At 59.5% G+C, this 114,150-nt stretch carries 112 protein-coding genes and 2 pseudogenes (1 of these 114 only partly in view); 28 read left to right on the forward strand and 86 right to left on the reverse strand.

Annotated features, from left to right (window positions below):
- The 4 genes from J7399_RS15380 to rpsL all read right to left on the reverse strand — a co-directional run.
- Positions 1-127: GTP-binding protein (locus tag J7399_RS15380; protein WP_229802302.1), on the reverse strand; the 127-nt coding region annotated here is incomplete at its 3' end.
- A 54-nt stretch (positions 128-181) separates the two neighbouring features.
- Positions 182-2,299 carry an elongation factor G gene (fusA, locus tag J7399_RS15385; RefSeq protein WP_209087347.1) on the reverse strand — a complete coding sequence of 706 codons (2,118 nt, stop codon included), beginning with the start codon at positions 2,297-2,299 and terminating at the stop codon, positions 182-184.
- A gap of 21 nt (positions 2,300-2,320) precedes the next feature.
- On the reverse strand, positions 2,321-2,791 hold the full coding sequence (rpsG, locus tag J7399_RS15390) for a 30S ribosomal protein S7 (protein WP_132861092.1): 471 nt from the start codon (positions 2,789-2,791) through the stop codon (positions 2,321-2,323).
- Positions 2,792-2,806: 15 nt separating this feature from the next.
- On the reverse strand, positions 2,807-3,178 hold the full coding sequence (rpsL, locus tag J7399_RS15395; RefSeq protein ID WP_054000841.1) for a 30S ribosomal protein S12: 372 nt from the start codon (positions 3,176-3,178) through the stop codon (positions 2,807-2,809).
- Between the two features lie 341 nt (positions 3,179-3,519).
- Here rpsL and J7399_RS15400 point away from each other — a divergent pair, with 341 nt between their 5' ends.
- Positions 3,520-4,320 (forward strand): putative rhamnosyl transferase, encoded by an 801-nt coding sequence (locus J7399_RS15400; RefSeq protein ID WP_209087980.1) that lies wholly within the window; start codon positions 3,520-3,522, stop codon positions 4,318-4,320.
- Here the strand turns inward: J7399_RS15400 and J7399_RS15405 are convergent.
- The 8 genes from J7399_RS15405 to J7399_RS15440 all read right to left on the reverse strand — a co-directional run bounded on the left by J7399_RS15405 (position 4,296) and on the right by J7399_RS15440 (position 19,063).
- The gene (locus tag J7399_RS15405; RefSeq protein WP_209087982.1) at positions 4,296-5,177 is read right to left on the reverse strand and encodes a DMT family transporter; all 882 of its coding nucleotides are present in this window, start codon (positions 5,175-5,177) and stop codon (positions 4,296-4,298) included. The genes J7399_RS15400 and J7399_RS15405 overlap by 25 nt on opposite strands.
- Before the next feature lie 165 nt (positions 5,178-5,342).
- Positions 5,343-9,590: a DNA-directed RNA polymerase subunit beta' gene (gene rpoC, locus J7399_RS15410; protein WP_209087349.1), complete on the reverse strand. Its 4,248-nt coding sequence runs from the start codon at positions 9,588-9,590 to the stop codon at positions 5,343-5,345.
- Between the two features lie 87 nt (positions 9,591-9,677).
- Positions 9,678-13,814 carry a DNA-directed RNA polymerase subunit beta gene (rpoB, locus tag J7399_RS15415; RefSeq protein ID WP_209087351.1) on the reverse strand — a complete coding sequence of 1,379 codons (4,137 nt, stop codon included), beginning with the start codon at positions 13,812-13,814 and terminating at the stop codon, positions 9,678-9,680.
- Positions 13,815-14,328: 514 nt separating this feature from the next.
- Positions 14,329-15,144, reverse strand: a complete 816-nt coding sequence (locus tag J7399_RS15420; RefSeq protein WP_209087353.1) for a cyclase family protein — start codon at positions 15,142-15,144, stop codon at positions 14,329-14,331.
- Positions 15,145-15,334: 190 nt separating this feature from the next.
- A complete protein-coding gene (locus tag J7399_RS15425) occupies positions 15,335-16,651 on the reverse strand; it encodes a hypothetical protein (protein ID WP_209087355.1) in 1,317 nt (438 codons plus the stop codon).
- A 234-nt stretch (positions 16,652-16,885) separates the two neighbouring features.
- Positions 16,886-17,266 (reverse strand): 50S ribosomal protein L7/L12, encoded by a 381-nt coding sequence (gene rplL / locus J7399_RS15430; protein WP_209065891.1) that lies wholly within the window; start codon positions 17,264-17,266, stop codon positions 16,886-16,888.
- A 71-nt stretch (positions 17,267-17,337) separates the two neighbouring features.
- Positions 17,338-17,856 (reverse strand): 50S ribosomal protein L10, encoded by a 519-nt coding sequence (rplJ, locus tag J7399_RS15435; RefSeq protein WP_058239829.1) that lies wholly within the window; start codon positions 17,854-17,856, stop codon positions 17,338-17,340.
- 304 nt (positions 17,857-18,160) lie between these two features.
- Positions 18,161-19,063 carry a LysR family transcriptional regulator gene (locus tag J7399_RS15440; protein ID WP_209087357.1) on the reverse strand — a complete coding sequence of 301 codons (903 nt, stop codon included), beginning with the start codon at positions 19,061-19,063 and terminating at the stop codon, positions 18,161-18,163.
- 152 nt (positions 19,064-19,215) lie between these two features.
- On the opposite strand from J7399_RS15440, the gene J7399_RS15445 reads away from it, so the two are divergent.
- Positions 19,216-20,790, forward strand: a complete 1,575-nt coding sequence (locus J7399_RS15445) for an arylsulfatase (protein WP_209087359.1) — start codon at positions 19,216-19,218, stop codon at positions 20,788-20,790.
- An 81-nt stretch (positions 20,791-20,871) separates the two neighbouring features.
- On the opposite strand, the gene J7399_RS15450 is transcribed toward J7399_RS15445, so the two are convergent.
- Positions 20,872-21,105 carry a hypothetical protein gene (locus J7399_RS15450; RefSeq protein WP_209087361.1) on the reverse strand — a complete coding sequence of 78 codons (234 nt, stop codon included), beginning with the start codon at positions 21,103-21,105 and terminating at the stop codon, positions 20,872-20,874.
- Between the two features lie 162 nt (positions 21,106-21,267).
- Between J7399_RS15450 and J7399_RS15455 the strand changes: the two genes are divergently transcribed.
- Positions 21,268-21,918 carry a hypothetical protein gene (locus tag J7399_RS15455; RefSeq protein ID WP_209087363.1) on the forward strand — a complete coding sequence of 217 codons (651 nt, stop codon included), beginning with the start codon at positions 21,268-21,270 and terminating at the stop codon, positions 21,916-21,918.
- Between the two features lie 4 nt (positions 21,919-21,922).
- Here J7399_RS15455 and J7399_RS15460 read toward each other — a convergent pair whose 3' ends face one another.
- The 5 genes from J7399_RS15460 to J7399_RS15480 form a co-directional block, all read right to left on the reverse strand.
- The gene (locus J7399_RS15460; protein WP_209087365.1) at positions 21,923-23,134 is read right to left on the reverse strand and encodes a tetratricopeptide repeat protein; all 1,212 of its coding nucleotides are present in this window, start codon (positions 23,132-23,134) and stop codon (positions 21,923-21,925) included.
- A 113-nt stretch (positions 23,135-23,247) separates the two neighbouring features.
- Complete coding sequence (locus tag J7399_RS15465) at positions 23,248-24,513, reverse strand: glycosyltransferase (protein WP_209087367.1); 1,266 nt, start codon at positions 24,511-24,513, stop codon at positions 23,248-23,250.
- A gap of 132 nt (positions 24,514-24,645) precedes the next feature.
- On the reverse strand, positions 24,646-25,344 hold the full coding sequence (rplA, locus tag J7399_RS15470; RefSeq protein WP_209065883.1) for a 50S ribosomal protein L1: 699 nt from the start codon (positions 25,342-25,344) through the stop codon (positions 24,646-24,648).
- Entirely contained in the window at positions 25,344-25,769 is a 426-nt protein-coding gene (rplK, locus tag J7399_RS15475) for a 50S ribosomal protein L11 (RefSeq protein WP_058239823.1), read from the reverse strand. Before rplK ends, rplA begins: the two co-directional genes overlap by 1 nt.
- A 250-nt stretch (positions 25,770-26,019) precedes the next feature.
- Entirely contained in the window at positions 26,020-26,502 is a 483-nt protein-coding gene (locus J7399_RS15480) for a hypothetical protein (protein ID WP_209087369.1), read from the reverse strand.
- A 314-nt stretch (positions 26,503-26,816) separates the two neighbouring features.
- On the opposite strand from J7399_RS15480, the gene rpiB reads away from it, so the two are divergent.
- Positions 26,817-27,257, forward strand: a complete 441-nt coding sequence (rpiB, locus tag J7399_RS15485; protein WP_209080740.1) for a ribose 5-phosphate isomerase B — start codon at positions 26,817-26,819, stop codon at positions 27,255-27,257.
- A 255-nt stretch (positions 27,258-27,512) separates the two neighbouring features.
- On the opposite strand, the gene nusG is transcribed toward rpiB, so the two are convergent.
- The 4 genes from nusG to J7399_RS15505 form a co-directional block, all read right to left on the reverse strand.
- Entirely contained in the window at positions 27,513-28,046 is a 534-nt protein-coding gene (gene nusG, locus J7399_RS15490) for a transcription termination/antitermination protein NusG (protein WP_209065880.1), read from the reverse strand.
- A gap of 193 nt (positions 28,047-28,239) precedes the next feature.
- Positions 28,240-28,437, reverse strand: coding sequence for a preprotein translocase subunit SecE (gene secE, locus J7399_RS15495; protein ID WP_209065879.1), 198 nt, complete (start codon positions 28,435-28,437; stop codon positions 28,240-28,242).
- Between the two features lie 98 nt (positions 28,438-28,535).
- Complete coding sequence (locus tag J7399_RS15500) at positions 28,536-29,261, reverse strand: hypothetical protein (RefSeq protein ID WP_209087370.1); 726 nt, start codon at positions 29,259-29,261, stop codon at positions 28,536-28,538.
- Between the two features lie 177 nt (positions 29,262-29,438).
- Positions 29,439-29,942 carry a hypothetical protein gene (locus J7399_RS15505; RefSeq protein ID WP_209087372.1) on the reverse strand — a complete coding sequence of 168 codons (504 nt, stop codon included), beginning with the start codon at positions 29,940-29,942 and terminating at the stop codon, positions 29,439-29,441.
- Between the two features lie 283 nt (positions 29,943-30,225).
- On the opposite strand from J7399_RS15505, the gene J7399_RS15510 reads away from it, so the two are divergent.
- Positions 30,226-32,409 carry a thiamine pyrophosphate-dependent enzyme gene (locus J7399_RS15510; protein ID WP_209087374.1) on the forward strand — a complete coding sequence of 728 codons (2,184 nt, stop codon included), beginning with the start codon at positions 30,226-30,228 and terminating at the stop codon, positions 32,407-32,409.
- Between the two features lie 77 nt (positions 32,410-32,486).
- On the opposite strand, the gene J7399_RS15515 is transcribed toward J7399_RS15510, so the two are convergent.
- Complete coding sequence (locus J7399_RS15515; protein ID WP_209080726.1) at positions 32,487-34,067, reverse strand: ABC transporter substrate-binding protein; 1,581 nt, start codon at positions 34,065-34,067, stop codon at positions 32,487-32,489.
- Positions 34,068-34,261: 194 nt separating this feature from the next.
- Positions 34,262-34,372 (reverse strand): annotated as a pseudogene (locus tag J7399_RS20995) (sulfopyruvate decarboxylase subunit beta); the annotation flags it as partial.
- A 138-nt stretch (positions 34,373-34,510) separates the two neighbouring features.
- Here J7399_RS20995 and J7399_RS15520 point away from each other — a divergent pair.
- Complete coding sequence (locus J7399_RS15520) at positions 34,511-35,092, forward strand: hypothetical protein (RefSeq protein ID WP_209087376.1); 582 nt, start codon at positions 34,511-34,513, stop codon at positions 35,090-35,092.
- 64 nt (positions 35,093-35,156) lie between these two features.
- On the opposite strand, the gene comE is transcribed toward J7399_RS15520, so the two are convergent.
- Genes comE through J7399_RS15570 form a run of 10 tightly spaced genes read right to left on the reverse strand, consistent with a single transcriptional unit; the run spans position 35,157 to position 45,257 of the window.
- Positions 35,157-35,711, reverse strand: coding sequence for a sulfopyruvate decarboxylase subunit beta (gene comE, locus J7399_RS15525; protein WP_209087378.1), 555 nt, complete (start codon positions 35,709-35,711; stop codon positions 35,157-35,159).
- Positions 35,708-36,214, reverse strand: coding sequence for a sulfopyruvate decarboxylase subunit alpha (gene comD / locus J7399_RS15530; RefSeq protein WP_247738941.1), 507 nt, complete (start codon positions 36,212-36,214; stop codon positions 35,708-35,710). The genes comE and comD overlap by 4 nt, the downstream gene beginning before the upstream one ends.
- 22 nt (positions 36,215-36,236) lie before the next feature.
- Positions 36,237-37,154: a hydroxyacid dehydrogenase gene (locus J7399_RS15535; protein ID WP_209087380.1), complete on the reverse strand. Its 918-nt coding sequence runs from the start codon at positions 37,152-37,154 to the stop codon at positions 36,237-36,239.
- 24 nt (positions 37,155-37,178) lie between these two features.
- The gene (locus J7399_RS15540; protein ID WP_209087382.1) at positions 37,179-38,627 is read right to left on the reverse strand and encodes an NAD-dependent succinate-semialdehyde dehydrogenase; all 1,449 of its coding nucleotides are present in this window, start codon (positions 38,625-38,627) and stop codon (positions 37,179-37,181) included.
- Positions 38,624-39,622 (reverse strand): aldose epimerase family protein, encoded by a 999-nt coding sequence (locus tag J7399_RS15545; protein WP_348539474.1) that lies wholly within the window; start codon positions 39,620-39,622, stop codon positions 38,624-38,626. Before J7399_RS15545 ends, J7399_RS15540 begins: the two co-directional genes overlap by 4 nt.
- Positions 39,619-40,704: a Gfo/Idh/MocA family oxidoreductase gene (locus J7399_RS15550; protein WP_209087384.1), complete on the reverse strand. Its 1,086-nt coding sequence runs from the start codon at positions 40,702-40,704 to the stop codon at positions 39,619-39,621. The genes J7399_RS15545 and J7399_RS15550 overlap by 4 nt, the downstream gene beginning before the upstream one ends.
- Before the next feature lies 1 nt (position 40,705).
- Entirely contained in the window at positions 40,706-42,088 is a 1,383-nt protein-coding gene (locus J7399_RS15555; protein ID WP_209087386.1) for a hypothetical protein, read from the reverse strand.
- 12 nt (positions 42,089-42,100) lie between these two features.
- On the reverse strand, positions 42,101-43,129 hold the full coding sequence (locus J7399_RS15560; protein WP_209087389.1) for a tagatose 1,6-diphosphate aldolase: 1,029 nt from the start codon (positions 43,127-43,129) through the stop codon (positions 42,101-42,103).
- Complete coding sequence (locus tag J7399_RS15565; protein ID WP_209087391.1) at positions 43,126-44,013, reverse strand: PfkB family carbohydrate kinase; 888 nt, start codon at positions 44,011-44,013, stop codon at positions 43,126-43,128. The genes J7399_RS15560 and J7399_RS15565 overlap by 4 nt, the downstream gene beginning before the upstream one ends.
- Complete coding sequence (locus J7399_RS15570) at positions 44,010-45,257, reverse strand: cytochrome c peroxidase (protein ID WP_247742927.1); 1,248 nt, start codon at positions 45,255-45,257, stop codon at positions 44,010-44,012. The genes J7399_RS15565 and J7399_RS15570 overlap by 4 nt, the downstream gene beginning before the upstream one ends.
- A 72-nt stretch (positions 45,258-45,329) precedes the next feature.
- On the opposite strand from J7399_RS15570, the gene J7399_RS15575 reads away from it, so the two are divergent.
- Positions 45,330-45,815 carry a tetratricopeptide repeat protein gene (locus J7399_RS15575; protein ID WP_209087393.1) on the forward strand — a complete coding sequence of 162 codons (486 nt, stop codon included), beginning with the start codon at positions 45,330-45,332 and terminating at the stop codon, positions 45,813-45,815.
- Positions 45,816-45,883: 68 nt separating this feature from the next.
- Here the strand turns inward: J7399_RS15575 and dctP are convergent, their stop codons facing one another.
- The 12 genes from dctP to uxaC all read right to left on the reverse strand — a co-directional run bounded on the left by dctP (position 45,884) and on the right by uxaC (position 57,818).
- Positions 45,884-46,942 carry a TRAP transporter substrate-binding protein DctP gene (gene dctP, locus J7399_RS15580; RefSeq protein WP_209080685.1) on the reverse strand — a complete coding sequence of 353 codons (1,059 nt, stop codon included), beginning with the start codon at positions 46,940-46,942 and terminating at the stop codon, positions 45,884-45,886.
- A gap of 35 nt (positions 46,943-46,977) precedes the next feature.
- Positions 46,978-48,474 (reverse strand): TRAP transporter large permease, encoded by a 1,497-nt coding sequence (locus J7399_RS15585; protein ID WP_209087395.1) that lies wholly within the window; start codon positions 48,472-48,474, stop codon positions 46,978-46,980.
- Positions 48,474-49,061, reverse strand: a complete 588-nt coding sequence (locus J7399_RS15590) for a TRAP transporter small permease subunit (protein WP_209087397.1) — start codon at positions 49,059-49,061, stop codon at positions 48,474-48,476. The genes J7399_RS15585 and J7399_RS15590 overlap by 1 nt, the downstream gene beginning before the upstream one ends.
- 109 nt (positions 49,062-49,170) lie before the next feature.
- Entirely contained in the window at positions 49,171-49,947 is a 777-nt protein-coding gene (locus J7399_RS15595; RefSeq protein ID WP_209087399.1) for a DeoR/GlpR family DNA-binding transcription regulator, read from the reverse strand.
- 157 nt (positions 49,948-50,104) lie between these two features.
- Positions 50,105-50,755 carry an ABC transporter ATP-binding protein gene (locus J7399_RS15600; protein ID WP_209087401.1) on the reverse strand — a complete coding sequence of 217 codons (651 nt, stop codon included), beginning with the start codon at positions 50,753-50,755 and terminating at the stop codon, positions 50,105-50,107.
- Positions 50,756-50,758: 3 nt separating this feature from the next.
- A complete protein-coding gene (locus J7399_RS15605; RefSeq protein ID WP_209087403.1) occupies positions 50,759-51,526 on the reverse strand; it encodes an ABC transporter permease in 768 nt (255 codons plus the stop codon).
- 9 nt (positions 51,527-51,535) lie between these two features.
- A complete protein-coding gene (locus J7399_RS15610) occupies positions 51,536-52,726 on the reverse strand; it encodes a hypothetical protein (RefSeq protein ID WP_209087405.1) in 1,191 nt (396 codons plus the stop codon).
- A gap of 137 nt (positions 52,727-52,863) precedes the next feature.
- On the reverse strand, positions 52,864-54,171 hold the full coding sequence (locus tag J7399_RS15615) for a hypothetical protein (RefSeq protein ID WP_209087407.1): 1,308 nt from the start codon (positions 54,169-54,171) through the stop codon (positions 52,864-52,866).
- Positions 54,146-54,850 carry an SDR family oxidoreductase gene (locus tag J7399_RS15620; protein WP_209087409.1) on the reverse strand — a complete coding sequence of 235 codons (705 nt, stop codon included), beginning with the start codon at positions 54,848-54,850 and terminating at the stop codon, positions 54,146-54,148. The genes J7399_RS15615 and J7399_RS15620 overlap by 26 nt, the downstream gene beginning before the upstream one ends.
- Positions 54,843-55,586 (reverse strand): 2-C-methyl-D-erythritol 4-phosphate cytidylyltransferase, encoded by a 744-nt coding sequence (locus J7399_RS15625; protein ID WP_209087411.1) that lies wholly within the window; start codon positions 55,584-55,586, stop codon positions 54,843-54,845. The genes J7399_RS15620 and J7399_RS15625 overlap by 8 nt, the downstream gene beginning before the upstream one ends.
- 12 nt (positions 55,587-55,598) lie before the next feature.
- On the reverse strand, positions 55,599-55,805 hold the full coding sequence (locus tag J7399_RS15630) for a hypothetical protein (RefSeq protein WP_209065856.1): 207 nt from the start codon (positions 55,803-55,805) through the stop codon (positions 55,599-55,601).
- Between the two features lie 597 nt (positions 55,806-56,402).
- Complete coding sequence (gene uxaC, locus J7399_RS15635) at positions 56,403-57,818, reverse strand: glucuronate isomerase (protein WP_247742928.1); 1,416 nt, start codon at positions 57,816-57,818, stop codon at positions 56,403-56,405.
- 681 nt (positions 57,819-58,499) lie between these two features.
- Between uxaC and J7399_RS15640 the strand changes: the two genes are divergently transcribed.
- Positions 58,500-58,940: a hypothetical protein gene (locus J7399_RS15640; protein ID WP_209087413.1), complete on the forward strand. Its 441-nt coding sequence runs from the start codon at positions 58,500-58,502 to the stop codon at positions 58,938-58,940.
- A 59-nt stretch (positions 58,941-58,999) separates the two neighbouring features.
- Here J7399_RS15640 and J7399_RS15645 read toward each other — a convergent pair whose 3' ends face one another.
- The 4 genes from J7399_RS15645 to J7399_RS15660 all read right to left on the reverse strand — a co-directional run bounded on the left by J7399_RS15645 (position 59,000) and on the right by J7399_RS15660 (position 62,647).
- Positions 59,000-60,370, reverse strand: coding sequence for a glutamate--cysteine ligase (locus J7399_RS15645; protein ID WP_209087415.1), 1,371 nt, complete (start codon positions 60,368-60,370; stop codon positions 59,000-59,002).
- A gap of 63 nt (positions 60,371-60,433) precedes the next feature.
- Positions 60,434-60,943 carry a hypothetical protein gene (locus J7399_RS15650; protein WP_209065853.1) on the reverse strand — a complete coding sequence of 170 codons (510 nt, stop codon included), beginning with the start codon at positions 60,941-60,943 and terminating at the stop codon, positions 60,434-60,436.
- Between the two features lie 130 nt (positions 60,944-61,073).
- On the reverse strand, positions 61,074-61,925 hold the full coding sequence (locus J7399_RS15655) for a GNAT family N-acetyltransferase (RefSeq protein WP_209087417.1): 852 nt from the start codon (positions 61,923-61,925) through the stop codon (positions 61,074-61,076).
- Complete coding sequence (locus J7399_RS15660; protein WP_209087419.1) at positions 61,922-62,647, reverse strand: 16S rRNA (uracil(1498)-N(3))-methyltransferase; 726 nt, start codon at positions 62,645-62,647, stop codon at positions 61,922-61,924. Before J7399_RS15660 ends, J7399_RS15655 begins: the two co-directional genes overlap by 4 nt.
- Positions 62,648-62,659: 12 nt before the next feature.
- Between J7399_RS15660 and ubiA the strand changes: the two genes are divergently transcribed.
- The 3 genes from ubiA (at position 62,660) to J7399_RS15675 (ending at position 66,082) form a co-directional block, all read left to right on the forward strand.
- Positions 62,660-63,625 carry a 4-hydroxybenzoate octaprenyltransferase gene (ubiA, locus tag J7399_RS15665; RefSeq protein WP_247742929.1) on the forward strand — a complete coding sequence of 322 codons (966 nt, stop codon included), beginning with the start codon at positions 62,660-62,662 and terminating at the stop codon, positions 63,623-63,625.
- 61 nt (positions 63,626-63,686) lie between these two features.
- Positions 63,687-65,771, forward strand: a complete 2,085-nt coding sequence (locus J7399_RS15670; protein WP_209087423.1) for an OmpA family protein — start codon at positions 63,687-63,689, stop codon at positions 65,769-65,771.
- Entirely contained in the window at positions 65,768-66,082 is a 315-nt protein-coding gene (locus J7399_RS15675) for a hypothetical protein (protein WP_209065848.1), read from the forward strand. The genes J7399_RS15670 and J7399_RS15675 overlap by 4 nt, the downstream gene beginning before the upstream one ends.
- A gap of 66 nt (positions 66,083-66,148) precedes the next feature.
- Here J7399_RS15675 and J7399_RS15680 read toward each other — a convergent pair whose 3' ends face one another.
- The 12 genes from J7399_RS15680 to J7399_RS15730 form a co-directional block, all read right to left on the reverse strand.
- Positions 66,149-66,682 (reverse strand): AAA family ATPase, encoded by a 534-nt coding sequence (locus J7399_RS15680; protein ID WP_209087425.1) that lies wholly within the window; start codon positions 66,680-66,682, stop codon positions 66,149-66,151.
- Between the two features lie 328 nt (positions 66,683-67,010).
- Positions 67,011-67,454: a molybdenum cofactor biosynthesis protein MoaE gene (locus tag J7399_RS15685; RefSeq protein WP_209065846.1), complete on the reverse strand. Its 444-nt coding sequence runs from the start codon at positions 67,452-67,454 to the stop codon at positions 67,011-67,013.
- Between the two features lie 12 nt (positions 67,455-67,466).
- A complete protein-coding gene (gene moaD, locus J7399_RS15690; protein WP_209065845.1) occupies positions 67,467-67,712 on the reverse strand; it encodes a molybdopterin converting factor subunit 1 in 246 nt (81 codons plus the stop codon).
- 5 nt (positions 67,713-67,717) lie between these two features.
- Entirely contained in the window at positions 67,718-68,377 is a 660-nt protein-coding gene (gene pgsA, locus J7399_RS15695) for a CDP-diacylglycerol--glycerol-3-phosphate 3-phosphatidyltransferase (RefSeq protein WP_209087427.1), read from the reverse strand.
- A 101-nt stretch (positions 68,378-68,478) separates the two neighbouring features.
- The gene (gene uvrC / locus J7399_RS15700; RefSeq protein WP_209087429.1) at positions 68,479-70,353 is read right to left on the reverse strand and encodes an excinuclease ABC subunit UvrC; all 1,875 of its coding nucleotides are present in this window, start codon (positions 70,351-70,353) and stop codon (positions 68,479-68,481) included.
- Positions 70,354-70,710: 357 nt separating this feature from the next.
- Positions 70,711-71,487: an SDR family oxidoreductase gene (locus tag J7399_RS15705; RefSeq protein WP_247742930.1), complete on the reverse strand. Its 777-nt coding sequence runs from the start codon at positions 71,485-71,487 to the stop codon at positions 70,711-70,713.
- 14 nt (positions 71,488-71,501) lie between these two features.
- Positions 71,502-72,455: a calcium/sodium antiporter gene (locus tag J7399_RS15710; RefSeq protein WP_209087433.1), complete on the reverse strand. Its 954-nt coding sequence runs from the start codon at positions 72,453-72,455 to the stop codon at positions 71,502-71,504.
- A 3-nt stretch (positions 72,456-72,458) separates the two neighbouring features.
- Positions 72,459-72,641 (reverse strand): hypothetical protein, encoded by a 183-nt coding sequence (locus J7399_RS21000; RefSeq protein WP_247738937.1) that lies wholly within the window; start codon positions 72,639-72,641, stop codon positions 72,459-72,461.
- Position 72,642: 1 nt separating this feature from the next.
- Positions 72,643-73,440, reverse strand: a complete 798-nt coding sequence (locus J7399_RS15715; RefSeq protein ID WP_209065840.1) for a S49 family peptidase — start codon at positions 73,438-73,440, stop codon at positions 72,643-72,645.
- A 102-nt stretch (positions 73,441-73,542) separates the two neighbouring features.
- Positions 73,543-74,304, reverse strand: coding sequence for an ABC transporter permease (locus J7399_RS15720; RefSeq protein WP_209065839.1), 762 nt, complete (start codon positions 74,302-74,304; stop codon positions 73,543-73,545).
- Entirely contained in the window at positions 74,301-75,224 is a 924-nt protein-coding gene (locus tag J7399_RS15725; protein WP_348539475.1) for an ABC transporter ATP-binding protein, read from the reverse strand. The genes J7399_RS15720 and J7399_RS15725 overlap by 4 nt, the downstream gene beginning before the upstream one ends.
- A gap of 138 nt (positions 75,225-75,362) precedes the next feature.
- Complete coding sequence (locus tag J7399_RS15730; protein WP_209087435.1) at positions 75,363-75,887, reverse strand: carbon monoxide dehydrogenase subunit G; 525 nt, start codon at positions 75,885-75,887, stop codon at positions 75,363-75,365.
- 272 nt (positions 75,888-76,159) lie between these two features.
- Here J7399_RS15730 and J7399_RS15735 point away from each other — a divergent pair, with 272 nt between their 5' ends.
- Complete coding sequence (locus J7399_RS15735) at positions 76,160-76,642, forward strand: MaoC family dehydratase (RefSeq protein WP_209065837.1); 483 nt, start codon at positions 76,160-76,162, stop codon at positions 76,640-76,642.
- An 84-nt stretch (positions 76,643-76,726) separates the two neighbouring features.
- Complete coding sequence (locus tag J7399_RS15740) at positions 76,727-77,929, forward strand: acetyl-CoA C-acyltransferase (RefSeq protein WP_209087437.1); 1,203 nt, start codon at positions 76,727-76,729, stop codon at positions 77,927-77,929.
- Between the two features lie 69 nt (positions 77,930-77,998).
- Here the strand turns inward: J7399_RS15740 and J7399_RS15745 are convergent, their stop codons facing one another.
- Positions 77,999-78,763, reverse strand: coding sequence for a transporter substrate-binding domain-containing protein (locus J7399_RS15745; protein ID WP_209087439.1), 765 nt, complete (start codon positions 78,761-78,763; stop codon positions 77,999-78,001).
- A gap of 263 nt (positions 78,764-79,026) precedes the next feature.
- Between J7399_RS15745 and J7399_RS15750 the strand changes: the two genes are divergently transcribed.
- Positions 79,027-79,482, forward strand: a complete 456-nt coding sequence (locus tag J7399_RS15750; protein WP_209087441.1) for a YHS domain-containing (seleno)protein — start codon at positions 79,027-79,029, stop codon at positions 79,480-79,482.
- A 60-nt stretch (positions 79,483-79,542) separates the two neighbouring features.
- Here the strand turns inward: J7399_RS15750 and J7399_RS15755 are convergent, their stop codons facing one another.
- Genes J7399_RS15755 through J7399_RS15770 form a run of 4 tightly spaced genes read right to left on the reverse strand, consistent with a single transcriptional unit; the run spans position 79,543 to position 84,697 of the window.
- Positions 79,543-80,613, reverse strand: a complete 1,071-nt coding sequence (locus J7399_RS15755; RefSeq protein ID WP_209087443.1) for an acyl-CoA dehydrogenase family protein — start codon at positions 80,611-80,613, stop codon at positions 79,543-79,545.
- 3 nt (positions 80,614-80,616) lie between these two features.
- On the reverse strand, positions 80,617-81,804 hold the full coding sequence (locus tag J7399_RS15760) for an acyl-CoA dehydrogenase family protein (protein ID WP_209087445.1): 1,188 nt from the start codon (positions 81,802-81,804) through the stop codon (positions 80,617-80,619).
- 4 nt (positions 81,805-81,808) lie between these two features.
- Entirely contained in the window at positions 81,809-83,893 is a 2,085-nt protein-coding gene (locus tag J7399_RS15765; protein WP_209087447.1) for a 3-hydroxyacyl-CoA dehydrogenase NAD-binding domain-containing protein, read from the reverse strand.
- A 48-nt stretch (positions 83,894-83,941) separates the two neighbouring features.
- Positions 83,942-84,697 (reverse strand): SDR family oxidoreductase, encoded by a 756-nt coding sequence (locus J7399_RS15770; protein WP_209087449.1) that lies wholly within the window; start codon positions 84,695-84,697, stop codon positions 83,942-83,944.
- A 183-nt stretch (positions 84,698-84,880) separates the two neighbouring features.
- Here J7399_RS15770 and J7399_RS15775 point away from each other — a divergent pair, with 183 nt between their 5' ends.
- The 3 genes from J7399_RS15775 (at position 84,881) to J7399_RS15785 (ending at position 88,263) form a co-directional block, all read left to right on the forward strand.
- Positions 84,881-86,536 (forward strand): long-chain-fatty-acid--CoA ligase, encoded by a 1,656-nt coding sequence (locus J7399_RS15775; RefSeq protein WP_209087451.1) that lies wholly within the window; start codon positions 84,881-84,883, stop codon positions 86,534-86,536.
- Between the two features lie 40 nt (positions 86,537-86,576).
- On the forward strand, positions 86,577-87,404 hold the full coding sequence (locus tag J7399_RS15780; RefSeq protein WP_209065828.1) for an IclR family transcriptional regulator: 828 nt from the start codon (positions 86,577-86,579) through the stop codon (positions 87,402-87,404).
- A gap of 64 nt (positions 87,405-87,468) precedes the next feature.
- The gene (locus J7399_RS15785; protein WP_209087993.1) at positions 87,469-88,263 is read left to right on the forward strand and encodes a phytanoyl-CoA dioxygenase family protein; all 795 of its coding nucleotides are present in this window, start codon (positions 87,469-87,471) and stop codon (positions 88,261-88,263) included.
- Between the two features lie 33 nt (positions 88,264-88,296).
- Here the strand turns inward: J7399_RS15785 and J7399_RS15790 are convergent, their stop codons facing one another.
- A complete protein-coding gene (locus J7399_RS15790) occupies positions 88,297-88,764 on the reverse strand; it encodes a GatB/YqeY domain-containing protein (RefSeq protein WP_209087453.1) in 468 nt (155 codons plus the stop codon).
- A 183-nt stretch (positions 88,765-88,947) separates the two neighbouring features.
- On the opposite strand from J7399_RS15790, the gene carA reads away from it, so the two are divergent.
- Both carA and J7399_RS15800 read left to right on the forward strand, forming a co-directional pair.
- Positions 88,948-90,102: a glutamine-hydrolyzing carbamoyl-phosphate synthase small subunit gene (carA, locus tag J7399_RS15795; RefSeq protein WP_209087455.1), complete on the forward strand. Its 1,155-nt coding sequence runs from the start codon at positions 88,948-88,950 to the stop codon at positions 90,100-90,102.
- A 150-nt stretch (positions 90,103-90,252) separates the two neighbouring features.
- On the forward strand, positions 90,253-92,193 hold the full coding sequence (locus J7399_RS15800) for a glycosyltransferase family 2 protein (protein WP_209087457.1): 1,941 nt from the start codon (positions 90,253-90,255) through the stop codon (positions 92,191-92,193).
- Position 92,194: 1 nt separating this feature from the next.
- On the opposite strand, the gene J7399_RS15805 is transcribed toward J7399_RS15800, so the two are convergent.
- Entirely contained in the window at positions 92,195-92,833 is a 639-nt protein-coding gene (locus J7399_RS15805; protein ID WP_209065823.1) for a GntR family transcriptional regulator, read from the reverse strand.
- Positions 92,834-92,960: 127 nt separating this feature from the next.
- Here J7399_RS15805 and J7399_RS15810 point away from each other — a divergent pair, with 127 nt between their 5' ends.
- The 3 genes from J7399_RS15810 to J7399_RS15820 all read left to right on the forward strand — a co-directional run bounded on the left by J7399_RS15810 (position 92,961) and on the right by J7399_RS15820 (position 95,286).
- Complete coding sequence (locus J7399_RS15810) at positions 92,961-93,605, forward strand: pyrimidine 5'-nucleotidase (protein ID WP_209087459.1); 645 nt, start codon at positions 92,961-92,963, stop codon at positions 93,603-93,605.
- A 198-nt stretch (positions 93,606-93,803) separates the two neighbouring features.
- Positions 93,804-94,022 (forward strand): hypothetical protein, encoded by a 219-nt coding sequence (locus tag J7399_RS15815; RefSeq protein ID WP_209080554.1) that lies wholly within the window; start codon positions 93,804-93,806, stop codon positions 94,020-94,022.
- 61 nt (positions 94,023-94,083) lie between these two features.
- A complete protein-coding gene (locus J7399_RS15820) occupies positions 94,084-95,286 on the forward strand; it encodes a UbiH/UbiF family hydroxylase (protein WP_209087461.1) in 1,203 nt (400 codons plus the stop codon).
- A 24-nt stretch (positions 95,287-95,310) separates the two neighbouring features.
- Here J7399_RS15820 and J7399_RS15825 read toward each other — a convergent pair whose 3' ends face one another.
- Both J7399_RS15825 and J7399_RS15830 read right to left on the reverse strand, forming a co-directional pair.
- Positions 95,311-96,069 (reverse strand): VCBS repeat-containing protein, encoded by a 759-nt coding sequence (locus J7399_RS15825; protein ID WP_247742931.1) that lies wholly within the window; start codon positions 96,067-96,069, stop codon positions 95,311-95,313.
- Positions 96,069-96,392, reverse strand: a complete 324-nt coding sequence (locus J7399_RS15830; protein ID WP_209087463.1) for a 2Fe-2S iron-sulfur cluster-binding protein — start codon at positions 96,390-96,392, stop codon at positions 96,069-96,071. Before J7399_RS15830 ends, J7399_RS15825 begins: the two co-directional genes overlap by 1 nt.
- A 225-nt stretch (positions 96,393-96,617) precedes the next feature.
- Between J7399_RS15830 and J7399_RS15835 the strand changes: the two genes are divergently transcribed.
- The gene (locus J7399_RS15835; protein ID WP_247738935.1) at positions 96,618-97,190 is read left to right on the forward strand and encodes a peptidoglycan-binding domain-containing protein; all 573 of its coding nucleotides are present in this window, start codon (positions 96,618-96,620) and stop codon (positions 97,188-97,190) included.
- A gap of 51 nt (positions 97,191-97,241) precedes the next feature.
- Here the strand turns inward: J7399_RS15835 and J7399_RS15840 are convergent, their stop codons facing one another.
- From J7399_RS15840 to J7399_RS15860, 5 genes are all read right to left on the reverse strand, one after another.
- Positions 97,242-98,666, reverse strand: a complete 1,425-nt coding sequence (locus J7399_RS15840; protein ID WP_209087998.1) for a Do family serine endopeptidase — start codon at positions 98,664-98,666, stop codon at positions 97,242-97,244.
- Between the two features lie 218 nt (positions 98,667-98,884).
- A complete protein-coding gene (locus tag J7399_RS15845; RefSeq protein WP_209065818.1) occupies positions 98,885-99,385 on the reverse strand; it encodes a hypothetical protein in 501 nt (166 codons plus the stop codon).
- 8 nt (positions 99,386-99,393) lie between these two features.
- Positions 99,394-99,513 carry a hemin uptake protein HemP gene (gene hemP, locus J7399_RS15850; RefSeq protein WP_247738944.1) on the reverse strand — a complete coding sequence of 40 codons (120 nt, stop codon included), beginning with the start codon at positions 99,511-99,513 and terminating at the stop codon, positions 99,394-99,396.
- Positions 99,514-99,723: 210 nt separating this feature from the next.
- Positions 99,724-100,311, reverse strand: a complete 588-nt coding sequence (locus tag J7399_RS15855; RefSeq protein ID WP_209087465.1) for a lytic transglycosylase — start codon at positions 100,309-100,311, stop codon at positions 99,724-99,726.
- Positions 100,312-100,388: 77 nt separating this feature from the next.
- Complete coding sequence (locus tag J7399_RS15860) at positions 100,389-101,270, reverse strand: AEC family transporter (RefSeq protein ID WP_209087467.1); 882 nt, start codon at positions 101,268-101,270, stop codon at positions 100,389-100,391.
- Positions 101,271-101,353: 83 nt separating this feature from the next.
- Between J7399_RS15860 and hspQ the strand changes: the two genes are divergently transcribed.
- On the forward strand, positions 101,354-101,680 hold the full coding sequence (hspQ, locus tag J7399_RS15865; RefSeq protein WP_209065814.1) for a heat shock protein HspQ: 327 nt from the start codon (positions 101,354-101,356) through the stop codon (positions 101,678-101,680).
- Positions 101,681-101,734: 54 nt separating this feature from the next.
- Here the strand turns inward: hspQ and J7399_RS15870 are convergent.
- The 4 genes and pseudogenes from J7399_RS15870 to J7399_RS15885 form a co-directional block, all read right to left on the reverse strand.
- Positions 101,735-102,121: pseudogene (locus J7399_RS15870) on the reverse strand (rhodanese-like domain-containing protein).
- 2 nt (positions 102,122-102,123) lie between these two features.
- A complete protein-coding gene (locus J7399_RS15875; protein WP_209087470.1) occupies positions 102,124-103,701 on the reverse strand; it encodes a gamma-glutamyltransferase family protein in 1,578 nt (525 codons plus the stop codon).
- 117 nt (positions 103,702-103,818) lie between these two features.
- Positions 103,819-104,253 (reverse strand): ATP-binding protein, encoded by a 435-nt coding sequence (locus tag J7399_RS15880; RefSeq protein WP_209087472.1) that lies wholly within the window; start codon positions 104,251-104,253, stop codon positions 103,819-103,821.
- Between the two features lie 31 nt (positions 104,254-104,284).
- Positions 104,285-104,614: an STAS domain-containing protein gene (locus J7399_RS15885; RefSeq protein ID WP_209087474.1), complete on the reverse strand. Its 330-nt coding sequence runs from the start codon at positions 104,612-104,614 to the stop codon at positions 104,285-104,287.
- Positions 104,615-104,803: 189 nt separating this feature from the next.
- On the opposite strand from J7399_RS15885, the gene J7399_RS15890 reads away from it, so the two are divergent.
- The gene (locus J7399_RS15890; RefSeq protein ID WP_209087476.1) at positions 104,804-105,976 is read left to right on the forward strand and encodes an acetyl-CoA C-acyltransferase; all 1,173 of its coding nucleotides are present in this window, start codon (positions 104,804-104,806) and stop codon (positions 105,974-105,976) included.
- Between the two features lie 67 nt (positions 105,977-106,043).
- Here J7399_RS15890 and J7399_RS15895 read toward each other — a convergent pair whose 3' ends face one another.
- The 5 genes from J7399_RS15895 to rpiA all read right to left on the reverse strand — a co-directional run bounded on the left by J7399_RS15895 (position 106,044) and on the right by rpiA (position 110,491).
- Entirely contained in the window at positions 106,044-106,241 is a 198-nt protein-coding gene (locus J7399_RS15895; RefSeq protein WP_209087478.1) for a DUF2065 family protein, read from the reverse strand.
- Complete coding sequence (locus J7399_RS15900) at positions 106,241-107,110, reverse strand: protease modulator HflC (RefSeq protein WP_209087481.1); 870 nt, start codon at positions 107,108-107,110, stop codon at positions 106,241-106,243. Before J7399_RS15900 ends, J7399_RS15895 begins: the two co-directional genes overlap by 1 nt.
- A gap of 1 nt (position 107,111) precedes the next feature.
- On the reverse strand, positions 107,112-108,248 hold the full coding sequence (gene hflK / locus J7399_RS15905) for an FtsH protease activity modulator HflK (protein ID WP_209087483.1): 1,137 nt from the start codon (positions 108,246-108,248) through the stop codon (positions 107,112-107,114).
- Between the two features lie 84 nt (positions 108,249-108,332).
- Positions 108,333-109,688: a glutathione-disulfide reductase gene (gene gor / locus J7399_RS15910; protein ID WP_209087485.1), complete on the reverse strand. Its 1,356-nt coding sequence runs from the start codon at positions 109,686-109,688 to the stop codon at positions 108,333-108,335.
- 14 nt (positions 109,689-109,702) lie between these two features.
- On the reverse strand, positions 109,703-110,491 hold the full coding sequence (rpiA, locus tag J7399_RS15915) for a ribose-5-phosphate isomerase RpiA (RefSeq protein ID WP_209065804.1): 789 nt from the start codon (positions 110,489-110,491) through the stop codon (positions 109,703-109,705).
- Positions 110,492-110,717: 226 nt separating this feature from the next.
- On the opposite strand from rpiA, the gene J7399_RS15920 reads away from it, so the two are divergent.
- Complete coding sequence (locus J7399_RS15920) at positions 110,718-111,425, forward strand: glutathione S-transferase family protein (protein ID WP_209087487.1); 708 nt, start codon at positions 110,718-110,720, stop codon at positions 111,423-111,425.
- A complete protein-coding gene (locus J7399_RS15925; RefSeq protein WP_209087489.1) occupies positions 111,425-112,798 on the forward strand; it encodes an L-serine ammonia-lyase in 1,374 nt (457 codons plus the stop codon). Before J7399_RS15920 ends, J7399_RS15925 begins: the two co-directional genes overlap by 1 nt.
- A 70-nt stretch (positions 112,799-112,868) precedes the next feature.
- On the opposite strand, the gene J7399_RS15930 is transcribed toward J7399_RS15925, so the two are convergent.
- On the reverse strand, positions 112,869-113,648 hold the full coding sequence (locus J7399_RS15930) for a lytic transglycosylase domain-containing protein (RefSeq protein ID WP_209087491.1): 780 nt from the start codon (positions 113,646-113,648) through the stop codon (positions 112,869-112,871).
- Positions 113,649-114,030: 382 nt separating this feature from the next.
- Between J7399_RS15930 and J7399_RS15935 the strand changes: the two genes are divergently transcribed.
- Positions 114,031-114,150: the 5' portion of a hypothetical protein gene (locus tag J7399_RS15935; RefSeq protein WP_209079633.1), read on the forward strand. The gene runs 93 nt beyond the window's last position; 120 of the gene's 213 nt are visible here — the first part of the coding sequence; the start codon lies at positions 114,031-114,033; its stop codon lies beyond the right edge, outside the window.

The following is a 114,150-nucleotide window of genomic DNA, read 5'->3' on the forward strand; positions in this document are numbered from 1 at the left end:
CGTACGCTTTGAAGTCACCAAACTGTTTGGTGATCGCGGCGGTCAGCGTGGTTTTGCCGTGGTCAACGTGACCAATGGTGCCGATGTTGCAGTGCGGTTTACTGCGCTCAAACTTTTCCTTAGCCATGATGGCCTCCTTGATGTTGAGAAGGGAAGCGGGCAGCCCGCTTCCCAAATTTCGTTATGCGTATTTCGCTTGGATCTCGTCGGAGATGTTCTGCGGAACCGGATCGTAGTGGTCGAACTGCATGGTGAACTGGGCACGGCCGGAAGACATCGAACGCAGGTTGTTGATGTAACCGAACATGTTGGCCAGAGGCACAAATGCGTCGATCGCCACGGCGTTGCCGCGAGGCTCCTGACCGGACACCTGACCACGACGGGAGGTGAGGTCACCAATGATGCCACCGGTGTATTCTTCCGGAGTGATCACTTCCACTTTCATGATCGGCTCAAGCAGTTTCGCGCCGGCCAGTTTCATGCCTTCACGCATTGCCATACGAGCTGCGATTTCAAAGGCCAGAACGCTGGAGTCCACGTCGTGGAACTTACCGTCGATCAGAGCAACCTTGAAGTCAATCACAGGGAAGCCAGCCAGAGGACCGGAGTCCATGACGGACTGAATGCCCTTTTCAACACCCGGGATGTATTCCTTCGGAACAGCACCACCAACGATGCGGCTTTCGAAAGAGTAGCCCTCACCCGCTTCAGTCGGCATGATTTCCATTTTGACTTCAGCGTACTGACCGGAACCACCGGACTGTTTCTTGTGGGTGTAGGTGTGCTCGATCGCCTTGGAGATCGTTTCACGGTATGCCACCTGCGGCGCACCGATGTTGGCCTCAACCTTGAACTCACGCTTCAGACGATCCACGAGGATGTCCAGATGAAGTTCGCCCATGCCCTTCATGATGGTCTGACCGGACTCGATGTCGGTCTCAACACGGAAGGATGGGTCTTCGGCTGCCAGACGCTGCAGACCCTGAGACATTTTCTCTTGGTCAGCTTTGGTCTTTGGCTCAACAGCGATTTCGATCACCGGATCCGGGAAGGTCATGGTTTCCAGAACCACCGGATCGTTGGTCGCGCAGAGCGTGTCACCGGTTGTGGTGTCTTTCAGACCCGCCAGAGCGATGATGTCACCTGCGAATGCTTCGGTGATTTCTTCGCGGTTGTTGGAGTGCATCATCATCATACGACCGATGCGCTCTTTCTTACCTTTGGTGGAGTTGAGGAGCGTGTCGCCCTTGTTCAACTGACCGGAGTAGATCCGGGTAAAGGTCAGGGAGCCAACAAACGGGTCGTTCATGATTTTGAACGCCAGGCCGGAGAACGCCATGTCGTCGTCTGCACGACGCGCGATGTTACGCTCTTCGGTTTCGTCACCCGGTGCGAAGCCCATGTAATCAACAACGTCCAGTGGGGACGGCAGGTAGTCGATCACAGCGTTAAGCAGAGGCTGAACACCTTTGTTCTTGAACGCAGAACCGCCCAGAACCGGAACGAAAGACAGAGACAGAGTGCCTTTGCGCAGCAGTTTGCGCAGGGTTGGCACGTCAGGCTCTTCGCCTTCCAGATAGGCTTCCATCGCGTCGTCGTCTTGCTCGACGGCGTTCTCGATCATCTTGCCGCGCCATTCGTCGGCCAGATCTTTGAGTTCGTCGCGAATAGGTGCCTTGATCCAGGACGCGCCCAGATCTTCACCCTGCCACAGCCACTCTTCCATGGTGACCAGGTCAACCAGGCCTTCCAGCTCGGTTTCTGCACCGATTGGGAACGCGATTGGAACAGCGGTTGCACCGGTGCGGTCTTCAATCATGCTCACACAGTTGAAGAAGTCAGCGCCGATTTTGTCCATCTTGTTGACGAACACCATACGCGGAACCTTGTAGCGGTCAGCCTGACGCCACACGGTTTCGGTCTGAGGTTCAACACCAGCGTTGGCGTCCAGAACACAGACGGCACCGTCGAGAACCGCCAGAGAACGTTCAACTTCGATGGTGAAGTCAACGTGGCCTGGGGTGTCGATGATGTTCAGACGGTGCTTTGGAGTATCAGCGGATTTGCCATCTTCGGTGCGCTCCCAGAAAGTGGTCGTCGCAGCGGAGGTGATGGTGATACCACGTTCCTGCTCCTGCTCCATCCAGTCCATGGTGGCTGCACCGTCGTGCACCTCACCGATGTTGTGGGATTTGCCGGTGTAATACAGGATGCGCTCGGAACAGGTGGTTTTACCTGCGTCGATGTGCGCCATGATACCGAAGTTACGGTAATGTTCGAGCGTATATTCGCGTGCCATTGGTCTAATGTCCTCTGGGCTTTACCAACGATAATGGCTGAAGGCTTTGTTAGCTTCTGCCATCTTGTGAGTGTCTTCGCGCTTCTTAACGGCGGTACCGCGGGAGTTCACGGCATCCAGAAGTTCACCGGCCAGGCGTTCTTCCATGGTGTTTTCGTTGCGGCCACGCGCAGCACCAATCAGCCAACGGATGGCCAGGGCTTCGCGGCGCTCAGGGCGCACTTCGACCGGAACCTGATAGGTGGCACCACCCACACGGCGGGAGCGAACCTCAACCGATGGTTTGATGTTGTCGAGTGCTTCGTGGAACACTTCAACAGGGGCGCGCTTCACCTTGTTTTCAACGCGGTCCAGCGCGTTGTAAACGATCTTTTCGGCAACAGATTTCTTGCCGTCGATCATCAGGTTGTTCATGAATTTGCTCAGGACCTTGTCGCCAAATTTGGCGTCAGGCAGAATCTCGCGTTTTTCGGCGGCGTGACGACGTGACATATCAGCCTCTCCTTCTTACTTAGGACGCTTCGCGCCGTACTTCGAACGACGTTGCTTACGGTCTTTGACGCCTTGGGTATCCAGAACACCACGCAGGATGTGATAACGGACACCCGGAAGGTCTTTTACACGGCCGCCACGGATCAGAACCACGGAGTGTTCCTGAAGGTTGTGGCTTTCACCTGGGATGTAAGAGATCACTTCGTAACCGTTGGTCAGGCGCACCTTCGCAACTTTACGCATAGCGGAGTTCGGTTTCTTAGGCGTGGTGGTGTACACACGTGTACATACGCCGCGCTTCTGAGGGCACTGCTCCAGGTGCTGTGACTTGGAGCGCTTGATTTTAGGCTGACGCGGTTTGCGGATCAGCTGCTGAATCGTTGGCATAGGGTCTCTTTCCTATTGCTTCCATTATGCGCGGGGCGAGCCCCACACGGTTTTCGTTTTTTCTGCACATGATGTTGCCACATGCGCAAAAACCGCATTCGTTCCCATTCCGAGGCGAACGACGCGGTGGAGTCTCAGAGGTTGCGGCCTTCAAAGTAGACCGGAACTTGACCACTACAGGTATGAAACGGCGTTGGGCACACTGCTCCCATTGCCGGATGAGCGCGCGTATATTGGGAGTCGGAGCACTTGTCAACAGCTGCCCCCTGTTGCGCTGGCCCGCCGCTGCTGCCAAGGTGCGGCCAGCAGGAAATAAGGCGCGTAAGATGCACAGCAAAGACATGCAGGTGATTGGCCTGTGCCGGTTTTCATACCCGGCTTTGGGCGGGTTTCAAGTGGAACATGAGAGCATCGAGGACCGCATTGCCTTTCTCTATCAGAAGCACCGGCTGGAGGAGCGCTTCAAGCTGTTTGAGGCCATCGCCCTGCCCTGTCTGCGGGAACAGACTGATCAGAATTTTGAACTGATCGTGGTGATCGGTGACAGCCTGCCCAAACACCACAAAGAGCGGCTGCATGACATCACCGCCGACCTGCCGCAGGTCCGTATTGAGGCCCATCCGCCCAAGCCGCACCGCCCGCTGATGAAGGAGATCATCAACCGCGCGCGCAAGGACATGAAAGCGCCCTGCCTGCAGTTCCGCCATGACGATGATGACGCCATCTCGGTGGATTTCTTTGAACGGCTGCGCGCAGCGGTGGACGATGTGCCGGGGCTGTTGCGCGACAATGCCACCGTGGCCTTTGACTGGAACCGGGGCTACATCGCAGAGATGAGCGCGGCAGGCATTGCCGCCACCGACACGGTGCGCAACCTCTATGTGGCCGCGCTTGGCATGTATGTGCGCGGCGGTGTCTCCCACACCATCATGAACTTTCGCCACGGCATCATGAACCAGCATATGCCCGCGGTCTCTTTCACCGACGCGCCCATGTGGCTGCGCACCCACAACGGCTATAACGACAGCCGCCAGAAGAAGGTGAAACCGGTGCCGGTGGAACCGCTCTGCGCCGCGCAGGAGGAAGAATACCGGCTGCGCTTTGCGGTGGATGCGGATCAGGTGCGTGCGCTTTTTGCCTGAGCAAGGCGCCGCCCGCGGATCAAGGTGAAGACCCCGGCGGCCACCACAATCGCGGCCCCGGTCAGGGTGATCGGATCAGGCCAGTCGCCAAAGACCACATAGCCCAGCATCAGCGCCCACAGCAGGCTGCTGTAGCGGAAGGGCGCGATAAAGCTGATCTCGCCCACGCGCATCACCAGCACCGAAAACAGATAACCGCCCAGAATGAACACCGCCGCCCCGGTGAGCAGCATCCACTGGCGCAGGTCCATCGCCACCCACTCAGAGCCAAGGCTCGCCACCCCGGCAAAGAGCATCACTCCCAGCGAGGCCACAAGGGTCACGGTCAATGAGGGCACATCAGAGGACATCTTGCGTGTCGCCAGATCGCGTAGGGTGACAAACCCCACCGCCACCAGCGCATAAAGCGCGTATTGATCAAAGCCATCCGGCCCGGGGCGCACAATCAGCAGCATGCCGCAAAAGCCGGCGGCGATGGCCGAGGCCCGCCGCCACCCCACCGCTTCGCCAAAAAACAGCGCCCCGCCAAGGGTCACGGTCAATGGCAGGATCTGCAAAACCGCCGTCACATTGGCAATCGGCATGTGATAAAGCGCCGTGATAAAGAAATAGGCCGCGCCGATTTCAGAGACCGTGCGCAGCGCCACCAGCCCCCAGTCATGGCGTGACAGCTGCCAGCGCAGTTTGCCAAGGGATTTGGCCAGCAGATAAATAAGCGCACTGGCAACCACACCGCGCAGAAACAACATCTGAAACAGCGGCACATCCGGCCCCAGCGACTTCACCATGGTGTCGTTGAACGTAAAGGCCGCCATGGAGCACATCATCAGAAGCGCGCCCTTGGTGTTGTCTGACATCGCCATGGACCGCCCTCCCCGATTAGCAACCGCGCGACGTTAGGGCCGAGCGCGGGATTTGCCAACCCCGGGTTTCCTCTTGCCCCAAATATCCTCGCCGAAGGCAAAAGGGCCCCCGGCTTGATGCCGGGGGCCCTTTTTAATCATCATTCAGTCTGAGAGGTCTCAGTCGAAGTCGCGGCTTTCCGGTGTTTCCACCAGACCGCTGTCAAACACGTCCTCGGCGGTCACATCATCGGTTGGCGCGGCCAGACGTGCGGCGGCTTCTGCCTCCTCACGGCGGGCTTCGATCACCACATTGTCGCGCTCAGACGCGATGCGGCGCACCTTCTGAGTGGCCCCACCGGTACCGGCCGGGATCAGACGACCCACGATGACGTTCTCTTTCAGGCCGACCAGCTTGTCTTTCTTACCTTGGACAGAAGCCTCGGTGAGAACACGGGTGGTCTCCTGGAACGATGCCGCGGAGATGAAGGAACGGGTCTGCAGCGACGCTTTGGTGATACCCAGCAGGATCGGCTCACCCTGAGCAGGACGACGGCCTTCGGCCAGTGCCTTCTCATTGGCGGCGTCAAACTCGGCCTTCTCAACGTGCTCGCCTTTGAGCAGGGTGGTTTCACCAGAGTCCTGGATCTCCCACTTCTGCAGCATTTGGCGCACAATCACCTCGATGTGCTTGTCGTTGATCTTCACACCCTGCAGTCGATACACGTCCTGCACTTCGTCGATCATGTAGTCCGCCAGCGCTTCAACACCCATGATGGAGAGGATGTCGTGCGGTGCCGGGTTACCGTCCATGATGTAGTCACCCTTCTGCACGAAGTCGCCTTCTTGCACAGGGATGTGTTTGCCCTTGGGCACCATGTATTCCACGGTTTCCTGGCCTTCATCAGACGGCTCGATCGCGATGCGGCGCTTGTTCTTGTAGTCGCGGCCAAAGCGCACGTAACCATCGATTTCCGCGATGATTGCGTGGTCTTTCGGACGACGCGCTTCAAAGAGCTCGGCCACACGTGGCAGACCACCGGTGATGTCCTTGGTCTTGGCGCCTTCACGCGGAATACGCGCGACAACGTCACCGGCCTGAACGTCCTGGCCGTCTTCGACAGACAGGATGGCGTCCACGGACATCGGGTAGTGTACCGGGTTGCCAGCATCGTTGCGCACAGGTTCACCATCCGCGTCCACAAGGATCACTTCCGGCTTGAGCTCGTTGCCCTTCGGTGCGGCGCGCCAGTCAGACACGATCTTCTGGGTCATACCGGTTGCGTCATCGGTTTCGTCACGCACCGACAGGCCGGTGATGAGGTCAACGAACTTCGCCTTACCATCCTTCTCCGCGAGGATCGGGAGGGTGTATGGATCCCATTCAAACAGCTTCTCGCCGCGGGCGATGACCTGACCGTCCTTGACGAACAGCTTGGAGCCGTAACCCACTTTGTGGTTTGCGCGCTCGTCGCCGTCTTCGCCCTGAATGATCAGCTTCATGTTGCGGCCCATCACCAGAGCTTCGCCGTTGGCGTTCTCAAGGATGTTGGCGTTTTCAAAGACGATCGTGCCTTCTTGGCTCGCTTCGAGGAACGACTGCTGACCACCCTGCGCAACACCGCCGATGTGGAAGGTCCGCATCGTAAGCTGTGTACCAGGTTCACCAATCGACTGCGCCGCGATGATGCCAACGGCCTCACCGGTGTTGACCATGGTGCCGCGTGCGAGGTCACGGCCATAACACATGGCACAGACACCCTCTTCGGCCTCACAGGTCAGCGGGCTGCGGATGCGGGCGTTCTGAACACCTGCTTCGTCGATGGCGTCCGCCATACGTTCGTCGATCAGCTGACCATGGGCCACCAGCACTTCATCGCTGCCCGGCTTCATGATGTCCTCAGCCGCAACACGGCCCAGAACACGCTCTGCCAGCGAAGAGACAACCTCACCGTCGTTCACAGCCGCTTCGGCGTTGATCGCAGCGTCAGTGCCACAGTCGTGCATACGCACGATGCAGTCCTGCGCAACGTCCACCAGACGACGGGTCAGGTAACCCGAGTTCGCCGTCTTAAGCGCCGTATCAGACAGACCCTTACGGGCACCGTGGGTGGAGTTGAAGTACTCCAGAACGGTCAGGCCTTCTTTAAAGTTCGAGATAATCGGGGTCTCGATAATGTCGCCGTTCGGCTTCGCCATCAGGCCGCGCATCCCGCCCAGCTGCTTCATCTGCGTGACCGAGCCACGCGCACCGGAGTGCGCCATCATGTAAACGGAGTTTGGTTCCGCTTCGGCCCCGTTCTCGTCAGTCTGACCCGCCGAGATGGTGTTCATCATCGCGTCGGTGACTTTGTCGTTACACTTTGACCACGCATCGACAACTTTGTTGTACTTTTCGCCCTGAGTGATCAGGCCGTCCATGTACTGCTGTTCGAAGTCTTTCACCTGATCACGGGTGTCATCCACGATGGTCCACTTGTTGTCGGGGATCACCATGTCGTCTTTACCAAACGAGATACCCGCCTTGAACGCTTCACGGAAGCCCATGGTCATGATCTGGTCACAGAAGATGACGGACTCTTTCTGACCGCAGTAGCGATAGACGGTGTCAATCACGTTCTGCACGTCTTTCTTACGCAGAAGCTTGTTCACCAGCTCAAACGGCGCCTTGTTGTTCTGCGGCAGAAGCGCACCCAGACGCACACGGCCCGGGGTGGTTTCAAAACGCTCAACAACTTCCAGACCGTTCTCGTCAATCTGCGGGATACGGGCGTGGATCTTGGCGTGCAGGTGTACCGCACCGGAATCCAGCGCGTATTGCACTTCCTCGATGGAGGAGAAGACCATGCCTTCACCCTTCATGCCTTCACGCATGATGGTGGTGTAGTAGAGGCCCAAGATCATATCCTGAGAAGGCACGATGATCGGTGCGCCGTTGGCCGGCGACAGAACGTTGTTCGTGGACATCATCAGAACACGGGCTTCCAGCTGGGCTTCCAGCGAGAGCGGCACGTGAACAGCCATCTGGTCCCCGTCAAAGTCCGCGTTAAACGCAGAACAGACGAGCGGGTGCAGCTGGATGGCCTTACCTTCGATCAGAACCGGCTCAAACGCCTGGATGCCAAGACGGTGCAGCGTTGGCGCACGGTTCAGCATGACAGGGTGTTCGCGGATCACCTCATCCAGAATATCCCAAACTTCGGGACGCTCTTTTTCCACCAGTTTCTTGGCCTGTTTCACAGTGGAGGACAGACCTTTGGCTTCCAGACGGGAATAGATGAACGGCTTGAACAGCTCGAGCGCCATCTTCTTGGGAAGACCACATTGATGCAGCTTGAGTTCCGGACCGGTCACAATCACCGAACGGCCAGAGAAGTCGACGCGCTTACCCAAAAGGTTCTGACGGAAACGACCCTGCTTACCTTTCAGCATGTCAGAGAGCGATTTCAGCGGACGCTTGTTGGCGCCGGTGATCACGCGGCCACGGCGGCCGTTGTCAAACAGCGCATCCACGGATTCCTGCAGCATACGCTTTTCGTTACGCACGATGATGTCAGGCGCACGCAGTTCGATCAGACGCTTCAGACGGTTGTTCCGGTTGATCACACGACGATAGAGGTCGTTGAGGTCAGAGGTCGCAAAGCGGCCACCGTCCAGCGGCACCAGCGGGCGCAGCTCTGGCGGGATCACAGGGATCACGGTCAGGATCATCCACTCCGGACGGTTCCCGGACTCGATGAAGCTCTCAACCACTTTCAGACGCTTGATGATCTTCTTGGGCTTCAGCTCACCGGTGGCTTCGGCCAGATCAGCGCGCAGCTGGTCGGCTTCGGCTTCCAGATCGATCTGCGCCAGCATCTCACGGATCGCTTCAGCACCGATGTTGGCGGTGAAAGCGTCCATGCCGTATGCGTCCTGCGCATCCATGTACTCTTCTTCGGTCAGCATCTGGCCGTATTGCAGGTCGGTCAGACCCGGCTCGATGACAACGTAGTTTTCAAAGTACAGCACACGTTCCAGATCACGCAGGGTCATGTCCAGCATCAGGCCGATGCGGGATGGCAGCGATTTCAGGAACCAGATGTGTGCCACTGGCGCGGCCAGCTCGATGTGGCCCATACGCTCACGGCGCACTTTCTGAAGGGTAACTTCAACACCACATTTCTCGCAGACAACGCCGCGATACTTCATGCGCTTATATTTGCCGCAGAGACATTCGTAGTCTTTGATCGGGCCAAAGATACGCGCACAGAACAGACCGTCACGCTCTGGCTTGAACGTACGGTAGTTGATGGTTTCTGGCTTTTTGATCTCACCGTAGGACCACGACAGGATCCGCTCTGGAGACGCGAGAGACACTTTGATCTCGTCAAACGCCTTTTGCGGGGTCAGCGGGTTGAACGGATTGTTCGTCAATTCTTGGTTCATTTTGGTACCTCAAAGGTTAGAGGGTGCAGAGGGGACGGTGCGCAGAAACTGCGCACCCTACGTAGGGTGTGCCCTGAGGGCGCACCGTTACTCATCCACCTCCGTATCCAAGAGTTCCATATTCAGGCCGAGGCCACGGACTTCCTTGACCAGAACGTTAAACGATTCTGGGACGCCCGCTTCAAAGTTGTCCTCGCCCTTGACGATGCTTTCGTAGACCTTGGTCCGGCCTGCCACGTCATCCGACTTAACCGTGAGCATTTCCTGCAGGGTGTAGGCGGCGCCGTAAGCTTCCAGAGCCCAGACCTCCATCTCCCCGAAGCGCTGACCACCAAACTGTGCCTTACCACCCAGCGGCTGCTGTGTGACGAGGGAGTATGGGCCAGTGGAACGCGCGTGGATTTTGTCGTCCACCAGGTGGTGCAGTTTCAGCAGGTACTTGATACCCACGGTCACCGGACGCGCAAACTGTTCACCGGTACGACCGTCAAACAGGATGGACTGACCGCTTTCAGAGAAGCCAGCACGCACCAGAGCGTCGTTCACGTCACCTTCTTTGGCGCCGTCAAAGACCGGGGTCGCGATTGGAACACCACGGGTCACATTGCCCGCCGCTTCCAGAAGCTGACCTTCGTCCATGCCAGCGATGCCTTCTTCATAGACATCTTCGCCATAGGCCAGGCGCATCATTTCGCGAACCGGTGTCAGGTCGCCGGAGCGGCGGTATTCCTGCACCGCGTCGTCGATCTTCAGACCAAGGCCACGTGCGGCCCAACCCATGTGGGTTTCAAGGATCTGACCAACGTTCATACGCGAAGGCACACCCAGTGGGTTCAGACAGAAGTCAACCGGCGTACCATCTGCGAGGAACGGCATGTCTTCCATAGGCACAACCTTGGAAATAACACCTTTGTTCCCGTGACGACCGGCCATCTTATCGCCCGGCTGAAGCTTACGCTTCACAGCGATGAAGACTTTGACCATCTTCATCACACCCGGTGGCAGATCGTCGCCACGACGGACTTTCTCGACCTTGTCCTCAAAGCGGTGCTCAAGCGCACGCTTCTGGATCTCATACTGCTCGTTCAGAGCCTCAACGATCTGTGCGTCGGCTTCATCTTCGAGAGCCAGCTGCCACCACTGACCACGGCTCAGGCTTGCCAGCAGTTCCTCGGTGATTTCCGAGTTTGCCTTCACGCCACGTGGGCCTTTGACAGCCACTTTGCCGAGGATCATGTCTTTCAGACGGGCATAGATGTTACGATCCAGGATCGCGAGTTCGTCGTCACGGTCACGTGCCAGACGCTCGATCTCTTCACGTTCGATCTGCAGCGCACGCTCGTCTTTTTCCACACCATGGCGGTTGAAGACGCGCACTTCCACAACAGTACCGAAGTCACCCGGCTTCACGCGCAGCGAGGTGTCACGCACGTCAGAAGCTTTCTCACCGAAGATGGCACGCAGAAGCTTTTCTTCCGGGGTCATCGGGCTTTCGCCCTTCGGTGTGATCTTACCAACGAGAATGTCGCCCGGCTCAACGTCCGCACCGATGTAAACGATGCCGGCCTCATCGAGGTTGCGCAGCGCTTCTTCACCGACGTTCGGAATGTCGCGGGTGATCTCTTCTGGGCCAAGCTTGGTGTCACGTGCGGCGACTTCGAATTCTTCGATGTGAACCGAAGTAAACACGTCGTCACGCGCGATGCGCTCGGAGATCAGGATGGAGTCTTCGTAGTTGTAGCCGTTCCAAGGCATAAAGGCGACGACCACGTTTTTACCAAGCGCCAGTTCACCGATATCGGTGGACGGACCGTCAGCAATCACCTCGCCCTTCGCAACCGTATCGCCCACTTTCACCAGCGGACGCTGGTTGATGCAGGTGTTCTGGTTGGAGCGCTGGAACTTGCGCAGACGGTAGATGTCCACGCCCGCGTCGCCCAGCTCCAGATCGGAGGTGGCACGGATCACGATACGCTGTGCATCCACTTGGTCGATGATACCCGCACGCTTAGCCTGAATGGCCGCGCCGGAGTCGATCGCCACTTTTTCCTCGATACCGGTACCCACCAGCGGTGCCTCAGCACGCAGTAGCGGAACCGCCTGACGTTGCATGTTCGAGCCCATCAGAGCGCGGTTGGCGTCGTCGTTTTCAAGGAACGGAATGAGCGAGGCCGCCACAGACACCAGCTGTTTCGGGCTCACGTCGATCAGGTCGACGTTTTCCGAAGCTGCCAGCGTATATTCGCCAGCCTGACGGGTGTTGACGAATTCGTTCACGAATTTGCCGTTTTCATCCAGCGCCGCGTTTGCCTGAGCAACGGTGTGACGCTGCTCTTCGGTTGCGGACATGTAGCTCACATCGTCGGAGACCACACCGTTCTCAACCTTGCGGTAAGGCGTTTCGATGAAACCGTATTTGTTCACGCGGGCAAAGGTTGCCAGCGAGTTGATCAGACCAATGTTTGGACCTTCCGGCGTTTCAATCGGGCACATACGACCGTAGTGGGTCGCGTGCACGTCGCGCACCTCAAAGCCCGCACGTTCACGGGTCAGACCGCCTGGGCCCAACGCGGAGAGACGACGCTTGTGGGTCACCTCGGACAGCGGGTTGGTTTGGTCCATGAACTGCGACAGCTGCGAGGAGCCGAAGAATTCACGCACAGCCGCTGCGGCCGGTTTGGCGTTGATCAGGTCTTGCGGCATCACAGTGTCGATCTCAACAGAGCTCATACGCTCTTTGATCGCACGTTCCATGCGCAGCAGGCCAACGCGGTACTGGTTTTCCATCAGCTCGCCAACGGAACGCACACGACGGTTGCCGAGGTGGTCGATGTCGTCCACGTCGCCTTTGCCGTCACGCAGCTCAACCAGCGCCTTGATGCAGGAAATGATGTCTTGCTTGCGCAGGGTGCGCTGGGTGTCTTCTGCATCCAGAGCAAGGCGCATGTTCATCTTCACACGGCCAACCGCGGAGAGGTCATAACGCTCTGAATCAAAGAACAGGGTGTCAAACAGCGCGCTTGCCGCTTCAACGGTGGGTGGCTCACCCGGACGCATCACACGGTAGATGTCCATAAGCGCGGTGTCGCGGCTCATGTTCTTGTCTGCCGCCATGGTGTTGCGCATGTATGGACCGACATTGACGTTGTCGATGTCCAGCACCGGAATGTCGGTGAAGCCAGCGTCGATCAGGTCTTTCAGGGACCCGCCGATCAGATCGCCGTCTTTGTCATATTCCAGCGTCAGCTCATCGCCGGCTTCGACGTAGATTGCACCGGTTTCTTCGTTGATGATGTCTTCAGCAACGAATTTGCCCACAATGTGGTCAAACGGCACGAGCAGCTCGGTGATGGTGCCTTCGTCGATGATCTTCTTGACCGCACGCGGGGTGACTTTCTTGCCTGCTTCACAGATCACTTCGCCGGTTGCGGCGTCGATCAGATCCATCACAGGGCGGGTGCCACGCACACGCTCAGGGAAGAACTTGGTGACCCAACCTTTGTTCTTCTCCAGCTTGAAGTTCACCGTGTCATAATAGGCATCCATGATGCCTTCCTGGTCCAGACCCAGCGCATACAGCAGGGTGGTCACAGGCAGCTTACGGCGGCGGTCGATACGGGCGTAGACGATGTCTTTGGCGTCAAACTCAAAGTCCAGCCAGCTGCCGCGGTAGGGAATGATGCGGCAGGCAAACAGCAGTTTGCCGGAGGAGTGGGTTTTGCCTTTGTCGTGATCAAAGAACACACCAGGGGAGCGGTGCATCTGAGACACAATCACGCGCTCGGTGCCGTTCACCACAAAGGTGCCGTTCTGGGTCATCAGAGGCATGTCGCCCATGAAGACGTCTTGTTCTTTGATGTCTTTGACGGATTTCGCGCCGGTATCTTCGTCGATATCAAACACGATCAGACGCAGAGTGACCTTCAGCGGCGCGCTGTAGGTCATGTCACGCTGCTGACATTCCTCAACATCGTACTTCGGCTTTTCCAGCTCGTAGTTCACGAATTCCAGAATGCTGGTTTCGTTGAAATCTTTGATCGGGAATACCGACTGAAACACGCCCATGATGCCTTCGCCAGCGGTTGGCTGCGGTGCATCACCGGATTTCAGGAAAAGATCATATGAGGATTTCTGAACCTCGATCAGGTTCGGCATCTCCAGCACTTCGCGGATCTTGCCGTAATATTTGCGCAAACGTTTCTGGCCAAGAAAGCTTTGAGCCATGACTATCGTCACCTTTCATTTCTCACCGAACGCAAGTGCCGTCGGGTCCCCGGCACCACGCCCATACGAGACGGTCAAGATCTGGACAATTCCCGGCCCCCGTCCCAAAGGGAGCCTCCCGTTCCAAACCCTGCCTTGGAAAACCTCTCATGTGCGCCTAGATCGCACCCCGAGAGGCTTACCAAGCCGGGGCTATTCGTCGATTTTTAAGGTCCGTGTAGTAACTTCCGTCAGTCTGATCTGATCGCGGGGTTTGCCGCCCCTATGCCCTGCCCTAGCTGTTTATTCGCCATTCTGTCCGCGCCACTCCGGCCACAACGTGTCCGCATAGGGCAAAAGCGGCCCCGAATCGCTCGAAACCGCAAGAGACTACCGAATAGTGAATCGCCCGTGCCTTTGCAACCCCTCAGGGCTTGACATTTGGACAAAGGCCTCCGCCCGACCTGAGCGCCGCGCCCGAGACCGGGCGCGACACCCTATGGGGTCGCTGCGTAGCTTGGCTCCAAATCCCGCGTCACACCATTGCGATGATGCGGGCCGGCCCGCCGGTGCCACCGGCAAACTTCGGCGCGCCGATAAAGACGGTAGCGCCCGAGGCTGGCAGCTTGTCCAGATTGGCCATGTTCTCGATGCCAAACCGATTTGACGGCAGCCAAGCGTAATGGGTGGCAAAATCAGCTGAATTGCCCGGATCCAGCGACAGGGTGTCCACCGCCAGCGAGGCCGCGCCGGTCTCCTCCATCAGCATCTGCGCCGCCTCAACATGAAAGCCCGGATAGTGCTGGGCCTGACCGTCAAAATTGCGAAATTTCTCCGTGGTCACATGTGCGCCCCAGCCCGAATGCATCGCCACGCAGGCCCCGTCCGGAATGTCCCCATGGGCGGAGATCCAGGCCTTCAGATCATCCGGCGTCACCGTGGTGTCCGCATCCTCCGCCGCGCGCGCGGCGATATCCACCACACAGATCGGCGCGATCAGATTTTCCACGGGGATTTCGTCCACCGAATTGCCATCCGCAGAAAAATGCAGCGGTGCGTCGATATGGGTGCCGGTGTGCTCGTTGATCGTGAGGTTCAGCAGGTTGAAGCCATCTTTGGCAAACTTGAAGACCTGCTCCGCCGCAAAGCCCGGCTCCCCGCCCCAAGTGGGAAACTCCGATGACAGGCTGTAGGTCAAATCCGTGATGCCCCCGTGATTATGCGCCCGCACCGGGGTTGCGCTGGCCGCCCCGACGGCGGCAACCGCCCCTGCTGCCGCGCCCGCGCGGAAGAACTCCCGCCGCGACAGCATTTTGTCTTTGACCGCATTGATCACACATATATCGCACATTCCGCCGCTCCTTTTTGTGGCTGTGGTCTCCGTCTTTTCTTGCGTCTCTTCTGGAATTTCCCAGCAGCGTCAGCGAAGTGGCTGCAAAAAACAAGGGACTGACACAATCGTGTTTGCGAGGCGGCACCGCCCAAACGCAAAACAGGCGCCCCGAGGGACGCCTGCCAAAAGCTTGCGATAATGCGCAGGATCAGCTGTTCGCTGCGATCAGCTGCTGTGCCACCAGATCGTGGTCGAGCCACAGAACCGGACCATCGGCATTGCTGGAGGCGCCAAAGATCAAAGCGCCGGTCGCGCTCACCACATGGGCGCTCAGCACGTCACTCACCAGCTCTTTGCGGTTCTTGTGCAGCGCCACGATGTCAGCGGATGTGCCCACGGTCATTTCGACCTGCTCTGGGCTGTTCTGCATCGGCCAGGCTTCAAAGTTATAGAAGGACTGCATCACCGGGTTCTGCTGATAGGCCCCAACGGTCTCCAGAATGGCTTCCAGCGTTTCGCCGTCTTTGAGCAGCGCCTGACATTCATCCCAGACACCCTGCACCCAGGCGCCACCGCCCTCTTTGCGGTAAGCTTCCAGCAGCGGCACCAGCGACAGCTCGATCCCGGCAAACACATCCGAAGAGTTGGTGCGGATTTCAGGGCAGTTGAACACGGTTGCCTTCACGCCCTGCTCCCAAGCCTTCTGCGCAAACGCTTCCAGGTTCATCTTGGCATAGCCCTGCGTGTAGCTGGTGTAGGTCTGCCACTGATAGGTGCCATCAATCAGAACGCGGGTGCCGTGGTAGCCATATGCGGAGTAACGCACCTGCCCGCCGCCCGCTTCGATCTTGCTGCGCAGCGCGGCACTTTGCTCAAGCAGATGGCCAAAGCTGTTAGCGGTCACCTCGTCAAAGTTCTGCAGGATCAGCTTGCCCAGATCGCTGTCCATCAGCGCCTGAGACGGCATGTGACGCGCGCCACGGCCTTTGTAGATGCGGTTGGCAATCGCCAGAAACGCTTTTGCGCGTGGAATGCCGCCCGCCATGGTGTGGGCAAAGAACACGTTCTTGCCCGCCGGGATCATGCCTTCCAGCTCTGCCATCACGCGGCCAAGCGCCTCGGTGAAACGCGCGGTGCCGATCTCGCGGCAGGTGTCCACCGCCTCCCAGTCGAGTTTGTACTCCTGCCAGTTGTCCAGCGTCATGTCGCCCAGCATATCGGTGGGCGTCGCGCCCCCTTCCGGCGCATCCATGTCAAAGCCGGCCATCAGCGGAATGTTGATGATCTTGCCGCCGAGGTTTTCCTCTGCCGCTGCGTGCTCTTCATCGGTCAGTGCGCGCAGAGCCCCATCGTCTTCGCGGCGTCCCACGGTGATGCCGATCACCTCCATGCCAGCAGCCTTCGCCGCCTCGATCAGGCCTGTCGCATAGCCGCGCCCGAAGAGCTCACCAAACAGGACGAAAACATCGCCCGCGCCAAAAACTGTATTCTCAGGAAGTGCCGTCAGGGGAATGGAGTGTTTCATAGTCGACTTCTTATCTGTGGCCCCAAAAGCAAAACGGGGGCCAGGTTTGCTGCTTGGCGCTGTTTTTGACAGGCGCTCTCGGTTCTGTGATTGCCCATTGTGCGCCTGATGGCAACCGCTAGATGGCCAAAGCCAAGGGATTAACGCCTGATGAATGGCAACCGCAACAGGTTGCCCAAACGAAAACAGGCGCCCCGAATGGGACGCCTGCAGCAAATCGGTGAAAAAACCGAATTACTTAACTTCGACTTCAGCGCCAGCTGCTTCCAGCTTGCCTTTGATGTCTTCGGCTTCGTCCTTGGACACGCCTTCTTTAACTGCTTTGCCGCCAGCTTCGACCAGCTCTTTGGCTTCTTTCAGGCCCAGACCTGTGATGCCGCGAACTTCTTTGATGACGTTGATTTTCGATGCGCCTGCGGATTTCAGGATCACGTCGAATTCAGTCTTCTCTTCTTCAGCTGCGCCACCGGCGTCGCCGCCAGCTGCTGCCATTACAACCGCGCCACCGGCGGCTGGTTCGATGCCATACTCGTCTTTGAGGATGGTTTTCAGTTCTTGTGCTTCCAGCAGGGTCAGACCCACGATGCTTTCTGCGAGTGCTTTCAGATCAGCCATTTTAGACTCTTTCCGTTATCAGATATGTGTTCCAACGTTGGGCATTCACCCTACGCGGTTCAAAAAGTTGCTTACGCAGCCTCTGCCTTTTCCTCGATGGTAGACAGGATGGATGCGATGTTCGAAGCAGGTGCGCCAATTGCACCGGCGATGCTGGAAGCAGGTGCGCCGAGCATGCCAGCGATCTGAGCGATAAGCTCGTCGCGGGAAGGCATTTTCGACACGGCTTCAACACCGGCACGGTCCAGAGCGTTCTCGCCCATTGCACCGCCAAGGATTTCGAACTTCTTGTTCGTCTTGGCGAAGTCCTCGGCCACTTTGGCGGCTGCCACAGGGTCCTCGGAATAGGTCAGAACGGTCATACCCGACAGAAGGTCACCCATGCTCTCGCATGGTTTGCCTTCCAGGGCGATCTTGGCGAGCCTGTTCTTGGCGACACGTACTGCACCACCCGCGTCACGCGCACGTGCGCGCAGGTCTTGCATGTCAGCAACCGTGAGACCCGCGTAGTGGGCAACCACTACAACGCCAGAGCTTTCAAAGATCTGGCCGAGTTCCTCGACCACCTTCTCTTTTTGTGCTCTATCCACAGTTTTACTCCAAATATGGGGCTTGCACCCCGGCTCAGTTTTGCACACCGCAAAGCGGCATGCGTTTAGGTCCAAACAAAGGGTTGGGAACCAAGATCGCCGAAGCGCCCGGAAAGGGCCTTCTTAGAATTCTTGTCTCTTACCCCATCTCGGGAAGGAATTATTCAGGCGGCTGCCGGAACCCTCCGTCTTGGACAGGCCACCTCAGAAGAATCGCTGACGCGACACCCCAAGGTGGGCAAGCGGGCTTTTAGAAGGGGCGCGCGGGTTTGTCCACAGGAAAGTTAGGAGCGCGCCATTGCGCTTAGATCTTGTGTGCGGCCAAAGCCTCCCAGAAAGCCTCCAGCCCCAAGGAGGTGTTCTCCACCTTCCGTGCCGCGCAGATGTTCCACGAAATCTCCTGCGCCATCGACACAGGTTTTGCCTGACCGGTTGGCATGATCTCTGAAAAGCTCTCCGCCACCCCGCCAACAATATACTCAGGCTCACTGAGCAGCCCGGTCAGCAGATGATAGTCGTCACTTTCGATCTGCGGCAGCGCGCGCACTGTTGCCTCCGCCTGCACATCTCCGCCCAGAGCTTTTGTCAGCGTGCTGCGCCAATGCTTGTGCAAGTAAGGTGAGGCAAACGGATAAGCAAACACCTCGGCCAGTGTGCGCGGGCCACCGTCGTGAATGGCGTGATCACGGTGAGCCATAAACTGGATCGCCCGTTTCTGCATCACCATGATTTCCACATTGTCCGCTTCCGGCGTGTAGGTCAGATCCCCGAGGAAAATGTCAAACTGCCCGGCCTGCAATAAATCCAGGGGCCGGCCATAGGCGCTTACCAGAACCCTAAACCGCAAATCAGGCAGAACGGCGCGCACCGCGCGGATCGCGGGCTGTATCAAGGTTCTGGTGGTCAGCGGGCCACAGCCGATGTGCAACACCCCCGGCCCTCTGTCGCGCAGCTTGGCCACATGGGTGGCATAGCGGTTGAGATCCTGACGCAAGCCTTCTGCAATCGGCAGAAACTCCTGCCCCGCACGTGTCAGCGTGCTGCTGTTGCGACTGCGGTGAAACAGCGGTGTCCCGACGTGCTGTTCGGCCTGATTGATGTAGCGGGACAAAGAGGCGTTTGACACGCCCATCTCTCGCGCCGCGCCCTGAAAACTGCCCTTCTCAGCCAAAGCGAGAAAAGCGGTCAATGCGTTTTCGGGGATCATACGGGCGCACCTGCTTTCAGTTTTCAACCTCTAGGTTTCACAATCTGAAATCTGGGTAAAGCCCCGTTGCGGCATCAAATGCTTGATCGCTATGCAGAAACACCATCGACGATACACGCTTTACGTGATGTCTAACCAGTGTGAGGTCTAAAATGCACCAACTGAAGTCTCTCGCGGCGGCCAGCGCCGTGGCTGCGGCCACGCTCTACGCCAGCCCGATCTGGGCAGAAACGCCCCCACCCAACATTCTGGTGATCATGGCCGATGACGTGGGCTGGGCCAGCCTCGGCAGCTACCATCAGGGTGTCAAAAGCATCCAGACCCCCAATCTGGATCAGCTGGCTGCTGACGGCCTGCGCCTGACAGACTACTACGCCCAGCCCAGCTGTACTGCCGGGCGCTCAGCCTTCATTACCGGTCAGCTGCCGGTGCGCACAGGCATGCATACGGTGGGTCTGCCGGGCGATCCTGAAAAAGGCCTGAATGAAAACGACCCGACCCTGGCAAACATGCTCAAGGCGCTGGAATACACCACCGGGCAGTTTGGCAAAAACCACCTTGGCGACATGAACAAGTTCCTGCCAACGGTGAAAGGCTTTGATGAGTACTGGGGCTGGCTCTATCACCTGAACGCGATGGAATATACGTCTGACCCGGATTGGCCAAAGGATCAGACCTTTAACGACACTTTTGGTCCGCGCAATATCATCCACGCCTATGCCACCGAGACCGCGGATGACACCGTCGATCCGCGCTGGGGCCTCGTGGGCAAACAGCGCATCGTGGATGATGGCCCGGCCCCGCCCGAACGCCAGAAAACGCTTGATGACGAGGTCACCGCCCATACGCTGGATTTCATCAATCGCGCCGTGGACAGCGAAACGCCTTTCTTTGTCTGGATGGCCCCCGCACGTGCCCACGTCTGGACCCATCTCAGCCCGGAATATGAGGCCATGCTCGGCGACGGGCGCGGCCTGCAGGATGTGGTGATGAAAGAGCTCGACGACAATGTCGGCAAAGTCCTGGCGCATCTGGACACGCTCAACATTGCCGACAACACCATTGTTGTCTTCACTTCAGACAATGGCCCCGAAACCATGACCTGGCCGGATGGGGGCACAACGCCGTTTCACGGCGAGAAAGGCACCACATGGGAAGGTGGTTTCCGCGTACCTGCGATCATCCGCTGGCCCGGCAAAGTGCCCGCTGGCACGGTGAGCAACGGCATCTTTGACGGTCTTGACTGGATGCCAACCCTTGTTGCCGCAGCCGGTGGCCCAGACAACCTGCCCGCGCGTCTGCTGGAAGGTCACGAAGGCTATCAGGTGCATCTGGACGGCTACAACCAGATGCCCCTGATCACCGGACAAGGCGACAGCAACCGCGATGAGATCATCTACTATGAGGGGCCAGACCTTCAGGCGGTGCGCTACCGCGACTGGAAAGCGCATTTCACCGTCCAGACGCAAGGCTGGGCCGGCCCCAAAGAGGAGCTCAACGCCCCACTGCTCTTCAACCTGCGGCGCGATCCCTACGAGAAGGCGGCGGATGAATCCGGCATGTACACCCGCTGGATGGGCAACAAAATGTGGGCCTTCGGTCCTGCGGCAAAACTGGTCCAGAAGCACCTGACCACCTTTGAGGACTTCCCGCCACGCGGTGTCGCCGTGACCAATCAGGACCACGTCGAAGAGCAAATCGCCACCGAAGGCGGCATGTCTCAATAAATGCAAAACCGGAGGCAGGCGACTCTGCCTCCGGGATCTTTGTGGCACACCGCCACTCTGAGACTGTCAGGTCTGACCCGCTCAATGCAGGCTCAACAGCACCTCGACATCGCGCTGGCTCAGAGGTTTCAACAGAGCGTGCTCATCTGCGTTGAGCTTCGCCTCCCCCGCCACATGGCGCAGGATCAGGGCGGCGACTTCGCTGGTTGGTTGATAATAAAGATCCGGATAAAGCCCGCTCAGCTCTGAGACCAGCCGTTGCAGCAACTTCTTGAGCTTCTCCGCATCCAGATCTTTGCGCTTTTCCTGCAACATGGCTGGCCCTCCTGAGGCAATTCTCTCATCTCTTAGATGCGCATACGAAACGGCGCGATCAAGGGATGACGCAAAACCGCGCGCCCTGCCGGTAAAGTGAGCCGCCCCCTGCCCCGCGCCGTATGAGATCTGTGCTACCCTCTGAGCAGGAGAACGACACCCATGACCACGCGCAGCTTTATCAGACGGATCACCTCCGCATTGGCGTCAGCGCCCGCCGCCCGGCCCGCAAGCGGCGCGAAAGCCTCAACTGCGGCCCCAAGTCTTACTAAGCTCAAAGACAGCCTGCGTGTGCTCGATCAGGATCCCTATCTCTATGTGGTCGACTGGGATTTGCAGATCATTTCAGTGTTTGACGATCTCAGATATGACCGCGCCGACGTTGATGCCTTGGCGGGGCCCATGCGCAGCCATGTGATGCAGAAGCTGAAACCGCTGGGGTTTGAGCAGATCACCGGCCATGTCATCGCGCACACCACGGCGGATATGCAGATGGTCATGCCCAAGTTCCGCGCGCTTGGCGAATCCCCGTTCAACGCCACCCATTTCACCAAACGCAGGCCGCAGGATTTCTACATCCTGACGCCCACCCAAAGCGCCTGTGTGCTGATCGACAGCTACCCGCCGGAAGAGGCGCAGGAGCGTCTCCTGACGTTGATCAAACAGCAGCCGATAAACATCTACCGGATTCTGGATTATATGGCGCGCGATGACCGGCGCATGGCGTTCAAACCCGCGCTTGGCCATTTGAAATTTGTGCAGAGGCAGGCGGTCCGCTCAGAGCCGCTGTGCCGCAGGCGCGCTTTGCGCTGACGCCTCAGAACCAGATCGCCAGCAAGGCCTGCGCGTCCTCATCGTTCTGATCCGCCGCCTGACGCAGCCAGGTCTCCGCCTCATCAATTTCACCCCAACGGTGCAACAGACGGCCAAGCTCCCGCTGGCTCGGCGCATGGCCACCATGCGCGCCAAGGGCAAACCAGTTTCGCGCCTTTTCCTCATCCGCCTCAACGCCGCGCCCGTCCAGCATCATGCGCCCCGCGCGGTAGGTCGCCCATTCCTCGGTGACACCTTTCAGCAGCACATCAAGATACCAACTGAAGGCTTCACTTTCATTTTGCGGCTGATCTCCCTGACCTGTTTCATAGATATAGGCAATCTTGTTACCGCAGGCGTATTCCCCCAGTTCATGGGCCGAGCTGTAGGCATAGATCGCCTTCGAGCTGCTTTGAGGCACAATGTCCCCGTCCCGGTAGAGGTCGCCGATGCGCTCAAAGGCAGGCCCATAGCCCAACGCGCCTGACGCCTCGTAAGCCTCAATCGCCAGCTCAGCGTCCACAGAAACGCCTTTGCCGTCCCGATAGAGGTCCCCGACGTTTATGTGCCCGAAGGGAGAACCGTAATCTGCGGCGATGGTGTAATACAGCAGCGCGTCACCATAGTCCTGCGGCACGCCGTTTCCGTCTTCATAGAGCACGCCCAGATTGTTGGCCCCAAGCCCGCTGCCCAACATGGCTGCGGCCAGGCTCACATCCGCCGCCTCCTTATAGTCCTCAGCCTTCATCAGCGCCCGGCCATAGGCCGCCATGGCCTCGGGATCCGGATCGTCCAAATCCATCACCGGAGCGCAGGCGGCAAGCGCTTCTTCGGTGACGATGTCATCCCAGGCCCTGCCCATGTAATCCTCGACATGCAGGGGGGCGATGGCGGCACGCATACAGGCGTTTTCGATTTCAAACACCTCCCAGTCCGAGAGCTGCCCTTCGTCATTGTCGGCCACCGCGGGTTCCGGATCAGGTTCCGGTGCAGAGATTGGCGCCGATGGCGGGACGTTGCCCAAAACCGCCAGCCTTTCGCGCGCCAATCCCGAATAGATCGCGCAATCCCCAAAAACCGAGAGGTATTCCTCAAAAACCTGCGCCGAGCTGCTGTCTTTCACATCGCCCCAGATGCTGCGCGCCGCAGCACAATCTGCAGCCGCCACTTCCGCGCTGGCCAGCCACAAGGCTGCCACGGTCAAAATGCGTTTCAATATCCCGCTCCCCCAAAAGTCACTTCCACCAGCGCTGCCCGCCGGTTGTTCTAATGGTTTCAACTACATCGCGAGAAAACGCACATGTCCAGAAGAAAGCGGCAATAGCAGGTTCACGCGCCGCCCAAGGCTTGTTTCAAAATCGCGCTGCGGTGGCGGAACACGCTGTCCTGATCAAAGGCCTGCCCGTCCTGCCGGGCACTCCCCTGCAGGGACAAAAGCGCCTCGGGCTGCTGCGCCAAGGTCTTCACCGTTTCTGACAGGGCCTGCACGTCTCCGCGCGGCACAAAACGTCCGCCGCTATGGGCTGCCACCAGCTCGCGCGGATAGGCGCCGTCATAACCGACAATCGGCGTGCCCGACATCAGCGCCTCGATCAGACAGCGCGGGCTTTCCGGGGTTTTGTGGCAAAACAGGAAGATATGGGCACGCCGCAAGGCGGCCATCACCACCTCGCGGTCCTGCACAAAGCCCGGCAGGGAGACCTGCGCCTCAAGCCCCGCCTTGGCCACCGCGCGCCGCATCTCTTCCAGCATGGGGCCGTCGCCCAGCCAGCTGGCGTGAAACACCACCCCCGCGTCGCGGAGCCCCTGCAAAACGCTGAGCCACTCCAGCGGCCCCTTCATGGCATCCGCGCGCCCAGCATAGACGATCTGCAGCGGCCCCTGCTGCAGGGCGCTCTGCTTGGCCTGAAAAGACGTCGTGTCGATCTGAAAACTGCGGTCCAGCAGAATGTCATGCACCACATGGGGATTGCGATTAAAAGGTGCGTAGGTGTCAAAGGTCTCCCGCCCGTGAAACAGCCCCAGATCCGCGCGCCGGATCACCGCTTTCTCAAGCGCCCACATCGGCCCCGCCGTCAGCCGCTTGCGCAGCCGGGTCCGCAACGGGCCTTGCGTGGCGGTCAGGCGGGTCACTTCGCTTTCCACCCGATCGGTCCAGACCGCAAAGCGACGCCCGGCGCTTTTGGCTGTGAAACACGCCACCGCGCCCCAGTCCCCCAAGAGCCCGCCAATGGCAAAGGACAGGACATCCGCCTCTTTGATCAGCGACCGGATCTTGTGGCGCGTGGCGGGGTAATGCTTTGCAAAACCTGCCAGGGAATAGGCCGCAGGCAGCGGATGCAGCGCCACCCGATCAAGGTCACCAAACTGATAGGCGCTCCAGCCCACGGGTGGTGGCGCATCAATCACTGGCATCATAGCGGCCACAGTGGCAAAATTATCCGCCCAAAGCCGCAAGCCAACCCGCGCCTGATCCTCCAGAAACAACTGCCCCTCCGCCCGGTAAAGCGGCACGGGCGCATAAATCAGAAGTCTTTCGGCGTTGCTCTCTGTCACATCGACCTTCAGGCTGTCGTTCCATTGATGTGACCTCATCATGCACCGCTTGGGTTACCATTCGGTGAGGCGCCACCTTCGCTGCGCAATACATCCTGCAGGGCGCCGCCTGTCCACGAAAAAGGGCGCCCCAACCGGGACGCCCTCAAATTCTTCTGCAAAGTGTTGCGCTTACTCAGAAGCAGCGGCGTCCACGGAAATGGTCACGCCTGGGCCCATGGTGGAGGACAGAGCAACTTTCTTCACGTAGGCACCTTTCGCGCCAGCAGGCTTGGCTTTCAGAACCGCGCCCATGAAGGCTTTCACGTTCTCAACCAGCTTGCCTTCGTCAAAAGACACTTTGCCAACGCCTGCGTGTACAACACCGGCTTTTTCCACTTTGAACTGAACTTCGCCACCCTTGGCGTTTTTGACAGCGTCAGCAACGTCCATGGTCACGGTGCCAACTTTTGGGTTTGGCATCAGGTTACGTGGGCCAAGCACTTTACCCAGACGGCCAACAACAGGCATCATGTCAGGGGTCGCGATGCAGCGGTCGAAGTCGATGGTGCCGCCTTGAACGGTTTCCATCAGGTCTTCTGCGCCAACGATGTCGGCACCTGCTGCTTGTGCTTCTTCAGCTTTTGCGCCGCGTGCAAATACTGCAACACGCACGTCTTTGCCGGTGCCGTTAGGCAGACCAACAACGCCGCGGACCATCTGGTCTGCGTGACGTGGGTCAACACCCAGCTGAACAGCGATTTCTACGGTCTCGTCGAATTTTGCAGTCGCCGCACCTTTGACCAGTGCAACAGCTTCTTCGACGCTCAGGTTCTCTTTGCCTGCGAACGCTTCACGCGCGGCAGCAGTACGCTTACCAAGTTTCGCCATTACTTCACCTCGATGCCCATGGAACGCGCGGAACCAAGGATGATCTGCATTGCAGCATCGATGTCGTTTGCGTTCAGGTCTTTCATTTTCGCTTCGGCGATTTCTTTCACCTGGGCAGCGGTCACGGAACCCACGGTCTCACGACCTGGCAGGTTTGCACCGGATTTCAGCTTGGCAGCCTTCTTCAGGTAGTAAGACGCAGGTGGCGTCTTGATGTCCATGGTGAAGGACTTGTCCTGATAGTAGGTGATCACGGTTGGGCAAGGCGCACCTGGCTCCATGTCCTGTGTCTTGGCGTTGAACGCCTTACAGAATTCCATGATGTTGATGCCGCGCTGACCCAGCGCCGGACCTACGGGCGGGGACGGGTTGGCTTGACCTGCAGGAACCTGCAGCTTCATTGTACCAGCAAGCTTCTTAGCCATTTGGTTTTCCTTTCAACATAGGCAGAACGCGATCTGCCCGGTTTGTGTTGCGTGGTCCGATCTGTGCATCGCGATGCCCAAGACCTCCCACGAGAGAATCTCGCCCGAAGACGATAGAGGCGGCGTTTACGCCTGTTTTAGGGTGTTGGCAAGGGGTTCAAATAAATAGGCGAGACTGACTCTGAGTATCTGATTACCGCCTAAGACTTCTATTCCCAGAGCTTCAATGGGACATCATTTTGAAAGAGCTTTAGCGGAGGATCAACCAAACCGCGATTCCGCAAAACGATAGCCAGAGAAAAAGCGAAAACAAAGGAATCGACTCCACATTGAAAAACGTTCTCTTTGTTTCAAACCGACCGATCTGTGTAGTTTCGCTTTCGCTGCCTATTGGATAAGACTTACCTAAGTACATAATATCATGGCGCAATTGAAAAGGGCCGATGAGAATTCGGCGAGGCAACTTTAGCTCGGGCTGCAACTCTAAAATATAGCTATCCAGTTCTTTCAACGTGTCTCGATGGATCTTTCTATAGGCGGCGCTGCGCTTATAAGAGCAGTACCAAACGTATGAATAAAAGACCCCAACTGCGGACAAAATTATCGCCAGAGACAGTAAGAGTTTAGAGTTTGCTGCAAGCGGACTTGCTTCGTAGGCGACCCCCAAAAGAACACCGTAAGCTGCCACGAGAATTGTATTTGTAGTAGCAAATTGAGTAGTGCGCTGCTGCACAAAGTCATCCGAGTGCCGGAACAATTCAAGATGCTTCGCGTATATGGTTTCTACATGTAAAAGTAGCCGCTGATTGTTTTCCATTATTTAAAAATGGGCGGTCAACATGGCATTTTCAATGCGGTAGGGACCATAGTCTAACTGGATAATCAACAGCTTCAGGCCTCGCACGCCAAGAAAACCAAGATCATCGACCTCTAGGGAATTATGATCTGTGCGCCCCAGCCCAATTCAGCTCAAATTTGACAAACTCCGCCTCACCTGCTTCAAGCGCGCCGCACTCTATCTCCTCCGCAACCTTCTGAGGCTCCCTCATGACATCCAACAAACGCATCGTGCTTTCCAGCGACCACGCCGCCATTGATCTGCGCCGCGCGGTGGCCGATCACATCTCTGCCCAAGGCTATGAGGTGCTCGACATCGGCCCAACCACCACCGAAAGCACCCACTACCCCAAACACGGCCAGGCCGCCGCTGAGCGCGTTGTCGCTGGCGAGGCCGATCTCGGCATCATCCTGTGTGGCACCGGCCAGGGCATCATGATGGCCGCCAATAAGGTCAAAGGCATCCGCTGCGGTGTCTGCTCTGACACGTTCTCCGCCGCGATGATCCGCGCGCACAACAATGCCAACATGCTGTCGCTTGGCGCACGCGTGGTGGGCGAAGGCCTCGCGCTTGAAATCGTGGATGCCTTCCTCTCTACCGAGTTTGAGGGCGGCCGCCACGCCACCCGCGTGGACATGATCGAAGCCTGATCGCTCAACAGATCTGAAACGCACGGTCTCCACCGACGCGCAGGAGGCGAAGCCGACCAGCCCCCTCCATCTTTACGGGCCCTCCCCATGGGAGGGGGCTTTACCCCCACCCAGGGTCGCGGGCTGGCCTATGTGCCTCGATACAGTCGTTGCAGATTTGTCGGACGATGACCTAGGCTCAGGCAACCACCAGACAAAGAAAAAGCCCCGCATCACCGGATGCGGGGCTTTTTTGTCTCTGCAAAGTGCCGCAGCTTACATCTGCTTGGTCACCTGCGTGTATTCCAACTCAACCGGGGTCTCACGGCCGAAGATGGAGACCGTCACCTTCAGGCGCTGGTTCTCTTCGTCCACTTCCTCAACCATACCGTCGAAGTCTTCAAACGGACCGTCGTTGACCTTGACCTTCTCGCCCACTTCAAAGCTGATCATCAGCTTCGGTGCGGCTTCGCCTTCCTCAACGCGGCCCAGGATGCCCTGAACTTCCGCGTCGCGCATTGGCATTGGGCGGCCTTGTGGGCCCAAGAAGCCGGTGACGCGGTTGATGGAGTTGATCAGGTGATAACCCTGGTCGCTCATTTCCATGTGAACCAGCACGTAGCCCGGCATAAAGCGGCGCTCGGTGGTCACTTTCTTGCCGCGACGCACTTCGATCACTTCTTCGGTCGGCACCAGCACTTCGTCAATCTGGTCCTCAAGCCCCTGCTCTTCGACCGACGTGCGAATTGTTTCGGCGACCTTCTTTTCGAAGTTCGAAAGCACGCTAACCGAATACCACCGTTTCGCCATCTGTTGTTCTTCCCGTCCTTGCCGGCGTCTGGCCGGAGTGTCGTTTATGTTCGAAGTCTCAAATCAGACTATCAGGAACAAAAAATCGGCGTGCAACTCGAATCGCCACACGCCATGCATCTTGTAGAAGCAGTCCCTACCGCCCTTGCCCGCTCAATTCAAGGGACAACCGGCGAGCGAAGGCCTGTGGGGATTAGCCAAAAAGCGCCAGAATGCCTTGCAAGCCGGAGCGGATCAGAATGTCCACCAGCGAGAAGAAGGCCGCGGTCAGCGCTGCCATGATGAAGACCATCACAGTGGTCAACAGCACTTCGCGACGGGTCGGCCAGACCACTTTGGAAACTTCCGCGCGGACTTGCTGAATAAAGGTGATCGGATTGGTTTTCGCCATGACGCTTCTTCTTTGCCTTGATCAAAGGCTGACATACTTGGGGCTTGCGGCAATTTCAAGGCCCAAGCGGGGGCAATGCGCAGGCAATTGGTTGGGGCTTAGCCTCTGATCCGCGCCAGCCGCGCTTCAAAGCTCGGATCTACCAACCCGTCCCATGCATCGGCCTCGGTCACCGGGCGGTTGAGAATGCCATGCCAGCGGCGCGGCAAAATCCGTTGCAGAAAGCGCGCGCGGGACTGATCGGCCCAGACATAGCGTTTCAGCATATAGAGCACGATCCGCGCCATGCGGTCCTGACCAATCAGTGCACCAATCAGCAGCACCGCAGAGATCACACTCAGGATCAGCATCGGAATGAACCAGGGCTGCCAGATCACCACGCTGCACAGAAACATGAAGGAAATCATGCGCGGAGAGGTGACCACGCGGCGCAGGCTGCGCCCGGTGCGACCCTCCACCACCTCGATCTTGCGCCAGCTGCGTTTCACGGGCTGAAGGTTGTCGATGTAAGGGTCCGGATAGATGGACTCAGGCTCTTGCGGTGCGCTTGATTGCGGCTCTGCTGCAACCTGCGCCACACGTTCCGTGGACGGCTGCGGCGCGGCACGCACGGGCGGCTCATAGCCTGCACCGGTGTATTGTGGTCGGGCTGCAAAAGGGTTGCTTGGAGAAAGGGGTTTGGCTTCCGGCACCGGATTTGATTCCGCCAACAAGGCGCGGATAGTGTCCAAGGTCGCGTCTGTGTAGGGCTCGCCCGGCTGAATGATATCCTCGCCGAATTGATTCGGTTTCTTGGGCCGTGCAAGTGTCAGATCTTCACTCATCTCTCTACCCTGCTTTACTAGATCACCAGTGCACCAAACAGAGGGTGCGGTAGCCCTCTAAAATCAAAGGCCATCACGACATTGATGCGGTCAAATTTGGGAAAAAATGTGGCAACTCCGGTGTCGCACCACCCAGAAGATGCAAGCGCCGCGCGGCGTTCCCGCTAGGATATAAGCTCAGGAGCCGCTGCGTGCCAATAGCTTGCGCAGCACGCCGATCTCCCGCCCCCAGACATGGGCAAAGTGAATCGCCACCGCCTGCACCGCATCCCGGGCACGTTCCGGCCCCAGAAGCACTGCGGTCAGAAGCAGCATGATCACCAGCCAGATCATCAGACGCATGGCCACCGAAGGCACCACCGCCGCCAGTGTGATCACCACAATCAGCGCCAAGAGACGCGGGCGTGGCCAGCGTCTGCGCCAATCGGCCATCTCCGGCTCCGCCAAGGCACGTTTTTCTGCCGACACAAGGTCAGGGGCATTGCGCAGCATGGCACGGTCTACATTCGAGAGTTCTGGCGTTTTGCTCTTGCGCAGGGACAATCGCCCCATACGGCGCTTGGCCTCACGCATCAAACGACGGTCATCGCTTGGCGGTCCATCCAAGCTGTCCTTGCCTCCGAAAACCGCATCCTGCGGCTGCTCCGGATCAAAATCTCCCAAACGAAACCCATGTCTCATAGGTCTATTTCACCTCGTACTGCCGCCCCCAAAAAACTGCGGCGCCCCAACTTCTGCTGGGCGTCTCGTCAATCATTAATGAAATGTAAAGATGTCTCGATGAGGACGCCGATTGGGGCAAAATCGGGTTCTTTTGAGGCGAAATTCTGACCACGCTACTGCCGCTCTGAGTGCAACCCACGCGGCCAGAGCACAAAAGACTGTACGTCCTGCCCAAACAGAGGCTCTTGGCCTTTGCACAGTCCCGGTGCTACGCATTCTCCAACAACTACGGGGAGAGCAAATGGACCGTGCCGATATTGTCGATCAGGCCTTCAGAGAGCGCCTGACCAAAGGGGCCCTGCCGCAGGGGGCCGCCGCATCAGGACCGCTGGAGGACGCGCGCGCCCGCGAGATTTTTGCAGCGCAGTGCCTCAGCCGCAATCTGGACCGCCGTTCGCGCAAAATGCAGTCTGAGGGCAATGGGTATTACACCATCGGCTCCTCGGGGCATGAGGGCATGGCAGCGGTGGCTGCGGCTCTGCGCCCTGATGACATGGCGTTTCTGCACTACCGCGATGGCGCGTTTCAGGCCATGCGCTCAACACAGGTTGAAGGCGTGGATGCAGCATGGGACATGCTTCTGAGCTTCTGCACCTCGATGGAGGATCCGATCTCCGGCGGGCGTCACAAGGTGCTGGGCTCCAAGGCGCTCAACATCCCGCCGCAGACCTCCACCATTGCCTCCCACCTGCCCAAGGCCGTGGGGGCCGCCTATTCCATCGGCCTCGCCAAACGCCGCGCGCCCGAGCACAAACAACTGGCTGATGACAGCATCGTCATCTGCTCCTTTGGCGATGCCTCCGCCAACCACTCCACTGCGCAGGGTGCGATCAACACCGCCTGCTGGACGGCCTATCAATCCGCCCCCATGCCGCTGCTGTTTGTTTGCGAGGACAATGGCATCGGCATCTCGACCCGCACGCCGGGCGGCTGGATCAACGCCAATTTTGCCCAGAAACCCGGCCTGAAGTACTTCACTGCCAACGGACTCGACATCTATGACACCTTCCGCGCCGCCCAAGAGGCCGCAGACTATGTGCGCAAACACCGCAAACCGGCCTTTCTGCATCTGACGCTTGTGCGCCTTTACGGTCATGCCGGCTCTGACATGCAGCAGGCCTACCTGCCCAAAGCCACCTTTGAGGCCTGGGAAGCGGATGATCCGCTGCTGCATTCCGTGCGCCTGCTGTCTGAGGCCGGTGCGCAGACGCCTGAGGTCTCTCTTGCGGTCTATCAGGAGGCCGAGGACCGCTGCGCCGCACTGGCGGAAAAGGCCGTGAAAACCCCGCGTCTTTCAAATGCCGCCGAGGTCATGGCATCGCTGGTGCCACCGGCCCGCGAGATTGCCGCCAGCAACGGCCCCACACCGGAGGCCCGCGAAAAGGCCTTTGGCGCGGATCTCAAGCAGATGGACAAACTCCAGCCCATGTCGCGCTTGCTCAACTGGGCGCTCACCGATCTGATGCTGGAACACGGCGAAATCGTGATGATGGGCGAGGACATCGGCACCAAAGGCGGCGTCTATGGCGTCACGCAAAAGCTCAAAGACCGCTTTGGCGCGGATCGCATGATCGACACGCTGCTGGATGAGCAGAGCATCCTTGGGCTTGCCATCGGCATGGCGCACAACGGCTTTGTCCCGATCCCGGAAATCCAGTTCCTCGCCTATCTGCACAACGCCGAAGACCAGCTGCGCGGCGAAGCGGCGACGCTGCCGTTCTTTTCAAACGGTCAATTCGCCAACCCGATGGTGCTGCGCATCGCTGGGCTTGGCTATCAGAAAGGCTTTGGCGGGCACTTCCACAATGACAACTCGCTGGCCGTGCTGCGCGACATCCCCGGCATCATCATCGCCTGCCCTTCACGCGGCGATGATGCGGCCAAGATGATGCGCGAATGTGTGCGGCTGGCCCGTGCGGAAAACCGCGTCGTGGTGATGGTGGAGCCGATCGCGCTCTATCCGATGCGCGACCTGCTGGAGGACAAAGACAACGGCTGGATGGCCACCTATCCCGCCCCAGATCAATCCATCGCTCTGGGTGAAGTTGGCGTTGAGGGTGACGGCCCACTGGCCATTTTGACCTATGGCAACGGGCGTTATCTCTCCACACAGGCCGCCGCCGACCTTGCCAAAGAGGGCATCCAGACCCGTGTGATCGACATGCGCTGGCTCGCGCCGCTGCCTGCCGAGGGCATCCTTGCCGCGCTTGAGGGGGCCGAGAAAGTCTTGGTGGTGGATGAATGCCGCACCACCGGCAGCCAGTCTGAGGCGCTGATGGCGCTGCTGCAGGAGCAAACCACCCTGCCCCACGCCCGCATCGCCGCCCATGACAGCTTTATCGCCACCGGCCCGGCCTATGCCGCTACCATGCCGTCACGCGACAGCATTGCCGAGGCCGCCCGCGCGCTCTGGGCCAAGTCTTAAACGGCGATCACAGCTAAAAAAGAAAAACCCCCGCAGCGCAAACTGCGGGGGTTTCTTATTGTCCTAAACCCGCAGGCTTAGTTCATTTCAAAGTATTTGAACTTCGGAGAATCTTCCGGCTCCACGATGGTGCCAACGTTCTCTTTCATGCCCCAGTTCAGCACCTGGTGATGGATCGGGATATAAAGCTGCTGATCCTGCACAACCTGCCAGATCTCGTTGATCATGCCGTTGCGCTTCTCCAGATCGGTTTCCCCGGCCAGCGCTTCGATCTTCGCATCAAGATCCGCATCCGCAAAGCGGGTTGCGTTCCAGGAGCCATACTTTTCGCCTTTGGAGTGGGCGAGGAAGTTGAAGATATACTCGGAGTCATAGGTCGGAACACCCCAGCCCAGCATGTAGAAATCTGTTTCCAGATTGCTCAGCAGCGGGAAGTGCTGTGCCTTGGGCTTCGCGTCCAGGTTCACCTTCACGCCAATTTTTGCGAGCATGCCCACAGCCGCCTGACAGATCTTCTCGTCGTTGACATAGCGGTCATTCGGGCAGTTCAGCGTGATGCCAAAGCCATCTGCATAACCCGCTTCCGCCATCAGCGCCTTCGCGCCTTCGATGTCGGTGGTGGAGGAGCTGTCCATCGCTTCGTTCCAGCCGTTCACAAACGGCGGCGCAATCATGCCCGCAGGGGCGGACTGGCCGCGCATCACAACCTTCATGATCGCGTTGCGGTCAATCGCCATAGACATCGCCTTGCGCACGCGCACGTCAGACATCGGGTTCATGCCGTCCACATCGTCATTCACGATGTCTTCTGCCGCCTGGTTCATACCAAAGAAGATCACGCGGTTCTGTGGGGCTGTGCGCACGTCCAGACCAGCGGTGCTGTCCACGCGGCCCAGATCCTGCACAGGCACGTCCTGAATGAAGTCCACCTCACCGGACAGAAGCGCCGCCACACGGGTCGCTGCGTTCTGGATCGGGGTGTAGATGATCTCTGTCACCTGAAGCGGGAACTCATCTTTGCCCCAGTAGTTCTCGTTGATCGTCAGAACGGTTTTCACGTCAGGCTCGCGGCTGACCAGCTTGTAAGGGCCGGTGCCGTTGGCGTTCTTGGCTGCAAAGGTGTCTTCGCCGCCTTCATAGTCCTGCACCTTGGTCGCGTTGTTGGCCTCTGCCCAGTCTTTGTCCATGATGAACATGTTGGTCAGGTTGTTGGCCATGATCGGGTTGGGACCGTTGGTCTCAATCTCAATCGTATAGGCATCGGTGGCACGCACTTCTTTCACAGAGGCCAGCAGCTCTTTGTAGTCAGAGTCTTCGGTCATCGCGCGGTCAAGCGAGAATTTTACATCTTCGCTGTCAAAGGTCGCGCCGTCATGGAAAGTCACACCTTCGCGCAGCTTGAACACCCACACATTTGGATTGTCCGCGGACGGACCCCATTCGGTGGCCAGCGATGGCACCATCGCACCCGCATGGTCGCGCATAACCAGCGTTTCCATGATCTGGTGTGCCAGCGCAGAGGTTGGGCCTTCGTTCTGTGCGTGTGGGTCAAGTGTCAGCGCATCACCCGCACGCGCCCAGCGCAGGGTTTCAGCTTGTGCCAGCATTGGCATCGCCACCATCGCAGCGGTCGCCAGCATCATTGTTTTGAACTTCATCAATTTCACTCCCCTGATAAAGTTGGTGGCGCGATGATCCACGTCCACGCGGGAATTATCAAGCCACAACCGCCTCTTATTTCAGCAATTCTGGACCTAAATCGGCCCGACCCAATGAAAAAAGGCGCCAAAATCGGCGCCTCTCCGGGTTTCGGTGAATTTCTATTCAGCCAGTAAATCAGCCAACCAAGCGCTCAGCGCCGGACCTCTTCCATAAAGCGCTCGCGGATCACGATCGGATTGGTCCTGATCACCGGCACCTTCACATTGCCGCTCTCACATTTGGAGACGATGACCGTCATCCTATCCCCCCGCCTACAACCCGCTTGATCGCATTCAACCAAAGCAACCATGTCAAGATTAACAGACAACCATTGCAACCCATGCCTATATTTGCCAGCTTCGCCACAAATGCATTCAGATGCGCAAAGGGGATTGCCGATTTGAAACGTTTTCTCGCTCTCAGCCTTGCACTTGGTTTCATGTATCTGGCCGGCTGCACGGAACAGCCAACCAGCGCGCATGACAAGTATTTTGACAACAAAAACAGCAGGTACTTCTACTACCTGCAGCAAAACATGGGCACTGCTAAGAGCGCGCAAAACTACTTGTCGGGGAGCACCATTCGCACCTTCGATCCCTATCATGGCACACAGATTGAGTACCACGCTCCAGACGGACGCGCCTACCTTTGGTATCCGGGAAACAAGGCCGCCGTACGTTCTTTCTGGGAGACCCGAGACAACGTAAGCGAGGTCGAAATCTGCTATAAGTACCCTTCAAAGTCGTACAATCCTGTGACCAAAGAGCATGGTGGCGCATGGAAGTGCCGCCCGATGTATATTTTTGCAGCACAGATACGCGAACGGGTTTCAGGCGATCCGTTTGACCTTGCGCGCGGGGCACTTCCCTCGGTCACATTGAAGAAAGACGACAGATCTTTTGCTTGGATCAACACGCAACTGCGCACCCCCATTGATCTGACCTATTTGGACACGCCATGGTCAAAGGCTCCAAGCCAATAACGCGCATTTTGCGCCAAAGGCCGCCGCATTTCTCTTGCGGCGGCTTCTTGCATTCACAGGTCGCTCAGCGCCGGACCTCTTCCATAAAGCGCTCGCGGATCACGATTGGATTGGTCTTGATCACCGGCACCTTCACATTGCCGCTCTCACATTTGGAGACGATGATGGTCATCTCGTCGCTGGCAATCGCCGCCTTCATCGCTTCGGCGGTGTCCTCGGCAGAGACCGTCTGCACATTCTGCGCGCCGCAGGCACGGGCCACGGCCGCCAGATCGGTGTTCATGCCTGCATAGGTCGGCTGATCCCCGGTGGAGCCATAAGAGCCGTTGTCGATGATCAACAGCGTGAAGTTGCCCTGCGCATTGTTGCCAATGGTCGCCAGCGTGCCGAGGTTTGTGAGCACAGAGCCATCCCCGTCAATCGCGATCACCGGCTTGTCCTGCGCTGCTGCCAGCCCCAGACCAATAGACGACGCCAGCCCCATGGTGCCCAGCATGTAGAAATTGGACGGTTGATCGTCCATCGCATGCAGCTCCTGGCTCGGTGCGCCGATATTACAGACCACAAGATGCTCGCTGATGATCGGTTTCAGCGTCTGAAATACGTCATTACGGATCATGCGGAAGCCCTCCAGAAAGATGCGTCACAAAGAATGGCAACCGGTTTGGAGGACATCTGGCAATATTCCAGAATGCCCGGCAGCTCGGCGGCATCCTCAGGCTTGTGGAAGTGATAGGTCGGGATGTGCAGCTGGTTCAGGATCGCCTTGGTGTGCAGCGCCATCTCCACCTGACAAGCCACCGGCTCGCCCACTTCCCCGCGATAGGAAATCAGCATCGGCAGCGGGATCTGATAGAACTGGATGAGCGTCGCCAGCGTGTTCACCACCACGCCCAGCGCGGTATTCTGCATCACGATGCAGGGCTTCATGCCGCCCATATAGGCACCGGCGCAAAGCCCCATGCCTTCGTCTTCCTTGTTGGAGGGCATGTGCATGATCTCCGAGGTCTCATCGAGCACCTCAATCACGCCCGCCAGCTGTTTACACGGCACCGAGGTGACATAGTCGATCCCCGCCGCCTTCAGATCATTGACGATCTGCTGATCCATTTGTGTGGCCATTGTTCCTCCCTAAACTCAAGCTCTACGCCAACCGGTCAAGCACCAGATCGGCAATCATCGCACTCACGCGCACATTGCTGTCCTGCGTGACCCCCGCGATATGCGGGGTCAGGATCAGATTGCTGACCCCTTTGAAAATCTCTGCCGCATCTTGGGTCAGAGGTTCCGTCTCAAATACATCCAGCGCCGCGCCTGCGATGTGGCCAGACAGCATGGCCGCCACCAGCGCTGCCTCATCTAATACGCCGCCACGCGCCGCATTGATCACCACCGCGCCCGGTTTCATCTGCGCAAAGGCTTCGGCGTTCATCATATGGCGCGTCCGATCGGTGAGCGGCACATGCAGGCTCACCACATCCGCCTTGGTGAGCACATCGGCGATCTCGCCACGCTCCGCGTGCTGCCACGCCGGATGGTCCGTCGGCAAAAACGGATCATAGGCAATCAGCGTCATCCCCATGGCCCGCGCCAAACGGCCGGTTTCCTGCGCATTGGCGCCAAAGCCCAGCAGGCCGAGCACACGCCCGCCCGCCTCGCGGCCGGAACACTGCGCGCGCGGCCAGTCGCCTGCCAGCATCGCATGTTTGGCGTGATAGGCATCGCGCAGCAGGACCAGCGCATTGGTCACAACATATTCCGCCACTGAGAGCGTGTTGGCCCCCAGCGCGGGCATGACCTCCACGCCGCGTGCCTCACAGGCCGCCACGTCGATATTGTCGAGCCCGACACCCAGTCGGCCCACACATTTCAGATCGGGGGAGGCCTCCAAGAGCGCTGCGGTGACCTGCGTGCGGTTGCGCACGATAAGCGCCTGCACCCCGGCCATCTGCGCTGGAATATCGCCCTGCGCATCGGCCAGCTCTGGCGCATAGGTGGTGGCGTGGGCCGCTTTGAGCCGCCCCACCGCCGTGTCATCCATGAACTCCGTGATCAAAATCATCAGAGGCCTCCTTCCCAGTTTGGCTTAGAGCCCGGCCACGCAGGTGTATTTGGTGATCTGGTAGTCTTCCAAACCCTGGCTGCCGCCCTCTTTGCCCATGCCGCTTTCCTTCACGCCGCCAAAGGGCGCTTCGACGGTGGTGATGAGGCCCGAGTTGATGCCCACCATGCCGTATTCCAGCCCTTCGTTCATGCGGAAGGCACGGGCCAGATCTTTGGTGTAGGCATAGGCCGCGAGGCCGTAATCGGTGGCATTGGCCGCCGCCACAGCAGCGTCTTCGTCCTCAAACTTGTAGATCGCTGCCAGCGGGCCAAAGATCTCATCGGTGGTGAACTGCATCTCCGATGTCGCGCCGGTGATCAGGGTCGGCTCAAAGAAGGTCTGGCCCAGCGCGTGGCGTCCGCCACCCAGCACAACCTCGCCACCTTTGGCTTTGGCGTCGGCAATCATGCCTTCCACCTTTTTGACCGCGTTCTCATCAATCAACGGCCCCTGCACCACGCCATCCTCGGTGCCATCGCCAATCTTCATCGCCGCAATCGCGTCTTTCAGCTTGGCCACAAAGGCATCATGAATGCCCGCCTGCACATAGAAACGGTTGGTACAGACACAGGTCTGCCCCATGTTGCGGAACTTCGCGATCATCGCGCCTTCGACAGCGGCATCGAGATCGGCATCGTCAAACACGATGAACGGCGCGTTGCCGCCCAGCTCCATGGAGACCTTCTTCACCTGATCCGCAGACTGACGGATCAACAGCTTGCCCACATTGGTGGAGCCGGTGAAGGTCACTTTGCGCACCTCTTTGTTGCTCATGATCGCGCCGCCAATCGCGGGCGCATCGCCGGTGACGATGTTCACAACTCCATCCGGGAAGCCCACGTCTTGGCACAGCTTGCCCCAGGCCAGACCGCTGTAAGGCGTCTGCGGCGCAGGTTTGGCCACGACGGTACAGCCCGCCGCCAGCGCGGGTGCGATCTTGCGCGCCAGCATGGAGCTTGGGAAGTTCCATGGCGTGATCATGCCAACCACGCCCACCGGATGGTGGGTCACCAGCAGGCGTTTGTCGTTGCTCGGAGCCGGAATAATCTCGCCTTTGGTGCGGCGGATTTCTTCGGCAAACCAGCGCACATAGGCCGCGCCAATCGCGATCTCACCGCGCGCCTCAAACAGCGGCTTGCCCTGCTCAGCAGTCAGCAGCTGCGCAAGGTCTTCTTGGTTGTCCATCAGCGCGTCATGCAGCTTGTGCAGCAGACCCACACGCTCCGCCAGCGAGGTCTTGGACCAGCTTTTGAATGCTTGGGACGCGGCGGCGATGGCGCGCTCGGTTTCATCATGACCGGCGTTGGGCACCGTGCCCACAACAGCGCCGGTGGCGGGGTTGTTGATCTCTGTGGTGTCGCCATCATCAGCGCCCACCCACTGGCCGCCAATCAGGTTGGCTTGCTGCATCAATCCGTTGAAATTGCTCATGTCTGACCTTTCGAAAAGACGAACTGCGTATGTTGTTGATAGGTCTCGCCAGGCCGCAGCACGGCCTGTGGAAAATCGTCATGGTGATGGGCGTCGGGCCAGACCTGCGGCTCCATCGCAATCCCGGCATAGGCCCCCATCGGCCGCCCGTCCAATCCAGGCAGTGCGATGTTGATATTTTCCCCATCGTAAACCTGCAAGCCCGGCTCGGTGGTCAGACAACGCATCGTGACCCCGGATGCCGCAGATTTAAGCGTCGCCACCGGGCGCAAAGCCTCCCGCGCGACAGAGAGACAGAAATTATGGTCCACCGGATGGGCCTGCTGCACCGGCGCGCTTTGGCGGAAGTCAAAGCCGGTGCCCGCAACAGGTGCCTGCGCGCCGGTCGGGATCAACTCCGCATCCACCGGCAGATAGGTCTGCGCAGCAATCTCAAGACTGTGCTCGGAGATCGACTCCGCCCCGTCGAGCTTGAAATAGCTGTGATGCGCCAGACTGCAGAGCGTGGTCTGATCCGTCTCGGCACTCATGCGAATGTCCAGCACGCCCCCTTCAAGGAGCGTAAAACGCACCCGCGCGGTCAGGCTGCCGGGAAAGCCCATATGACCGTCGGGCAGCGTGATCTGCAATGTCGCGCTGTCTTCTGCCTCTGCCGCGATCTCCCAAAGACGTTTGCCCATGCTGTCCGCCCCACCGTGCAGCGTGTGCTTGCCGATGAAGTTGCGATCCAGCTGATAGCTCTGCCCATCAAGCGCCAGATGCCCGTCCCGAATGCGATTGGCAAACCGCCCCGCCGTGGCCCCGAAATAAGGCGAATGGGTCAGATAGGGCGCGAATTCAGGAAAGCCCAACACCAAAGGTGCGTCATGTCCCGTCAACCGCAAATCCTGCAACACCGCGCCATAGGTCAGCAGATGGGCGGTCAGCCCGCCACCCTTGAGCTTGATCCGATGCACGGCGCTGCCATCCGGCATATGGCCCCAGACGTCACTCACAGGGTCACCGCCTGCCCGCTGCGCGCGCTTTCTTCGGCCGCTTCGCCCACGCGCACCGACCACAGCCCATCCTCAAGGCTCACTTCGGGTTTCCCTTGCCCGCTCTGCACCAGATCGCGGAAACGTTCGTGTTGAAAGTAAGTGGAGCCATGGTGATCGCCCGCTTGCAGCACGGCCTCATCTACCTCGACCTCCTCGCGCACCACCTCTTTGGTCGCGCGAAAACTGATCTCCACCTCGCTGTGGCGCTCTTTGCCGTCATGGGTAAACCGCGCAGGCCCCGGCACCTTGGCCTCCACCCGCGCCTTTTCGCCGGTCACAGCAATGGTTTCCTGCCAGTAGGAGCCTTCCGCAAACATGCACAGATCCAGCATCCCGCGCGCACCATTGGCGAATTCCACCGTCACAAAGGCATTGTCCAGAATATCCGGCGTGCGGCCGTCATAAGCCTCATCCAGATGGTTCACATCCACACCTGCGCTGGCATAAACCCGCACCGGATCGCTCTGCAGCGTCAGCCGCATCAAATCCCAGAAGTGGCAGCATTTCTCCACCAATGTGCCCCCCGTGCGTGCATTGAACCGGTTCCAGTCACCAACCTTTTCCAGAAACGGAAAGCGGTGCTCGCGGATCGCCATCATGCGCGGCGTGCCCACGGTGCCGTCGTTCAATTCCTTCAGCAGGCACTGAACCGGCGGCATATAGCGATACTCCATCGCCACCCAAACCGGCGCCGCCCGCCCCTCTGCTTTTGCCAGAACCTCCGCGCAATGCGCCGATGTGGTGCACAGCGGCTTTTCCACCAAAATCGGGTGCGGTGTCTGCAGCACATCCAGCAGGATCTCATGGTGCGTGTCATTGGGCGCGGCAATCAACAGCGCATCCACCAGACCGGACCCCAGCATCTCTTTATAGTCACCAAAGGCCTTGGCCGTCCCGCCCGAGCTGTCCACCGACAGCTGGCGCATGCCCGCATCCGGATCGCTCACCGCGGTCACCTCACAGCCCTCCAGCAGGGTGAGGTTGCGGATATGCTCCTGCCCCATCATGCCTGACCCGATCAGGCCATATCGTATCGTCATCTTAAATCTCCAAAAGCGGCAGCCCCATGGCCCCCGCAGCGCCACGCAGGGCGTCCCGATGATCGCCATAGGCCAGCGCCATATGATGCTCGAGCCCGCTCGCGATGATATCGGTCAGCACATCACCCGCCCCGCGCCCAAAACGCAAGACCCCGGAGGTGCCGGTAAAGGCCATTGGCCGCGTGAGCATGGCGGCATGGCTCAACACCATATGGGGCCGCCCATGCGCCTGACTGATCCGCATCAGCGTGACCTCACCGGCCTTCAGCGGAAACTGATAGAGCAGCGGCTGCTTGCGGTTGGTGTGAATGGTCGCCTCAGCCGCGACACCCGGTTCGATCATCGAGATCGGCGCCTGCCCGCAATGCCAGACCACGCCGGTGTCATCATCCGCGTCCATATCCACCAGATCGGTCAGAAACACCGGCGCATCCGCCGCCGCCGCCAAAACCATCTGCGTAAGTGCGCCGTATACATCTGCCTCACAGGCGCAGGGCACCCGCGCCTCGCCCATCATCGATGCCGGGCCACAGACCGCGCCGCCATATTCGGTAAACGTCTCCGGCCAACAGCGAATGGCAAAGGCCCCGTAGCCGCCCTTTTCCTTCAGTGTATCCAGCCCCACCTTCAGGCGCAGGGAGCGGTCCAGCTCTTCCGGGTCCACCTCATCCAGCCCCGACAGCTCCGCATCCGCCTGTTTGCGCACTTCGGCGGCGGCCTCGGCAGGCACAGCGCGGGCCAGATCAAACAGATCCTCCAGCGCCAGCTCATCCACCTCAACACCAGACAGCGCCTTCATATCCGCCTTGTCATAGGCGCAGGTGTCAAACCCCGCCGGATGCTCGCCAATCCGCGCAATCCGCTGCCCGTTGACCGCTTTGGCAATCGCCCGGCCCGCCTCCGTGGCTTCCGGCACCGCGCCCAGCGTCAGCTTGCCCGAAGGCCGCCCGCCCGCGAGCATGGCGGTCAGGTCCGCCGCCACATCGCCTGTCGGGTCCGCATAAAGCCAACCAAAGGCACGGTTATTCAGACCCAAGGCATGGCTCGCCAGATTGAGCCCACAGAAGGAGTTCAGCCGCAGCCGTCCCCCCAACCGAGGTTCTGGGATCGACCAGATCGACAAAGGCTGCGCAAACGCCGCGCCAATCGCCACGGTCATGGAGGCGTCAGTAAAGGTGACCTGCAGGATCATCACCTGATCCACCTCCGCAGCCTTCAACGCCGCAATGCCTGCCTTGGTCGCCACCTCGTCAAACAGCAGCTCACGCGGGCCAACGATCTCATGGCCGGTAGCGTCGAGCGCGGCCAGCATCGCGGTTAGGTTTTCCTCTGCAAAGGGCACGTCAAAGGTGGGACGCCCCAATGGAAGAATGCCGAGTTTCATGCGCTTAAGCCCTCAGATGTCTGCGTAACTGTTGCGGAAGCTGGCATCATCGGCCAACAGCCGCGCGCCGCCGTCACCATAACAGCTGTGCTGCGCCCAGTTGGCCGCCTGCGCATCCGCCAAGGCAGAGATGTCTTTCATGTAATCAACCGCATCGCCCTCAAGCCCGGCGCGCACGGCGTCCCAATCCGGATAGGCGTTGAAGGCATCGAGCCAGATCGCCCGCCCCGCGAGAAAGCCGCTCGCGCCCGCTTTGAACGCATGCTCCAGCACATTGCGGAACTCCGCCTTGCCAGCCCCCGCCGACAGCATCACCCATGGCCGCCCGGCAAGCTGCCCCATCTCGTCAAACACCGCCTGCACCTCAGCAGAGCCATCCGCATCCGCCGCATTCACCGGGCTTTCCAGCTTGAACACATCCACGCCGTAGTCCGCCTTGGCAAATTCCTCGACCGATTTCAGAACGTCATCAGCCTTCTTGCCCTTCATCTCCACGTATTCCTTGGTCTGATGAGCGTCTGCCGCCAGCGGATAGACCAGCAGCTCAAACAGGAAAGGAATGTCATATTTTGCACAGGCTTCGCCCACCTGCTTCACGTAATCCTTCTGCGCCTGATTGACCTCATCAGAGGCATCCGGCCGATACCAGGCCAGCACCTTCACCGCGTCACCACCCATGCGCTTGATCTTGCCCACCGACCAATTGTCGATGCTGTCAGACAGCCGCCCACCGGGGGTCTCCTTGAAAAGGCTGTCCTCCAGCGTGACCACCAGCCCCTTGTGCGGCAAGAGCGCATCAAAGCTGTAGGGAATGGCATAATGCGGGTCGAGCAACATCGCGGTGGAATGTCCCTGAAGCGTCTCCACCAACATGCCTTTGAACTTCGCGACCTCCTCCCACGGCGCGGTCTCCACCCCGTGATGTTTCGCAATCGGGCCCTTGATCGGCGGGCGCTGATCTACGGCGGTCATCTTGTAAATGCCGTTCTCATCGGCCATGCGGCGCATGCCGCTCAGCTTGCCGGGTGTCAGGGAAATCATACCTTCGTCTCCTTAAGGAAGTCGTTGAGCTGAGCGCGGCTCGGAGCCCCGGCCCGCCCGCCTTTTGTCAAACATTTCAGGGCCGCCGCGCCGTTTGCGTGACGGATTGCCTCTTCAGCGCCCATACCCTCTGCAAGCATCAGCGCAAAAATGCCGTGCCAGACGTCGCCCGCACCCAGCGTATCAATCGGGATGATCGGGAAGGCCGTCACATGGCGCACCGCATCGCCTTCGGTGAACCAAACGCCATCCGCGCCGTCGGTCACACAGACCCAGCAGCCGTGTTCTTCCGCGATCTGTAAAAGCGCGTCTTCGATATCGGCTTCCGGATAGAGCGAGCGCAGCCCCTGCATCGACAGCGCCACATGGCTCGCAGCCCCCATCAGCGCCGGATCAATCGGCGCTTCCCCGTCCAGAATGCCGGGAATGCCCCGCGCACGGGCCAGCTCCAACGCCGCCAGCGCCGCATCCACCCGCCGCGTGTCCGTCAGCACCGCGCCCAGATCGGCGAGGCCGTCAAACCAGTCGGTTTTCAGCACCAGCCCCGCCCCGCGGAAATTCACAATCTGGCGTTCGCCCTGCGCATCAATCAGCACCGAGGAATAGGAACTCTGCGCCCCTGCCGTGCGTGTGACGTGGGAGACATCCACCCCTTCACGCGCCAGATCGGCCACGATCATATCGCCAATGCTGTCCTCCCCCAGCCGCGCACCCAGCACAGCTTCGCCGCCGATCCGCGCAATCGCCACGGCGGCATTGGCGGCACAGCCGCCGCCCACGATGTCCGCTTCTTCGGTGCCGTATTTCTCCGCCCGATTGGGCAAGGCTGGCAGGTGAAAGACAAAATCCACCACCGCCGCGCCGACGCACAGGATCCTGCTCATTCCGGCACCTCCAGCCCACTTGGCACGCTGTCCGGCACGCCCAGCCGCCCCTTGATGCTCTCCGTCCCGGTCAGCGCATGCAAAAACGCCACGATCTGCGCCACCTCTGCATCATCAAGCTCAATCCGCTCAATATCGGTACGCGAGGCCAAACGCGCCCGCTCCCGCGTGTCAGAAAAGGCCAGAAAATCCACCTTCGCCAGCCACGGCACCTCCGGCAGCACCGCATTGCTCGTTTCCCAAGCCGCAAAGGCGCCGCGCGGGTCCATGTGATGGCGCACCATGCCCTCAAGACTGTCATACGCCCCGTTGTGCCCATAAGGCGCCGTCAACGCCACATTGCGCAGCGCGGGCGTGCGGAAGCGATACGCATCCTCCAAACGATCGGACGCCCCCATGCGCCCTACATCACGCACAATCGGATCCCACTGCCGCGTCTTGCCCGGCCCAAAATGCGGCAGCATCAGCGCATGAAACTTCTGATCGGTCATCAGCGGCCCCGCATGGCAACTGCTGCACATCGCTTTGCCGTAAAACAGATCCATTCCGGCCTTTTGTTCGACGTTCAGCGCCGCCGTATCGCCGTTCAGATAGGCATCAAACGGGCTGTCGTAGCTCTTGAACTCCGTGCCTTCAAAGGCCGCCAAGGCATTGACAATATGCGTGATATTGATGTCGAGCGCCTGATCCACATCGTCATAGGCGGCAATGAACATCTCCGCATATTCCGGGATGATCCGCACCCGCTTGGCCACAATCGGCCAGACATTGTCGATCCGGTCATAGACCGCCCCTGCGATCTGGTTTTCCTTAGGGTTGCCCGCCATCTCAAACTCTGCGGTCATCGGAAACAGCGCCTGCGCTGCGAGGATCGAGTTCAAACCATCCGGCAGCCATTCCTGCGCCGGGCTGTCAAAACCGGTCTCATAAATATCGCTCACCGACAGTCGGCCGTCGTGAAACAGGATGTCGATCTCTTTCGCAGCCAGGTTCCACAGCGCGGGCGCATTGCGCGGGATGCGTTTCACAATCCGGCTGTCCCCTGTGCCCGGCGTCCGCTGTCGCCCCAGCCCGTCACCACCCTCGCCAATCCCGAGGCTCAGCCCGTCGCCAGAGCCAAGCTCCGGATGGTGGCAGGTGGCACAGGCAATGTTGCGGTTGCCCGACAGGATCGGATCAAAAAACAAGAGCTGGCCGATCTTCGCCTGACGCGGATCAAACTGGATGAAATCATCCTCTTGCAACGGCTGCGGAAGCGGGCTCCCATACGCGGGCGCACACGTGAGAGCGCCAAGAACTGCGATGAGGGAGAGAGAATGAAACGCTTTGTTTTTGCTGCACTTTTGGCTGGAACAACCTTGACCACCACACCCGTTTTGGCCGAGATCGAAACCGGCCGGGACTACATGGATGCCAAAGAGTACACCAAAGCGATGCAGGAGCTTCTGCCAGCCGCCAACAGCGGCAATGCGGAAGCCGAAGAATTGATCGGCGTGATGTATGCGCTTGGATTGGGTGTGGAGCGCGATGACGTCCGTGCTTTTGAGTGGTACCTGCGCGCCTCGCTCAAGGGCCACGCCGGGGCGCAAAGCGGCATCGGCTGGTACTACGAGGTCGGCCGGGGCATGCCCTCGCCCGATCTCGTGCGCGCCTACATGTGGTACACACTTTCCGCGATCGGAGGCGATCCTGATGCGGCCATTTCCCTTGAGGAAGTGGTGAAAAAGATGACGGACGAGCAAATTCAAAAAGCCCATATTCTGGTGGATGACTACCGGACATGGCTCTATCCATTCCGGTGATTTTGAGGGTGTCGGGCCGCGGCAATCCTGCGTCGGCCCGACACCAATCGTTTCGTTAGATCAACGCCTTAGTTCAGGTCAGACGCCATACCCGCTTCGATATCCGCCTCTGCTTCGGCCACCGCAGCAGTCAGCGCGTTGAAGATCTCATCGCCACCTTTGATGTTGCCTTTGAACCAGTCATAGACAGGTGCCGCCGCCTCTTTGAACGCAGCCTTTTCCGCAGGTGTTGGCACATAGAGATCCCCGCCACCGGCGACAAAATCTTCATAGGCTTTGATCGACTTGCGCTTTGGTGATGCAAAAGTCGCCTGCTGCAGCGCGGAGAAGCCATCCACAACCACGCGGCGCATGTCTTCCGGCATGCTGAGGAACTTCTGGTTGTTCATCCACCACAGCGCACCCATGTAGGCATGACCATCCAGCGTCACATATTGCAGGCCCGCATCCGGGAACTTCATGCCCATGATGTCGGTAATACCATTTTTGGAGCCTTCCACCACACCGGTCTGGAAAGAGGTGAAGAGCTCAGGCCATGGGATCGGGGTTGGGGACGCACCCAGCGCACGCACCAGCTCCTGCGGCAGGTCGGCCACCACGGTGCGAATCTTCAGGCCTTCCATGTCAGATGGGGAGGCCACGCGGCGTTTGGTGTTGGCAAAGTTGCGCCAGCCGCCAGTGTTGCCGATGGTCATCAGGCGAATGCTGTCACCGGAATCCGCCAGCGCCATCTCGCGCATTTTGCGGGTGAAATCGCCTGCCAGCACGGTCTCTGCAATGCGGTCATTAGCCATCAGATACGGCAGGTCCAGCACCTGCACATAGGGGAAGATGCCCGACGCACCACCGGAGGTGGAGATGTAGACGTCAATTGTGCCGTCAGCCACACCCTGAAGACACTCTGCACCTTTGGAGCAGAGCTGTGTGCCGATGAACAGCTCAACCTCGATGGCCCCGTTAGACGCGCTTTCCACGAAGTTTTTGAAGACAACGAGGCCGTCATAATCCTCGTCGTTTTCATTGGAGTTGGCGGTCGCACGGATCGTGTAATCCGCCGCCTGAGCGGCGATTGCGCTGCTGGCGACCAGCGCGGCTGTCGCCACCGCCTTAAAGGTTTTGCTGAACATGTCTATCCTCCCTGATACGGTTCAAGCATTTGATGTTACTGCACAAATCCTGTTAGTCTTGGAATTGTCATGGAAATGGCAGGCACATAGGTGATGAGGAAGATCACAAAGACCTCCACGGCGAGGAACGGCAGGATCGCCTTGGCGATGGTCTCCACCCGTTCCCCGGAAACCGAACTGGCCACAAACAGCACAAGCCCCATCGGCGGCGTCGCCAGACCCACGGTCAGGTTGACGCTCATGATGATGGCGAAATGCACCGGATGCACACCCAGATCGACAAAGATTGGCCCCAGAATTGGCCCCAGAATGATGATTGCCGGTCCCGCGTCCAGGAACATGCCCACCGCAAACAGCAGCACGTTGATCAGGAACAGCAGCACCAGCGGGTTTTCCGACAGGCCCAAAATAAAGCCCGCCATGGTCTCTGGCGCATGGCTCAGCGACACCACGGTCTTAAAGGCCACCGCCGCCCCCACCAAAAGCAGCACGGTCGCGCTGGCCAGCCCGGCGCGCATCAGAATGCCCGGCAGGTCGCGCAGTTTCAGCAAACGCAGAATGAACAACCCGACAACCAGCGCATAACCCACTGCGACAGCGGAGGCCTCGGTCGGGGTGAACACCCCCACCAGAATGCCACCCAGAATGATGATCGGCGTCTGCAGCGGCACCACCGCCTTTTTGCAGATGATGCGGAAATCCGCGCTCACCGTCCTGCGAATGCGCAACAGGATCACATGGGCAATCGGCAGGAACACAAGGAACACCAGCCAGCCGTTTACGGCGATGTTCACCCCCGAGGAGGCCAGAATAGCCGCAATCGCCGAGTACAAACCAAAGAGCACACCGGCAAAATTGATCCGCAACAGCACAAAGCTGAAACCTGCCTCGGTCTTGCTGATGGTCTGCCCGGCGGTCACGATCCGCTCCGCCTTGGGCAGGTCGTATTTGTCCGCCATCAGACGTACCATCACCATCAGGCCGACACCCACCAACACGCCGGGCACGATCCCCGCAAGAAACAGCGCGGCCACGCTCTCGCCCATCACATAGGCGTAGATGATCATGATGCCCGAGGGCGGAATGATCGGCCCGATCACCGAGCTTGCCGCCGTGATCGCCGCTGCAAACTTGCGCGAATAGCCGTTCTTTTCCATCGCTGGAATGAGCGTCGACCCAAGCGCAGACGTGTCCGCCACAGCTGATCCTGACAGCCCCGCGAATAGGATCGACGAAAGGATATTCACATGCGCCAACCCGCCACGCAAATGCCCCATCAAAGCTTGGGAAAACTCCACCAGACGTGTGGTGATCCCGCCCCGGTTCATCAACTCACCCGCAAGCACAAAGAACGGCAGCGCCATCAGCGGAAAACTGTCCATGCCATTGTAAACATTGCGATACAGCAGCGCGATGTCACGCTCCTGCCCATTGAGCCACAACAGCAATCCGGGTGACAGCAGCAGCGCAAAAAACACCGGCAGGCCGATCATCAGGAAGATCAGGAAAAGCGGTAGAAAAAACGCCAGCATCAGTCCGCCGCCCCCATGGCCATTGCAAATTCATCGGTGTCAGGAAGCTCGGTTTCTGGGCTGATCAGCGCCATGATCGTGCGCAGGATCAGCTCTACGGTGACGATGCTGAGCATCACCGCGCAAAACAGCAGTGAGCCGTACATGTAGCGCAGCTTGATCTTGAAGCCCTCGCCGCCAACCCACTCAAGCGGCACGCGCAGCGAAGAGCTGTCAAAGTTGCCGCCAAAACCAAACGTATGCGCCTGACCGTGCTGCACCGCGATCATCAGCACCGCAAAGGAGAAACACAGCAGCACCAGATTGAGCACCAGCCCCGGCACCCGTGACAGCATGTTGGGCAGCGTATCAATCGCCACAAACCCGCCCCAACGCATCGCCGATGGCGCCATCAGACCAACCAGCCACAACATCAGAAACCGCGCCGCCTCATCCGGCCAGGCCAGAGCGTTGTTTAGCACATAGCGACAGAAAACCTGTGTTAGAATCACGATGACCATCAGCGCCAGCGCCAAAGCCCCCAGACGTCTGCACAGGCGCAAAATGTGGGTGTTCACCCACGCCAAAGGCCGTAAGACCAACATCATTGCGATATATCCTCCCAAAAATATCGCGCCGAAACTACATTTCTGTCGAAAGTAATTTCGTTTTTTTCGATTAGGTCACAAAACGAAGCTACGCGTCAACCCATTTGACTCACCCCGCCACCACAAAGCCCACATCATGGGCCGTGGCGAGGGCCTTCATCTCAGGATCGAACTGCGCATCGGTCACCAGTGAATTCACGTCTGCCAGCGTGCCGAAAGACACCGGCGCAAAGCTTCCGAACTTGGAGCTGTCCAGCGCCAGGATCACGTTGCGTGCACTGGAAATGATCGCCGCGCTGACCGCGCTTTCCTCCAGATCATAGTCCACAAGATCCCCATCACGCCCCATGGCCGCAGCCCCGACAACGGCGATATCGGCGCGAAACTTGCGGATAAAATCAACCGCTGTGGCCCCAAGAATGGCGCCATCCGCGCCACGCACCACGCCAGCCGGGATAATCACCTGAACGCCGGGAAACTCTCTTAAAATATTGGCAATATGCACAGAATCCACGACCACGCTCAGCCCGACATGATGGCTCAGATGGCGGGCCACAGCCATGGTGGTGGTGCCCCCGTTGAGGATCACACTGGCATGGTTTGGGATTTGAGCAGCGATGGTTGCACCAATCGCATCCTTCTCATCGCGCATGATTTCCTTGCGCACATCAAAGCCCGCGTATTCCGTGCCCGCCGCCAGTGTGGCCCCGCCGTGAAAGCGGATGATCTGGTTGTCTTCAGCCAGCATGGTCAGGTCTTTTCGGATGGTTTGCGGCGTGGTGTCCAGCCGCTCCGCCAGCTCCTCAACCATGGCGCGCCCGGCCTGTTTGAGCAGCTTCAGGATCTCCTCCTGACGCGCGCGTGTCTTGGCACGTGCCCTCATCATCTCCCCTCCGTTTCTTTCGATTTCTAGATCAAACCGAAAGAAATACCAAGAGAGTTTCGCGAATCCGCGTTGGTCAGGCGCGTTTCACGAGGCAAAGCGAAACCAAAGACACGCTCAAAACGCGCTTTAACGCTGCGAGTCGCGCCCAATCTTTCGTTTAGCAGAACCGCTTGTAATCCGCGATCAGGGCGTTGAGATCATCATAATGATAGAGCTTCCCGCCATAAGCCAGCACGCCCTCGTCGCAAAACTCACGGATTGTGCGTTCCGAATGTGAGATCATCACCACGCGAGACGCCTCAATCCGCTCACGCAAGGCGTGCTCGCTTTTCTTGCGAAACCGCTGATCGCCCACGGCGGTGATCTCATCCACCAGATAACATTCAAAACGGATCGCCAGCGAAAGCCCGAATGCGAGCCGCGCCTTCATGCCGCTGGAATAGGTCTCAATCGGCAGATCCAGCGAAGGCCCGAGTTCGGCAAACTCCTGCACCTGCGCCAGCACCTGTTCCGTGTCACAGCCATAGACCCGCGCGACAAAGCGCACGTTCTCCACGCCAGTCATCAAGCCATTGAACCCTTTGGAAAACCCCATGGGCCAGCTGACCTTTTCCGTGCATTTCACAGCACCGGATGTGGGCGCCTCGATCCCGGCAATCATCCGCATCATGGTGGATTTACCCACACCGTTGTGGCCCATCAGTGCGATGTTTTTGCCCTCGGCAAACTGATAGCTGGCGTCCTCCAGAATGCGTTTGTGAACCCCTTTGACGTGATAATCCTTGGTGACATGCTCAAAGGCGATCACGGCTCACGCCCTCTGTTTGCGGGTGATCCGCTCTGCAAACAGCGCGATGATCACCAAAACCGCGGCCAGCGACAGCGGATAGGCAATGTTGAGCACATCGCTGCGGTAATTGGCGTAAAACCCTTCGCGGGTCCATTCCACGATATGCAGCAGCGGGTTCCATTTGAGCACCGCCACCGCCTCAGGTGGTAAAGCTGACGGGATATAAAACACGCCAGAGAGGAAAAACAGCGGCCGCGCCACAAGCTTTTCCACATGCTGCCAGGCTTGGGTGCGCTGATAGAGCATGGCGTTGATCGCCCCCACGCCAAAGCCCAAAAAGCACGTGGTGCCAAAGGCATAGAGCAACCGCTCCGGATGGGCGGGCAGCTCCGCCCAGCCCACCACCATCAGCCCGCCATAGACCAGCGCATCGATCACCAGAAAGGTCAGCGCGATCAGCGTGAGCCGCGCAAACAGCGTGTCGGGCTCTTTGATCATCGGGTAGCTCAGCAGGGATTTGTTGGTGGTGAAAGCCCGCATCAGCGACACGGAGAGCTTGTTATAAAGATCCAGCGTCAGCACGGCGGTGGCGAAAAACAGCGCCAGCGACGCGCCAAAGGGCGCCTGCCTCCCGATCAGGTAAAACAGCCCAACCATAAAGCCCACGGAAATCACCGGCTGGGCGATCGCCCACAGATAGCCCACATGCGAGGTGCCAAAAGTCATGCGCGTCTCGCGCAGGGTGAGCGCGGCCACCACCCGCATTTGCAACCAGATCGCGTGCAGCATTCCCTGCCCTCACCGCATATGATCGCGCACCGCATAGCCCACAAGGGCGGCAATCGCCCAGACGGCAAAAGCGGCGGCGGCAATCAGCAGAAAATCCCGAAGCCGCAGCGGGTAAGCCGGCTCACTGGGCACAAAGGGGCGGGCAAACACGCCGAGATAGCGCTGTTGCCGGTCCGCATCCAGCCGCGCAGCTTCCAGCGAGGCCATGGCAGAGGCATAGGTCTGTTCTGCAAATTGCTTCTCGATCACCAGCGCCTCATAACCCGCCAGCGTTTCCGCGGTTTTGGCGCTTGCCGCCTGCCCCGCCGCGCCGATCAGGCTTTTGCGCTCTGCAATCTGCTGGCGATAGGCTTTGGCCTGACGATTGAGCTGTTTCAGAATGGGCGAATTCTCCCCGACAGAGCCTGCCACCTCATCAATCTGGGACTGCACTTTCACCAGCTTGGCCTCCAGCGACGAAACCAGCTCCGCATCCAATTGTGCATTGACCATCGGGTCCACCGCACCGCTTTCCGCGCGAAAGGCCACCAGATCGAGACTCACATCACGCACCCGCGCCTCCGCACGGGCCACCTCATCAGCGGCAAATTGCACCGAGTCCCGCCGCGCGGTCTCAGAGAGATCGTTGACCAGCCGGTCTGCGGCCGCCAGCGCGCTGCGCGCCACCCGCACCGCCGTGCCGGGATCAAAGGCCTGCACCTCAAAGCTCACAATGCCGGTGGTGCTGTCATAGCTCGTGCTGATGCGCCACTGCCAATACTCCACCATATCCTCAAAGCTGCTTTCCGGGCTCAGACGGGCGATCGGGTCAATATGGTCCTGGGAGAAATGACCGCGCAGATTGAGCTCATCATCGATCTCGCGCAGAAGGTCCGGGCTTTCCAGATAGTTGCGCACCACATAGCTGTCAGAGGTGTGGCTGCTGCTGGCGGGAAATCCGGTGACCGAGGCCATCAGATCCGGCGTGCCGCCACCATCGAGAGAGCGGATCACAAAGCTCGCGCTGGCCGCGTAACGGTCTGTTGCGACAAAGCCGAAATAGCTCGCCGCCATGGCCACCGGCAGCAGAAACAGCGCCACAAATGACGCCAGAAGCCCCCAGCGTCTGCGCCGGTGCGGCGCGTTTTTCGGCCCCGCCTGCACAACGCCAAGAGGGCCATCAAACGCTGGCACCGGTTTGAGCACTTTGATTTCAGCCATGCCTTCCCTTTCTGGCCCCTTCTGGCGGAATGTGAGGCCCCCGGCCCCATTGGTTACTGCCCAGTTTACGCCCGAAGGGTTTACGAAATGTCAGCATCTCCACATGCACCCACAAATCCTGCCGCACTCGCGCTGCCTCACCCGCCTGCCACACGCCAGAACGGATCGCGTTTCACATACTCCAGAAGCCAGCCCCGCGCGGCAAAGGTTGGCCGCTCTGCCAGCGACGGCTCTGTCCAGCCAAACACCTGCGCGCGATGGGCGGCGTCGATCTCCTGACCCTCCGCCAGATAGCGGGCCAGCACCCGCGCCACATCACTCTCCGGCAACAGCGCCTTGCGCAGATAGAGCGGGGCCATATCGCGCGGCACCGCGTCTTCGCGGCTCAGAACCAGATGGGCGATGCGTTGCTTGAGAAAGATCGCCTCCATTCCAGAGACATCGCACAACCCCAACGCCACCGGCAGCGGCGCGGCGCGATCCGGTACAAACTGCTGCGCCCTGCGCAACGCGCGCAGACACGCAAGGCGCAGCGGCACGCTGGCGTCTTCCATCATCACCGAGACCCGCAGCCCCGCCTGCTGCAACTGGCGCACCCCGGCGACAAAGCTGCGAGTGATCGCGGGGCGCAGCAGGCCCAGATAAGGATGCGGTTTGATCACAACGCGGCGCAGGCCTGTCGCCTTGGCCGCCGCCAAAACCGCCGCAAAGCCGCGCAGGCCCGAGAGCGAGCTGTAATCGTCCGCCTGCCCGCCAAACCCTTCCCAGGTTGGTGCGTAAAACAGGGCCGGATCCGCATCACAGCTGCGCGCGGCGCGGATCTCCGGCATGGGCTGCACAAAGGTGTCGCCCATCATCACCAGCCGACCTCTGTCCACGTCATCTGCGGTGAAAATCCCCGCTTTCAGGTAGCGGTCCCGCGCCAGTGGCCCGGCGATGGAGACATAATCATAAACCCGTGCGGCCGGGCGCATCGACGCGCCTTTATTGCTCTCCCCATGCAGGGTCAGCACATGGCGAATATCCCGCCGCGTGACCGTCTGCAGATTGGAGCGCGCATTAAACGGGTAAAACACCACCCCGCCCGCCGCCACCGGCAGGCGCGCGGCCCGCCCCTTAATCCATCTGACATCCAGTTCCTGAGGCAACCACCCCAAGGCGCGCTGAAAGCGTAGCAGCGGTTTTTGCCGCAAAAACAAAGGCGTGTCGGTGACGCCAAAAGCCCCACTTTCAAAAAACGGCCGGATCTGTGTCAGTGCAGAGAGCACCGGACTGTCCAGATAGACCGCCTGATCAGGCAGCCCATCGGGAGCCGAGGACACGCGCAATTGCCCCATCTCCATATCCTGAAGCTCCGGCGCGGCAGCAGGCTTTTTGGGGGAGATATCCGGATTGGGAGTGCGCGCCAGAAGCATCAGATCACAAGCGCACCACCAGATTTTCACTCATCAGCATCTTGCCCGCAGGGGAGGACATCATCGCGATCACATCCGCCACATGCTCCGGCTGCATGATCGTGCTGGGATCTTCATCCGGGGCCAAAGTCTTGCGCAGATCCGTGGCACAGCGCCCGGGGCTCAGGCAGACCACATCAATCCCGTAAGGCGCAAGCTCCTCGCGCATGACCTCTGACATATTGATCACCGCCGCCTTGGAGGTGGAGTAGCTCATCCAGCCAGAGCGCCCACTCACACCGGCTGTCGAGGCAATATTGATCACCTTTTCAAGGGGATGGCTGCGCAACAGCGCCTCCTGCACAAAGCGGAACGGCGCATAGAGATTGATCTGCATCGTGCGCTGAAAATCCGCCATATCGGTTTCATTGATCGACGCCGGCTTGGTGAACCCTGCGTTGTTCACAATGGCGGTGATGGCGATGTTTTCCGCCGCGAGCCGGTCAAACACATCTGACACCGCCTGCGGATCAGAGAGATCCGCCTCAACGGCCACAATCTGACGGTTGCCAGCAATCGCGCGCACCTCTGTCACCGCATCGTCAAAATGCCTTGAGCGGCGCGCCACCATCACGATGCAGGCCACATCATCCATGCCGCGCGCAAAGCGCCGCGCCGTGGCCAACCCGATGCCCTTGGAGGCGCCGCTGATCAAAACAGTCTTAGTCATGGGCGGAGGCCTTTCTGTTGGTGTGAAACCCCTTCATCATCTCTTGCGCGATGACAAAATCCTCGGGCGTCGTCACTTTCCGGTTGCGGCTGAACCCTTCCAGCGCCTGCACCGGCTGTCCGGTCATTTCCACGACCATGACGCTGTCCTCATTGTAGACCGCACCGGTGTTGCGCGCGGCAACATGCGCCTTTAGCAGCGTCTCACGGTCAAATTTCTGCGGCAGCTGAATGTCAAACACCCTGTCGCGCGACACGCCGCGCCGCACTTCGCGGGTTTCGGAATCAATCCGACACATGGAAAAGGCAATCGCGTGGCAATAGCCCGCGTTTTCGGCCTCACAGGCAATCAGATCGCTCAGCATCTCGGGGTTGATGAACGGCCGCGCCGCCTCATGCAGAACAACAACATCGTGAGACGCCGCCGCCGCCAGCGCCGCGCAGCTTTCCTGACGGGTTGCTCCGGCGGGCACCACCTGAAACGGCAGGCGGCCGCAATAGGCCTCCATCAGCTGTTGTGTGCGCTCTTCAAATCCTTCCGGCGCGTTGATCAGCACCTCGGCCACATGTGGCGAGCGCACCGCCGCAATCAGCGAATGCGCCACCATCGGGTGGCCTGCGAGTTTGTAAAACTGTTTGGGTTCATGATGTTCCGCCCGCGCGCCCACGCCGCCAGACAGCAGCAAAAAAGAGACCCGAGGGGTGCAAAGCGGACGTGTCAGAGGGTGTAAATTCATCAGGCGTCGCCTTTATGCGCTGGTTTGCGCCACCCGTTGCGAGCGAAACATCGGCTGGCCGGTGCCGTCAGGGCCAGACTTGGGGGCCAACCTGCCAAATGCACCCTCAGGGGCACCCTGCCCGATCAGGTTAGCGCCCCCAGCCGCACCGCCCAGTGCACATCCCGAAAGCTCTTCGGAATGATGCCTGAGACCAGCGGTTCTTACGTCTGTATCCATTTTGGTCGTCAACTTTCTGTTTCGCGCCCAACGGGCGTAACCCAATGGTACAAATGGACTTTTTCCATTGTCGCCAATTGCACTTCTGTACGGCGGCGATCACGAAGCCATTTCTTGTCTCCGTGACTCCATTTTTGGCGAAAGTGGTTACTGATCTGATAACACTTGTGCAGAATTCGGGGCACAGGTCGCGCGACGCGCGCTTTCCTGCCGCTGCGGCAGGCGACAGCGCCGCAGCCCCTCTTCGGCGCTAGAGATTGGGCCTGCCGTTCCATCCCGTCGCGCTCGCCTTGCAACCCAAGGAAGAGAGGCGCAGTTTTCCTTTATTTTTAAGTACATTGCAGGTTTCACGCCGCCCCAAAAAACACGCCGCAACGCTCCGAAACCTCTCCCAATACAGCCGCCAAACCCTTAACAAAAGCTGACTCAAACCACGCGCATTTGAGGCAAATACCACCTTCAAACCTGCCCCAAAACACAGGCCGCAAGGCAAGATCTGCCTCCGGCACAGGCCGCAGAAATCACTTGGGAAGAATCAGAGACACGCTCAGGCAGAAAACACGCAAAAAGAAAGCCGCCCAGCGGGCGGCCTACAGATCACACAACACTGCCAAGCTTATAGGCGTCAATCGCCAGATCACGACACAGCAGCCGGGCGATCTCATTGGCATCAGAGCGGGTCAGCACACCGCGGGCGCGCTGCTGCGCCAGATGCTGGCTCACGCCGCGCCGCCACATATCGTGACGCGCAGGAATGGACATGAAGGCGCGCGTGTCATCATTGAACCCGGCGAGGTTCCAATACCCGGCGGTCTCCACCACCTGATCCAGATAACGCGCGATGCCGTTTGCGCTGTCCGAATAGCGCCAAGGTGCGCCAAGCCGCAGCGCCGGCCAATGGCTGACCATCGGCGCAAGCTCGCGGGAAAAGGCGCTTTCATCCAGGGTGAAGAGCAGGATATTCATTTCCCGAACGTTGCCCACCCGCGCCAGAAGCGCATCCAGACCACGCACCCAATTCGCGCCAACCGGCATATCGGCCCCTACTTGCGGGCCGTATTTTCCGTGCAGCACCTTGTTGGTGTTGCGCATGCTACCCCCACGGATCTGCATCACCAGCCCGTCTTCCACTGACATCTGCGCCATTTCGGTCAGCATATGCCCGTAAAAACCCTGCGACTCTTTTGGTGTGATCGTTCCCGCCAGCGCTTTTGCAAACAGCGTCGCCGCACGCTTTTCCGTCAGATAGCATGTGGCCAGCTCGCCCACTTCGTGATCCGTGGCGGTTGCCCCGTTTGCCATGAAATAGGCCCGCCGCTCACGCAGCGCCTCAAGGTATCCGGCAAAGCTCGCGGTGTTCTCGCCGGTGATTTCTCCCAGCGTCGCAACATCAGCGCGGAAATCCGGATGGGTTGGATCCAGCACAGAGTCCGGGCGGAATGTGGGAATGATCTTGCCGCGCAGTTTCTGCAGACGCGCCGCCTTGTGGCTGGTCAGATCATCAAGCGCGCTGTCGGTTGTGGCCAGCGCATCAATATTGAAGCTCTGCAACAGCGCCTGAGGCCGCATGCGCGAGGATTTCAGCTCCGCATCCACGCGATCATAAATGCTGTCTGCGGTCTCCGCGTTCAGCGGCATCGCCACGCCAAACACATGCACAAGCGCATGGGAAATCCACAGATGGCTCGGCGTGCCGCGGAACTTGTGCCAGTGGTTCGCAAACAGTTGGAATGCTGCGCGCGGGTTACGCGCCTCTCTGGGCACACCGATGCCGATGTCCTCCAGCCAGACACCCTGGCTCAGCAACATGCGGATCACGGAGACATCCGGATCAATGAAGACTTCTGCCGGGTCCGAAAACGGGCGGTTCTCTGCAAACCACTCCGGCAAACAATGCCCATGCGGCGAAACAATTGGCAGCGCCTGCACAGCCTCATAAATATCAAGCGCCGCATCCGACAACTGCAGTGTCGGCACGGAGTGACTTACAAGGTTCATTACGGCTTCGCCCATTGTTCTTGTTCTCTCTGCTAGTCCAAGCGGCCCAAGCGACCGCATGACGCGCGCCTTTGACGTCCTTTGACCTCACGGGCTGCGCTCTGTTCTGGTCCCTCCCAGATGCCCACAGATTGATTTACGAGACACTAACGCGGCAGCGGCTAAGTTCATCGCGACGCCCGATACACGCGGCCGAAAGAGCTGCCAAACTCACCAGATCTCTCATGCTGAAACGGTCCCGGCACCAGCACCGCACATCCCCCAGATGTACGCAGCTGGATCAGCCGCCACACACGCCCTTTTCACACACCTGAATACTTAAAATCCGCAAAGGCTTGGCCTGTCAGATAAAAAATGGCCGGATCGGTATCACCTTGCCTTGCACCCGACGCATATGCACCGCATCAGGGCTGGGGATCGCTGGTGCAAATCAAGATCGCGCTCAATCTCATTCGCCCCAAGGCTGTATGCATGCCAAGCCTCCCTGACCGCCCCAAACGCCACGCAGCCCTGACAGCAAAGAAATTTGCATCCAATTTACCCTTTTTTCTTCTGATCGTCGGGTATAACTAGATTTTTAGTAAAGCTTTAACTGCACCTGTGCAGATCAGACTTCTAGCATTGGGCACACCAGCCGCTAAGATTATTCACGCCCTCCGCCTTGACCGGAGACAAGATATTTTCGGAACCGACAACATGTCCTCCAAAGCCAACATCCTCAAAGACCTCTCCGTGGTGCATGTTATGTATTCCGGCCGTGTAACACTTGAGGGTCTTCGAGATCCTTGGCGCGAGGCTTACACCTCTCCGGATTTCAAACGCGGGATGAATGAGGTTGTGGATTTCAGCGCGGTGACCGATTTTGACATCGGCTTTGACGAGCTGCTCGCCTTTGCCAAAACTTCACAAGAGATCCATGCAAGATACGGTCACAAGATCACGGTCTGCCTGATCGCGCCCAACAAAGCCTCAACCGGCTTTGCCGATATGTTCATCGACCTCGCGCAGGCCATGCAATACGACAACGATGTCATGATTGTGCAGGGCTATCCTGAGGTCTTTGCCGTTCTGGATCTCTCTGACGAAGAGATCGCCCAATTCCCCGAGCCCTGTCAGAAAGAAGCGCATCTGCTGTAGATACGCCTCTGAGGACCGCCCTCCCCTGAGAGGGGCAGCCCTTCAAATCAGCCTTAAAATCAGTAGCTGTGTTCGCCGTAGATTTTGGTCAGATCGCCGCCCCAGTCACCGTGGTACTGCGACAACAGCTCATCGGCAGGCACCTGACCGCTTTCTACGCTTTCCTGCAACGCGCTGAGGAAGTGTGTCTCATCCGGCACCAGCCCGCCAGCTCCGGCCTGACCGCGCGCTTTCAGGCCCGCTTCAGAGATCTTCAGCACTTCGCGCGCCAGCTCATGCATGTTGATCTTGCCCACCTGGGCCTGCAGCGCCTGCTCGCTCGCGGCCACACGCAGTGCCTCACGGGTTTCCGCATCCCAGCCTTTGACCAGATCCCAGGCCGCATCCAGCGCGGATTGATCATACATCAGCCCCACCCAGAAGGCCGGCAGCGCACAGAGACGCCGCCACGGGCCACCATCGGCACCGCGCATCTCCATGAATTTCTTGATCCGCGCTTCCGGGAAAGCGGTGGTCAGGTGGTCCGCCCAGTCGCTCAGGGTCGGGGTCTCACCGGGCAGCGCAGGCAGCTCGCCTTTGAGGAAATCGCGGAAGCTCATGCCCAGCGCGTCAATGTATTTGCCGTCGCGGTAGACAAAATACATCGGCACATCGAGCGCATATTGCACCCAGCGCTCAAAGCCAAAACCCTCTTCAAACACAAAGGGCAACATGCCCGTGCGTGCATCATCCAGATGCCGCCACACCAGACCCCGGGTGGATTTCACCCCATTGGGTTTGCCATCCAGAAACGGCGAATTGGCAAACAGCGCATTGGCCACCGGCTGCAGCGCCAGCGCCACGCGCAGCTTCTGCACCATGTCCGCTTCGCTTGAGAAGTCGAGGTTCACCTGCACGGTGCAGGTGCGGTACATCATGACCTTTCCCATGGTGCCCACGCGGTCCATGTAATCGGTCATCAGCTTGTAACGCCCCTTGGGCATCACCGGCATCTCTTCATGGCTCCAGATCGGGGCCGAGCCCAGCCCGATGAAACCCACACCAATCTTGTCGGCGATGTCTTTCACATCTTTGAGGTGCTGATTCACCTCGTCACAGGTCTGGTGGATGTTCTCCAGCGGCGCACCGGACAGCTCCAGCTGCCCACCGGGCTCAAGGCTCACATTGGCGCCGTCTTTTTCCAGACCGATCAGCTTGCCGCTCTCTTCCAGAGGGGCCCAGCCATGGCCATCGCGCAGCCCTTCCAGCACCGCCAGAATAGAGCGTTCGCCCTCATATGGCAGGGGTTTCAGGCTGTCCTTGCAGTAGCCGAATTTCTCATGCTCGGTGCCGATCCGCCAGTCTTCGCGCGGCTTACAGCCGGAGCTGAGGTATTCAGCCAACTGGTCATGATGCTCGATCGGGCCGCCGCCGGACTGGGGAATGGACATGGCGTTTGCTCTGCTCCTGAGACTGGTTTCAGGCGTCTGTGGTGGGGTTTTTTGCAGGCCGTGTCAATGCAGCCTGCGATCCTCTTTTGCCCAGATCACAACCGGGTGATCAGGCGCGGCCTTCAGCTGCGCCAGCATATGTTCGGTCTTGATGCCGTCCAGACTGGCAAAGGCGTCAAACAGCGCGTCGCTCCCCGCCGCATTCACCGGGATGTGCAGCGGAGCCTGCCCGGGTTGGTAAAGCGCCCAGACCGGCGGCTGGCTGCGGCCATCCAGCACCACGCGGCTGAGGCTGCGCATCGCCACGCTGCCGCCGTTGAGCGGGCCGAAATAAGCCACCTCGCCCTCATCCACCTGCACCACGCCGGGGCCACCCTGCCCAATCCGAAACCGCGCCCGCTGAATGCCGCTGACGATCAGCACAGCTCCCACGGCCACAAGCCCGATGCCCAGCCATTTCAACAGGCCAAAGCCGCTGGCCCACCACAGCCCAAGCAGCAACACCGCCGCCCCCACCAAGGTCTCGCGCCATTGCACCAAAGCCGCCCGCGCTTCCGGTCGAAAGAAACTCATAGTGTACTCCTCATAGCCTTCGCCCGGGCGGAACCGCCGGGCAGCGCCCAACCGCCCCCATGGGCGGGCGCTTCGCTTCCCACCCGCGGCTGTGCACTGCCTTCTCGATGGGAACGACACAAATGAAACCTCACCCCGCATGCGCCTCCACACCCGCAAACAAAGCCATCGTAAACTGCCCGTTGAGTTCAAACCCTATGGCCTCATAGGCCCGCGCCGCAGCCGCACTGGCGGCAAACAGGATCGCCTGCGTCACGCCCTGCGCCCGGGCTTCCTCCAGATGCAACGCCACCGCCCGCCGCGCCAGCCCCTGCCCGCGCTGCTCCGGAGGCGTGTAAACACCGCCGATCTGCACCACGTCCGGCAGGCTGGCGTTAAATCCGGTCATCGCCACAGGCACGCCTTCGCGCAACAGAATACGGTGACTGTCGCGCACCATATAGGCGGCAATATCCTGCTTTGCTGTCTGCTCCGCCGCCAGTCGGCTCAGCCCCATCACCGCCGCGTTGTAATCCGCGCGCCAGTCTTCGGCCAAATGCTGCAGATCCGGTGTGATCGGGCACAGCGCGAACCCGGCACAATCCGGCATCTGCAAGGCGTCCAGCGCCAGCCGGTATCCCGGTTCCGGTCGGCTGATCGTGGTGGCGCGCGCACTCAGGCCCGACACCTCAAGAAACCGCGCCGCCTGCTGCGCCTCACCAAGCACGCCTAAAACCGCGCGGCCCTGCCACAACGGCCCCGTCGCCTGCCAGTCAGGCGCACTGGCGTCGGGCGCCTGCAGCAGAATCATACCTTCATTGGTGCGCGCAAACAGCGCCGGCGCACCATCAGTGCGCGCCCAGATCTGCAACCCACGTGGCGCGGCGCTGCCAAGACCATAATCGCGGAGATTGCCCAAAAAAAACATCGAGCTCTGGATGTGCTCTCTCAGGAAAGCTTCCACCCACGCAAGATCACTCTGGTCAATCTCCCGCCAGCTCATCCCCAGTCCCCCAAGGATTGCTGCCAGAGCGTCATCGCCGCCACCGCCGCTGTATCCGCGCGCAAGATCCGGGGCCCAAGGCTCACCACATGGGCAAAGGGCAGCGCCTTGAGCTTGGCCCGCTCCGCCTCGCTAAACCCGCCTTCCGGCCCAATCAAAATGGCCCATGGCCCACCTTCTGAGGCGGCAAGGCGCTTTGCGCTGCCCACCTCAGCCTCATCACAAAACATCAGCTGCCGCCCATCAGGCCAATCCGCCAACAGCCGCTCGAGCTTGGTCAGCTCCGCAACTTCGGGCACATAGGTGCCGCCACATTGCTCTGCGGCCTCTACGGCATGGGCCTGCAGGCGATCCTGCCGGATGCGTTCGCTGTTGGTGAAATCGGTGTTCACCGGCACAATCCGGGCGGCCCCCATCTCGGCGGCTTTTTCGACGATGAAATCTGTGCGCGCCTTTTTGATCGGGGCAAAACACAGCCACAAATCAGGGGGCATCTGCAAAGGCTTGGTCTGCGCCTCACACAGCAGCTCGCCGTTGCGCTTGTTGGCCACGGTCACAACACAGCGCCACTCGCCGTCCTGCCCGTTAAATAGCAGCACCGGATCATCCACCGCCATCCGCATCACCCCGAAAAGATAATGCGCCTGCTCTTTGGTCAGAGGAATGGTTTGCCCTTCCCCCAGCCCCTGCTCTACATACAGTCTGACTTTTGCCTGTTTCATAGGAACCTACATATGGCCGACACGCCCGCGAAGGAAGAACCAAAAGGTCAGGTCTCTGACGCCGTGCGCGGCAATTGGGTCGACCATCTTGCGCCCGCGTGGTCCCGCCCCTACCTGCGGCTGTCCCGCGCCGACCGCCCAATCGGTACATGGCTCCTGCTTCTGCCTTGCTGGATGGGACTTCTGCTGGCGATGCTCTGGGACGGTCAGGCCTCCTGGCACGATCTCTGGATCGCGGTTGGCTGCGCCGTCGGCGCTTTCCTCATGCGCGGCGCGGGCTGCACATGGAACGACATCACCGACCGCGAGTTTGATGCACAAGTGGCGCGCACCCGCTCCCGCCCGATCCCCTCCGGTCAGGTCAGCGCCAAACAGGCGGCTGTCTGGATGGTGGCACAGGCCGGGATCGCCGCGCTCATTCTGTTCAGCTTCAACCTCACCGCCATTCTGCTGGGCATCGCCTCACTGATTCCCGTCGCCATTTACCCCTTCGCCAAACGCTTCACATGGTGGCCGCAGGTGTTTCTGGGTCTCGCCTTCAACTGGGGCGCTCTTCTGGCGTGGACCGCCCACACCGGCACGCTCAACGCGCCCGCGGTGGTGCTCTATGTGGCGGGCATCGCCTGGACGTTGTTTTATGACACGATCTATGCCCATCAGGACACCGAGGATGATGCGCTCATCGGCATTAAATCCACCGCGCGGCTCTTTGGCGAGAATAGCCCGCAGTGGCTACAGGGTTTTCTGATCGCGACCGTGGCCCTGATGGGGCTGGCCACGCTGATGGCAGCCCTGCCGCACTCCCCACTGGCGCTGGCGGTGGCCCTGATCGGGCCGGTGGCCATGGGCTGGCACATGCAATGGCAATTGCGGATGCTGCAGACCGATGACGCCGAACGGCTGGTCATGCTCTTCCGCTCCAACCGCGACGCGGGACTGATCCCTCTGCTGTTTTTCGCCACCGCAATTTTCCTGTGATTGCAAGCGCGCGCGCAGCGTCGTATCACCTTGGCAACCAACGGCCGGACTGCACCTCTGAATGCGACTTTCTTCCTTACTGATCCTCTTTGTCACCTTCGCAACTGCGGCCCTTCTCAGCCTCGTCGCCGCCAGCCTCTCCGCCGATCTCATAGAAGAGACCTCAAGCACCGCCGTGGAGCGTGAGCTGGCTGAGAACAATATGGACTGGGCCGAGGTCTATGCCGAAGGCTTGCAGATCTTTCTTGCCGGTGTGGCCCCGACCGAGGCCGACCGCTTCCGCGCCGTGTCTGCCGCCAGCCGCATCGTCGACGCCTCCCGCGTGATCGACAACATGCAGGTCCCGGCCACCGCCGCCATCGCACCGCCGCGCTTTTCCGTGGAAATCCTGCGCAATGACGCGGGCATCTCCCTCATTGGCCTGATCCCCAAAAACGCCAACCGCACCCAGATCATCAACGATCTGAAAGAGGCCTCCGGCGCGCAGGACGTGGCCGATTTTCTGGAAACCGCCGACTACGCCACCCCCGCAGGCTGGCGCCCTGCGGTGCGCTTCGCTCTGGGCGCGCTGGAAGAACTGCCCCGCGCCAAGATCTCTGTTGAGGCAGGCCGCGTGGATGTGACCGCCATGGCCGACAGCGCCGAGGCCCGCGCCGCCTTGGAACGCGACCTGATGCGCCGCGCCCCCAAAACCGTAGAGGTGAACCTCGCCATCTCCGCGCCCCGTCCGGTGATCACCCCCTTCACCCTGCGCTTTGTGCTCAATGAAGACGGCGCCCGCTTTGACGCCTGCTCGGCCGACACCGAAGCCGCCCGTGCCCGCATCCTCAAAGCCGCCCGCGCCGCAGGCATGGAGGCTGAGAGCGAATGTGTGATCGGCCTTGGCGTGCCCTCCACCCGCTGGGCCGAGGCGGTTGAGGCTTCCCTTGCAGGTCTTGCCGAACTTGGCGGCGGCACGCTGACCATCTCTGATGCGGATGTGACCCTCACCGCGCTGCAGGGCACCGGTCAGTCACTGTTTGACAAAGTCGCAGCCGAAACCGAAGCTGCCCTGCCCGAGGCCTTCGCCCTGCTTGCCATCCTGCCGCCTGCCCCGCAGCAGGACGACGACGCCTCCCGCGCACAGGAATTCACCGCAACGCTCAGCCCGGAAGGCCTGTTGCAACTGCGCGGCCGCCTGCCCAATGAGATCGCGCGCGACACAACAGAAAGCTATGCCCGCGCCCGCTTCAGCAGCGACACCGTGCATATGGCCACCCGTCTGGACGAAACCCTGCCGCGCACCTGGCCCTTCCGTGTGATGGCCGGCCTTGATGCGCTCTCGCTGCTGCACAACGGCGTGCTGCAGATCACCCCTGAGGCTGTCTCTGTCTCCGGCAACACCGGCAGCACCGAGGCCAACGCCCGCATCGCACAGCTTCTGGCGGACAAGCTCAGCCAGACAGACCACTTCGCCATCAACGTGACCTATGTGGAAGCGCTTGATCCGCTGGCAGGCATCCCCACCGCCGAGGAATGCATGGCCAACATCCAAGCGCTTCAAAACGAGACCAAGATCGCCTTTGAGCCGGGCAAAGGCACGCTCGACGCCAGCGCCGATCCAATCATCGACGAGCTGGCACAACAGCTTGAAGCCTGCCCCGACCTGCGCATCGAAATTCAGGGCCACACCGACAGTCAGGGCCGCGAGTCCATGAACCAGGCGCTCAGCCAGACCCGCGCCCAGGCCGTGCTGACCGCGCTGCAGGACCGCCGCGTGCTCACCTCCGGCTTTGTCGCTGTGGGCCATGGCGAAAGCCAACCCATTGCCGACAACGGCACAGAGGCTGGCCGCGAAGCCAACCGCCGCATCGAATTTGTCCGCATCCTGCCCGAAGGCACCGAAACCGCTGAGGCTGCTGAAGCCGAGGGTGAGGCAAACGACGCTGAGGGCGCAGAAGCAACCCCGTCCGAGGCCACTTCTGAGGCAACCACCGAAGCAGCCACCGAGGCCGCGCCGGAAGCGAGCACCGAAGAAACCGCCGAACAGACCACCGACCAGACCAACGAAGAATCCGAAGTTGAGGGCCAGCCAGAGGCAGCAGCAGAGGCCCCATCCACCGAAAACGCCGCGCAGAACGACGGCGAGGAGACAGAAGAGCAATGACGCGTATTGAGTTCATCCTGACCACAGCCGTGATCCTGTTTGTGGCCTTTTGCATGGGGTGGTTTGCCAATTGGCTGGTGCACCGCTTCACCCGCGTGGCCCAGTCGGATGTGGACCAGCTGGAACGCATGAGCCAGGAGCTGCACGAGGCCGAGGAAACCCGCGATCAGGCGATCACCTATCTGCAGCAACGCGAGGCGGAGCTGACCAACCAGCTCACCCAGACCGAAGCCGAACTCTCCGCCGCCATGGACGGCCTACGCGACGCCCGCCAGGAAGCCGAAGAACTCCGCGGCCAGCTGGGACGGTAAGTCCGAGACATCAGGTCAAATAACAGATGTCGGTCGCCAAGGCGGTCTCCAAAGGCAGTTCGCCCCTTAAAACCCGCATTGCTCTGATATGATGTCGGCCCGCGCCGTCACCGACATCTTGGGCAGCACATATTGTTCATAGCCGAGCGCATCCAATGACCGCACTATGCGCGTGTACTCTTGGACCGCTGCCTCAAAGCTGTGCTGGCGTTCCGCGTCGTTGACAAACAGCGCCCGCCAAGGCGGTGCAACGAAGACACGCGTTGCATAGGGCAGCACCTCGCCAAATGTGTCGCGCACCTTGCCCCCACCACAGTGCTCTAAGGCCACGGCTGCGTCGATCAGACCGCGATCAAAAAAGACAGGCCCCTCAAGCTTCTGTGCCGCCGCTAGGTCTGACCGCGCCACCTCGATGGCCCGACGTGCGAAAGCTTCCATATCGACCCAAGGCAACGCTTTGCCTCCGCCTGCCACTTGCTCAGCGATGATGCGTCGGCCCGGCTCTGGGACGGTCGCACAACCGCGCGCGGCCAAGGCACCCAGCAGGGTCGATTTGCCTCCGCCCGAACAACCAGTCAGCAGAATAAACCTCTCAGTCAAAGCTCCCCCTCCAACTCCCAAGAGAACGAATGCGGTGTGTCAGCCATTGAACCGCCTGCAATCAACCAGTTCCCCGCCAACGATCATGAGCCCAAACCCAGAAAGCAACGTTCGCCTCGTTCTCGATTTGGAAAACACACGGCTTGTGGCGCTCAAGGCTGTTGCCCCGCGTCCCGTTGCACAGCACGGCCGGGTCACACTTGCGCATTTGGCCGACACGGAATTTTGCACCGACGCAATACCGTAGGGATACCGACGCGATACCGACGTGCGGTTTTGGCAGAATTTTTTGGTTAACGGCCCGACAATCCGCCGTGCTCGGTGAAGGTCACCAGCGGCTCAGCGCGTCCTCATCCGCATCTTTCGCGGCCACCCATTCGGCCCCGTCTGCGGTGTATTCTTTCTTCCAGAACGGCGCGCGGGACTTCAGGTAGTCCATCAGGAATTCTGCTGCCTCGAAGGCATCCACACGATGGCGCGCCGCTGTGGCCACCATCATGATCATATCGCCCTGACGCAGCTCGCCATGGCGGTGGATCACCAAAGCATCGCCCAAATTCCAACGGCTTACCGCCTCTTCGGCGATGGTCTCCAGCGCCTTCTGGGTCATGCCGGGATAGTGTTCGATCACCATGCGATCCATGCCGCCCTTGTCGGCATCGCGCACCACACCGGTGAAGGTGACAATGGCGCCCATATTGCTGTGGCCGCTGGCAAAATCCTGCGCTTCCTTGCCAAAGTCAAACGGCGCTTCCTGCACAACAACCCGCATGGCCCGCTCCTCTTAACCGCCTGTCATTGGTGGAAAAAATGCCACTTCGCGCACACCCTCGATAGAGGCGTCAAAGTCGGTCAGCTCCTGATCCACAGCCACCCGCAGGGCGCTCAGATCGGAGAAGGCCACCGCATAGCGCTCTTCGCGCGCTTTGAGTTCTTCAACCAGCTCCGCCACGGTCTTGGCTGTGGTCTCCACCTTTTCCTTGGGGATCCCGATCCGTTCACGCACCCATGCGAAATAGAGAACATCCATAGCGATCAATCCTTTAGATGCGGCTTGGCCTTGTTGAAGTAGTCAATCCCAGTGATAGCGGTCAGCGCCGCCGCAATCCAGAGCAACCAAAGTCCCATCCAGCCGGACCAGACCATGCCCGCATGTTTCCAGCGCAGCCCCTGCAGGTCTTCGACCTCGCCCAGCATGATCTGATCGACCATCGCCTGATCCATGCCCCAGGCCGACATGCCAAGGTAATGCTCAAACACGCCCTGGCCAAAAAGGAAAGCAATCGCAACCATTTGCGTGGCCGTTTTCCACTTGGCCAGCTTGGTCACCTTCAGTGTTCCGGCCACATCGCCAAGGAACTCACGCAGGCCAGACACAAAGACTTCGCGGAACAGGATCACGGTGGCAGGCAGCACCAGCCAGGGCGACATGGAGGAATACCCCACGATCACCATCAGCGCAATCACCACCATGGCTTTGTCCGCAATCGGGTCGATCATCGCGCCCAGCCGCGTCTCCTGCTTCCAGAGCCGCGCCAGATAGCCGTCAAACCAATCGGTGACCGAAGCCACCAGAAACAGCATCAGCGCAAACCAATCCGCATAGGGCCGTTCAAAATACAGAAACATCACCGCAATCATGGGCGCGGCGATCAGGCGGAGAACGGAGAGAATATTGGGAATGTTCCAAGTCATAGCCACTTCCTAAGCACTTTTCTCCGCAATCAAAAGCCCTCACCGTGCACCTGCGGCAGCAAGAGCACGCCTTGCGGCGCAACACACACCGCGCGGCCGCTTCATCCCCGTTCGTGAAAAAAGTCGTAAATTGTCTCAGCCAGCTTGTCAGAGACGCCATCAACGGCTTTCAAATCCGCCAGATTGGCGCGAGAGACCGCCTTTGCGCTGCCAAAATGTGCCAACAGCGCCCGTTTTCGCGTCGCGCCGACGCCGGGCACATCGTCCAGAGGGGTCGCGCCCACGGCTTTGGCACGTTTTGCGCGGTGAGTGCCGATCGCAAATCTATGCGCCTCATCGCGCAGGCGCTGAACAAAATAGAGCACCGGATCATTGCGTCTGAGCGCCATCGGGCGTTTGCCGATCCGGTAGAATTCTTCCTTGCCGTGGTCCCGGTCTACCCCCTTGGCCACGCCCACCATGGGGATGTCTTCCACGCCATATTCTTCCATGATCTCATGCACCGCACTCACCTGCCCGGCACCGCCGTCAATCAACAGCAAGTCAGGCCACATGCCTTGATCGCGATCTGGGTCTTCCTTCAGCAGCCTCTTGAACCGCCGGGTGAGCACCTCTTTCATCATGCCAAAGTCATCACCCGGCGTCAGGTCATCCCCTTTGATGTTGAACTTGCGATAGCTGTTTTTCATGAAGCCTTCCGGCCCCGCCACGATCATGCCGCCCACGGCATTGGTGCCTTGGATGTGGCTGTTATCGTAGACCTCGATACGCTGCGGCGGCCCGTCCAGATCAAAGGCTTCTGCCATGCCCGACAGCAGCTTGGCCTGCGTTGCGGTCTCGCTCATCTTGCGCGCAAGGCTTTCGCGGGCATTGCGCGCCGCCCCGGCCACAAGCTCAGCCTTCTCGCCCCGCTGCGGCACAAGGATCTCCACCTTACGCCCCGCTTTCGTAGCCAAGGCCTCCGCCATAAGCTCTTCATTTTCAATCGGATGAGACAGGATCAACTGGCGCGGAGGTTCCTTGCCGTCATAGAACTGCCCGATAAAGGCTTCCAGCACTTCGGCCGCATCGATCTCATTGCCTACCCGCGGATAGAAATCGCGGTTGCCCCAATTTTGATGTGCACGAATGAAAAACACCTGCACACAGGCCTGCCCGTTCTCAAGATGCAGGGCAATCACATCCGCCTCGGTCACCCCGCGCGGGTTGATCCCCTGCGCGGACTGCACGGTCGTCAGCGCCCGGATCCGATCCCGCAGCGCAGCGGCCTTTTCAAACTCCATCGCATCAGAGGCTTCCTGCATCTGCACTGCCAACGCCTCTTGGATCTGGGTCGAGCGCCCCGACAGGAACCGCTCCGCATCCCGCACGCTCTCCGCATAATCCGCCTCGCTGATCCGCCCCACGCACGGCCCAGAGCAGCGCTTGATCTGATACAGCAAGCAGGGCCGCGAGCGGCTTTCAAACATCGCATCCGAGCAGTTGCGCAACAGAAAGACCTTCTGCAACTGACTCAACGTCCGATTGACTGCCCCAGCGCTGGCAAACGGGCCGTAGTAGCTGCCCTTCTCTTTCTTGGCACCCCGGTGCTTTTTGATCTGGGGGAACCCATGGGCGCGACTGACCAGAATATTGGGAAAACTTTTGTCATCGCGCAGCAGCACATTGTATTTGGGTTTGAGCTGCTTGATCAGGTTCTGCTCCAGCAGCAGCGCCTCGGTCTCTGTCTTTGTGGTCAGAAACATCATCGACGCGGTCTCGGAAATCATCCGCGCGATCCGCCCCGAATGCCCACTGGGCCGCGCATAGTTCGACACCCGCGCCCGCAAATTCCGCGCCTTTCCGACATAGAGCACCCGCGCCTGCGCATCGAGCATCCGGTACACACCGGGGGAGCCATCCAAGGTTTTGAGATAGCTCTGAATACAAGCGTGACCGGTCGGGCCGGCAGAGGAAATTTCGATGTCAGACGTCATGACCGACAAATATGATTCTTTTGGTCGGCCTGCAATCTTAAGCCCGGCGGGGCAAGAAGAATTACATCCACGGAAACTGTGGATAACTCTGGAGATATCTTTCTCAGCCGTAAAGAAATCCCTTATTTTTAACGCAACTTGTTACCGTGCCTATTTTTTAAGCACATATGCAAGCAATTGATTTTACTTGTTTTTATTTTTTGCGATGCACAAATTATTGAAATCATTAACAAAAAGTAACGAAAACATGACAACTCTGTGAACAGTGCACAACTCGCGCGGCTCAGAACCATTCTAAGCTACGAATGTCTTCAAAGGTGCTTTCCCAATGTATGATCGGCTCTGCGCGCCAAAGCGTCATTCGCTGGCAAAAACATCCGGCGTCTGCCAGGCCAGATGTTGGCCACCATCCACACAGATCAACTGCCCGGTCACGGCTTTTGCATCCAACAGGTACCCCAGTGCGGCGCATATGTCAGACGCATCCGCCCCGCGTTGTAGAACGGTGCTCGCGCGTTGCGCGGCAAAGTCCGCCTCAGATTGCCGGCTGCCCTGCAATGTCGGGCCCGGACCAATGGCATTCACCCGCACATGAGGCGCAGCGCTTTGCGCCGCTGTCTGGGTCAGCGCCCACAGCCCCATCTTGGCAATGGTGTAGGACGCAAACTCCGGCGTGAGCTTACGCACGCGCTGGTCGAGCATATTCACAATCAGACCAGCCGCGACCGGCTCCCCTGCCTCATCAGAGGTCGCTATGAGGCCTTGAGCCACCATAGCCTGTGACAGCACAAATGGCGCCCTCAGGTTGCTTTCGATGTGGCGGTCCCAGCTTTCGCGCGTGGCGTCCTGCAGGCTGTCCTGTTCAAAAATCGAGGCATTGTTGATCAGACAAGTGATCGGCCCACCCAGCGCCTCAGAGGCCTGCGGCAAGAGGGCTTGCGTTTGGGTCTCATCCAGCAGATCGGCCTGCAGCGTGACACCACGCCCCCCAGCTTTCACAATGGCTTCAACGGTCTCCAGCGCGCCGACACGAGAGCTGGCATAGTGCACAGCCAAATCATAGCCGCGCTCCGCCAGATAGACTGCCATGGCTTGTCCCAGCCGCGCCCCAGCGCCTGTCACCAATGCCCGCAATGTGCTCTCCTGCCTTAAGTCAAAGTCACCGCGATGTAGATCAGATAGAGCGCGGTAAAGACAACACCCCAAATACGTGTGAGGTCCTGTCGTAGGAACACAAATGGTATCAAGAGCAGCGAAGATCCCAGCATCACCCAGAAATCAAACTCAAAGAAGTCCGGATCCACACGAATCGGATGGATGAGCGATGTCACACCAATGATGGCCAGAAGGTTGAAAAGGTTTGAGCCGATCACATTGCCCAGAGCCACATCCGCCTGACGGCGCAGCGCGGCCATAACCGTGGTCGCAAGTTCCGGCAATGAGGTGCCGAGCGCGATCAAGGTCAGGCCGATCACCGTGTCACTCACGCCATAGCGGCGGGCGATGACTTCGGCGTTATCCACCATCAGATCCGCGCCAAGCGGCAAGCCGATCAGGCCAAGGATCAGGAACACAAAAATGCGCCACCACGGCATATCCGGGTCTGCGCCTTCGACCTCTTCTTCGTCTTCCATTGCGCAGGCCGCCTCGGCCTTGCGGTGACAGCGCGCCTGATAAAACGCACTGCCCAAAGCGATGGTCAGGCCAGCGAGCAGGATCAGACCGCTGGTGAATGTGAAGAAGCCCGCGCTCGCCACGCCGATGAACAGGACTGTGGCGGCAATCATCAGCACATAGTTGCGCCGCGAGTTGCAATGGCTGGTTTGGATCGGCGCGAGCAGCGCCGGGATGCCCAGCACCAGCAGCACGTTGGCGATATTGGAGCCAACCACATTGCCCAATGCGATGCCCGGTGCGTTTTTCAACGCTGCTTCAATTGAGATCAGAAGCTCAGGGGCAGAGGTGCCAAACGCCACAATCGTCAGCGAAACGATCAGCGCCGGGATCCCGATCCGCAAGGACACATTCACCGCGCCACGTACCAGCGCATCGCCTGCCAAAAGCAGGATCACGAGCCCAAGCCCAACCAGCAGCCATTCCATGTGTTACCCCATGTTCTTTCGGCAGGGGCACGGCCCTTTGCCAATTTGGAAGCGCCCGCACTTGGGGCATTTTTTTGACTGCAACCGCTTCTTTCCCAAGAGCTTCTGCCCCGGCAAGCGCAGCTTGCCAAACATGGCCAGAACCGCCATGCCGATCAGGAAAAAGGAAACGATCTTTACCAGCATTCTATAATCCGAAGCGCGCGAATTCCGCGCGTTCTTCGATCCCGGCCAGCGCATCCTGCGCCAGCGTCGCGCCGAAGCGCTGTAGAACTGAACGCTTCACGCCGTAGCGGCGGAATTTCACCTTCTCGCCAAATCGCGCCTTCAGCACCGGCACCAGATGACCGATCTCATCAATCAGGCCAACCTCTTTGGCTTTGCGGCCAATCCAGATCTCTCCGGTGTAGAGCTCCGGCTCATCCGCCAGCTTGCTGCCACGCCGCGTTTTTACATGCTCAATGAAGTTCTCGTGGATCTGCTCGAGCATTTGCTTCAGCCGCGCCACATCTTCGGGCTTCTCCGGGCGAAACGGATCCATCATCGACTTGCTTTTGCCCGCCGTATGCACACGACGTTCAAAGCCCTGGCGGGACAGGAACACACTCGCGCCAAATCCTGCGGAAATCACCCCGATTGAGCCCACCACGGAGCTGTCATCCGCGTAGATTTCATCCGCTGCGGCCGCGAGCCAATAGCCACCGGAGGCGGCAACATCCTCGACAAAGGCGATCACGGGGATGCCCTTTTCCTCCGCCAGGCGGCGAATGCGGCTGCCAATCAACGCGCTTTGCACCGGGCTGCCACCGGGCGAGTTGATCTCAAGCGCCACAGCCGCTGGCTTGCCTTTGCTAAAGGCTTTCTCGATCACTGGCGCCAGCGTGGCATCATTCAGTTGCCCGCGCGTACCCGCAGCGATGGCGCCTTGCAGACGGATCACGGCGACCACAGGCGGTTTTTTGGCAAAAGGGTTCAAGCGTTTCATCTGATCGGATGTAGAACGCGCATCTGCCTTTCACAAGGCAAGCCCCCAAGGAAAGCGCTGTTTGATGCCAAAAAACTTACCCGCCTGCACAGCGCCGTGGCGTCAATTGCGAATGCGCCAGCCGGTTTTGAAGATCCACCAGATCGCGGCCAGACAGACCGCCGTAAACCCGCCAATCGCCAACAGGCTCAGGCCGATCGGCACATCTGCGGTGCCAAAGAACGACCAGCGGAAGCCCGAGATCAGATAGACCACCGGATTGAACAGCGTGATCTTCTGCCAGATCGGGGGCAGCATCGAAATCGAGTAGAAAGATCCGCCAAGGAACACCAATGGCGTCACCACCAGCAGCGGGATCAATTGCAACTGCTCAAAGTTTCCGGCCCAGATGCCGATGATAAAGCCAAACAGCGAGAAGCTCAGGCATGTCAGCACTAGGAACAGGATCATCGCGCCGGGGTGCTGGATCGGCACATCGACAAACAGCATGGCTGTGGCGAGGATCACCACACCGATGAAGAGCGCTTTGGTGGCCGCTGCACCGACGTAGCCAAGAACGATCTCCAGAAAATTCACCGGCGCGCTCAGCAACTCGTAGATAGTGCCAATGAATTTCGGGAAATAGATGCCGAAGGAGGCGTTGGAGAGGGATTGCGTCATCACCGACAGCATAATCAGCCCCGGCACAATAAACGCGCCGTAGCTCACACCTTCCACCTGATCAATCCGGCTGCCAATGGCTGCGCCAAACACCACAAAATAAAGCGACGTGGAAATCACAGGCGAAATGAAGCTTTGTGCAATCGTGCGGAAAAACCGTGTCATTTCCGCGTAGTACATCGCCCAGACTGCTGCCCAATTCATGCTGCGCCCTCCGACACCAGACCCACAAAAATATCCTCAAGACTGGACTGCTGGGTCTGCAGATCCCGTAAGGACAACCCGGCAGCGGACAAATCGCTCAAAAGCCGTGTGATCCCCGTGCTCTCCCCGCGCGTGTCATAGGTGTAGCGCAGCGCCGCGCCACCTTCGACCAGCTCCAGCTGATAGCTTGTCAGCGCCTCCGGCACTGCAGCAACCGCCTCCTGCAAGTCGATCTGCAAGGTCTTCTGCCCCAACCGCGCCATCAGCGCGTCCTTCTCTTCAACCAACAGCAGTTCGCCGCCGTTGATCACCCCCACACGGTCAGCAATCGCCTCGGCCTCTTCGATGTAATGCGTCGTCAGGATGATGGTGACACCCTGCGCCTTCAGGCCAGCCACGATGTCCCACATGTCTTTGCGCAGCTCCACATCCACGCCCGCCGTTGGCTCATCCAGAAACAGCACATCCGGCTCATGGCTCAGCGCCTTTGCGATCAGCACCCGCCGCTTCATGCCGCCGGACAGCTCCATCACGCGGGAGTTGCGCTTGTCCCACAGCGAGAGCTGCTTCAGGATCGCTTCGATTTTGGCAGGGTCACGCGGCTTGCCAAACAGGCCGCGTGTATAGGTCACCGTATCGATCACTTTGTTGAAAGGTTCCAGATTGATCTCCTGGGGCACCAGTCCAATCATCGCGCGCGCCTGACGGTAGTTGGTCACCACATCATGCCCGCCAACTCGGACATGCCCCGCCCCCGGCATGGTGATCCCGCAAATCGTGGAAATCAGAGTGGTCTTGCCCGCCCCGTTTGGTCCCAGAAGCGCAAGGATCTCTCCGCGCTCTATGCTGAGAGTGATGCCCTTGAGGGCCTCAAAGCCGCCAGCATAGGTTTTGCGCAGGTCTTCAATCTCTACAATCACAATCGCGGCCCCCTCTACATTGAAGGCCACAACCTAACAGGCGGTGCCGTCAGGCCAAGTGCAATTTCACGAGACTGTGATGTGCATCGGCGCACAGACTTTCTGCACCGATGCGGTTGAAATCAATAAGGCGCGCGCTTAGCCGCCGGTCAGTCGCTTGAACAGACCTTTCTTTTCACCGGTCTCCTCAGCAGCATCAGCACTGTCTTCTTCTGCCTCTGCCGGACCTTCCAACGCGCTCTGGAAGTTTGTGAAAAACTGGTCGGCCATCTTCTTGGCAAAACCGTCAATGAGACGGCTGCCAAGCTGTGCGAGCTTCCCGCCAACCTTCGCTTCAACCTCATAGGTCAGAAGCGTGCCAGTCTCGCTTTCCGCCAGTGTCACATCCGCGCCGCCTTTGGCAAAGCCCGCAGCGCCCCCCTTGCCCTCGCCGGTCAAGGTCAAGCTTTGCCCTTCCACCAGATTGGACAGCTCCACCTTGCCTTTGAAGGTCGCTTTCACCGGACCCACCTTCTGAACCACGGTGGCCTCAAAGCCCTCTTCCGCGTTTCCGGTCACTTCTTTGGCACCCGGCACACAGGCCAGAAGCGTATCCGCACTCAAAAGCGCAGCCCATACTTCGGCCACCGGTGCGGCAATCTCTCTCTGGTCACTCATATGCATGGCAGCGCTCCCCTTTGCCTCGGCCAACTGGCCCAACTTTCGGCCAACCTAGGCTCAGGCTCTCTGCGCCGCAAGCGCACGAAGGTCGTAAATACGGCTCAAATCCGACATGCCTCTGACCGCCGCATAGCACCATTATTCCGCATTGTGGAATTTCTTTCTGCATATTGACAGACAGGGGCGAATCCCGTTTTCTGTTCACAAGCAAAATAAAATTCTGCATTGCAAAATTTAAGCGCCAACACAGAACTTTTGGCTCGGAGGCCCGTCACATGATTTCTCGCATTCTAAAACTCGAAGATGGCGTCGGCTGCGAATACGGTCTGTCCAAATGGATCCACATCGATCAGGCGATGATTGATGCCTTCGCCAAAGCCACAGGGGATGAGCAATATATTCACACCGATCCGGATGCTGCGCGGGACACGCCTTACGGCGGCACCGTGGCGCATGGGTTCCTGACCCTGTCCCTGCTATCCCAAATGATCGCGGATGCGGTGCCACGCACCGAAGCAGAAAGCACCGGCATCAATTACGGCTTTGACCGCGTGCGTTTTGTGGCGCCGGTCAAGGCAGGTGCGGACATTCGAGGCCGCTTCACGCTCGCCAAATACGCCGAGCCTCAGCCCGGTGTGATTGAAACCCAGTGGAATGTGACCGTCGAAATCAAGGGCGAGGACAAGCCCGCACTTGTGGCACAATGGAAAAACCTGCGCTTTGAGAAAGACGCCACCAGCTTCAAGAAAGCCGGGTAAGAACGGCACCGCTCCGACGCACAACAAACGCGAAACAGCTGCGCCACAGACGCGCCCTCGCCCCTCAGTTTCAGGAATTCTTTCATGCGCGACGCACTCATTGTCTCCACCGCCCGCACGCCAATTGGCAAAGCCTACCGCGGCGCTTTCAACAACACGCAGGCTCAGGAGCTGATCGGCCACGCGGTCTCCCATGCGGTCTCCCGCGCGGGACTTGAAGGCGATGAAGTCGAAGATTGCATCATCGGCGCAGCCCTGCAGCAAGGCTCAACCGGCTCCAATATCGGCCGTCAAGCCGTGGTGCGTGCCGGCCTGCCCGTGAACGTCGCCGGCATGTCTCTGGATCGGCAATGCGCCTCTGGCATGATGGCCATCGCCACGGCGGCAAAACAGGTCATCCATGACGGCATGGAGGTGGCCATCGGCGGCGGGGTGGAAAGCATTTCGCTGGTGCAAAACGAAAAAATGCGCCGTGACCGGCTGGCAGATCCCTGGATCAAAGAGCACAAACCGGCGCTGTATATGAGCATGCTGGAAACCGCAGAGATTGTCGCTGATCGCTATGGCGTCACACGCGAAGATCAGGACGCCTATGCGCTGCAATCCCAGCAGCGCACCGCCGCAGCACAGGACGCCGGAAAGTTTGACGATGAAATTGTGCCCCTGACCTCCACAATGGGTGTGATGGACAAAGAGACCAAGGAGATCTCTTTCCGCGAAGTGACCCTTGAGAAGGATGAAGGCAACCGCCCCGGCACGACGCTTGAGAACCTGCAGGGCTTGAACCCGGTGTTCAAAGACGGCCAGCAAGTGGCAGAAGGTCAATTTATCACCGCAGGCAACGCCTCCCAACTGTCAGATGGCGCTTCGGCCTCGGTCATCATGGAAGCGAAGCTGGCGGAAAAGCAGGGGCTTGAGCCGCTCGGGCGCTATGTGGGCGTGATGGCTGCGGGGCTTGAGCCCGACGAAATGGGCATTGGGCCAATCTATGCGGTGCCAAAACTGTTGAAAGCGCATGGCTTGACCATAGATGACATCGGACTTTGGGAACTCAACGAAGCCTTCGCCTGTCAGGTCCTGCATTCCGCACGCGTGCTCGGCATCCCCAACGACATTCTGAACGTGAACGGCGGCGCCATTTCCATTGGTCACCCCTACGGCATGTCTGGTGCACGTATGGTGGGGCACGCGTTGATCGAAGGCAAACGTCGCGGTGCAAAATATGTGGTCTGCACCATGTGTGTGGGCGGCGGCATGGGCGCGGCGGGCCTGTTTGAGGTGCTGTAAGCCCCCATCACCAAAGAAAAACGCGGCGCTTCATCACAAAGCGCCGCGTCTTAAAACTCAGATGAGCAATCAGCTGCCAACTGTCTCTGCGACCATCGCATCGATGGTGCCATCGTCCAGCATGGATTGCACCGCAGCATCAAAGGCATCCATGAATGCAGTGGCCTCAGCGCCCTGCCAGTCGCCGCGGAAGCCGACGTGTGCGGTCTCAGCGGAAGTGTCCAGCACGCGCTCTACGTTCTTCAGGCCTTTGTCGTTGATCACCATCTCTGCCGCAAGCTGCTCCTGCACGTAGCAATCGATCCGGCCACGGTCGAGCTTCATCAGGTTCTGCTCGGTGGTCTGCGCCTCTTGCAGCGAGATCAAACCACCCGCCACCATGTCAAAGAACGCGTCGCCAGGCGTGCCAAACCCCGCATTGTTTCCGAAGGTCAGGCCCGAGAAATCTTCTGGATAGCTCCAGCCAGCATCGGCCACGCCATTGCGGCAATAGACGGACACTTTCTCGGTGATAGGCGCGGTGGAATAGGTGCCGATCCAAGGGCGGGATTCACGGCGCACATATGTCCCGATCAGACCGTGCGCTTGGCCGCTTTCCACCAGATTCACGGCGCGAGACCATGGCACAGCGTCGATCTCGACATCATACTGGCCTTCAATGCGGCTCAGCGCTTCGGTGATGACGTCCACCCAGATCCCGGTTGGCGCGCCATTTTCAACGCCCATGTAAGGCGCATAGGCTTCGTCCTGAACAAGGCGAATGGTTTCAGCGGAAGTGGCAGTGGCGAGGGACGCGCAGGCAAAAGCGGCGGCGCACAGAACTCGGTTCAACATTGCAAAAATCTCCAAGGTAAGGTCTCAAGTGGTCACCCCGCGACGCTGCAGCAGACATGTAAATGAAAGGTTCTCAAGCGGCAGAGTTTGGAGGGCAAAATTCGCAAAATATCCATGCATTGTTGGACAAATTGCGCTCAAATCCGATCCTTCAACCGGCGCGACAGCAGCGCCCGATTTGTTTCATCTAATAACAGTGGAGTGACGAGGTCTTCTGCTGCGGATTTCTCTGGATATCTAGAAATCATCAAAGGAGACATATCATGCTGACACGCCGCGCCGCTCTTGGCCTTTTCGCCGCCACACCTCTGGCTCTTGCACTTGTTCCCAATGCCGCCCTAGCCGCCAAGCCCTTGGTGTTCCAAAACCCGCTCGCCATCAATGGCATTGATCCGGTTGCCTATTTCACCAAGCAGAAGCCGGTGAAAGGGGACGCTGCCAACCGCGTTGATTGGAATGGCGCAACCTGGCATTTTTCCACTGCTCAGAACGCGGCCAAATTCGAGGCCAATCCTGAGGCCTATGCCCCGGTCTTTGGCGGCTACTGCGCGTTTGCCGCATCCAAGGGCTACCTCGCCCCAACCATTCCGGAGGCCTGGACCATCTACGAAGGCAAACTCTACCTCAACGCCAACATGCGCGCGATGGAACTCTGGCGTCAGGACATTCCGGGCAACATCAAGGCTGGTTTGGCCAACTGGCCCGGCATTCTGGGCTAACCCAAAAGCAAGAGGGCGCATCTGCGGTAAGATGCGCCCTCTCCCCAATCTCAAAGCGTCTTAGGCAGCGTAGCCTTTCATCACTTGGCTCAGGTGGTAATCCGTATCCCCAAGCTGGGCATCCAGCATGGTCAGGCGCTTGGCATAGTGGCTCACGGCATATTCCCAGGTCATCGCGATGCCGCCATGCATCTGTATGCTCTCTTCCGCCACCAGACGCGCCGCACGGCCAATCATGTTCTTGGCCATCGAGGCATATTTTGAGGCCTCATCGCCGCCCAGTTCCGCCGCTGCCTTGATGGTGATCGAACGGGCCTGTTCGATTTCCGTCAGCATGTCCACAGCGCGGTGCTGCAGCACCTGAAACTTACCGATCGGCACACCAAACTGCTTGCGCTGTTTGAAGTAGTCCACGGTGGCGGCATGGGCCACATCCATCGCGCCCACAGCTTCGGCACAAAGCGCCACAATGCCCGCGTTGATCGCGTCTTTGAGCGCCGCCTCGGCATCCGCCAATATCAGTGTCGCAGGCGCGTCATCCAACAGCACCTCGGCAGCGCCGCCGCCGTCCATCATGCCATAGCCGGTGACGTTGGCGTCCTCGGCCTGCACGGCAAACACGCCGAGACCTGCACCGTGGCGCGCGGCCACGAGGATCACATCCGCCACCTGCCCGCCGTAAACCGTGGATTTGCGACCTGAGAGCGTAAACCCAGAACCCGCTTCTTTGGCCTGCGTGGCAATCTGGTCAAGCTCATAAGGTGCGTCGATTTCCGTGATGCCCACCGCATATGTGGTGGCGCCAGTCAGCAAAGCCTCCTGATCCGCCCCCGCTGCGGCCAGCAGACGAGAGGCCATCAAAGCCCCGAGCAGCGGCTCCGGACAGAGCGCCTTGCCAAGCGCCTCAAACACCACGGAGATATCAAAGCCGGTGCCGCCCATGCCTCCCGCGCTTTCAGGTGCCAGCGCATAGAGCGCACCCAGCTCCACCATCTGCTCCCAAAGGGCGGGATCATGATAAGGCGCTTCATAAGCCACCTTAATGCGGTGCTCGACAGGGTATTGATCCGCCAGAAAACGGCCCAGCGTATCGGCCAGCATCTGGCGATCTTCGGTCAGATTAAAGTCCATCTCTCAGAGCTCCAGCATGGTTTTGGTGACGATATTGCGCTGGATCTCATTGGATCCACCAAAGATCGAGGTTTTGCGGTTGTTGAAATACCGTGCCGCGTTGTGTTCGGTATCTGCGGGGCCAAACATCAGGTTGCCTTCGGTCACATGACCGGGGAATGGCGCGGCCGCAGGGCCAAGCGCGCGGCGCGCGAGGTCTTTGAGCTCCTGATTGATCACCGTACCTTTGATTTTGAGCAAAGAGGTTTCTGGCCCCGGCGCGCCTTGTTCCTGAGCTTTGAACAACATCCGCAGATTGGTGATTTTCATCGCCTCAAGATCAATCTCCGCCTGCGCAATCCGGGCCGCAAACAGCGGATCTTCGATCAACGGACGCCCTCCGCGCATGGTCTTGCGCGCGATGGATTTCACCTCTTCCAGAGCCTGCATCGAGGAACCAACGCCGGCAATCCCCGTGCGCTCATGGGTCAGCAGGAATTTCGCAATGGTCCAGCCTTTGTTTTCTTCCCCCACAAGGTTGCCAATCGGCACCCGCACGTCGGTGAAGAACACCTCATTCACCTCATAACCGCCTTCGATCAGCTTGATCGGGCGCACCTCGATGCCCGGCGTGGCCATATCCACAAGGATAAAGCTGATGCCTTGCTGCTGTTTTGCATCCGGATCAGTCCGGCACAGGCAGAAGATCCAGTCGGCGTGCTGGCCCAGAGTGGTCCAGGTTTTCTGCCCGTTGATGACCCACTCGCCCCCGTCCCGCTCCGCGCGGGTCTTGAGGCTCGCAAGGTCGGAACCCGCCCCCGGTTCCGAGTAGCCCTGACACCACCAATCGGTGCCATCCAGAATGCGCGGCAGGTAGTGGTCCTGCTGTTCTTTGGAGCCAAACTTCTGCAGCACCGGCCCCAGCATATTCAGCCCGAAGGGCACAATGCGCGGGGCATAGGCGCGACAGCATTCCTCATCAAAGATATGTTTCTGCACCGGGCTCCAACCGGGGCCGCCAAACTCCTTGGGCCAGATCGTCGCCAGCCAGCCGCGCGCGTTCAAAATGGCGTGCCATTCCTCCATCATCGTTTTGGTCAGCTCACCGCCTGCGCGCACCGCATCCGAAATCTCTTTCGGCAGGTTGTCGGCCAGAAAGCTGCGCACCTCATCGCGAAACGCGAGGTCGTCTTTGGAAAAACTCAGATCCATGGCGTCACTTCCCTTTGTTCAGATCAGCAAATGTGGAGCCGTCATCTGCCATCTTCTTCAGCAGCGCCGGCACCTGCCAGTAGTACGCATCCTCGGCGGCATAGGTTTCAATGCGTTTCACCAGCTCAGCCGCACCAATGGTGTCCGCATAATGCAGCGGCCCGCCGCGGAACCGTGGGAAGCCGTAGCCCATCAGGAACACCACATCGACATCCACAGGCCGCAGCGCGATCCCGTCTTCGATCACCCGCACCGCTTCGGAGATCATCGCGGTCATATAGCGCTCCACGATCTCGTCATCGCCAAAGCTGCGCGGCGTGATCCCGGCCTTGGTCCGCTCTTCCTCAATGATGCCGTTGAGATCCGGATTCTCCAGCGTCTCACGCCCCTCATAGACAAAATAGCCCTTGCCGGTCTTGCGCCCGTTCCAGCCATTTTCGCTCAACCGGTCCGCAATGGCCCCGCCGTAGCGCTCCTCAGCAGGCCGCGTCGCCGCCAGGCGCTTGCGGGTCATATAACCGATATCCAGCCCCGCAAGATCGCCCACGCGATGCGGTCCCATGGCAAAACCAAAACCTTCCAGTGCTTTGTCCACCTGATCGGGATGCGCGCCATCCAAGACCAGATAGCTCGCCGCTTTCAGGTAATGCCCCAAAATCCGGTTGCCAATGAAACCGTCACAAACACCTGCGCGCACGCCCACTTTGCGCATCTTCTTGGCCAACGCGAACCCTGTCGCGACCACCTCTGGAGCGGTGTTTTCGCCAACCACCACCTCAAGCAGCTTCATGATGTGCGCAGGCGAGAAGAAATGCAGCCCCAGCACGTCGCTTGGGCGGCTGGTCTGCGCCGCAATCTCATTGATATCGAGATAGGAGGTGTTGGAGGCCAGGATCGCCCCCTCTTTGCAGATGCCATCGAGCTTGCCAAAGATCTCTTTCTTGACGTCCATGTTTTCAAACACGGCCTCAATCACCAGATCCACATCGCCAAGGCTCTCAAGCGCGGTTGAGGCTGTCAGCATCGCCAGCGCGGCATCGCGTTTCTCGGCACTCATCTTGCCACGTTTCACAGCACCATCGAGATTACCTGTGATGGTTGCCACGCCCTTGTTGAGCGCTTCTTGCGTGACCTCGACCAAGGTCACCGGCAGCCCCGCCATCAATGCAGATGTGGAAATGCCCGAGCCCATCGTGCCGCCACCGATCACGCCGAGTGAGGCCACATCGCGTGCCTGCGCTTTCTTTTCAGGGATATTCGCCACCGCGCGTTCGCCAAAGAAGGCGTGGATCAGCCCTTTGGATTGCGGCGAGGCCAAACAGGTCATGAAGGCCGCACGCTCGAGCGCCAGACCTTCCTTGAAATCACCCGTCGAGGCAGCCACTGCTTCCACACATTTCTGCGGGGACATCAATTGCGGATGTTTCTTTGCAACCATCGCCGCAGTGGCTTCAATCGCAGCCTCATCCGGCGTTGTGGTCAGATCACAAGTCCGCCGCGTCGCCAAGGCACCGCTCACCACATCGCGCGCTGCGGCGAGTGCCACGTCCCGCGGCTCACCGTCATCAATGCGGTCAATCAACCCCATCTTATGGGCTTCCGCTGCGGGCACATGACGGCCAGAGAGGATCAGATCAAGCGCATTGGGGATGCCCGCCAGACGGGGCGCACGCTGTGTGCCGCCCGCGCCAGGCAGAAGGCCAAGCAGCACCTCCGGCAGGCCCACTTTCGCGCTTGACACGGCCACCCGTGCGTGACAGCCCATCGCGGTCTCAAGCCCCCCGCCCAGCGCGGTGCCGTGAATGGCCGCCACAATAGGTGTCTCGTTGGCTTCCAGAATATCGCAAACCTCTGGCAAGCCCGGTGCCATCGGCGGCTTGCCAAACTCGGTGATGTCGGCCCCCGCTACAAAAGTGCGCCCGGCGCAGTAAAGCCCAATCGCCTTGGCAGTTCCCGCCGCGCGGATCTCTTCCAGTGCATCCACAAGACCTTGGCGCACCGCAACCCCGCTGGCATTCACCGGCGGGTTGTCGATGCAAATCAAAGCCACATCATCCACAAATTCTACGCTGACTTTTTTATCGCTCATCAGGAGCCTCCCTCAATCTTCAACGCCGCCCACGCGGGGCGGCACATCTCAGCAAATGGTTTCACCGCCATCGGCAACAATCGTCTGTCCGGTGATGTATGCGCTGGCGTCTGTCGCCAGAAACAGCGCCGTCCCGGCAATATCTTCCGGCTGGCCAATCCGGCGCAGCGGGTTTTGTCCTTCGACCTTGGCAAGCACTTCCGGGTTTTCCCAAAGCGCGCGGGCAAAATCGGTTTTCACAAGCCCAGGCGCGATGGCGTTCACACGGATGCCTTTCGGCCCCCACTCAACCGCCAGATTGCGCGCAAGCGCGGCGTCTGCGGCCTTGGAGACGCCATAGGCGCCAATCACAGGGTTGCCGCGAATACCCGCAATCGAGCTCAGGATGATCACATTGCCGCCGCCGCGTTTGGCCATATCCGGCAGCACCAGATTGCAAAGCTGCAGAGGCGACAGCACATTTGCCGTCATGATCTTATGAAACGCCGCATCATCCAACGCGCTCATCGGCCCATAGACCGGGTTGATGGCCGCATTGGCCACCAAGACATCAATCTGCCCCCAGACCTCGTAGGTCTTCGCAACCAGCGCCTCAACCTCTTCGCGGTGGCTAACGTTGCACGGCACAACAAGCGCTTCGCCGCCCTGCGCGCGGATGGCCTCCGCCACCTCTTCGCAAGCTTCCGCCGTGCGACTTGAGACCACAACACGCGCGCCGGCTTTGGCAAACATCTCGGCAATCGCGCGGCCGATGCCCCGGCTTGAGCCGGTGATCAGCGCCACTTTCCCCGTCAAATCAAACATCGCGGCCTCCTCCTCGTTGGCAACAGTCTAGGGCCGCGCAGCCACTCCTGAAAATCGGTTTCGCTCAAAGCGCGCGATTTGCGACGCGACGTGACTTTGGGCAAAATCCTCATGACGCAGACCAAGTTGCCGCTAGGCTAACCCGCACCAATAACGCCCAACACCAGCTGACCGGACACTCCAATGCCACATCCCAACGCCCGCATTCCTGACTTTTGGCCAGCCGGAAAACGCTGGACGTTTGATCGCCCGGACCATCCTTTGGATGCAAACCTTGAGGCCAGCGTTGAGAAATGGGGGAACCGTATTGCGGTGACCTACAATGGCGCGGATTACACCTACGCCGACATCGCAGCGCGCGTAACGGCTTTCGCAGGGTATCTGCAACATGAAGCAGGGCTGCAAAAGGGCGACAGGGTGCTGCTTTTTACGCAGAACTGCCCGCAATACATCATTGCCTTTTACGGCATCCTGCGCGCAGGCGGCGCGGTGGTGCCTGTGAACCCGATGAACAAACAGGCCGAGATCGACTACCTCGTCAGTGACACCGGTGCCAAAGTCGCCGTCTGCGCCCTTGAGCTGTCAGATCACATCCTCCCTGCTCTCAAGCGGGGTGCGCTGACCACGCTGATTGGCGCACGTATGACTGATATGGGGCAAGAGCGCTTTGATCTTGTGCCGCAAAACCTCGCTGCCGCTATGTCAGAGAGCGAGGCCGAAGCGCTGGGGATTGTCGGTTTTCAAAAGGCACTGGACCAAGGGCTCTCGCCACGTCCGCGTGACACCACCAGTGATGATCTTGCCGTCGTGCCCTACAGCTCCGGCACCACAGGCCAGCCCAAAGGCTGTGTGCACACGCACCGCACCGTCATGGCTTCTCTGGTCGCAGGCGTGATCTGGAACCCGATCCATGAAAACACCGTCCATCTGGGTGCCCTGCCCTTCTTTCATGTCACCGGCATGATGAACGGCATGCACGGGCCGATCCTTACAGGCGGGCGCAATGTCATCCTGCCACGCTGGTCCTCTGCGCTGGCTGCGGGGCTGATTGAGCGCTATCGCATCACCCGCTGGCGGTCGATCTCCACCATGGCCATTGATCTGGTGAACGACCCGAAATTTGACAGCTATGACCTCTCAAGCCTTGAGATGATCGGCGGCGGCGGCGCGGCCATGCCCGAAGCCATCGCCAAAAAGCTCTATGACATGACAGGGCTGGATTATGTCGAAGGCTATGGCCTGTCTGAAACCATGGCCGCTACCCATGTGAACCCGATTGACGCCCCCAAGCGTCAATGTCTGGGACAGCCGATTTTTGAGGTCGACAGCCGCGTGCTGGAGATTGGCGGCGACGCTGAACTGCCCCATGGCGAGGTTGGCGAGATTGTCATGCATGCCCCGCAAAACTTCATCGGCTATTGGCAACGCCCTGACGAAACCGAAGAGGCCTTTGTCGAGATTGACGGCGTGCCTTTCTTCCGCTCAGGCGACATTGGGTACCGCGACGCCGAGGGCTACTTTTTTATGGTCGACCGGGTCAAACGCATGGTCAACGCCGCCGGCTTCAAAGTCTGGCCCGCCGAGATTGAAATGCTGATGCTGCACCACCCGGATATCGCCGAGGCCTGCGTGATCGGCGCCAAAGACGAGCGGCGCGGCGAATGCGTGAAGGCCGTGGTGGTCGCTCATCCAGAAGCCCACGGCACGCTGACCGAGGAAAGCGTGATCGCATGGTGCAAAACCCAAATGAGCGCCTACAAATGCCCCTCAATCGTGGAATTTGTGGACGCTTTGCCCAAATCAGGCGCAGGCAAGGTCTTGTGGAAAGACCTAACATGACGCATAGAAAATTCCACAATGCGGAAATAGGCCCCTTTGCATGAGAAAACGTTCCTTAGCGACCAGCGACACCAGCCAAGCGCCCGAGGCCGACCGCCAGTTTGTCACCGCCCTCTCCAGAGGGTTGGAGGTTCTGCGTTGCTTCCGCCCGCGCGACCGCATGGGGCTGTCCAACCGAGAGTTGGCCGAGCGCACCGGCCTGCCCAACTCCACAGTCTCCCGCCTGACCTACACGCTGCTGCAAACCGGCTATCTGCTTTATGATGAGCAAACCGGGCGCTACCGTATCGGGGTGCCTGCGCTCAGCCTCGGATTTGCCTGCCTTGGCAGCATGCCTATCCGCGATGCCGCGAAGGAACACATGCAGCGGCTCGCCGACTACGCCGGGGACGGGGTGCAGGTGGCGCTGGGTGCGCGCGACGAGCACACGGTGACCTATCTGGCCTGCGCGCGCGCGGAAAAAGGGATGATGTCCCTGCAACTCGGTGTCGGCTCGCGCATCTCTCTTGCCCGCTCCGCCATGGGCCGCGCCTATATTGCGGGATGCCAGCCCGAAGAACGCGCCGAAATCCTGGAAACACTGGCCATCCACCATGGCCCCGAACGCTGGCCCTCAATCCTCGAGGGCATCAAAGACGCCGAGCGCCAGATTGCCGAGAAAGGGTTTTACGGAAACTATGGCGACTGGCACGAAGGCGTGCATTCCATCGCCGTGCCCTTCCCGGTGCAAAGCGATGCCTCTCCGGATCTTGCCCTCAACTTGGGTGGCCCCGCGCCCTTCCTGACAAGAGAGCGGATGGAGAAAGATCTGGCCCCGCGCCTGATGGAAATTGCGCAGTCTCTGCGCCTGCACGCCACACAGATCTGAAATCCGCTTGACCCTTCTGAGCGCCTGCACCACCGTGCGGGCGCAAGACTACCAGGAGGCCCCTATGGCGCAGATCACCCAAACCGACATCGACACTTTTCAGACCGACGGAGTCGTGCTGATCAGAGGGCTGTTTGCCGATCATGTAGAGACACTGCGCGCTGGCGTGGCCCGCAATATGAACGCCCCCGGCCCCTTTGCATCCAACAACGAGAAAGCCGGAGAAACCGGTCGTTTCTTTGATGACTACTGCAACTGGCAGCGCATTCCGGAATTTCAGGAGGTCATCGAAACCTCCCAAGCCGCCGAGATCGCTGCACAGCTGATGCAATCACAGACCGTGCAGATGTTTCACGACCACGTGCTTGTGAAAGAACCCGGCACCTCAATGGCCACCCCATGGCACACCGACGGGCCTTACTATTTCGTCGAGGGCAGCCAGACCATCAGCTTCTGGTCGCCGCTGGATCCGGTGAAAGACGCCACCCTGCGCATGGTGGCGGGCAGCCACAAATGGGAAAAGCCGGTCCTGCCCACTCGCTGGGTCTCTGAGGAAAGCTTCTTCCCCAATGAGGACGACTATATGCCGATCCCCGATCCGGATGCCGAAGGCATGCGCGTGCTGGAATGGGAAATGGAGCCGGGCGATGCGGTGGCGTTTAACTACCACATCCTGCATGGCGCGCGTGGCAACACCGCCACCTCCCGCCGCCGCGCTTTTTCGCTCCGTCTGCTGGGGGATGATGCGCGCTATGTCGAGCGTCCGGGCCGTACCTCACCGCCGTTTCCGGGTCACGAGATGCAAGAAGGCCAGAAACTCCGGGAAGACTGGTTCCCGATGCTCTGGCCTCGCAGCTAAGCCAATCTAACTTAGCGAAACACATTACAGGGATCAGCTGTTGCTCAGCTGGTCCTTCACTCTTGGGCCCACTTTGCCAAAATCCATCTGGCCGGTGTATTTGGCCTTCAAGGCGCCCATGACTTTGCCCATGTCACGGATCGACTCAGCGCCCACTTCGGACACTGCCGCCGTGATCGCCGCGGTGATCTCGTCATCGCTGAGCTGTTTGGGAAGGAACTCTTCGATCACCGGGATTTCGCCCAGTTCCCGCTCTGCCAGATCCAGACGCCCGCCTTCTTCATAGGTGCGCGCGCTTTCCTGACGCTGTTTGACCATTTTGGCCAGGATCGACAGGATTTCCCCGTCGCCCACACCGGCGCTGTCGTCACCTTCGCCCCGCGCTGCAATGTCACGATCTTTGATCGCTGCCATGATCAGGCGCAATGTCGAAAGCCGGTCAGCGGCTCGGTCACGCATCGCTTGTTTCAATGCGCTATTGATGTCGTCTCTGAGTGCCATTCATCTTGCCAATTGCTGTCAAACACAAGCCTGCGACCTTACAGAAACGTAAACTGACTCGCAACAGCGGGAATTTTTTGTCCAAACCCCTTAAAACAAGGGCTTCGCTTCGCCACAGAATTGCTTGACGCCCGCCCTGCGGCGACATATGCATCGGCCAATTTGCCAGCCGGAGACTCGCCCATGACCGCATCGACCCCCGATCACCCGACCGCCTGCCTCGCGCTTGCTGATGGCACTCTGTTTTACGGACGTGGCTTTGGGGCCACCGGCGAAACTGTCGCGGAGCTCTGCTTTAACACCGCGATGACCGGCTATCAGGAAATCATGACCGACCCGTCTTATGCAGGCCAGGTTGTCACCTTCACCTTCCCCCACATCGGCAACACCGGCGTGAACCCGGAAGATGATGAAACCGGGGATCCGGTGGCCGAAGGCATGGTCGTGAAATGGGACCCGACCGCGCCTTCCAACTGGCGCTCTGTTGAAACCCTCTCCGACTGGCTCGCCGCACGCGGCCGTATCGCGATTGGCGGCATCGACACCCGCCGCCTGACCCGCGCAATCCGTCAACAAGGCGCGCCACACGTGGCACTCGCCCATGACCCGGATGGCAACTTTGACACCGAAGCGCTGATCGCCAAGGCACGTGCTTTCTCTGGTCTTGAAGGTCTTGATCTGGCCAAAGAAGTGACCTGCGCACAAAGCTACCGCTGGGACGAGATGCGGTGGGCATGGCCAGACGGGTACCCGACCCAAACCGCGCCCAAGCACAAAGTGGTTGCCGTGGACTTTGGCGCCAAACGCAACATCCTGCGCTGCCTCGCCTCTGTGGGCTGTGACGTGACCGTACTGCCAGCCACCGCGACCGCCGAAGAGGTGCTCGCCCATGGCCCGGACGGTGTGTTCCTGTCCAACGGCCCCGGTGACCCGGCCGCCACGGGGGAATATGCGGTCCCGATGATCCAGGACGTTCTGAAAGCAGACATCCCGGTATTCGGCATCTGCCTCGGCCACCAGATGCTCGCCCTCGCGCTTGGCGCCAAGACCGTGAAAATGAACCACGGCCACCACGGCGCGAACCACCCGGTGAAGGATCACTACACCGGTAAGGTGGAAATCACCTCCATGAACCACGGCTTTGCTGTCGATGGCCAAACCCTGCCCGAAGGTGTGGTGGAATCTCACGTGTCGCTGTTTGACGGCTCAAACTGTGGCATCCGCTTGGCCGACCGCCCAGTCTTCTCGGTGCAGCACCACCCAGAAGCCAGCCCCGGCCCGCAGGACAGCTTCTATCTGTTTGAGAACTTTGCAGCAGCCATGGCGGCCCGCGCCTGACCTCGCCCCCAAAGCTCTTAAAAACATTCAAACCCGATCTGCACCGCAGGTCGGGTTTTTTAACTTTTTGCCCGCCAAAGACGATCTCGTTAACCACCTGTTAACCATAAAGGCGCAGCCTGAAACTGCGAAACAAAGCAGGTGGGCGACATGGCAGCCGCACGACTGCAAAAACTTTCGGCACCACCGCTCACGCGACAGAGCGCGCGCCTTCCCCTGGCGCGTGCTCTGATCGAGCGCAATACGGTGACACCCTGGCAGGTGTTTTACGCGCTGCAACACGAAGCCCAGTGGGACGCTTCCCTCCCCGAGATATTAACCGCGCGCGGCTGGATTTCAGAGCCGGACATGCGTGCGCTGTTGGCCGAACGCCATGATCTGCGGCAGGTCGATCTCAGCCGAACGCCGCCCGCTGCGGAACTGGCCACGCTCCTGCCCCCGGAATTTTGCTTACAACACAGCGTGTTACCCTGGGCGCGACTTGGCGAGACGGTGATCCTTCTGACAGGCCGCCCGCAAGCGCTGGAAACCCTGCGCGCCGCCCTGCCAGATCCTCTAAAATCCGCGCTCTTTGCTGTTGCGAGCCGTCGCGACATTGAACATCACATCGCGCTCTTTCATCGTAAATCCCTGACTCACCGCGCAGAAACCAGCGTGGCGGAGGCAGACAGCTGCCGCACGCTCGGGCATGCACGCAAAGGCAAAACAGCGATCTTGCTGGCGGTCCTTACGTTGATTGCCGGTCTCGCGGCGGCTTTCCCGACCTTTCTGCGTGACACCCTGCTCTTTTGGACATTGCTCACCCTGATGGGCGCGATTTTTTTACGCCTTGCAGCCCTCTACCAAGCGGCTGTTTCTGCGCGCGACCCGACCGCCGCAAATGCGCTCCCCGAAACCGCCCCGCCAACCGCGATCCCGCAACCTCTCCCCCGCATTTCCGTTCTGGTACCGCTGTTTGACGAGCCGGAAATCGCATCGGCGCTTATCCAAAGGCTCACCCATCTCACCTACCCGCGCGCGCTGCTTGAAATCGTGCTGGTGCTGGAAGAGAAAGACACGCAAACCCGCGCGGCCATTGCCAAAACCCGGCTGCCCCGTTGGATGCGCGTTGTCGAAGTCCCGGCAGGTTCCGGCATCACCACCAAGCCCCGCGCCCTGAACTACGCGCTCCCGTTTTGTCGCGGCGACATCATTGGTGTCTGGGACGCCGAGGACGCACCGGCCAGTGATCAACTGGAAAAAGTCGCGGCCCACTTCGCGCGCGCGGCTCCGGATGTGGCCTGCCTGCAAGGCACGCTGGATTACTACAATCCCTACACCAACTGGCTCTCACGCTGCTTTACCATCGAATATGCTGCTTGGTTCCGGCTGGTGTTGCCCGGCCTTTCAAAGTTGGGGTTTGCGATCCCTCTGGGCGGCACCACGCTGTTTTTCCGGCGTGCCATTCTCGATAATCTTGGCGGCTGGGACAGCCACAACGTGACCGAAGACGCGGACCTCGGCATCCGCCTTGCCCGTCACGGCTACCGCACCGAGCTGCTGGACAGCGTCACCCAGGAAGAAGCCAATTGCGCACCCATTGCCTGGATTCGCCAGCGGTCCCGTTGGCTCAAAGGCTATGCGGCCACCTACATTGTCCACATGCGCCAACCCCGGCTGCTTCTACAGTCCTTGGGACTGCGAGGCTTTATAGGTTTCCAGCTGATCTTCCTGTGCAGCCTCAGCCAATTCTTGCTGGCCCCGCTGCTCTGGCTGCTCTGGGGGGCGGCCTTTGGCCTACCTGCGCCGCTGATCGACCATCTACCCCCCAGCATACAAAATGCCATCACGGCGCTTTTGCTCACCGCCGCCGCAACCAATGGCGCCATCTGGATCACTGCCGTTGCCAAAACCAAACGGCCACGGCTCTACAAATGGATATTCGCGATGCTGATCTATTTCCCGCTCGCCACACTGGCGGCGTTCAAAGGCATGATCGAAATCGCCGTGGCGCCGTTCTATTGGGACAAAACCCGCCATGGCCGCACCGCGGAAGGCATCTCCCACGGGGTCGAGACTCCGGTCCAGAGCACAGACACAGCGGAGATCTAAATCAGCTCTCGTTTTCCTGTTTCAGGCGCGTGACAAAGGCCGTTGAGATATGGGCACGCAGCGCTTCATCTGCCGCGTCCCCGTCACCGGCTGTGATCGCATCCACAATGGCCTGATGCTCCACAATCGTGTCCTCACCCCGCCCCTCCACGGCAATGGAGGTGGTCGCCATCAAAGCCATGGAGCGATGCACAAGGTCGAGCTGCTGCACCAGATACCGGTTGTGGCTGGCCAGATGGATCTGCTTGTGAAACCGCCGGTTGGACCGCGCCAAGGCAGAGGGGTCATCCACCCGCGCCTGATCAGCCTCCACCATGTCTCGCAGCACGCGCACCTCTTCTTGGGTCGCATGACGCGCCGCCAGACGGGCCGCCAGCCCCTCCAGCTCGCTGCGCACCACATAAAGCTCCGCCATCTGGTTGTGATCCAGTGAGTTCACAATCAGGCTGCGCCCATCGCGCGCCAGAAGAGACTGGGTCTCCAGCCGCTGCAGCGCCTCACGGATCGGGGTGCGCGACATGCCAAACTTTTCGGCCAGATCGCTTTCCACCAGCCGGTCCCCCGGTTTGTAGACCCCCACATCAATGGCCTCCAGAATAAGCGTGTAGGCGTCCTTATTCGGGCGAGCGCTTTGGGACATATCGGGCAGCTTCCTTTGCTTCGTTGTGCGGGCCAGCATCGCGCAGCCCCCAAGGTGATGCAACCCCGCCAAAGGCGACAAACGCTCCCCCATTGCACAGAGGACGCCCCCCGCGTATCACGCCTCTATGCCTAAAGATGCTTTTTCCCATGTCACCACCTGGGTGTTTGATCTCGACAACACCCTCTATCCGCCTCAGGCGCGCCTGTTTGATCAGATCGAAGTGCGCATGACCGACTATGTCATGGCCACGCTTGGGGTGGATCGCAGCACCGCCGACCGGATGCGCAAAGAGTATTGGGCGCGTTATGGCACAACGCTCACAGGCCTGATGCGCGAGCATGATGTGGACCCGGCGCCTTATCTTGTGGATGTTCACGATATTTCGCTGGACCATCTGGAGCCGGACGCGGCGTTGGCCTCCCATATCAAGGCGCTGCCGGGCCGTTGCATCGTCTACACCAATGGCACCGCGCCTTATGCCGAGCGCGTGCTTGCCGCCCGCGGCCTTGAGGGGCTCTTTGATGCCATCTACGGCGTGGAGCACGCCGACTTTCTGCCCAAGCCCGAACGCGCGGCGTTTGAGACAATTTTCAGCAAAGATGGCCTCACAACACATGACGCTGCGATGTTTGAAGACGACCCGCGAAACCTGCGGGCGCCTCATGACATGGGCATGCGCACCGTGCACGTAGCCCCTGATTCTATGGAAGAATCTCATATTCACTTCCACACGGACGACCTCACCGGATTTCTTGCAAAGCTGCTCTGAGCGCTTTACCTGCGACACTCTGACCGCTTTCGCCCGATCCCGGGATGCATATGTCAGACGGCGCGACAGGACAGATTCCCGGACAGATTTCCAAACTCTGGAAAGATGCCTGCTGTTGCGCAGCAATCGCTGCCGCTTTTGCGGCGCACCTCCTCCAATTTATCTGCCGCCTGCGGCAGTCGTGAACAGGACACTTCCATGAGCCTTGCAGATGCCTCCGATCTGACCACCCACTCCCATGCCGACGACCACGGTGCTGAAATCACCGGGGCGGGCTGGGTCTATGCCATTGTTGCGCTGCTGGTTGCGCTTTGGGGCACCTCCATTGCTCTGTTCGGCATTCCGGGCCTCTACATCCCGGCCGTGGGCGCGGTTCCAGTGATTTTCCTGGCACTGGTTCTGATCTCCAGAGGGTGACAACCCGCCCACTTGGAACCCGCCCCGCGCGGGCGTATGGTGCGCGCCAGGAGGCGCAGCCATGACCAACAACACCCAAGTGGACATTCTTATTTCCGGTGGCGGCATCGCCGGGCTGACCGCAGCCGCCGCCTTTGGCAGCGCCGGGTTCTCCGTGCAATGCGTGGACCCGACGCCCCCGATCACAGAACGGGACGCGGCTGGTGCTGACATGCGCAGCACCGCCTTTTTGCAGCCGGCTCGCAGCCTTCTGGATGAAGCCGGCCTTTGGGCGCGGCTGGAAGACCACGCCGCCCCGCTTCAGGTCATGCGAATCGTGGATGCAGGTGGCGAGGTTGCCGAGCCGCGCATCGTCAAAGATTTTGACGCCTCAGACCTGTCTGATCTCCCCTTTGGCTGGAACCTGCCAAACTGGCTGCTGCGCCGCGAAATGCTTGCCCGCCTGCAAGACCTCGAAAATGTCGATCTGCGCCTAGGCTGTGGCACCAAGAGCCTCTTCACCCGCACCAACGAAGCCCGCGTCGGCCTGACCGATGGCAGCCAGACCCGTGCCAAACTGGTGATCGCCGCAGACGGGCGCAATTCGCCCATGCGCAAGGCCGCGGGCATTGATGTAAAAACCATCCGCTACGGCCAGAAAGCGCTGGCTCTGGCGGTGACACATCCGATCCCGCACGCCAATGTCTCCACCGAAATTCACCGCTCCGGCGGCCCGTTCACACTGGTACCGCTGCCGGACTACAACGGCATGCCCTCTTCCGCCCTTGTCTGGATGGAACGCGGCCCGCGCGCTGATGCTCTCCTGACCATGGAGAAAGAGGCCTTTGAGACGGAAATGACCGAGCGCAGCTGTGGCCTCTTTGGCCCGCTCACGCTGGCGTCAAACCGCACCATTTGGCCGATCATCTCCCAATCCGCAGAACGTCTGGACGGCGAACGCCTTGCACTTGTGGCAGAGGCCGCCCATGTGGTGCCGCCCATCGGCGCTCAGGGGCTGAACATGAGCCTTGGGGACATGCGCGTCTTGCTTGATCTGGCCAAATCCGATCCTGCGAACCTCGGCAACGCCGCGATGCTGGCAAGCTATCACCGCAAGCGTCATACGGAAATCAAACTGCGGGTGCAGGGCATCGACCTCTTGAACCGCGCCTCCATGGCCGAGGCACAGCCCCTGCGCAATGCCCGCGCCATGGGGTTGAACGCGCTCTATGCGATGGGTCCGGTCCGTAAGACGCTGATGCAGATGGGTCTCGGCGCACGCTGAGGCCTCCTGCCCACAGCAAGCGGCTCAGAGAGGCGCGCAGGCCAGTGCCGCCTCAAAGGACTCAGGCCCTTTGAAAGCACCGATGGCGCGGGTCTGAAGGCGCGCATCGATGAGCTGCGTAGCCACAACATTGCGCCAAGTGGCGTCGGCGGTGATTAACTCAACTCCCTCGCCACAGTCCCTGACACCACCGGAGATAAAGTCCTCTCCGATACGGTGGTTGGTCAGCTCGGTCAGCGTGGCAATTTCGTTCAATTGATTGTCTTCAAACCGCCACACGCGCAGCGTTTTCGCCAGATGCGGGCGGTCGATATAGGCGATTTCCACATGCCCGTCCCCATCAAGATCAGCAGCGCCAATCGGGGCCAGCCAGCGATTGCGGGTGCCAATATGCGGGGTGGCGACGCGGAACCCCTTGGCGTCATAGATCGCCAGCCGCGCGCCTTTGGTCTGGCTGCTTTCCACCACGATGACTTCGCGGCTGCCGTCGCCGTCCACATCCACCAATCGCGGTGCAATGTCTTCAAAAACGAGATGTTCAGGCAATGTGATGCGCAGGGTTTTCTGCGCGTCCGTGACCATCTCAAGGGCGCCATACTCAATGGCGTCCCCCAAAACACCATGCGCATAGCGCGTGGTCTCATCTGTGTAGCGTGCCGAAGTGATGTCTGCCGTGGCGCTGCCCGCGCCGATCAGTATTGCCACCAAGCTCAGAGAGCCGCAGAGCGCGCGCCAAGAGGGCCTTTGCCCCCTCTGTGCCGCGACAGACATCACAGCAGACATCAGATCTGTTTTTCTGGCATTTTGACCACAAGGCCATCCAGCGCATCGGTCACTTTGATCTGGCAGGTCAGACGGGAGGTGGTTGGGTTTGGCTCAAAGGCAAAATCCAGCATGTCTTCTTCCATGTCGTCTTTCGCGGGAAGCTTCTCAACCCAAGCGTCGTCAATATAGACATGGCAGGTCGAACAGGCGCAGGCGCCACCACAGTCTGCCTCAATGCCCGGAATATTGTTGTCGCGTGCGCCTTCCATCACGGTCAGGCCATTGGCGACCTCAACCACGTGTTCGGTTCCACTATGCTCGACATAGGTAATTTTTGCCATGTCTGGCGGCTCCTCTCAAAAACTGTTCGCATCCTTAGTTAGTCAACGGCGGGCGCTGCTTCCAGCCCCTTTCGCGCCATAAAATGCGTGCCTTAGAGACATATCATGCATTTTGCCCATCTGTTTGCGCGCGAAATGCCACAGGTCCGCGCCTATGCGCCGCAGGACAGAGTTTCGCTAAGCCTCAAAACAGGTTACAAAGGGGTCAAACAAAGAGGCCCGAGCATGCCCGTTTTCACAACTCTCAGACCTGTCGCCCTGGCGACAGCCCTCAGCGCGCTGATGTTTCATGGCGGCTGCGACCCGAGTGCTGTGGACTCGCCTTACCTCGCAGCCCGCAGCGCGCCGGAGATCATTCGCGCCGGAGAAAGCGGCACACCGCCCAGCGCACGGGCCGGGAGTTGCTGGGGGCGTGATGTCACACCGGCGGTCGTGGAAACGGTCAGCAATCAGATCATGGTGCAACCGCCTGAAGTACTCGCCGATGGCACAGTCTTGGCCCCCGGCATTTTCCGCACTGAAACCCAACAGCGTATCGTGCGCGAACGGCGCGAGCTGTGGTTTGAAACGCCCTGCCCCGAGGTCTGGACCGAAGAGTTCACCGCCTCGGTTCAACGGGCACTGAAAGTGCGCGGGCTCTATTTTGGCGGCATCAGCGGAACCCCTGACGGGCGCACCCGCGCCGCGATCCAGCGCTACCAAAAGGCCGGAGGGCTCGACAGCGCCATCCTCTCTATTGAGAGCGCACGGCGGCTTGGCCTGATCGCCGTCCCCCGCGAGACGCTTGAAGCTTCCTAGCAACAAAAAAGGGCGCCGCAGCGGGCGCCCTTAAGATCTTTGTGAGTTGCGTTAGTCCTGAATGTTGAGCGCAACGAAACGTGGCTCACCCGCGCGTCGCACCAACAGCAGCAGAGATTTGCGGCCGGCGTCTTTCGCCTCTTGGATGCGATCTTCCAGATCATCAATGGAACGCAGCTTCTGCTGGCCAGCCTCGGTCAGCACATCGCCAGACCGCAGCCCTTTTTCAAAGGCCTTGGAGGTCTCATCCACATTGGTCACAACCAAGCCCTCGGTGCTGTCAGACAGCTCCATCTCGGTGCGCATCTCATCGGTCAGCGTGGTCACGGTGAGGCCAAGGATTTCTTTTTCCTTCGGCTCCTCAGAAGGGGCCGGCTGGCTCGCTGGCACCGCGCCTTCGGCTTCCTCACGACGCCCCAGAGTGACCGCAAGCGTCACTTCAGAGCCATCACGCAGCACCACAACGTCTACGGTTTTGCCAACATTGGTGTTGCCAACGCTGCGCACCAGACCGCGCACATCGGCCACCTCATCGCCATCAAAGCTCAGGATCACGTCGCCGGACTGCATGCCAGCTTCCAGCGCCGGACCTTCCGGCACATCGGTGACCATCGCACCGGCTGCGTTTTTCAGGCCTTCAACCGCGTCAACCATGTCTTCGGTCACATCCTGAATACGTACGCCAAGCCAGCCGCGGCGGGTTTCGCCGAATTCCTGCAACTGATCCACCACACGGGTCACAACGTTGGACGCCATGGAAAAGCCGATGCCGATCGAGCCGCCATTGGGGGACAAAATCGCGGTGTTCACGCCGATCACTTCGCCATCCATGTTGAACAGCGGGCCACCGGAGTTGCCGCGGTTGATCGCCGCGTCGGTCTGAATGTAATCGTCATAAGCGCCGGACAATGCGCGGCCACGCTGCGACACGATGCCAGCCGACACAGAGAAGCCCTGCCCCAGCGGGTTGCCCATGGCCATAACCCAATCGCCAATGCGGGCCGCGTCACTGTCACCGAATTCCACAAATTCCAGCGGCTCGTCAGAGTCGACCTTCAGCAGCGCAATGTCGGTATTGCGGTCGGTACCGATCACTTTGGCTGGCAGCTCCTCGCCGGAGTAGAACTCAACGAGGATTTCATCTGCGCCTTCGATCACGTGGTTGTTTGTCACCACAAAGCCGTCTTCAGAGATCACAAACCCCGAGCCCAATGCAGAGCTGCGGCGCGGGCGGTCGCCCTGCCCCTGCTGGCGATCCTGAAACTCGCGGAAGAAGTCTTCAAACGGGGAGCCCTCAGGCACGATGCCCTGCGGGCCTGTGCGCCCAGCCACCACAGTGGAAGTGGTGATGTTCACCACAGAAGGGCTGATCTGTTCGGCAAGCTCTGCAAAGCTGACGGGACGGTCGTTCTGGGCCAGCGCGGTGAGAGATTGCGCCACATAAAGCGCAGCAGCCAGAAGCATCAACCAAGTCATACGCCAAAAGGCGTGAGTCGGACGTGTGTCCGTGAGTGTGTCAGAAAACACGGTCGGTTCTCCTTTGGTGTTTCATAACCAGACAGGCCAAGCCTGTCGTCTGTACAAAGCATGTGCTCTTCGGGGGCAGGATTCAACCACCTGACCGCCGCGTTGGCACAATTGCCCGTGAACCGGCGTGATATTTTAGGAAGGGCGAAGGGCTGAGCCCTTCGACATCAGTGCAAAGTGTGAGAGGCAGCGGCTTGCGTCTCTGCCTTCAGCGAAGGCCGTTTGGGCACAGGGCGTCGCTTTGGCTTGGGCACGGCCCGTGTGAACGCCGCCAGCGCAATGCCAAATTCTGCGGCAAGTCCCGAAAAACAAAGGGCCATATCCGGGCGCACGATCAGCGACGCCAGCAGCGCGGCATCCTCGTTTTCGCCGTTTGACGCGGCCTCAATCAGATGCGCAAACACCGCCTCATCAGCCCCCAGACAGTTGCAATAGAGCCCGTGGCGGCACAAAGGGCGGCGGCCAAACTGGTGACCAACCTGCATCAAATCGGCAAACACACCGCTCACATTGCGGGCGCGCTCCGGCCCCAGAGCCATACCCAAACTGTTCTGCAAGGCGGCCTGCCCCTCAGGATCACGCTCCCAATGGCGCAACCACCGCACGGCCAATCGCTCTACATCGTTGAGATCCTCGAGCAATCCGACGCGCTGCGCTCCGCGTGTCATCGCGCCGCTCATTTGGTCAGAATCAATTTTCCTGCGCGGGTGATGCGCAGCGTATACAGCTGGTCATTCAGTCGAATGTGCGCCAGACCGTTTTCCCCGGTCAGGATACGCGCATCGTGCACTGGCATCGCATTTGTGTAGTCGGTGGTCTGAGTTTGCATGGTCATGGGACGCTCCATCAATTGCGGTGTTCGGCTTCCCATCGGGTGGCTGACCCCTTTCTGACTATTTTAGTCGGAATTGTCAACGCTTCAAAATCAAACTCTGCCAACCAAGCAAAACAGCGCCCCGAAAGGCGCTGTGAAACGTGTGTCTTGCTTGAAAGTTTGGCGTTTCGCTTACCAGATCCGCGAACAGCTCTTCAGCTGCTGCTGGTAGCGTGCCGAGCGGCTGGCCACATCATCGGCAATCCGCGTCAGCCAAGGCTTATTGCGATAGTTGCCGCGCGCGTAGCCGGTATGACCTTCGTGGTAGTTCAGGTACTGCGCACGCGCGTCATGCAGGGACACGCCGTTGCGGTCGCGCGATTCATTCATGTACCAGCCCATAAAATCAGTGGCGTCGCGAATGTCATCACGCCGCGCACCCCGGCTGCGGGTCTCGCGCTTATACTCATCCCACGTGCCGTCCAGCGCCTGCGCATAGCCATAGGCGCTGCTCTGACGGCCCATCGGCAGCACACCCAGCGCATATTTGTGCGGTGTCCGCGCGTTGCCAATGAATTTGCTCTCCTGATACAGCACAGCCATCTGCACATGCACCGGAACACCCCACTTGCGCTGGGTGGTGCTGAACGCGCGCTTGAAGTGCGGCCGTTCTTTCAGAATCGCACAAGCGTTTTCCAAATTGCTGGGCGCGCGGGTATCGGTGCTGCTACACGCAGCCACAAAGCCCAAAAGCACCAGCGCGAAGAGAAGTCTGCTCATCTGCCTCTCGCTATATCGTATTGTCTTTTTTGACAGTCTACCGGATTTCCAGTGCGGCGGTAAATCACAATTAGACGTTATAACAACAAGGTTAACAGGAGTGGCAGCCCAATCACCGAGGCCACAGTGGACACCACTACAAAGCCTGCGACCGCATCCGCATCCGCCTTATATTTCTCCGCCAGAAGATAGCTGCTGACCCCCACAGGCATCGCCATCTGCAGCACCAGAACGCCCAGCAAAAGGCCCGAGAGCCCAAACAACGAGGCGATTCCCCAACCGATCGCTGCACAGGCCAGAAACTTCACAACCGACAGGCAGACCGCAATCATGACCCGCCCGGGCGTCAGCCGCGCCACGGCAACCCCAAGTGTCAGCAGCATAAGCGGGATGGCCATCTGCCCGATCAAATCAAGCGTGTTGGTCATAAAGTCGGGCGTCTCCCAGCCCATGTAGAGAAACAGCGCGCCCAGCAAAGTGGCCCAGATCATCGGCTCCTGCACCATTTTACCCAAAGCCCCCTCGCCCGCCACGATCCAGATGCCCCAGGTGAAGGACAAGAGCGCCGTGACCGCCAAAAGCACGACTGAGGCTTCAAGCCCGGCCTGCCCAAAGGCAAACAGCGCAAGCGGCACGCCAAGGTTGCCCGTATTGCCAAAAATGAAGGGTGCAAGATAGGTGCGCAGGTCCAAACCGGCCAGCTTCAGGAGCAGCCAACCGAGCGCGCCGGTTGCAAAATATCCCGCAAATCCAGCCGCTGTCAGGCGCGCCAAATCACCAAGATCCGCCTCGGTTTTCATCAGCGCCGTAAAGATCAGACAGGGCACCGCCAAATTCACGCCAAGGCGCGTAACAAATTGAATTCTATATTCAAAACCGGCCTTGACCCAGGCAAATCCAACCCCCGCAACCAGGAACACCGGCGCGACAATTTCCAACACTGTTAAGATTAGGTTCACAGACTGTTTCCCGCTAAAATTCGGCTAAAGTTGGACAAAGCCCCCTTGCAGGGTCTAACTTTGAGGAGTAGGGCCTGCAACACATGTTAAAAACACGCGCGAAATATTACCTTGGCCAAGTGGTCCGTCACCGCAAGCATCCTTTCCGGGGTGTGGTGTTTGATGTTGATCCAGAATTTGCCAACACCGAAGAGTGGTACGAGGCCATTCCCGAGGACAGCCGCCCTGCGAAAGAGCAACCTTTCTATCATCTGCTGGCTGAAAACGAACAAAGCTACTATGTGGCCTATGTGTCAGAGCAGAACCTGATTGCGGACTACTCCGGCGAGCCTGTGACCCATCCGGATCTGGATGAGATGTTCGGCCCGTTTGAAGACGGCTCCTACCCGCTGCATTTCGCACTGAACTGACATTTGCCAAACGCACATGAAGCGACGCCGGGCCACCTGACCCGGCGTTTTTATTTACTCGGTGACAATCGGCGCGCCGCGTTTCTTCCATGCGCCAAAGCCGCCTTCCATTTCTGCGATATTCTCGACACCCATGTCCTGCAGCGCCTTCACTGAAAGCGCTGAGCGCCAGGCGCTGGCGCAATAGAGGATCAGCGTCTTGTCGGTTGCCAGCTCTTCTTTGTGATAAGGGCTGTCTGGCGCAATCCAGAATTCCTACATGCCGCGCGGTGCATGAAAGGCGCCCTCAATGCGCCCATCGCGCGCCAGTTCACGCGGATCTCTGATGTCGACAAACAGCGCCTCTCCCGCGGTCACCATCTCGGCGGCCTCTTCCTGCGACAGCGTCCGAATGTCCGCTTTGGCGTTCTCCACAAGTGTTTTGATTGGTGTGATGGCCATGATTAATACCCGATTGCTGCGCCGTCTTTGCGCGGATCAGACGCACCTTCCAGAACGCCTGAGGCATGAATGCGAATGGCCTGCGCGCCCCCAATTGGCATCGCCGGCACCACCACATTGTGCCCCAGATCCGCGAGCCCCTGTTTCACGTCATCACTGTAACCACGCTCCAGTTTCAGCTCGCCATCTTCAATGAAGGACCGTGGTGCATCCAGTGCGGCCTGCGGGTCCATTCCGAAGTCTTCGATGTTGGACAGCACGCGCGCATGGCCATTGGGCTGATAGTGCCCCCCCATCACGCCAAAGGGCATTTCCACACGGCCGTCACGCCGTACCATGCCCGGAATGATCGTATGCATCGGACGTTTGCCGCCCAGCATTTCGTTCGGGTGACCTTCATTCAGGGTAAAGCCCCCGCCCCTGTTCTGCATCAGGATCCCGAATTTGTCAGAGGCAATGCCTGATCCAAAGGCATGGAAAATCGAATAGATCATCGACACCGCCATGCCGTCTTTGTCCACAACCGTCAGATACACCGTGTCCTTATGCACTGCTTCCGTCAGCGGCGCGGCAGCGGCCATCGCCCGTTTGGGATCAATCAACGCGGCCAGCTTTTCCGCGGTCTTCAGTGACAGAATATGTTCGGTGCGGGCTGTGGTGTCCGGATCAGCAATCAGACGGTCGCGCGCATCATAAGCCAGCTTGGCCGCCTCAGCCTCAATGTGCGTGCGCTCCACCCCAAAAGGATCCATCGACGCGATATCAAAATGATTGAGGATATTGAGCATCAAGATCGCCGTTGCGCCTTGCCCGTTTGGCGGATGCTCCAGCAGCTCAGCCCCCTTGTAGGTGCCACCAATCGGGGTTGTGTCATTCCCGGCGGTGGCCGCAAAATCCTCAAGCGTGTGGGTGCCGCCCATCGCCTGCAGGGTGGCCACCATATCCTCGGCGATTTCTCCGGTGTAGAAAGCATCGCGCCCCTGTGCGGCCACACGGCGCAGCACCTCTGCCTGCCCCGGGGCGCGGAAGATATCGCCTTTCACCAGTGGCTTGCCGTCTTTCAGGTAATGCCGCCGCCCGTGCCCTTGCAGATTGCCTTGGGTCTGGTGCCAGTCAAAGGCCGACCGTGGCCCCACCGGAATACCCTCTTCAGCGTAGTGGATCACCGGTGCGAGGCTATCGGCGATCCCAAGTTTGCCATAGCGCTCAGACAGGGTGCAAAACCCGTCAATTGCGCCGGGAATGGTCACGGCCTCCACCCCAAAGAGCGGCACCGCCTCAAGCCCCCGCGCACGCAGATCGGCGGCATTGGCCCCGGCAGGCGCACGACCAGATCCGTTAAAGGCCAAAACATCATTGCTGCCCGCCGGTGAAACCAGCGCAAAACAATCGCCCCCAATCCCCGTTGATGCAGGCTCACAAATCCCCAACAGCACAGATCCTGCGATGGCCGCATCCATCGCGTTGCCGCCTTTGCGCAGGATATCGACCGCCACCTCTGCCGCCAAAGGTGTGGACGTGGCACACATGCCGTTGGTCGCCATGACAGCAGAACGGCCCGGAAAATGAAAATCTCTCATGAACTCTCCCTCACTTGTTAACGGATGTTAGGGAGCGGGAGGCGCTTTGCAACCGCCTCACCAAAAAGTGGCGCGTGATTTTAAGCAAAGATGGGGATGTACGTGAAAGCTGCGCGCTTAGTCGGGCACGCGGAAACGCAAAGCGTTGTGACCGGAGGCCCGGCGTTTGTAATCAATGTCTTCGGCGAGCGTGCGCACCAGCCCCCAGCCAAAGCCACCTTCCGGCAGCTCTTCCATGGCACCGTCCACATCGGGCATCACGCCCGCTGGCAGCTGCCCATCCGGCATCGCCGCGCCATTGTCGCGCACTTCGACGTTCCAGCACTGTTCGACATAATTGCAAGTGACGACGATCTGGCCATCTTCGCGTCCGGCCAGCGCATGTTCGACCACATTGTTCAGCACTTCAGCCAGCACCAATTCCAACACGCCCGCATTGCAGGCTGCAAACTCCTCAGCTGTCAGCTTCTGCCGCAGCGTCTCGAGCGCATTGCGCACCTCTTGCGGGGTGCCTGCGAGCTCGATGTGGATGTCTGATTGCGAATTGGTCACGCGTGTGAGTGCCCTACTTTGCAAAGATCTCTTATTCGGTGATGGCTTCTTCCAGCGTCGCGTGGATCCGGAACACCGTATCCATGCGGGTCAGTCGAAATACCTTATCAACATTCTCATTGAGCCCGGCGAGCTCCAGCGGGTTTTCACCGCCCAGTTGCTTCATGGCCGCGACAATCGCGCCAAGGCCGCTCGAATCGATGAAGTCTACTTCGGACAAATTTAGCACCACGCGCCCTTCAACATTCTCGGTTTCTTCCCGCATACGATCCTTGAACTGAATCGCAACAGACGCATCAATGCGCGCTTCGTGAACTGACACCACAAGTGCTCCGCCCTCTGCCTTACTCGACAGATTCATAAGACGTCTCCTTCAACATTCGTCCTCAGGAAACACTATTCGGAATTCGTTACCAAGTTATGAGCGGGCGCCGGTCCAAATTGTTTATCGGCGTGCCTTTTCTGACTCATCATCCTGAAACATCCTTGCAAAGATTACCCGTCAAAGCCAAGCACATAGTGAAAGACATCGCGGAGGAGGAGCGAAGGGATGCGGAGAGTAGTGATTGCAGGCGCCGCGCGCACGCCAATGGGAGGGTTTCAAGGGGCTTTTGACGGTGTGGAGGCGGCCGAACTGGGCGGAACCGCGATCAAAGCGGCCCTGAAAGACGCCGGGACAGAGACCGCCGAAGAGGTGCTCATGGGCTGCGTTTTGCCTGCAGGCCAGGGTCAGGCTCCGGCGCGTCAGGCGGGCTTTAAGGCCGGGCTGGGCGAAGAGGTGCCCGCCACAACGCTGAACAAGATGTGCGGCTCGGGCATGAAAGCCGCGATGATGGCGTTTGACACCGTTGCTTTGGGAGATCGCGACGTCATGATCGCGGGCGGCATGGAAAGCATGACCAACGCGCCTTATGTGCTGCCCAAAATGCGCGGCGGCGCACGCATTGGCCACCAGCAGGTGGTGGATCACATGTTCCTCGACGGTCTTGAGGATGCCTATGACAAGGGCCGCCTGATGGGCACCTTTGCCGAAGATTGCGCCGAAAGCTTTCAGTTCACCCGCGAGGCGCAGGATGAATACGCGCTGCAATCGCTCTCCAACGCATTGGAGGCGCAAAAGTCAGGCGCTTTTGACGGCGAAATTGCCCCGGTCACCCTGAGCACACGCAAAGGCACCGTCGAAATCAGCGAAGATGAACAACCCGGCAACGCGCGCCCCGACAAAATCCCGCAACTGAAACCGGCCTTCCGCAAAAACGGCACGGTCACGCCCGCCAACAGCTCTTCGATTTCCGATGGCGCTGCCGCACTTGTGATTGCCTCAGAGAAAGCCGCAGAAGCGCAAGGCCTCAAGGTGCGCGCCCATATCGTGGGGCACGCCAGCCACGCTCAGGCGCCCGGCCTGTTCACCACGGCTCCTGTGCCTGCGGCTCAGAAGCTTTTGAAGAAAATCGGCTGGCAGAAAGAAGACGTTGAGCTCTGGGAGGTCAACGAAGCCTTTGCCGTGGTGCCGATGGCCTTCATGCAAGAGATGGGACTGAGCCGCGATATCGTGAATGTAAACGGCGGGGCCTGCGCGCTTGGTCACCCGATCGGGGCCAGCGGTGCGCGCATCATGGTGACGCTCTTGAATGCCATGGAAAAACGCGGCCTGAAGCGCGGCGTCGCGGCGATCTGCATCGGCGGCGGCGAAGGCACGGCAATCGCCATCGAACGCCCCTGAGACATCTCTCCAAAATCACAAAGGCCGCGAGACTTTCTCGCGGCCTTTTGCGTTTCACTTTACCGGCTCACGCGCCCAGCGCTTTGGCCAGCCAGACCAGCAACAGCCCAAGGGCCATCGCCGCAAGCCCCATATAGCGGCGCTGCGTCTCGGGGATCGCGCGCAGCATCGCAAGCAGGTCTTCGACAATCGAAGGGGCCAGTGCGTACACCAGCCCCTCCACAATCAACACAAGCCCAAGGGCCAGAAGTGCAACGCCCAGCATCAGCGGCCTTGCGCGTCCTTGAAGTAGTTGAAGAATTCACTCTCAGGCGACAACACCATGGTGGAGTTGTTGGACTGCAGCGCCGCACGGTACGCATTGAGCGAGCGGTAGAATTCAAAGAATTCCGGATCTTCACCAAAGGACTGCGCAAAAATCGCGTTCCGCTCCGCATCCGCTTCACCGCGTGTGATCTCAGACTGACGCTGCGCATCAGACACGAGCTCCACCACAGTACGATCCGCCTGCGCGCGCTTACGCTGTGCAGCCTCTTCACCGCGGGCGATCTCGTCCGCCGCTTCCCGTTCACGTTCTGCACGCATCCGCGCAAAGGTCGCTTCAAGGTTGGCTGGCGGCAGGTCGGTGCGCTTCAGGCGCACGTCGATCACTTCCAGACCCAGCGAACGCGCCTCAGAGATCGCATTGTCGCGAATACGGTTCATCAGGCTTTCACGCTCGGTGGACAGCACCTGATCGGACCGCACGGAACCAAGCACCTCACGGGTCTGCGCCCGCAGGATGTTGTCCAGACGCTGCTCCGCCAGCGCTTCACCACCGGCACCAACAGCCAGACGGAACTGGGTGACATCCGCGATCCGGAAACGCGCAAACGCATCCACGATCAGACGACGATCATCCAGCGGGGTGACTTCCAGCGGGCCAACTTCGCGGCTCAGGATACGGTCATCATAGCGCACAACCTCTTGAATCAAAGGAATTTTAAACGCCAGACCCGGATCCTCTTTCACAGAGACCACACGGCCAAATTGCAGCACCAGCGCCTTTTGACGTTCATCCACGATGAACAGGGAGGACAGAATGCCGGCAATGATGATCACCAGAACAGGCAGAAGATATGTTGCCTTTTTCATATCAGTTGCTCCCCTTGCGCAGTTCGTTCAGCGGCAGGTAAGGCACCACGCCCTGATCCCCGGTGTTTTCATCGATGATCACTTTATCGATGCCACCCAGAACATCTTCCATGGTCTCCAGATAAAGACGCTTGCGGGTCACATCAGGCGCTTTGGCGTATTCTTCCAGAACAGCGGAGAAGCGGCTCGCCTCACCCTGTGCCTGGTTCACAACCTGCGCACGGTAGGCTTCGGCCTCTTCCAGAATCTGCGCGGCTTCACCACGCGCCCCGGCAGTCACACGGTTGGAGTAAGCGTCTGCCTGTTTCTCAAGACGGTCGCGCTCCTGACTTGCCGATTGCACTTCGCGGAAAGCGTCTTTCACTTCTTCGGGCGGATCGGCACCGTCAAAGTTCACCCGCACGATGTTCACACCGGAGTTATAGGTGTCCAGCGTGGTTTGGATGCTCTCCTGCAGACGGTCCGTGATGATACCACGGTCGCGGTTCAGCACCGGCGCCAGCTCAGATTGCGCGATGATTTCACGCATCGCAGATTCAGACACGGCGCGGATGGTTTCCTGCGGGTCACGCAGGTTGAACAGATACTGCGCCGGATCAGAGATGTTCCAGACCACCTGGAAATCAATGTCGACGATGTTCTCGTCCCCGGTCAGCATCAGCCCATCCGTGCGGCTGCCACGGGTCGGGATGTCTTCGGTCTGTTCGTTGGTGACCGGAAGAACCTCGGCAGTGACCAGCGGCCAGGGGGCAAAGTTCAGACCTGGATTGCCGGTTGCGGAATACTCACCAAGAAACAGCTCAACGGACTTTTCTTCGGGCTTTACGGTGTAAAAGCTCGCCATCGCCCAGAGACCGGCAGCGACCAGGGCACCAATCGCAACGGTGCCTTTGGTCAGACCGGGGCCGCCTTGGCCTCCGGCACCACCGCCATTGCGCTGGCCTCCGCCACCGCCACGGCCGCCCATCAGAACGCGCAGCTGATCCTGACCCTTTTTCATCAGGTCATCGATGTCCGGGATCTGCGGCCCGTCACCCTGCGGCGGACGTTGGCCGTTTCCATTGTTGTTGCCGCGATTTCCGCCGCCGCCTTGGTTATTGCCGCCCCCTCCCCAGGGGCCGCCATTGTTACCTGCCATACGGGATCTTCCCTCTCTACGTATCGTCATTGGCGCACCCTCTAAACCTGAGGGCTGCGCCGAAAAAATCAACCCATCCGCCACTTAGGTGCTGCGGCTGGGCACCTTCATCGTCACAAGTTCCTCTGACATGGTCGGGTGCACGGCCACCGTCCGGTCAAAGTCCTCTTTGGTTGCGCCCATTTTTACGGCGATGCCGGCAAGCTGGATCATCTCACCTGCCCCCGGTGCCACGATGTGACAGCCAAGCACCTTGCGGTTGGCCTTGCTGACAATCAGCTTCATCAGCACACGCTCCGCACGACCGGCAAAGGCCTGCTGCATCGGCTTGAAGCTCGCAGTATAGACCTCAATCGGTTCCTGCGCTGCGGCTTCCTCCTCGCTCAGCCCCACGGTGCCCATTTCCGGCTGTGTGAAGATGGCGGTCGGGATCAGCTCGTGATCCACCTCGGTTGGGTTGCCTTTGAACACGGTTTCCACAAAGGCCATGCCTTCGCGGATCGCCACAGGGGTCAGGTTGACACGGTCGGTGACATCGCCCACCGCATAGACCGACGGCACGCCGGTCTGGCTGTAGCTGTCGACTTCCACTTCGCCCTTGCGGCCAAGCTGCACGCCGATCTCTTCCAGCCCCATGTTCTCGGTGTTGGGCGCACGTCCTGTGGCAAACATCACCTGATCAAACAGATGGGTCTTGCCGTGGGTGTCGGTGACAGCGATCTGCTCACCTTCTTTGCGCATCTCAGCCACATTGGTGTTGAGCTGCACGTCAATGCCGCGCTGCACCATCTCCTCAGAGACCATGGTGCGGGCTTCATCATCAAACCCACGCAGGATCTGCGGGCCACGATAGAACTGGGTGGTTTTCACACCCAGACCGTTCATGATGCCGGCAAATTCAGAGGCGATATACCCGCCGCCCACAATCAGGATGCTTTCGGGCAGTTTTTCCAGATGGAAAATCTCGTTGGAGCTGATGCCCAGCTCCGCCCCCGGCAGGTCCGGCCATACCGGACGGCCACCCATGGCGAGCAGCACATGTTTCGCAGTTTTGCGGGTGCCATCGGCCAGCTCAACAGTGTGGGCATCCACCATCTTGGCGCGCTGATCAAAGCTCTCCACACCGCTGTTTTTCAGCAGGTTGCGGTAGATGCCTTCCAGACGGTCCAGCTCCGCATGCAGCTTCACCTTGAACGCATCCCAGCTGAAATCACCGGGCTGGATGTCCCAGCCATAGGCCTGCGCATCCCCCACCATTCCGGAATACTCGGAGGCAAACACCATCAGCTTTTTGGGCACACAGCCCCGGATCACACAGGTGCCCCCGTAGCGGTCCTCTTCGGCCAGGGCGACCTTCACACCTTCGGCTGCCGCCACACGCGCAGCCCGTACACCACCGGAGCCACCGCCGATGACAAAGAGATCGTAATCAAATGACATGATTGGCCTTTTTGTTAGTCCACAAGATCCGTGAACAGATTGTCTGTTTCTGCGAAATCCAGCATCGCTTCTTCGATTGTGCCGGCATTGATGTCACGCACTTCCACGCGACCGTCGCCATAGCCGACCACAACAGCATCACAGATATCGATGAAGAGTCCGTTTTCAACCACGCCCGGCATCTGGTTGATTGCCAGCGCAAGTTGCCGTGCATCTCCGATCCGGTTGAGGTGCAAATCAAGGATGTGATTACCCTCATCGGTCACAAAAGGCGCAGCGCCATTCATCCGCAATGTGCTTGTCCGGCCAAGCACATCCATGCTCACAAGGGTCTCTTCAATCAACGCCTGTGTGGTCTGCCAGCCAAAAGGCACGACCTCCAGCGGCAAGGGGAACGTACCGAGCGTCTCGACCTCTTTGCCCACATCAGCAATCACAACCATTTGATCAGAGGCGGTGGCCACGATCTTCTCCTGCAACAGCGCGCCGCCGCCGCCTTTGATCAGATTGAGATCCGCATCAAACTCATCCGCGCCGTCAATGGTCACATCCAGCCACTTAGCTTCATCAAGGCTGATCACCTCGATGCCCACTTCCCGCGCCAGCTCGGCGGTGCGGGTGGAGGTTGGCACGCCTTTGATCCGCAGCCCCTGATCGCGCACCATTTCGCCAAGGCACCGCACCAGCCAGGCCGCGGTTGATCCGGTCCCCAGCCCCACGCGCATGCCATCCTCGACATAGTCCGTGGCGCGTTTGGCGGCGACAAATTTGGCCTTGTCGATGGGCGACAATTCTCCGGTCATTGCGGCAACTCCCTGCATACTTTGCAGCTTTATAGAAAAGATGACCGCCGGGGGCGAGAGCCGATTGCTCTAAATTCCGTGCAATACGGTGCTTTTGGCGATTTCAGCGCCCAAAATCTGCTCAGGGCGTCGTCGCTGACATTGACCTTGGCGATGCTGCGTGTTTCCCATCGGAAACGTCGCTTTTGCGCCGCACCTCCCCCGCCCGCACGGATAAAACAGAGATATGACAGAGACCTTTCGCCTGCACTATGCCCCAGACAATGCCTCGCTGATCATTCGGCTGGCACTGGAGGAGCTTGGCCTGTCTTATGAGACCCTGCTCGTGGACCGGCGCAACAAGGCGCAATTCTCTCCCGCTTATCTGGCCTTGAACCCCAATGGCACCATTCCGGTTCTGGAAACCTCAGACGGCGTTCTGTTTGAAACCGCCGCCATTCTGATGTGGCTGTCTGAGACCACTGAAAAACTGGCACCCCCACCCGGCTCCCCGTTGCGCGCGCCGTTTCTTAAGTGGATGTTCTGGTGCTCCAACACCTTCCAGATTGACCTGCGGCATTTCTTCTATCCTGAAAAATTCATCGGCGACGATCCCGAGCATCAGGCCCAGCTGCGCAAAATCTTCCGCCAGCGCCTGGAGCAGGATCTGCAGATTCTAGAAGACGGCCTCACCCAGACATCCGATCTTGCAGGCGCAGAGACCGCCACTTTGCTGGATATCTATGTGCCGTGTCTGCTGCGCTGGACCAAACTCTACGCCGACCTGCCCGATCACCGCTGGTTTGACATCAACCGCTACCCCACGCTCCTGCGTATTTGCACCCGCGCCGAAGCGCGTGCCAGCACCCATGCCGCTCAGATCGCCGAAGGTCTGGGCCCGACACCCTTTACCAACCCCGCTCTAGCTGCACCGCCAGAAGGATCTGCCACCTAATGTTTCTCTCTGTCTTTGATATGTTCAAAGTGGGCGTTGGCCCCTCCTCTTCCCACACCATGGGCCCCATGGTTGCGGCCGCGCGCTTTCTTGATGTGCTGCGCGCCTCCCCCTTTGACGCCCACGGCCTGCGCGCAAGCCTGCATGGCTCTCTCGCCTTCACCGGCGTCGGCCACGCGACCGACCGCGCCACCATTCTGGGCCTCGCAGGCTTTCTGCCAGACAACTATGACCACGAAAAAGCGGAAGTCACGCTGGAACAGATCCGCACCACCGGCCAGGTCCACCCAGAAGGCCTGCACCCGCTCGCCTTTGAGCCGCGCGAAGATCTCAAATTTGACTTCGGCCCCAACCTGCCGGGCCACGCCAACGGCATGATCCTCATGGCCACCGATGCGCAGGGCGACGTGATCCTGCAGGAAACCTATTACTCCATTGGCGGCGGCTTTGTACTGACCGAGGCAGAGCTGGAAAGCGGCGCAGCCACCGACGAAGGCGCGCCAATCCCCTATCCGTTCAAATCCGCAGCAGAAATGCTGGAGATGGCCGAACACTCCGGCAAATCCATTGCCCAGATGAAGCGCTCCAATGAAATCGCGCGCGGCTGCACCGAAAGCCTTGCCAAGGGCTGCGCCCGAATCTGGCAGGTCATGAACGACTGCATTGAGCGTGGCCTGACCACCGATGGCACCCTGCCCGGTGGGCTGAATGTGCGCCGTCGCGCCAAAGGCATCCATGACGCTCTGCTGGCCGAGCGTGGCATGAACCTCAACGCGCCTCACACCATCAACGACTGGATGAGCGCCTATGCCATGGCGGTGAACGAAGAAAACGCCGCCGGCGGGCAAGTTGTGACCGCCCCCACCAATGGCGCAGCGGGTGTGATGCCAGCTGTGATCCGCTACTGGCTCGATCATGTGCCCGGTGCAAGCGCCAGCCGGGTCGAAGAGTTTCTGCTGACCGCCGCCGCCATCGGCGGGCTGGTGAAATTCAACGCCTCCATCTCAGGTGCCGAGGCTGGCTGTCAGGCCGAAGTTGGCTCCGCATCCGCCATGGCAGCCGCAGGCCTCTGCGCCGTGATGGGCGGCACGCCGGAGCAGGTGGAAAACGCCGCCGAAATCGCGCTTGAGCACCACTTGGGCATGACCTGCGACCCGGTCAAAGGCTTGGTGCAGGTGCCCTGCATCGAGCGCAACGGCCTTGGCGCGATCAAAGCGGTATCTGCCGCCTCCCTCGCCCTGCGCGGAGATGGGCAGCACTTTGTGCCTTTGGATTCTGTCATCGAAACCATGCGCCAGACCGGTGCGGACATGCACGAGAAGTACAAAGAGACCTCTCTGGGTGGTCTGGCCGTCAACGTGCCAAACTGCTGACCAAGCACCAAACGGCCCGATTTTCACAGGCCAGATACCCACCCACCGGCGCCGCCTCAGAGTGGCGCCGTTACGGTTTCACAAAAACACACCCATCCGAAATCAGCTCAGGCGGCGTGATGCATAGCGCACGCGCCACCTCAAAAGCCGCGAGCACTTTGGGCACATAGGCGCGCGTCTCCGGAAATGGCGGCACCCCTCCGTGGTTCGCGATGGAGTTTTCCCCCGCATTGTAGCCCGCAAGGACCAAAATCGGATCGCCTGAGAATTTCTCCATCAGAAAATCCAGATACCGAATGCCGCCGCCGATATTGTCCGCCCCGTCAAAAGCGTCCGCGACCTCAAAGCGCGCAGCGGTGTCCGGCATCAGCTGCATCAGCCCCTGCGCTCCGGCCTCGCTGACCGCATCCGCCTGCCCCGCGCTCTCCACTGCAATCACCGCCAACGCCAATGCGGGCGACACAGTGGTGCCGATTGAGGCGAGTAAAATATCTGTGCCGTGATTTGCCGTAATCGCCTGCAGCGTCGCCAACCGCGGCGTCGCCAGCCGCCCACCTTCCGGCGGATTGGAAAGCCGCTGCAGCGCAGGCTCCAATCGCCCGGGACCACTGGCGGTCACATCCGGTGAAATATCCCGCCAAAACCACGCCATAGTCTGTGCCGCTGGCGCTGCGATCGGCACATCTCCCTCGGCCTCTTGCGCCGCAAGCGCCGGTTCTGCAGGCGTGATTTGAACGGTAATGCGCTTACTCTGCCCCGGAGCTGGCGGCTTCACCCTTTTGGCAGAGAAATCAGGAAAGGGCTTGGGGGCCTCCGCCGCCAGACCGGTTGCAAATCCCACAGAACACATCAGCGCGCAGCGCCTTACCCACCTAAAATCAACCATTTATCAATCCTGCTCGGCGTATTTTCTTTCAGTCTCGCAAATTTCACAGCTGCGGACCAGTTTTAGACAGCCGATTCCGCCCAAATCGACGCGGATTCGCGCCCTCAACCAGCGAACCAAAGATTTATCCAAGTTGCTGGTTAATTTTTTTAACGTTTAAAAACATAAACTTAATTCTGAAAATTCAACATTTTCCAGATGATCCAAAATCGAGCCACTTGCGCCCAATTCCCGCCCCATTCGACGCGGATATTGCATCCATACCAAGTCGGGACGGCACAGGAGAGAGCTGCCACCACCCCCGACAAGGTGGCACAAATTCTTAGATCCTTTGGAGGGACACACCATGATCAAGTTCATCAAGAACTTCCGCAAAGACGAAGCTGGCGCAGTCACCGTAGACTGGGTTGTTCTGACCGCTGCCGTTGTTGGCCTGGCAGTTGCAGCATTCACTGCAATCGAAACC

This window comes from Shimia sp. R9_1 (genome assembly GCF_017743775.1).
In the GTDB taxonomy this organism is placed as follows: domain Bacteria; phylum Pseudomonadota; class Alphaproteobacteria; order Rhodobacterales; family Rhodobacteraceae; genus Shimia.

Coding starts and splice junctions, on each gene's coding strand:
- J7399_RS15660 (WP_209087419.1), bottom strand. CDS start 62,647: ATGAAACAGGCAAAAGTCAGACTGTATGTAGAGCAGGGGCTGGGGGAA.
- J7399_RS15535 (WP_209087380.1), bottom strand. CDS start 37,154: ATGATTTTGATCACGGAGTTCATGGATGACACGGCGGTGGGGCGGCTC.
- J7399_RS15770 (WP_209087449.1), bottom strand. CDS start 84,697: ATGTTTGATTTGACGGGGAAAGTGGCGCTGATCACCGGCTCAAGCCGG.
- J7399_RS15455 (WP_209087363.1), top strand. CDS start 21,268: ATGACCACGCGCAGCTTTATCAGACGGATCACCTCCGCATTGGCGTCA.
- J7399_RS15425 (WP_209087355.1), bottom strand. CDS start 16,651: ATGAAACACTCCATTCCCCTGACGGCACTTCCTGAGAATACAGTTTTT.
- J7399_RS15595 (WP_209087399.1), bottom strand. CDS start 49,947: ATGATGAGGGCACGTGCCAAGACACGCGCGCGTCAGGAGGAGATCCTG.
- J7399_RS15875 (WP_209087470.1), bottom strand. CDS start 103,701: ATGAGAGATTTTCATTTTCCGGGCCGTTCTGCTGTCATGGCGACCAAC.
- J7399_RS15745 (WP_209087439.1), bottom strand. CDS start 78,763: ATGTTGAACCGAGTTCTGTGCGCCGCCGCTTTTGCCTGCGCGTCCCTC.
- J7399_RS15800 (WP_209087457.1), top strand. CDS start 90,253: ATGGCAGCCGCACGACTGCAAAAACTTTCGGCACCACCGCTCACGCGA.
- J7399_RS15645 (WP_209087415.1), bottom strand. CDS start 60,370: ATGTCCATTCCCCAGTCCGGCGGCGGCCCGATCGAGCATCATGACCAG.
- J7399_RS15855 (WP_209087465.1), bottom strand. CDS start 100,311: ATGAGCAGACTTCTCTTCGCGCTGGTGCTTTTGGGCTTTGTGGCTGCG.
- J7399_RS15835 (WP_247738935.1), top strand. CDS start 96,618: ATGCCCGTTTTCACAACTCTCAGACCTGTCGCCCTGGCGACAGCCCTC.
- J7399_RS15845 (WP_209065818.1), bottom strand. CDS start 99,385: ATGACACGCGGAGCGCAGCGCGTCGGATTGCTCGAGGATCTCAACGAT.
- J7399_RS15400 (WP_209087980.1), top strand. CDS start 3,520: ATGCAGGTGATTGGCCTGTGCCGGTTTTCATACCCGGCTTTGGGCGGG.
- J7399_RS15820 (WP_209087461.1), top strand. CDS start 94,084: ATGACCAACAACACCCAAGTGGACATTCTTATTTCCGGTGGCGGCATC.
- rpsG (WP_132861092.1), bottom strand. CDS start 2,791: ATGTCACGTCGTCACGCCGCCGAAAAACGCGAGATTCTGCCTGACGCC.
- J7399_RS15575 (WP_209087393.1), top strand. CDS start 45,330: ATGAAACGCTTTGTTTTTGCTGCACTTTTGGCTGGAACAACCTTGACC.
- J7399_RS15650 (WP_209065853.1), bottom strand. CDS start 60,943: ATGAGTTTCTTTCGACCGGAAGCGCGGGCGGCTTTGGTGCAATGGCGC.
- J7399_RS15730 (WP_209087435.1), bottom strand. CDS start 75,887: ATGCATATGAGTGACCAGAGAGAGATTGCCGCACCGGTGGCCGAAGTA.
- J7399_RS15825 (WP_247742931.1), bottom strand. CDS start 96,069: ATGTCTGCTGTGATGTCTGTCGCGGCACAGAGGGGGCAAAGGCCCTCT.
- rpoB (WP_209087351.1), bottom strand. CDS start 13,814: ATGGCTCAAAGCTTTCTTGGCCAGAAACGTTTGCGCAAATATTACGGC.
- carA (WP_209087455.1), top strand. CDS start 88,948: ATGACCGCATCGACCCCCGATCACCCGACCGCCTGCCTCGCGCTTGCT.
- J7399_RS15890 (WP_209087476.1), top strand. CDS start 104,804: ATGCGGAGAGTAGTGATTGCAGGCGCCGCGCGCACGCCAATGGGAGGG.
- rplL (WP_209065891.1), bottom strand. CDS start 17,266: ATGGCTGATCTGAAAGCACTCGCAGAAAGCATCGTGGGTCTGACCCTG.
- J7399_RS15620 (WP_209087409.1), bottom strand. CDS start 54,850: ATGACTAAGACTGTTTTGATCAGCGGCGCCTCCAAGGGCATCGGGTTG.
- J7399_RS15555 (WP_209087386.1), bottom strand. CDS start 42,088: ATGAAACTCGGCATTCTTCCATTGGGGCGTCCCACCTTTGACGTGCCC.
- J7399_RS15540 (WP_209087382.1), bottom strand. CDS start 38,627: ATGAGCAATTTCAACGGATTGATGCAGCAAGCCAACCTGATTGGCGGC.
- J7399_RS15610 (WP_209087405.1), bottom strand. CDS start 52,726: ATGGCTGAAATCAAAGTGCTCAAACCGGTGCCAGCGTTTGATGGCCCT.
- dctP (WP_209080685.1), bottom strand. CDS start 46,942: ATGTTCAGCAAAACCTTTAAGGCGGTGGCGACAGCCGCGCTGGTCGCC.
- J7399_RS15510 (WP_209087374.1), top strand. CDS start 30,226: ATGGACCGTGCCGATATTGTCGATCAGGCCTTCAGAGAGCGCCTGACC.
- J7399_RS15830 (WP_209087463.1), bottom strand. CDS start 96,392: ATGGCAAAAATTACCTATGTCGAGCATAGTGGAACCGAACACGTGGTT.
- nusG (WP_209065880.1), bottom strand. CDS start 28,046: ATGGCGAAACGGTGGTATTCGGTTAGCGTGCTTTCGAACTTCGAAAAG.
- fusA (WP_209087347.1), bottom strand. CDS start 2,299: ATGGCACGCGAATATACGCTCGAACATTACCGTAACTTCGGTATCATG.
- J7399_RS15740 (WP_209087437.1), top strand. CDS start 76,727: ATGCGCGACGCACTCATTGTCTCCACCGCCCGCACGCCAATTGGCAAA.
- J7399_RS15755 (WP_209087443.1), bottom strand. CDS start 80,613: ATGGACTTTAATCTGACCGAAGATCGCCAGATGCTGGCCGATACGCTG.
- uvrC (WP_209087429.1), bottom strand. CDS start 70,353: ATGACGTCTGACATCGAAATTTCCTCTGCCGGCCCGACCGGTCACGCT.
- J7399_RS15630 (WP_209065856.1), bottom strand. CDS start 55,805: ATGGATACAGACGTAAGAACCGCTGGTCTCAGGCATCATTCCGAAGAG.
- comE (WP_209087378.1), bottom strand. CDS start 35,711: ATGATCCGTAATGACGTATTTCAGACGCTGAAACCGATCATCAGCGAG.
- J7399_RS15760 (WP_209087445.1), bottom strand. CDS start 81,804: ATGGATCTGAGTTTTTCCAAAGACGACCTCGCGTTTCGCGATGAGGTG.
- uxaC (WP_247742928.1), bottom strand. CDS start 57,818: ATGGGCGAAGCCGTAATGAACCTTGTAAGTCACTCCGTGCCGACACTG.
- J7399_RS15670 (WP_209087423.1), top strand. CDS start 63,687: ATGCGACTTTCTTCCTTACTGATCCTCTTTGTCACCTTCGCAACTGCG.
- J7399_RS15465 (WP_209087367.1), bottom strand. CDS start 24,513: ATGAGGTCACATCAATGGAACGACAGCCTGAAGGTCGATGTGACAGAG.
- J7399_RS15565 (WP_209087391.1), bottom strand. CDS start 44,013: ATGAGCAGGATCCTGTGCGTCGGCGCGGCGGTGGTGGATTTTGTCTTT.
- J7399_RS15550 (WP_209087384.1), bottom strand. CDS start 40,704: ATGACGATACGATATGGCCTGATCGGGTCAGGCATGATGGGGCAGGAG.
- J7399_RS15810 (WP_209087459.1), top strand. CDS start 92,961: ATGCCTAAAGATGCTTTTTCCCATGTCACCACCTGGGTGTTTGATCTC.
- J7399_RS15685 (WP_209065846.1), bottom strand. CDS start 67,454: ATGCGGGTTGTTGTGCAGGAAGCGCCGTTTGACTTTGGCAAGGAAGCG.
- J7399_RS15805 (WP_209065823.1), bottom strand. CDS start 92,833: ATGTCCCAAAGCGCTCGCCCGAATAAGGACGCCTACACGCTTATTCTG.
- hemP (WP_247738944.1), bottom strand. CDS start 99,513: ATGCCAGTGCACGATGCGCGTATCCTGACCGGGGAAAACGGTCTGGCG.
- J7399_RS15710 (WP_209087433.1), bottom strand. CDS start 72,455: ATGGAATGGCTGCTGGTTGGGCTTGGGCTCGTGATCCTGCTTTTGGCA.
- J7399_RS15735 (WP_209065837.1), top strand. CDS start 76,160: ATGATTTCTCGCATTCTAAAACTCGAAGATGGCGTCGGCTGCGAATAC.
- J7399_RS15895 (WP_209087478.1), bottom strand. CDS start 106,241: ATGCTGGGCGTTGCACTTCTGGCCCTTGGGCTTGTGTTGATTGTGGAG.
- secE (WP_209065879.1), bottom strand. CDS start 28,437: ATGGCGAAAACCAATCCGATCACCTTTATTCAGCAAGTCCGCGCGGAA.
- J7399_RS21000 (WP_247738937.1), bottom strand. CDS start 72,641: ATGCTGGTAAAGATCGTTTCCTTTTTCCTGATCGGCATGGCGGTTCTG.
- rplA (WP_209065883.1), bottom strand. CDS start 25,344: ATGGCGAAACTTGGTAAGCGTACTGCTGCCGCGCGTGAAGCGTTCGCA.
- rpiB (WP_209080740.1), top strand. CDS start 26,817: ATGACATCCAACAAACGCATCGTGCTTTCCAGCGACCACGCCGCCATT.
- J7399_RS15675 (WP_209065848.1), top strand. CDS start 65,768: ATGACGCGTATTGAGTTCATCCTGACCACAGCCGTGATCCTGTTTGTG.
- rpiA (WP_209065804.1), bottom strand. CDS start 110,491: ATGACCGGAGAATTGTCGCCCATCGACAAGGCCAAATTTGTCGCCGCC.
- J7399_RS15585 (WP_209087395.1), bottom strand. CDS start 48,474: ATGCTGGCGTTTTTTCTACCGCTTTTCCTGATCTTCCTGATGATCGGC.
- J7399_RS15715 (WP_209065840.1), bottom strand. CDS start 73,440: ATGAAACGCTTGAACCCTTTTGCCAAAAAACCGCCTGTGGTCGCCGTG.
- J7399_RS15590 (WP_209087397.1), bottom strand. CDS start 49,061: ATGATGTTGGTCTTACGGCCTTTGGCGTGGGTGAACACCCACATTTTG.
- J7399_RS15405 (WP_209087982.1), bottom strand. CDS start 5,177: ATGTCAGACAACACCAAGGGCGCGCTTCTGATGATGTGCTCCATGGCG.
- J7399_RS15750 (WP_209087441.1), top strand. CDS start 79,027: ATGCTGACACGCCGCGCCGCTCTTGGCCTTTTCGCCGCCACACCTCTG.
- J7399_RS15720 (WP_209065839.1), bottom strand. CDS start 74,304: ATGAATTGGGCAGCAGTCTGGGCGATGTACTACGCGGAAATGACACGG.
- J7399_RS15625 (WP_209087411.1), bottom strand. CDS start 55,586: ATGAATTTACACCCTCTGACACGTCCGCTTTGCACCCCTCGGGTCTCT.
- J7399_RS15655 (WP_209087417.1), bottom strand. CDS start 61,925: ATGAGCTGGCGGGAGATTGACCAGAGTGATCTTGCGTGGGTGGAAGCT.
- J7399_RS15560 (WP_209087389.1), bottom strand. CDS start 43,129: ATGATTTCCCTGACACCCGGCAAGCTGAGCGGCATGCGCCGCATGGCC.
- rpsL (WP_054000841.1), bottom strand. CDS start 3,178: ATGCCAACGATTCAGCAGCTGATCCGCAAACCGCGTCAGCCTAAAATC.
- J7399_RS15450 (WP_209087361.1), bottom strand. CDS start 21,105: ATGTTGCAGGAAAAGCGCAAAGATCTGGATGCGGAGAAGCTCAAGAAG.
- J7399_RS15930 (WP_209087491.1), bottom strand. CDS start 113,648: ATGTGTTCTGTGGGATTTGCAACCGGTCTGGCGGCGGAGGCCCCCAAG.
- ubiA (WP_247742929.1), top strand. CDS start 62,660: ATGGCCGACACGCCCGCGAAGGAAGAACCAAAAGGTCAGGTCTCTGAC.
- rpoC (WP_209087349.1), bottom strand. CDS start 9,590: ATGAACCAAGAATTGACGAACAATCCGTTCAACCCGCTGACCCCGCAA.
- J7399_RS15885 (WP_209087474.1), bottom strand. CDS start 104,614: ATGAATCTGTCGAGTAAGGCAGAGGGCGGAGCACTTGTGGTGTCAGTT.
- hspQ (WP_209065814.1), top strand. CDS start 101,354: ATGTTAAAAACACGCGCGAAATATTACCTTGGCCAAGTGGTCCGTCAC.
- J7399_RS15605 (WP_209087403.1), bottom strand. CDS start 51,526: ATGCTGCACGCGATCTGGTTGCAAATGCGGGTGGTGGCCGCGCTCACC.
- J7399_RS15640 (WP_209087413.1), top strand. CDS start 58,500: ATGTCCTCCAAAGCCAACATCCTCAAAGACCTCTCCGTGGTGCATGTT.
- J7399_RS15920 (WP_209087487.1), top strand. CDS start 110,718: ATGACAGAGACCTTTCGCCTGCACTATGCCCCAGACAATGCCTCGCTG.
- J7399_RS15900 (WP_209087481.1), bottom strand. CDS start 107,110: ATGAAAAAGGCAACATATCTTCTGCCTGTTCTGGTGATCATCATTGCC.
- moaD (WP_209065845.1), bottom strand. CDS start 67,712: ATGGATGTTCTCTATTTCGCATGGGTGCGTGAACGGATCGGGATCCCC.
- J7399_RS15765 (WP_209087447.1), bottom strand. CDS start 83,893: ATGAGCGATAAAAAAGTCAGCGTAGAATTTGTGGATGATGTGGCTTTG.
- J7399_RS15815 (WP_209080554.1), top strand. CDS start 93,804: ATGAGCCTTGCAGATGCCTCCGATCTGACCACCCACTCCCATGCCGAC.
- J7399_RS15445 (WP_209087359.1), top strand. CDS start 19,216: ATGCACCAACTGAAGTCTCTCGCGGCGGCCAGCGCCGTGGCTGCGGCC.
- J7399_RS15790 (WP_209087453.1), bottom strand. CDS start 88,764: ATGGCACTCAGAGACGACATCAATAGCGCATTGAAACAAGCGATGCGT.
- comD (WP_247738941.1), bottom strand. CDS start 36,214: ATGGCCACACAAATGGATCAGCAGATCGTCAATGATCTGAAGGCGGCG.
- J7399_RS15840 (WP_209087998.1), bottom strand. CDS start 98,666: ATGACTTGGTTGATGCTTCTGGCTGCTGCGCTTTATGTGGCGCAATCT.
- pgsA (WP_209087427.1), bottom strand. CDS start 68,377: ATGACTTGGAACATTCCCAATATTCTCTCCGTTCTCCGCCTGATCGCC.
- J7399_RS15505 (WP_209087372.1), bottom strand. CDS start 29,942: ATGAGACATGGGTTTCGTTTGGGAGATTTTGATCCGGAGCAGCCGCAG.
- rplK (WP_058239823.1), bottom strand. CDS start 25,769: ATGGCTAAGAAGCTTGCTGGTACAATGAAGCTGCAGGTTCCTGCAGGT.
- gor (WP_209087485.1), bottom strand. CDS start 109,688: ATGTCATTTGATTACGATCTCTTTGTCATCGGCGGTGGCTCCGGTGGT.
- J7399_RS15785 (WP_209087993.1), top strand. CDS start 87,469: ATGGCGCAGATCACCCAAACCGACATCGACACTTTTCAGACCGACGGA.
- J7399_RS15440 (WP_209087357.1), bottom strand. CDS start 19,063: ATGATCCCCGAAAACGCATTGACCGCTTTTCTCGCTTTGGCTGAGAAG.
- hflK (WP_209087483.1), bottom strand. CDS start 108,248: ATGGCAGGTAACAATGGCGGCCCCTGGGGAGGGGGCGGCAATAACCAA.
- J7399_RS15500 (WP_209087370.1), bottom strand. CDS start 29,261: ATGAGTGAAGATCTGACACTTGCACGGCCCAAGAAACCGAATCAATTC.
- J7399_RS15925 (WP_209087489.1), top strand. CDS start 111,425: ATGTTTCTCTCTGTCTTTGATATGTTCAAAGTGGGCGTTGGCCCCTCC.
- J7399_RS15515 (WP_209080726.1), bottom strand. CDS start 34,067: ATGAAGTTCAAAACAATGATGCTGGCGACCGCTGCGATGGTGGCGATG.
- J7399_RS15420 (WP_209087353.1), bottom strand. CDS start 15,144: ATGTGCGATATATGTGTGATCAATGCGGTCAAAGACAAAATGCTGTCG.
- J7399_RS15780 (WP_209065828.1), top strand. CDS start 86,577: ATGAGAAAACGTTCCTTAGCGACCAGCGACACCAGCCAAGCGCCCGAG.
- J7399_RS15775 (WP_209087451.1), top strand. CDS start 84,881: ATGCCACATCCCAACGCCCGCATTCCTGACTTTTGGCCAGCCGGAAAA.